The sequence below is a fragment of the Stenotrophomonas sp. 116085_Sma genome (assembly GCF_056479585.1).
Genome location: NZ_CM151057.1, coordinates 906,065 through 1,017,671 on the forward strand (window position 1 = coordinate 906,065; position 111,607 = coordinate 1,017,671).

The following is a 111,607-nucleotide window of genomic DNA, read 5'->3' on the forward strand; positions in this document are numbered from 1 at the left end:
GAACTGGCGGCCATCCGGGGTCAGCGCCACGTTGCGGGTATTCCGCTGCAGCAGCTTCACCCCCAGTGTGGCCTCCAGTCGGCCGATCGCGCGCGACAGGCCGGACTGGCTCAGGCCGAGCTGGCCGGCGGCCACCGTGAAGCTGCGCGCTTCCGCCACCTGCACCAGCATGCGCACCGCATTGAGGTCCATCGAGGCTCCATTCATGCGGAAAATCATGACAGATATGGGCTTCAAGGGGTTTATTGATATGGGCGCATCAATGAGACTGCGCTCCCCCCCACCGCTTCAACCTGCCGATGCCTCCCCTCAACTATCCACGCTGGGCGCTGACCCTGCTGGCCACCGCGCAGCTGATCATCGCCCTCGACGCCACCGTCATCTTCGTCGCCCTGCATGACATGGGCCGCGCGCTGCAGATCAACGCGCAGCAGCTGCAGTGGGTGGTCAGTGCCTACACCGTGGCCTTTGGTGGCAGCCTGCTGCTGGGGGGGCGTGCCGCCGATCTGATCGGGCGCCGTCGCTTCTACCGGCTGGGCATGCTGCTGTTCGCACTGGCCTCGCTGCTCGGCGCGCTTGCGCCGAACGCGACCCTGCTGATCATCGCGCGTGCCGCACAGGGCGTCGGTGCGGCGCTGCTGTTCCCGGCCACGCTGGCGCTGATCAACACGCTGTACGCCGAAGGCCCGGTGCGCAACCGCGCGCTGGCGATCTGGAGCATGGCCAGCGCGGTCGGCCTGGCGCTGGGCACGCTGCTCGGCGGCGTGCTGACCCAGGCGTTCGGCTGGCCGGCAGTGCTGGCGGTGATCGTGCCGCTGGCCACCGCATGCGCAGTGGCTGCCGGTGCATGGCTACCGGCCGATGGCCCACGGGTGCAGGGACGTTCGTTCGACCTGGCCGGTTGCCTCACCGTCACCGCCGGCGGCAGCCTGCTGGTCACCACCCTGGTGCAAGGGCCGGAGTGGGGCTGGACGGCACCAGCCACGCTCATCTGCCTGCTGCTTTCAGCGGTACTGCTGGCGGCGTTCGTGCAGATCGAAAAGCGCAGCCGTGACCCGCTGATGCAGTTTTCGCTGTTGCGCCCGCCTGGCCTGCGCGCGGCACTCGGCCTGACCTTCGCCTTCATGAGCAGCTATGGCGTGCAGTACTACTTCCTTGCGCTGTACTTCCAGGATGGCTACGGCTGGAGCCCGCTGCAGGCCGGCATGGCCTTCCTGCTGCCGACGCTGGTGTGCACTTTCGGCATTCGTATTGCCGAACGCATGCTGCGGCGCCGTTCGCCACGGCAGGTACTGGCCTGGGGCTTCGCCGCCGGTGCCATCGGCATCGCTGCGGTGGCGGTGGCGATGCCGCATGGCGCTGGCTACTGGCCGCTGCTGCCGGGCATCGTGGTGCTCAGTGTCGGCCAGGGCATGAGCTGGACAGCGATGTGGATCGTGGCCGGTCAGGGCGTGCCGGGACCGCAGCAGGGTGTCGCGTCCGGCATGGCCGCCACCGCCCAGCAGATCGGTGGCGCGCTGGGATTGGCGGTACTGGTGATGGTGGCCAACGCCGCGCGCAGCACGCAGGCAGCAACCAGTGCCGATGCCCTGCAGGGCATGGTCAATGCACAGTACGGCGCCGCGCTGTTCGCTGCGCTCGGCGTGGTGATCGCGCTGGGCCTGCGCCCGGCGCCGGTAGACTCGTCAGCAACCGCCTGCCTGAGCACCGACGCATGATCGAACTGCTGGACCTGCAACAGACCCTGCATGCCTTCGCAGCCTGCAACGATGATGATGAGGTGTACGGCTCCTTCGGTTGGGTGCACGCCACCGATGACGACCTGCTGCAGGCGCGCTTCTGGTTGCCACCCGATGAGGATGCCGCATTCGATGAGGACAGCGAGGTTCCGGCTGAAGCGCGCGCGCTGGGCCTGGGCACGTTCCTGGAACCTGCGACGTTTGCGGACGTGCTCGACGTGCAGAAGCGGCAGCGCCCGTTGTCTTCGCTGCGGGACTACGCGCAGGCGCTGGCGTACTACGCCGAGTACGACGCGTTCCGGCAGGTCGAAGGCATCGATGAGGCTCTGGGCGAAGCGGAAGCTGCGGAACAGGCGGCTGCACGCGAGGCGGGTGTGGGCACAGGCATCTTCGCGTCCTTCGATATGGCATTGAACGCGTGCCCGGAAGCGCAGATCAAAGCGGCGGCGCAGCGCGTGGCGCGCCTGCTGGAGATTCCGGTGGGCGATGCATTGGCGCGTTGCCGCTACTGCTGGGTGAAGCGCTGGATCGGCGTCGTGCGCAGGCGATCAAGGATGACTTCGCCGACATCGGCGCGACGCTGCAGGTGCGTGGCTACAAGCCGTTCCCGTGGATGGACGCGCCCGCATTGCGTTGAACAACACCATCCATGCCATGCCTGGATGACGTTCAACCAAACGCCAGCAACTGCGGCTGCAATGCGCTGAAGATCCGCGCCAGCCGCTCCGCCCACGCCTGCTGCCCGGCCACGTCGGCAATCAGGTCCTGGCGGATCTCCAGCTCCACGTGCACCAGGCCACGGCCTTCGCCATGCACCGGCACCGCATAGTCACTGGTACTGCTGACCGAATACGGCTCATTGTCACCCACCACCAGGTCGCCCTCGTCGCGCAGTGCCTGCAGCAGCGCATGGGCAAAACGCGTGTCCTGGTGGTACAGCACGCCGGCATGCCACGGCCGCTGCATGCCGTTCATCGCCGGGGTGAAGCTGTGCATCATCACCAGCAGCGTGGGGCGGCCTGCATCACGGCGTGCATCAAGCTCGGCGTCGATGCGCGCGTGGTAGGGCGCGTGGATCGCTTCGATGCGTTGTTGCCGCTGCGCTGCCGACAGCCCGGTATTGCCTGGCACCACCGTGTGGTCGCTCACTTCCGGAATCAGCGTTGGCGACGCCAGCGGGCGGTTGCAGTCGATCAGCAGCCGCGAATAGGTCTGTTCGATCGCCCAGGCATCCAGCCGTTCGGACAGTGCGCGGGTGGTGCCGGCAATGCCGATGTCCCAGCCGATATGGCGGTCCAGTTCGGCCTGCGGCAAGCCCAGGCCTGCGAGGACGCGCGGCACCCGCTGGCCGGCATGGTCGGCCAGCAGCAGGAACGGCGAGGCGCCCTGCGGCCGGTGGATCGTGTGGATCGCCGGGTCGTCTGCGCCCAGCAGCGCAGGCAGCGCGTGCAGATCGGCGTCAGCCACGCGGGCGTCCGTCCAGATGGTGCTCGATCATCCACAGCCCGGCCCAGAGCTTGGCATCCAGCTCGTAGCCTTCGCCCATTTTCTCTACCAGCCAGGCAGCCGCCCGAGCACGCGGAATCTCGTGCACGGTGATGTCTTCGCTGTCATCACCACCGCCCTCGCCGACACGGCGCAGGCCGGTGGCGCGCACGAAGGCGATCTTCTCGCTGCTGGCGCCAGAGGACGTCGGGCCGATCATCAGCACTTCGGCGTGATCGGCGGTCCAGCCGGTTTCTTCCTCCAGCTCGCGCACCGCCGAGACTTCGATCGACTCGCCGGCGTGGATGTCGCCGACCAGGCCGGCCGGCATCTCGATGGTGGGGGCCTGCAGCGGCACGCGGAACTGCTCGACGAACAGCACCTTGTCCTCGGGGGTGACGGCGATGATGATCGCGGCCAGGCCACCGGCGTGGGTACGTTCGCTGTATTCCCAGGTGCCGCGCACCAGCATGCGCTGGTACTTGCCTTCATAGACGACACGCGGGGCTTCGGTGTTGCGCTGGCTCATGCGGGCTCGCTGTGGGTGGGAAGAATATCGGGTACGCCGGCGGCATCGAACAGCCGGCGGCGTGTCATCGGGCCGAAGCGCAGGGTCTGGCACAGGCCGCTGAGCAGCTCGGGATCGGCGGTCTGGCGCAGCAGGCCGGGTTGGCTGCCTTCCAGCGGCGCGTCCAGCGCGATGGTGGTCAGCTGGCGCCAGAGCAGGGCGTGCTCGCGCTGCTCGCGCAGGCGCACGGCCATCTGGGCGGCGCCACGCAGGCGCAGGAACGGCACTTCATCCAGTCGCTCGTACAGCACGTCCATGCTGCCGAAATGGGCCAGCAGCACGGCAGCGGATTTGCTGCCGACGCCACTGACACCGGGAATGTTGTCCACCGCGTCGCCACACAGCGCCAGGTAATCGGCGATCTGGTGCGCATGCACGCCGTGTCGTGCCTTCACCCCGGCCACGTCCCAGCGCTGGTTGCGTGCGTAGTCCCACTGTTCGTCGTGGTCCAGCAGCAGCTGCGACAGGTCCTTGTCGGCGGAGATGATCACGCCGCGGTGGCTGCCACGATGCACATGCAGGGCGCTGCCGATCAGGTCATCTGCCTCGTATTCGTGGTGGGCCAGAACGGCAAGGCCCAACGCCGCGCACAGCGCCTTGCAGTGCACGAACTGGCGCTTGAGCGCCTCCGGCGCCGGGTCGCGGTTGGCCTTGTAGGCCGGGTACAGGCGGTGGCGGAAGCCACTGTCCAGTGCTTCGTCGAAGGCGATGGCGATGTGACGCGGGCGCTCGCGCTCGAGCAGGTCCAGCAGGAAGCGGGCGAAGCCGTGCACGGCATTGGTCGGCCAGCCCTGCGCGTCCTGGAACTGGTCCGGCAGCGAGTGCCAGGCGCGGAACACGTAGATGCTGGCGTCGACCAGGTACAGCGACGGCGGTGGTACCGGCAGGGTCATGCCGGAGGCGTCCAGTCGCGCAGCAGGGCGGCCGGGTCCGGACGCTCGCGCTCGGGCACGGCGGCCTTCGGCGTGCCGATATGGATGAAACCGGCAATGCCTTCGCCCTCGGACAGCCCCAGGTAGGCCTGCACGGCCGGGTCGAAGGCCATCCAGGCGGTCAGCCACTGCGCGCCGAAGCCCAGCGCCTGCGCGGCCTGCAGCAGGGCGAAGCAGACGCAGCCGGCGGTCATCAGCTGCTCCTGTTCGGGCACCTTCGGGTCCGGGCGCGGGCTGGCCACCACCACGATCACCAGCGGCGCATGGCTGAATCGCTGGCGGTCCTTTTCGAACACGGCCTCGCCGGCGTGCGGGTCGCGTTGGCGGCTGCGCTCGGCCAGGAAGTCGCCCAGAGTGTGACGTGCATCGCCGGCGATCTTCAGGAAGCGGAACGGCACGCGCTTGCCGTGGTCGGGCACACGCACGGCCGAGGCCAGCATCCGCTGCAGGGTGGCCGGATCCGGGCCGGGCTCGGCCAGCTGCCGCGAAGGCACGGAGCGGCGGGCATCCAGGGCGAGCAGGGCGGCGGGGTCGGGCATGGAGTCTGAACCGGTCATCACGGAGGTTTGATTATAGTCGGGGTGGTCAAAGACACCGTCTGTGTCGCGTCTGGCCTTTGAATATCAAACTGTGATGAACGTCATGCCACTGGCGGGAAACGGACGGCCGCTTCCCCTCGCCTCGCAGGCCTTGCACGGCTTACGATATCTACCTTGCCGGGCCGCCGGTCATGAGGTTTGAAGTGAGGACTGTTTCACTGTCCGTGACGGGCTGGCCGGCCTACCATCGACGTACCGGTACATGGGGTGTGCCGGTTGTCGCGATGTCCACGTTGTCTGTCGTACCAGAGAAGGTGGGGAGCCTTCCCGAATGATGAGCGCGCCCACACCGATGGGATCGCCGGGCCGTGACCCGGCCCAGCTCCAGCTTGCCCGGGACATGGTCCTGCCCGCGCTGTGCCAGGCCTTCGGCGCGGCACTGGCGCGCTTCGACGATGCCCTGTTCGATCGGGCCGGCAATGCCGGTTCGTCGCAGCTGCTGTTCCTGGATGCGATGCGCGAACTGCGCCGCCGCCGCGAGGACATTGCCGGTGCCTTCTCTGGCCACCTGCAGCGGGCCTGGGATGCGCTGGCCAGTGGTGAGCCCATGTCGGCCGAATCGACGCTGTCCGGCCCAGCCGAGGATGGCCTGAGCCTGCTGGCCGAGCACGTGCTGGAGTCGCGGCTGGCGGTGCGCAATTTCGCCACGGTGCTGCTGCGTGACTTCAAGCCGGTCCTGGCGCGGCTCGACCGCCGCCTGGGCCGTCTGATCGGCGGCGCCGAACTGGATGCCGACCATAATCCCATCAGCCCCGAACACCTGGGCGTGGCCATCCACGAAGCCTTTGCCGGCTGCGAACTGGCTCCGGAAGTGCACCTGGTGCTGATCAAGCTGTGCGAGCGCGACCTGCGCGCGCCGGTGGGTCGCATCTACGAGAAGCTGGACGAGCAACTGGCCGCGGCCGGGGTGATGTCGCAGATGGGAGCGCCGCGGCGTCCACTGTCGGCGGCGCCCGACCCGCGCATGGCCTCGGGCCTGGATGACCTGGTGGAGCAGCGCCCGGGCACGGGCCTGGACGGCGAATTCGGTGATGACGAGCAGGCCGCGCCGGCCTGGGCGCAGCGCTTTGCCGCACGCTGGTCCGAGCGGCGTGGGCACATGCAGCAGCACCTGGGCGCCGAAGACGGCGGCACCGGCGACGCCCATGCGGGCCAGCAGGGCATGCTGCTGGAGGCGCTGCACGAACTGCTGCAGCAGACCCGCCACGTGCGCGAGGACGCGACGTCGGCCGCACAGGTGGCGATCGGCCAGCAGCGTCCGCTCAGCCAGCGCGAGATGATGTCGGTGCTGTCGCTGCTGCAGGCCACGCCCAGTGCGACCCTGCGCGCGGCGATCGGCGAGGACGGCGAATCGTTGGCGCAGCGGTTGAAGAGCGAAGTGCTGTCCAGCGCCACCCGTCTCGGTGTCGATCCGGGCCAGACCCGGCTGGACCCGCAGGACGAGGATGCGATCGACCTGGTGGGCATGCTGTTCGACGTGATGCTGGACGAGCGCGAACTGGAAGGCCGCTCGCGCGAGCTGATCGGCCGCCTGGTGGTGCCGTTCGTCAAGGTCGCGATGCTCGACCGCCGCATGTTCGTGCAGAAGACCCATCCGGCGCGCAAGCTGCTCAACTCGCTGGCCGAGGCCTGCGAAGGCAACACCGGCGAAAGCCAGGCCGAGCGCATGCTGATGGCCAAGGTCGAGGAGATCATCGAGCGCCTGGTTGCCGAGTTCAACGAGAACCTGGCGATCTTCCTGACCCTGGAAGAGGAATTCCGCGAGTTCCTGGTGCAGCACCGCCGTCGCGTGGAAATCGCCGAGCGCCGCGCCGCCGAAACGCAGCGTGGCCAGGAAAAACTGGAAATGGCCCGCACCCGCGCCGGCGCCGAACTGGACCGCCGCATCGGTGATGCCACCCTGCCGCCGGCCATCGCCGAATTCCTGCGCCAGCCGTGGCAGCACCACCTGACCCTGGCGCTGCTGCGCGAGGGCGAGGAGGGCGCGTCGGTGGCCGAGGCACTGAGCCTGGGCGACGGCCTGCTGGAGGAAGTGGCCGAGGCCCGCCGCCAGATCGTCGGCAAGCCGTGGCTGCAGGCCTGGCAGCCGGTGCTGGCCAAGGTGTTCGCCAGCGTGGGCGTGCATGGCGACGCCGCCACCGGCGCCATCGATGCCCTGCATGACACCCTGCAGGGCATTGCCGAATCGCGGCCGGAACTGCAGCGCGGGCTGCCGGAACTGCCTCAGGTCGCACTGCCCACCCCCCCGGTGGCTGAATCACCGGCGGTGGAGCTGAGCGGCCAGATCGATGCCGATGATTTCGACAATGCCGACGCCGATCGCTTCCGTCGAATGGAGATCGGCAACTGGCTGGATTTCGTCGACAAGGACGGCAAGGTGCAGGCCGGCAAGCTGTCCTGGGTCAGCCCGATTTCCTCGCGCCTGCTGTTCGTCAACCGTCGTGGCGTGCGCTTCTGCGTAGCCTCGCCGGAGGAACTGGCGGTGATGGTGCGGCTGGGACGTCTGCGCGCCCATGTGGATGACGGTGCGTTCGACAGCGCGATGCAGGGCGTGATCGATCGGCTGGACCCGGGCAGCGCCACCCTGCACTGAGTGGAGCCGCCTGCTAGGATCGGGAAAACTCACCGATCAGCGGGGACCTGCATGGCCGTAGCGTTGCTGGGGATCAAGGAGACCGTGCCGGGCGAACGGCGCGTGGCGCTGACACCGGAGACCGCGCGCAAGCTCGGCGCCCTGGGCATCACTGTCTGGTACGAGCCCGGCGCCGGACTGGCCGCGGGTTTCACCGATGCCGCCTATGACGATGCCGGTGCCCGCGCGTTCGACGCCGCCCGCTGGGCCGAGATCGACATCCTGCTGTGCGTGCAGGCGCCCCCGGCGACGGTACTGCAGCAGCTCAAGCCGGGTGCCACCGTGGTTGGCCTGTTGACCCCTGCCAGTGATGTGGCCCTGGCGGCACTGGCTGCCGATGACCGCCTGCACCTGTTCCCGCTGCAGCAGCTGCCGCGCACCACCCGTGCGCAGGCGATGGATGTGCTCAGTTCACAGGCCGGCATGGCCGGTTACAAGGCCGCGTTGATCGCCGCCGAACGCGCACCACGATTCTTCCCGATGCTGACCACCGCTGCCGGCACCGTGCGTCCGGCCAAGGTGCTGGTGATCGGTGCCGGCGTGGCGGGACTGCAGGCCATTGCCACTGCCCGGCGCCTCGGTGCCCAGGTGGAAGGCTTCGACGTGCGCCCGGAAACCCGCGAGCAGATCCAGTCGCTGGGCGCCCGTTTCCTCGACCTGGGGGTGAGCGCGGCCGGCGAGGGCGGTTACGCGCGCGCGTTGACCGATGAGGAGCGAGCCGAGCAGCAGCGCCGCCTGGCCGATCACCTGCGCGGCGTGGATGTGGTGATCTGCACGGCGGCGGTACCGGGGCGCCCGGCACCCACCATCGTCACTGCGGCGATGGTGGAAGGCATGGCCACTGGCAGCGTGATCGTGGACCTGGCCGCCGAGAGCGGTGGCAACTGCGCACTGACCCGGCCAGGGCAATGCATTGAACACCAGGGCGTGACCATCGACGGCCCGCTGGGCCTGGCCAGTCGCGGCGCGACCCAGGCCAGCGAGATGTATGCGCGCAACCTGCTGAACTTCGTCGCGCTGTTCGTGCGCGAGGGGCAGCTGGCGTTCGACTGGGACGACGAGTTGCTGGCCAAGACACGCTGGCAGGCGTGAACCTGATATGCCTCCTGTAGAGCCGAGCCCATGCTCGGCTTGCGCAGGCGCGATAAAGCAGCCGAGCTTGGGCTCGGCTCTACAAAGGGTTGAACGCTGCCTTTACCGCGGCTTGGCCGGCGGCGGGTTGTCGCGCACCCAGTCCTTGCGCTGTTCCGGCGTCATCTGCGACCAGCGCTCACGCAGGGCGTCGCGCTGCGCCGGTGGCATGTCGCGCATCTGACCGAACAGTGCCCGGGCCTGCTCACGCTGTTCCGGGCTCATGTGCTCGAAGCGGCGCAGACCACGGCGCGCCTTGTCACGTTCCTCCGGGCTCATCGATTGCCAGCGCTGGCCGTGCGACAGCATGCGTTGGCGCTGGCTGGCATCGGCGCTGTTCCAGCGGTCGCGCAGCGGTGCCAGCAGCGATTCGCGCTGGGCTTCACTCAGCTGTTCCCACGCCGGCAGCGGTGCGGCCGGTACAGGACGTGGGGCCGCAGCGGGTGCAGCAGTCTGCGCCAGCGCGGGGACGGCCGGCAGCAGCGACAGGGTCAACAGCAGCGGCAGCAGGTTGAATCGGGGCATGGTTCACTCCATCGCCAGGTCGGTATCGCCCAGCCACAGGTACAGATCGGGATTTTCGTCATATAGCGTGCTGTTGTCTTCTACCGAGGCCAGCACCGGGGCCGGCGCTGGGCCCGACAGGGGGCTGTGGCCGCTGAACTGCAGGCCGATACCCAGTGCCACCACCAGCGAACAGGCGCTGGCCAGCCACCAGCGCAGGCGCCCGTGCCGGGCCGCGCTGGCGCCGTGGCGGGCCTGGCGCAGCTGTGCCAGCGTGGCCGGCGACAGTGCCTGCAGCGACTGCGCGTGCAGGCTGCGCAGGATGTCATCGGAGGGCAGGGAGCGGTTCACGGGTGGGTCTCCAGGTAGTCCTGCAGCGCCTGCCGGGCGCGTGCCAGATGGGTTTTTACCGCGCCTTCGCTGCAGCCCATGGCGCGGGCGGTGGTGGCCCCGTCCAGGTCCTGCAGCACGCGCAGGGTGAAGGCTTCTCGCTGGCGGGCGGGCAGGGTACGCAGTGCCTGCACCAGCTGCTGGTACTGCTGGCGCTGTTCGTGCGCCTGCGCCGGGTCCGGGCCGGGATCGGCCCAGTCGATCCCGCCACCGTCGGCATCCTGGTTGTCGCGCCAGAACGGCAGGCGGAAACGGCGTCGACGCTGCAGGTCGATCACGCGCCGGCGCAGGATGCTCCAGAACAGCGGCGCCCATTCGGCGGCCGGCTTGTCGGCGTAGTCCAGCATGCGCATCAGGGCGTCCTGCACCGCGTCCATGGCGTCGTCGCGCTGGCGCAGGCCGGCCTCAGCGAAGCGGAATGCGCGCGGGCCGACGCTGGCCAGGAACACTTCCAGCGACGCCGGCAGGGCATCGGTCTCGGCGCTCGGGGGGACAGGGCTGCTCACCAGCACAGGGTACGGTTCCTCGCTCGGGGTCACCATCGACAACGCGTGAGCGCGGCTTCGGTTGACCGTGGGCGCGCGCCGGGTTCAGCCCGTGGTTATGATGGGCCGACGAAGACAGAGCGGGAGCGTTGCCAGTGAGTGACGGGTTCGTGGCGCTGTACATCTTCATGCTGGCGGCCATCGCCGGCCACGTGATCATTTCGCGGGTGCCGGTGATCCTGCATACCCCGCTGATGTCGGGTTCCAACTTCATCCACGGCATCGTGCTGATCGGCGCGATGGTGGTGCTGGGGCACGCGCAGACGCCACTGGAAAAGGCGCTGGGCTTCCTCGCCGTGGTGCTGGGTGCCGGCAACGCTGCCGGTGGGTACGTGGTCACCGCGCGCATGCTGGAAATGTTCAAGCCGAGCGCGCCCAAGGGTGCCAAGGACGAACCGAAGGAGCCGCAGGCTTGAACATCAGTACCGTCGAACTGCTCGACTGGCTGGTCAAGGCCAGCTACCTCGTCGCCGCCACGCTGTTCCTGCTCGGCCTGCAGCGGATGGCCTCGCCGCTGACCGCGCGCAGCGGCATCCGCTGGGCCGGGCTGGGCATGCTGCTGGCTACGGCGGCAACCTTCTTCCTGCCCGAACTGCACAACGTGCCGCTGATCCTGGTGGCGCTGCTGCTTGGCGCGGGCCTGGCCTGGTGGTCGGCCGGCAAGGTCGCCATCACCGACATGCCGCAGATGGTGGCGCTGTACAACGGCATGGGCGGCGGCTCGGCGGCGGCCATCGGCGCGGTGGAACTGCTGCGCTATTCCTTCCTGGCCCACCGCGATACCAGCCACTGGAGCGCGCAGGCGCTGGCCGACCTGGCCGCGCGCCAGCCATCGGGCACGGTGCTGCTGCTGGCGGTGGTCGGCGCGGCGATCGGCGCGGTGTCGCTGTCCGGCTCGGTGATCGCCTGGGCCAAGCTGGATGGACGGCTGGACAAGCGCGTGACCTGGCCCGGCCAGCAGGTGATGAATCTGCTGGTGGCGCTGGCGGTGGTGGTGCTGGCGATCATCGCGGCCAGCACGCTCAGTAGCTGGTCCATCGTCGCCTTCTTCGTGCTGGCACTGGCGCTGGGCGTGCTGATGACGCTGCCGATCGGCGGTGCCGACATGCCGGTGGTGATCTCGCTGTACAACGCGTTCACCGGCCTGGCGGTGTCGTTCGAAGGCTATGTGCTGGGCAACGAGGCGCTGATCATCGCCGGCATGATGGTTGGCGCGGCTGGCATCCTGCTGACCCGGTTGATGGCCAAGGCGATGAACCGTCCGATCCGCAACGTGCTGTTCTCCAACTTCGGCGGTGGTGCCGGTGGTGAAGGGCAGGCGATCAGCGGCTCGCAGAAGCCGATCGAAGCGGCCGACGTCGCCGCGATGATGGCCTTTGCCGAGCGCGTGGTGATCGTGCCCGGCTACGGCATGGCGGTGGCGCAGGCCCAGCACAAGATCTGGGAACTGGCGCAGCGGCTGGGACAGCGCGGGGTGAAGGTGAAGTTCGCGATCCACCCGGTGGCGGGGCGCATGCCCGGGCACATGAACGTGCTGCTGGCCGAGGCGGGCGTGCCCTACGACCTGATCGCCGACATGGACGACATCAACCCGGAGTTCGCCAACACCGACGTGGTGCTGGTGATCGGCGCCAACGATGTGGTCAATCCGGTCGCGCGCACCGACCCGGCCAGCCCGATCTACGGCATGCCGGTGCTGGACGTGGTCAACGCCCGCAACGTGGTGGTGATCAAGCGCGGCAAGGGCACCGGCTTTGCCGGCATCGAGAATGCGCTGTTCTACGCCGACAACACCCGCATGCTGTACGGCGACGGTGCCGAAGCGGCGGCCTCGCTGGTCAGTGAGTTGAAGGCGCTCGACGGCGGGCATTGAGATCCGGGGTCGGATCCCTTTCCACAGGAAAGGGCTCTGACCCCATATGCGCAGTCTCATCCACGCGTGGCGTGGATCTACCCGGGAAGCACAACGCGCACGGGGGCCATCGCGCTCAGCGCGCCAGCCAGGCGCCCACGGCCACGCCCAGCGCCAGCCACAGCCATTCCATGGCGCCATTGGCCAGGGTGATCAGGGTCCAGGCCAGGTGCGGGCCCATGCGCAGGCTGGCGTCCCACAGGTCCAGGCCGATCGAGCCGCCCATCCAGGCGCTGGCGATGGTCCAGTTGGCCACGGCGGCCACCAGCAGGGTGCCCAGCACGACCAGCGCGATGCGCAGCCGGCCCGGGCCCAGCGTACCCATGCGCAGCATGAACACCAGTTCCAGGGCGGTCAGTACCGCCATCCAGCCGACCTGCCGGCCGGTCATCAGTGCCAGCACCATCCAGGCAAGGGGAGCAACAACCAGGCCCAGCAACAGCATGATGGGCCAGAGCCAGGTGACGGTCCTGGCACGCGCGGCATTGGAGGACATCGAAGCTCCCTGAAGATCACCCACAGGATACTGTGGTTTGCGGCGGTGCACCGGCGGTGCCGGGGCGGCTGGGCTAGAATGCCGTCTTGCGTGGCCTGGCCACGGCCCCATATCGGTCCCCATGTATTCCCGTAGCAGCGAACCTGTCCACTTCGAACGCGATTGCGAGGCCGTGATGGTCCCGCAGGGCGATACCGTGACCCTGCCCGCCGGCAGCTATGGGTACATCACCCAGGCGCTGGGCGGCAGTTATTCGGTGTTCGTCGAGGGCAACCTGTTCCGCATTGCTGGCAAGGACGGCGACGCCATCGGCAAGGAGGCACCGGCACCGCTCGAACTGCCTGCCGATGCCACCGATGAACAGGTGGAACAGCTGGTGTGGCAGCAGCTGCGCACCTGCTTTGACCCGGAAATTCCGGTGAACATCGTCGAACTGGGCCTGGTCTACGAGGTCGAGATCAAGCACCTGGACGAAGGCCAGCGCGAGATCGACGTGAAGATGACCCTGACCGCACCGGGCTGCGGCATGGGCGACATCCTGGTCGACGACGTGCGCAGCAAGCTTGAAATGATCCCGACGGTGGCCGAGGCCGACGTCGACCTGGTGTTCGACCCGCCGTGGAACCAGCACATGATGTCCGAGGCGGCCCGGCTCGAGACCGGCATGCTTTGACCCAGGGCCCGCAGTTACGCGGGCCCGGCACTACCCGCAACCAGAACAGGAATCCTCCGGTGTCCCAGTCCATTCCCAGCTTCGCCGTCACCCGTTCGGACCACCCGCGCAGCGCTGAAGAGCGCGCCCAGATCCTGGAAAAGCCGGGCTTCGGCCTGCACTTCACCGATCACATGGTGGAAGTGCGCTGGGACAAGGACGCCGGCTGGCACAACGCCAACGTGCGTGCCTACGGCCCGCTGCAGCTGGACCCGGCCGCGGCCGTGCTGCACTACGGCCAGGAAATCTTCGAAGGCATCAAGGCCTACCGCCATGCCGATGGCTCGATCTGGACCTTCCGCCCGGATGCCAATGGCCGTCGCCTGCAGCGTTCGGCACAGCGCCTGGCGCTGCCGGAACTGCCGGTGGAGATCTTCGTCGAATCGCTGAAGCAGCTGATCGCCGTGGACAGCGCCTGGGTGCCGTCGGCCGATGAGTCGAGCCTGTACTTCCGTCCGTTCATGATCGGCGACGAAGCCTTCCTCGGCGTGCGCGGCGCGCACAAGGCCGGCTACTACGTCATCGCCAGCCCGGCTGGCCCGTACTTCGCCAAGGGCGTTGCCCCGGTGTCGATCTGGCTGTCCACCGAATACGCGCGTGCGGCCAAGGGCGGCACCGGCGCCGCCAAGTGCGGTGGCAATTACGCCGCCTCGCTGCTGCCGCAGCAGAAGGCGCAGGCGCAGGGCTGTTCGCAGGTGCTGTTCCTGGACCCGGTCGAAGGCAAGTACCTGGAAGAACTGGGCGGCATGAACGTCTTCCTGGTCTACAAGGACGGCACCCTGGTCACCCCGGAACTGTCTGGCAGCATCCTGGAAGGCATCACGCGCGAGAGCATCCTGCAGCTGGCCCGCGACCGTGGCATGAGGGTCGAAGAGCGCAAGGTCACCATCGATGAGTGGAAGCAGGGCGTGACCTCCGGCGATATCGCCGAAGTGTTTGCCTGCGGTACCGCCGCGGTGGTCACCCCGATCGGCCAGCTGAAGGGCGAGGGCTTCTCGGTCGGCGACATCAACGCCCCGGCCGGCGAAGTGACCATGTCGCTGCGCAAGGAACTGACCGATATCCAGTACGGCCGCCTGCCGGACCGCCACAACTGGCTGGTCAAGCTGGGCTGATCGTCCGCGGTCAACTGTAGAGCCGAGCCCACGCTCGGCTGATTTTCCGGAAAGCCCGTCCCCGTGACGGGCTTTCTGCGTTATGGGCCTGGGGGTCAGATCCCTTTTCCATAGGAAAAAGGATCTGACCCCGAAACAGCGGACGCCGATGTCGGCAAAGTCATTCCAGGACACGTGACGACCCAGTCAGGTCTGTGCAGGACACGAGAAAGTTCCTTCACCTTCACAAACCCTTGACCCGAAAAGTCTCAGAACGAACATTTCATCTTGCTGAAAAGACGCTGAAAATCTTGTGGTGTCCGGTTTCGGCCATTAGCGTCATCTGCACGGCGGATCGTTAGGGGGATCCGCTGACTCACCGGACTTCGAACCTCGCCAATGCAAGCCAGCCCATGGTTCGGGCCGGTGCTTCTGCCGATTCCGGCATTCACACCACAAGAAAGGGAAATACGATGTCCCAGGTAACGCAACCGCGTGTGCGTCGAGTGTGGGTGGTCCTTGGTGCGTCCGTTCTGTCATCGCTGCTGCTGGCCACGCCTGCGCTGGCCGGTGATGTCCAGCTCAGCGGCCTGCAGTCCGCGCCGACGCACCAGCGTTTCATCGTGAAGTACCGCGACGGCAGCGCCGCCGTGGCCAACACCACTGCGCTGGCTTCGTCGCTGAAGACGGCCGCCGCTGGCCTTGCCAGCAGCCAGGGCCGCGCGCTGGGCCTGCAGGAGGTCCGCAAGTTGGCCGTCGGCCCGACCCTGGTCAAGACCGACCGTCCGCTCGACCAGGCCGAATCCGAACTGCTGATGCGCAAGCTGGCCGCCGACCCGAACGTGGAATACGTCGAAGTCGACCAGATCATGCGCGCGACGCTGACCCCGAACGACACCCGCTTCAGCGAGCAGTGGGGCTTCGGTACGTCCAACGCAGGCATCAACATCCAGCAGGCCTGGGACAAGTCGACCGGCACCGGCGTGGTGGTGGCGGTGATCGACACCGGCATCACCAACCATCCGGACCTCAACGCCAACATCCTGCCCGGCTACGACTTCATCAGCGACGCCGCGATGGCGCGCGATGGTGGCGGCCGCGACAACAACCCGAACGATGAAGGCGACTGGTACGGCGCCAACGAGTGTGGCTCGGGCATCCCGGCCTCCAACTCCAGCTGGCACGGCACCCACGTTGCCGGCACCGTGGCGGCGGTGACCAACAACGCCAGCGGCGTCGCCGGCACCGCGTTCAACGCCAAGGTCGTGCCGGTGCGCGTGCTCGGCAAGTGCGGCGGTTACACCTCCGACATCGCTGATGCGATCGTGTGGGCGTCCGGTGGCACCGTCAGTGGCGTGCCGGCCAATGCCAATCCGGCCGAGGTCATCAACCTCTCACTGGGCGGTGGCGGCAGCTGCTCGACCACCTACCAGAATGCGATCAACGGCGCGGTCGGCCGTGGCACCACCGTGGTGGTCGCCGCCGGCAACAGCAACGCCAACGTGTCCAGCTCGGTGCCGGCCAACTGCCCGAACGTGATCGCGGTGGCGGCAACCACCTCGGCCGGTGCACGTGCCAGCTTCTCCAACTACGGCACCGGCATCGACATCTCGGCACCGGGCCAGAGCATCCTGTCCACCCTCAACACCGGCACCACCACGCCGGGCAGCGCGACCTACGCGTCGTACAACGGCACCTCGATGGCGGCGCCGCACGTGGCCGGCGTGGTCGCGCTGATGCAGTCGGTCGCCCCGAGCCCGCTGAGCCCGGCGCAGGTCGAGAGCATCATCAAGAGCACCGCACGTCCGCTGCCGGGCGCCTGCTCGGGCGGCTGCGGTGCCGGCATCATCGACGCCAATGCCGCAGTGGCTGCCGCGATCAACGGCGGTGGCACCAACCCGGGTGGCAACGTGCTGCAGAACAACGTGCCGGTGACTGGCCTGGGGGCCGCAACCGGTGCCGAGCTGAACTACACGGTCGCGGTTCCGGCCGGCAGCACCCAGCTGCGCGTGGCGATCAGTGGCGGCAGCGGTGATGCCGACCTGTACGTGCGCCAGGGCAGTGCCCCCACCGATACCACCTACACCTGCCGTCCGTACCTGAGCGGCAACAGCGAGACCTGCACCATCAACAGCCCGGCCGCCGGCACCTGGTATGTGCGGGTGAAGGCCTACAGCACCTTCTCGGGCCTGACCCTCAACGCCCAGTACTGAGCCGAAGCCCCTCTCCATGGGCACGCCCCGGCTTAGGCCGGGGCGTTTTCGTTTCTGTAGAGCCGAGCCCATGCTCGGCTGCTCCGGCTGCGGACCATTGTGCCGCGCTGGCGCGCGGTTGCCGAGCATGGTTCGACACTACAAGGGCAGCGCTTTGGCAGGTGCCGACTTTGGTCGGCACGCCGTTCCTCAGACCGACTCGAAGCGGTTCGCGGCCACGTTCTTGCGCACGTGCTGCGGGTCGAAAATCCGACCGTTCATGGCGATATAGACGCCGGTCGGCAGCGACTGCACCGCACCGATCGCACAGCCGATGTTGAACTCGGCATCCGAACCACGGAAGCGCGCCGGGCTGAGCGCGCCGGTCATCACGATGGTCTTGTCCGGAATCGTGGCCAGCACCTTGCCGGTCTGCACCATCGAATCGGTGCCGTGGGTCACCAGCACGTGGCGGGTCGGCTGCGCGGCGATGGTGGCGCGGATCAGTTCGCGGTCTTCATCGTTGATGTGCAGCGAATCCTTGCGCAGGATCGGAATCACGTTGAAGCGGAACGTGACGCCCAGCTCGCGCAGGATCATGCCGATCTGCGGATCGCCGATCTGGTAGTCCGACTTGTCGTCGAAGTAGATCTTGTCGATCGTGCCACCGGTGGTGACGACCAGGAGCTCTTCCATCATGTGCATGCGCGAAACCAGGACAGGTACAGCGGCGCGGGGCCAGGAACACAGATGATACGGCCCGGCGGGCGCAGCGTCAGCGTCGCTTGCCGAAGCGGGCGCGCAGCCCGGGCAGGCTGGCACTGAAGATCACCAGCAGCGCCAGCGCGATCTCGATCAATGCCAGCCAGCGCGTTTCCGGATGGCTCCAGGCGCTCATCACGCCATGGCTGAACCAGCCCAGCGCCAGCACCGAGGCCCAGAAGCCGGCCTTGCGCCAGCCCAGGCGCAGCGCAAAGGCCAGCGCCAGCGGCGGCGCGGTGAACACCAGCTGGGTCGCCAGCCAGTGCTTGTCATTGATGAACCAGCCGGCGAACAGCGCGGCCAGCCCCATCAGGGCCAGCAGCAGGACCGTGCGCGGCGCGCGGTTCATCGGGCCAACCGCTGCGCGATGTCGGCCACCCGGCGGCCCAGCGCGCGCGCCAGCACCGCCTCGTCGTCGGTCGGCTGCGGGTCGTCGGCGGCGCCGGCGACGTGGCTGGCGCCATAGGGCGTGCCGCCACTGGTGGTGTAGCTCAGCGCCGGCTCGGTGAACGGGATGCCGACGATCACGCAGCCGTGATGCAGCAGCGGCACCTGCATCGACAGCAGGGTCGATTCCTGCCCGCCGTGCATCGAGGCGGTGGAGGTGAACACGCCGGCCGGTTTCCCGGACAGGGTGCCATTGACCCATTCAGCGCCCAGCCCATCCAGGAAGTGCTTCACCGGTGCAGCCATGTTGCCGAAGCGGGTGGGGCTGCCGAGCAGCAGGCCCTGGCACTCGACCAGGTCCTGCACGCTCACGTAGGGAGCCCCATCGTCGGGCACGGGCGGCTGCGCGGTCTGGGTCACCGCGGCCACCGGCGGCACCGTGCGCAGCCGCGCGGTCATGCCCGGCACTTCGCCAATGCCCCGCGCGATCTGGCGCGCCAGCCGTGCCACCGAACCGCCCCGGCTGTAGTACAGCACCAGAATCTCGCCCATCGTGCCCGCTTCTCCTCGTCGTGTAGCCACCAGTATGGCTATCCTGCCAGCATTCCGCATCGGGTACCCTTCCACCGATGGAACCTTTGGATACGCTCAACCTGTGGATGGAGCGCGCGCGGGATCGCGCACGGGCCATCAGTTTCGGCCGCTTCCTGTGGCATCGCTTCCTCGACGACCGCCTGTTCCAGGCAGCGGCGGCGCTGGCGTACACCACGGTGTTCGCACTGGTGCCGCTGGCCATCGTGGTGTTCGGCGTGCTCTCGGCCTTCCCCGTCTTCGACCGCTGGAGCGACCAGCTCAGCGATTACGTCTTCTCCAACTTCGTGCCCAATGCCGCGCGCGCGGCCGAGGGCTACCTGCGGCAGTTCTCGGCCAGTGCCGGCCAGCTCACCGCCGCCGGCTTCATCGCGCTGGTGGTGTCGCTGCTGATCACCCTCAACAGTGTTGAAGAGACCTTCAACCAGATATGGCGGGTCGGCTCGACCCGGCCCAAGCTGACCCGCTTCCTGGTCTACTGGACCGTACTGACGCTGGGCGCGATGCTTGCCGCCGCGTCGCTGGCAGTGTCGGCACGGGTGTTCGCGATGCCGCTGTTCGGCACCCAGGAGGGCCGCTGGCTGGCCGAGCTGGCGCTGCGGCTGGCGCCGATCCTGATCGAGTTCGTCTGCATCACGCTGATGTTCCGGGTGGTGCCGCACCACACGGTGAAGTGGCGGCACGCGGTGCCCGGCGCGATCCTGGCGGCGGTGATCCTGGAACTGGTGAAATGGGGCATCGGCGCCTACCTGGGCAGCTTCCAGTCCTACCAGAAGCTCTATGGCACGGTGGCCTTCGTGCCGATCCTGCTGCTGTGGATCTACCTGTGCTGGGTGGCGGTGCTGCTGGGCGCATCGCTGTCCTCGTCGATGGCGGCCTTCCGCTACCAGCCGGTGGAACTGCGCCTGCCGCAGGGCTACGAGTTCTATGGCCTGCTGCGCCTGCTGGGCCGCTTCCACCATGCCCGAGCCAAGGGCAAGGGCCTGGCTGACGATGAAATCCTGCGTCTGGAGCCGATGCTGACCGATTCGCTGCTGCAGGACCTGGCCTGCAACCTGCAGGAGATCGGCCTGCTGCGCCGCGACGAGCGCGGTGAGTGGCTGCTGTCGCGCGACCTGGACCAGGTCAGCCTGGCCGATCTGTACGAATGCACCCAGCTGCGCATCCCGGTGGCCGAGCAGCATCTGCCGTACCGGGACGACAGCCTGGGTCGCGCCGCACTGGCGGCACTGGACGACCTGCGACTGCCCCTGCGCGAACGCCTCAAGCGCAAGGTCAGCGATATCTACACCGAATCTGGAGACATGCCATGACCCGCAAGACCCCGTTGCTGCTGCTCCCGCTGGCCCTCCTGCTGGCGCTGGCAGCCTGCAAGCCGGCGCAGGAGCCGGCCCCGTCCAGCAGCCAGCCGCCGGCACAGGCACCGACGCCGGCCGCACCGGCCCCGGTCGAGGAAACCCCGGCCGAGCGCACCACCGCCGAGTTCCCGACACTGAAGATGAAGGCGGTGGATGGCAGCGACTACGACCTGGCCGCGCACCGCGGCAAGTGGGTGGTGGTGAACTTCTGGGCGACCTGGTGCGCGCCGTGCCGCAAGGAGATGCCGGAGCTGTCGGCGCTGCATGCGATGCGCAGCAACATTGAAGTGGTCGGCCTGGCCTACGAGGACATCGAAGCGCCGGAGATGCAGGCATTCCTGACCAAGCATCCGGTGACCTATCCGATCGTGATCGTCGACCCGTTCGACCCGCCGGCTGATTTCGCCACGCCGCGCGGCCTGCCGCTGACGCATCTCATCGATCCGCAGGGCAAGCTGGCGCACAGCTTCCTTGGCCCGGTGACTGCCGCCGACATCGAAAAGCAGATCACTGCTGCCAGGTAGTGGGTTGGTCGGCAGGGCCTGCGGCCCTGCACCCGCCGAAACATTCAAGCAACGGCTTCGGCAACAGCCAAAGCGGGATTTCCGTGTGGTGGCGGGGCGGTGTCGGAGTGCGGGGACGCCGCAAGTACGTCCATGTAGGCTTGGCAGCCGCATCCATGCGGCTGACACCCCGCACTCCGACACAGCCCCACCTCTGACAGATTTCAGCGATCTGGTAGATCCACGCCATGCGTGGATGAATCTCTTTCAGATCTCGAATCAATTCGGGGTCAGATCCGTTTTCCTGCGGAAAACGGGTCTGACCCCAAGCGCTATTCCGACAGATCGCAGAGACCTGTCGAAGGCGGGGTGGGTCCGATTGCGGGGGCGTGAGCCGCATGGATGCGGCGACCGAGCCTACATGGACGTATTTACGGCGTCTCCCGCAAGCGGACCCGCCCCGCCTACCCACAGGAAATACGCTTCTGCTTCGGCTATTGCTGTTGCCTTGGTTCGTAGCAGGTGCAGGGCCGCAGGCCCTGCCGATCCAACCTATTCCTCGACCGGGAAATCCTCGATCGGCTTCAGCACGTCATAGTGCTCGCGATGCAGCTTGCCCTTCAGCTTCGGCAGCTCCGGCAGCGGCGCATCCACGCGCGTATCCGGCAGCCGGTCCAGCAGGTTGCGCACCAGCGTCAACCTGCCCAGGCGCTGGTCGTTGAAGTCCACCAGCGTCCACGGCGCGCCTTCGCGGTGGGTGGCACGCAGCATCGCCTCGCGGGCCTCGGTGTAGGCGCTGTACTTGCTTCGTGATTTCAGGTCCACCGGAGAGAGCTTCCAGCCCTTCAGCGGGTCGATATGACGCTCGGCGAAGCGCTTCTCCTGCTGTTCCTGGTCAACGCACAGCCAGTACTTGAACAGCAGGATGCCGTCGTCCACCAGCAGCTGTTCGAACACCGGCGCCTGGCGCAGGAACTGCTGGTACTCGGTTTCGCTGCAATAGCCCATCACCCGTTCGACGCCGGCACGGTTGTACCAGCTGCGGTCCATCAGCACGATCTCGCCGGCAGCGGGAAGATGGCTCGCGTAGCGCTGGAAGTACCACTGCGTGGCTTCACGGTCGGTGGGCTTGGGCAAGGCCACCACCCGGCACTGGCGAGGGTTGAGGTGCTGGCTGATGGCCTGGATCGCGCCGCCCTTGCCCGCCGTGTCGCGGCCTTCGAACAGCACCAGCAGGCGTTGCCCGCTGTGCTGCACCCAGCGCGCCATCGCGGTCAGTTCCAGCTGCAGTGGCAGCAGCAGTTCGTCGTACTCCTTGCGCTTGAGCTTGGCCATCGTCACACCACGCGGGAAGGAAGCCCAAGCCTAGCGCAGGGATCGCTCAGGCGATGTCGACGCCCCGCCAGCCGTGCTCGCGCGCCAGCTGCTGCAGCAACGCCGACAGATCACGGGCAAACCCGCCCATGTCGAACAGCCCGCTGCGCTCGCGTGCCTGCGCCAGCTCAGCGCGCAACGCGGCCAGCGCCGCCGGGTCGTTGCCCAGTGCGCTGGCGGTGGCGATGAACGCGGCATCGTCGGCGACGTTCAGCCGGGCCAGGCCGAGGTGATGGTTGAGGCTGCCGGCCACGCGCGCAGCGAAGGTGTCACCCGGGCAGGTCAGCACCGGGCAGCCGGCCCACAGCGCATCGGAGGCGGTGGTGTGGGCGTTGTACGGATGCGTGTCCAGGAACAGGTCGGCCAGCGGATAGCGCGCCAGGTACTGCGGGTGCGGCAGCTTGGCCATGAACACCAGGCGCGCCGGGTCCAGGCCCGCGGCCTGTGCGGCGGCACGCAGGCGCGCATCGGCCTGGCCGGGCCCGGACAGCAGCCACAGCACGCTGCCGGGCACCGCATGCAGCACTGCGAAGGCACGGCCGATGCTGCGCGGGTTGAGCTTGTAGCTGTTGTTGAAACAGCAGAACACCACGCCCTGCTCGGGCAGACCGCAGTCGGCACGGGTCGGCGCAGGCTCCAGCACACGCGTGTTGTCTGACGGCTGGAAGGCGCGCGGCAGGCGCAGCACGCGTTCGCTGTAGTGCGGCTCCAGTGCCGGCGGCAGCGCGAAGGCATCGCCGACCACCGCATCCATCCACGGCGCCCCCGACGTGCCCGGATAGGCCAGCCAGTTCAGCTGCAGCGGGGCAGGGCGCATCGCCAGCACTTCCGGCGTGCCGCCACCGCCCCAGCCGCGCAGGTCGAACAGCAGGTCGATGCCCTGTGCGCGGATGCGTGCGGCGGTATCGTCATGGCGCAGGCCGGCCACATCATGCAGCTGCGCCGCTGCCTGCAGACGCTGGCGAATGCGGCTGCCGTCGTCGCGGTTCAGTGCGAACAGATGCAGTTGCAGTGCGGGGTCGCGACGCAGCTGCTCGAACAGCGCCACGGTCAGCAATCCAGTCGGATGTGCGCCGAACCCATTGGAGAGGAAACCAACGCGCAGCGGGCCGCGCGGGCGCACCGTTACCGGCGGCAAAGGTCGCACCGAGGCAGCCACGGCCAGCGCACGGGTGCGCGCGCAGGCCAACTGTTCGGCAGCGCTGGCGTCCTCGCTGAGGAAGGCGAACGGTTCGACCACACCCTGGCCGCTGGCAACAGCGGCGCGCACCTGTGCAGCCAGCGAGTCCACGTCCTGCCAGTCGCACAGGCGGCGCTGCCAGGCCAGGCGCTGGGCGGCGATGTACGGCTCGGCCGGCATCAGCCCATGTGCGCGTCGATAAGCCGCCGACGCGCCTTCGGCATCATCGGCATCTTCCAGTGCGTGGCCCAGCCACAGCGCGATGCCGGGATGCTGCGGTGCCAGCGCCGAGGCCTGGCCGAGCAGCTTGGCCGCATCGCCATGTGCACCGGCCATCCACGCCACTCGGCCCAGCCGTGCCAGCGCTTCGGGATGGTTCGGGCGCAGCTGCAGGGCACGTCGCGCAGCCTGTTCGCCGGCAGCGATGTCGCCGGCTTCCAGTTCCACGTCGGCCAGCATCACCCAGGCGACGAAGTCGCCCGGCTGGCGGGCAATCGCCTGCTGCAGTTGCTGTCGCTGCTGCCAGGCCGACATCGTGCTCAGCCTGCCGACAGCTGGGCCAGGGCGTCGACCTGGTGCTCGTGGCTGAGCCGCTGCAGCAGCGGGTCGAGGTCGCCGGCCAGGATGTTGGGCAGGTCGTACAGGGTCAGGCCTTCCACGCGGTGATCGGTGATGCGCCCCTGCGGGAAGTTGTAGGTGCGGATGCGCTGGCTGCGGTCACCACTGCCCACCTGCAGGCGCCTCGACTCGGCCTGGGCGGCGTCCTGGCGCTGGCGCTCGGCATCGAGCAGCTGCGCCTTCAGGCGCTTCATCGCCTTGTCGCGGTTGGCGTGCTGGCTGCGCTCGGTCTGGCACTCCACCACCACGCCGGTGGGCAGGTGGGTGATGCGGATCGCGGATTCGGTCTTGTTGACGTGCTGGCCGCCGGCGCCGGACGAACGGAAGGTATCCACCTTCAGGTCGGCCGGGTTGATGACGATGTCATCGACTTCGTCTGCTTCGGGAATGATCGCTACCGTGGCGGCAGAGGTGTGGATGCGGCCCTGCGATTCGGTGGCCGGCACGCGCTGCACGCGGTGAGTGCCTGATTCGAACTTCAGGCGCGAGAACGCACCGCGGCCGACCACGCGTGCCACCACTTCCTTGTAGCCGCCGTGCTCGCCGGGATTGTCCGATTCGATCTCGACCTTCCAGCCCTGGCGCTCGGCATAGCGCGCGTACATGCGGAACAGGTCGCCGGCGAAGATCGCCGCCTCATCGCCGCCGGTGCCGGCGCGCACTTCCAGGAACAGATTGCCTTCGTCGCGCGGGTCGCGCGGTACCAGCAGCAACGCCAGTTCCTGCTCCAGTTCCAGCAGGCGCGCCTGCGCGGCGGCGATTTCTTCGTCGGCCAATTCGCGCAGGTCGGGATCGGCGCGCATGCCTTCGGCGGCGGCCAGGTCGGCCTTGGCACGGGCTTCATCGGCCAGTGCAGTGGCGACCGGTTCAAGTTGGGCGAATTCGCGCGAAAGGTCGCGGAAACGGGTGTTGTCGGCGACCACGTCGGGTTCGGCGAGCAGGCGTTCCAGTTCTTCGCGGCGCTCGGCCAGCGCTTCCAGCTTACGGCGCAGGGTCGGCGTCATCGGGTCTCACGGGTGGGTGGCGGTAACCCGGCGTGGCCGGGAACAGGCGCTCGGCGGCGCGGGTCAGGTCGGCATCGCCACTCAGCGCGGCCGCGCGCAGGGCGGCGGTCGGCGGATGCAGCAGGCGGTTGGTCAGGCCATGGGCCAGCAGTTCCAGCACTTCGTCGGCGGGTTTGCCGTTGGCCAGCTGCTGGCGCGCACGCTCCAGCAGCTCGGCGCGGGTGGCTTCGCCAAACGCGCGCAGCTGCCGCAGCGGGGCCTGGTGGGCGCTGGCCTGCTGGGTCTCGATGAAACGCGACACCTGCAGGTCGATGATCGCCTCGGCCTCGGCGGCGGCCTCGCGGCGGCCACGACGGTTGTCTTCCACCGCGCGTTCCAGGTCATCGACGGTGTAGAGGAAGGCGTCGTTGAGGGTGCCGACCTCGGCTTCGATGTCGCGCGGCACGGCCAGGTCGAACAGCAGCATCGGCTTGTGCCGGCGCGCGCGCAGGGCCTTGGCCACCATCTCGCGGTGGATCACTGGTTCGCGTGCGGCGGTGGCCGAGAACACCACGTCGGCCTCGCCGAGGTGGCGGTCCAGTTCGGTCAACGGCAGTGCCACGCCGCCATGGCGGCTGGCCAGTTCCTGCGCGTGGGCCAGGGTGCGGTTGGCGATCAGCAGCCGCCGTACCTTGCCCTCGCTCAGGTGGCGTGCAGCCAGTTCGATGGTCTCGCCCGCGCCGACCAGCAGCACGGTGGAATCGTCCAGGCGCGCGAAGGCGTTCTGCGCCAGGCGTACCGCGGCCGAGGCTACTGAGACCGGATTGGCGCCGACTTGGGTGTCGGTGCGCGCACGTTTGGCGACCGAAAAGGTCTGCTGGAACAGGCGGTCCAACCGCTGGCCGAGCAGGCCGTGGTCACGCGCGGTCGACCACGCATCCTTCACCTGGCCAAGGATCTGCGGTTCGCCCAGCACCATCGAGTCCAGCCCGGTGGCGACCCGGAACAGGTGGCGTACGGCTTCTGCATCGGCATGCTGGTACAGGTAGCCCTGCAGGTCGCCGGCCTGGGCGTGCAGCCACTGGTCCAGTGCCTGTGCCGAATCGGCCACGGCGTACAGTTCGGTGCGGTTGCAGGTGGACAGCAGCACCGCCTCGGCGATCTGCGGGGTATCGCGCAGCGAACCGAGCGCGCGCGGCAACGCCTCACCGGCGAAGGCCGCGCGCTCGCGCAGCTCCACCGGTGCGGTCTGGTGATTCAGTCCGAGCACCCACAGGGTCATTGTTCAGTTGCTTGCGATAAGCTGCTGGCCATTGGACGACATTTTAAGGCCCCGATGCCGACGATGCCCGCATTGATTCGCATCCCCAGTGTTCTGCTGCTGTCCCTGGCCTGTGCCCAGGCCCTGGCAGCGGTGCCGGCCAAGGCCCCCGTACGGGCCCCGGCCACTGAGGAACTGGCGCTGGAACCGGTGATGGCCGGTGAATTCGCCCTGCAGGCCGGCAAGCTGGCCGAGGCCGCGCGCTGGTACCTGCAGGCGGCCCAGCAGACCGACGGCGACGCCGGCCTGGCCGAGCGTGCCACCCGCATTTCCATGCTGGCCAACGACGAAGCCAGTGCCGCCAAGGGCCTGGCCCTGTGGCAGCAGCGTGCGCCCAGTTCGTTGACCATGCGCAGTGCCGCTGCCGCGCTGGCCATGCGCCAGGGCGATGTGAAGGCTGCGCGTGGGGACCTGCAGGCGTTGCTGGCCGATCCCGACGAGCGCGGCTGGAAGTTCGCCCTGGCCGCCCTGATCGGCGGCGGCCGCGACCCGGCGGTACCGGCGCAGGTGCTGGGGGAGCTGGTCGATGCCAACGCCATCCCGCCGAAGATCGAGGCCTGGCAGGAGTTCGGTCGCCTGGCCCTGCGCATGGACAAACCCGAACTGGCGCGGCGCATGATCGATGAAGTGGTCAAGCGTTTCCCCGAAGAGCCGCGCGTGGCACTGCTGCGCGCCAGCCAGCTGCAGCAGGCCGGCGAGACCGACAAGGCGCTGTCGCTGCTGCATGACGTCGAGCCGAAGACGCGCCAGGATCCCGAACTGCGCAATGCGGTGGCCATCGCCTACGACAGCCTGGGGCAGCCGGCCGCGGCCGAACGCGTACTGGCCTTCGGCCCGCAGGACGTACAGACCTGGGGCATGCGCGCCTCGCTGCTGGCCAAGCAGGGCGACAAGGCCGCGCTCTCCAATCTCTACAACGAACTTTCACGGCAGGCGGCCAAGCCGGACCCGGCGCAGCGCCTGCTGCTGGGCAAGATCGCCGAATACCTGAAGCGTTACCCCGAGGCTGTGCAGTGGTACCACAGCGTGCCCGGTGGCGATGAGCTGAGCGAGGCGCGCCTGCGCGCGGCCAACGCCCAGGCCCTGGCCGGGCGCCTGCCGCTGGCGCTGGACGAAGTGCACGCCATCCAGTCCGACGCCGTGGTCGACGACGACGTGCGGCGCGATGCCTACCTGCTGGAGGCCGAGCTGCGCCAGCGTGCCGACGACAGCGGCGGCGAGCTGGACGCACTGGCCCGCGGCCTGGCTGCCTACCCGGATGACAATGGCCTGCTGTACGCCCGCGCGCTCACATGGGAACGCCGTGACGACATTCCGCGCGCCGAGGCCGACCTGCGCAAGATCCTGGTGACCGACCCGGAGAACGTGCCGGCGCTGAACGCGCTGGGCTACACCCTGGCCGACCGCACCGGCCGGCTGCAGGAAGCGCTGGAACTGATCGACCGCGCGCGCGTGGCCGAGCCGGACAACGCCGCCATCGTCGACAGCTATGGCTGGGTGCTGTATCGCCTGGGTCGCAAGGAAGAAGCGCTGGTGCAGCTGCGCCGTGCCTGGACCCTGGCCAAGGACCCGGAGATCGCCGCACATGTGGGCGAAGTACTGTGGGTGCTGGGCAAGCACGACGAGGCGCGCCACTTCTTCGAGGAAGCGGCCAAGCTCGATCCCGAAAACCGCGCGCTGCTGCGCGCCCGCGAGAAGTTCAATCCATGAGTGTTTCGATGATCCGGCCGCTGCTGCTGGCGGCCGTGACCCTGGCGGTCAGCGCCTGTACCACCGTGGGCACGCAGAAGACCCCGCCACCGGCGGTGGTCGAGACCGTTTCCGCCGAAGCCGCGCAGGCCGAGGTCGCGCGCGTGGCCGCGCTGCACGCGCAGCCGGACTGGGCGTTTCAGGGCCGGGTCGCGGTCAGCAAGGGCAAGGACGGCGGCAGTGGCCGCATCGACTGGAAGCAGGAAGGCCGGCGCTATGTGGTCGAGCTGAGCGCGCCGGTGACCCGGCAGAGCTGGAAGCTGACCGGCGACACCCATTCCGGAGCCGGCCGCCTGGAAGGACTGGCGGGAGGCCCGCGCGACGGCGAGGACGCCCAGCAGCTGTTGCTGGAGGCGACCGGCTGGGACATCCCGGTCAACCAGCTGCCGGAGTGGATCCGTGGCCTGGTGGCCGGCGATGCTGCCGGTCCGGAGAAGGTCGAGCGCGACGGTGAAGGCCGGCCGCGCCGCATGCAGCAGATGGGCTGGCAGGTGCAGTACCTGGACTGGTATCCGGCCGAGGCTGGGCGCCCGGCGCTGCCGCGCCGGATCGAGGCCAGCAATGGTGACGCCAAGGTGCGCCTGCTGGTGGACCAGTGGGGTCAGGGCGCCCCATGAGTGCCGGGCGCGATGACGCGGGCTGGTCCTGGTGGCCGGCCCCGGCCAAGCTGAACCTGTTCCTGCACATCACCGGCCGCCGCGCCGATGGCTACCACGAGCTGCAGACGGTGTTCCGGCTGCTGGACTGGGGCGACCGCATTGGTCTGCGCCTGCGTGAAGACGGGCAAGTGCGTCGTGAGGGCGAGGGGCTGGTCGGCGTTGCCGAGGCGGATGATCTGGCGATACGCGCCGCGCGTCTTCTGAAAAGCGCGGCCAATATCGTGCAAGGCGTAGACATCATCGTCGAAAAGAACGTTTCTGCGGGTGGTGGCTTTGGCGGCGGTTCCTCCGATGCGGCCACCGTGCTGGTGGTGCTGAACCGGCTCTGGCGTGCCGGCCTGGATGAAGATGCCCTGGCCGCGCTGGGCCTGCGCCTGGGCGCCGACGTGCCGGTGTTCGTGCGCGGCCGCAATGCCTGGGCCGAAGGCGTGGGCGAGCGCCTGCAGCCGATCACCCTGGCCCCGGCCTGGTATGTGGTGGTTGAACCGGGCGTTCATGTTCCCACGCCGGTCCTGTTTGCAGACCCGGATTTGACGCGCGACAGCCCAGTGGCGAAAATAGAGGACTTCGCTTCCGGAACCTTGGTCGGGAACGCGTTCGAACCGGTGCTGCGCCGCCGTGAGCCTGCCGTCGAGGCCGCGCTCGCTGCGTTGAGCGGCATCGGCACGGCGCGGCTGACCGGTTCGGGAAGTGGTTGTTTCGTCGAGTTCGCATCGCAGTCTGCCGCAGAGCAGGGACGGTCGAAGTTGCCGAAGGAGTTGCGGGCAAGGGTGGCAGCGGGCGTTGCGCGTTCGCCACTGCTGGATGCACTCGAGCAACACTGATTTATCAATGCAGGGGCGTCGCCAAGAGGCCCAAGGCACCAGGTTTTGATCCTGGCATTCGTAGGTTCGAATCCTACCGCCCCTGCCAATAGCGGCTGTGTCCGCGCCTTCCAGCGCATCGCCCGCGCGGGACGTGGATACAACCGCGGTGTTGTCAGCAGCAAGGGTCCATCGGGGTCCTTGCCGACTCCGGATCCCCGCCACTCGTCCCCGCCCGAGACAATCATGATGCAAGAGTCCCCGAACCTGCTGGTCTTTTCCGGCAACGCCAACAAACGTCTGGCGCAGAACATCTGCAAGGAACTGGGGGTTCGCCCGGGCAAGGCGCTGGTCTCGCACTTCTCCGATGGTGAAGTGCAGGTGGAGATCGAAGAGAACGTCCGCAAGCAGGACGTGTTCGTGATCCAGCCGACCTGCGCGCCGAGCGCGGAAAACCTGATGGAACTGCTGGTGCTGATCGACGCGCTCAAGCGCGCATCGGTGGCCAGCGTGACCGCCGTGGTGCCGTACTTCGGCTACTCGCGCCAGGATCGCCGCATGCGTTCCTCGCGCGTGCCGATCACCGCCAAGCTGGCGGCCAAGATGTTCAGCACCGCTGGCGCTGATCGCGTGCTGACCGTCGACCTGCACGCCGACCAGATCCAGGGCTTCTTCGATATTCCGGTGGACAACGTGTATGCGTCCCCGCTGCTGCTGGCCGACATCTGGCGCGCCTACGGCACCGAGAACCTGATCGTTGTGTCGCCGGACGTGGGCGGCGTGGTCCGCGCCCGTGCGGTGGCAAAGCGCCTGGATGACGCCGACCTGGCGATCATCGACAAGCGCCGCCCGCGTGCCAACGTCTCCACCGTGATGAACATCATCGGTGACGTCGAAGGCAAGACCTGCGTGATGGTCGATGACATTGTCGATACCGCCGGTACCCTGTGCGCCGCTGCCGCTGCCCTGAAGGCGCGCGGTGCGCTCAAGGTCGCCGCCTACTGCACCCACGCGGTGCTGTCGGGCCCGGCAGTGGACAACATCACCAATTCCCAGCTCGACGAGCTGGTGGTGACCGACACCATCCCGCTGAAGGACGCCGCGCGGGTGTGCAGCAAGATCCGCCAGCTGAGCGTGGCGGAAATGCTGGCCGAAACGATGCGCCGCATCGCCTTCGGCGAGTCGGTCAGCTCGCTGTACGTCGATTGAGTTTTTCGCCCTCGCCGGCAACGGTGGGGGCATACCCCGGGTGCTTCTGGTCGCGGAAGCATCTTCAACCGCCACGCCGCAAGGCGCGGCAACAACCTGAGTAGTCGAAAATGTCGAAGACCCATGAAATCAAGGTCACCAAGCGTGAACTGCAGCGTAAGGGTGCGAGCCGCCGCCTGCGTCACGCTGGTGTGATCCCGGCCATCGTGTACGGCGGCAACGCCGAGCCGGTCGCCATCAGCCTGGACCACAACGAAATCTGGCTGGCCCAGCAGAACGAGTGGTTCTATGCCTCGATCCTGGACCTGAACCTGGACGGCCAGGTGCAGAAGGTTCTGCTGCGTGACATGCAGCGCCACCCGTACAAGCAGCTGATCATGCACCTGGACTTCCAGCGCGTGAACGAGAACGAAGCCCTGACCGCTTCGGTCCCGCTGCACTTCATCAACGAAGACACCTCGCCGGCCGGCAAGGCTGCCGACGTCGTGGTCACCCACGAACTGAAGGAAGTGACCATCACCTGCCTGCCGAAGGACCTGCCGGAGTCGATCGAAGTCGACCTGGGCGAGCTGAAGGCCGGTGACGTGGTGTACCTGTCCAACATCAAGCTGCCGAAGGGCGTGGAAATCCCGGCCCTGGCGCTGGGCAAGGACCACGACGACGCCATCGTCACCGCCAAGGCCGGCAAGGCCGACGCGGCTGACGAAGAAGCGGCTGCCGCCGAGTAATACCGCTACGGTGCCTGCCTCCGGCAGGCACCGTACTGGAAGGAACCATGGCAGGACTGCGACTGATCGTCGGTCTGGGCAATCCCGGATCGGAACACGCCCGGACCCGGCACAATGCCGGGTTTCATTTCGTTGAGGCCCTGGCGGAAAAAGCCGGCGCGCGATGGAATGTGGACAGCAAGCTGTTCGGCGAGACCGCCAAGGTCGAGATCGCCGGTCAGACGGTGTGGCTGCTCAAGCCCGCCACCTTCATGAACCTCAGTGGCAAGTCGGTCACCGCCGCGCAGCGGTTCTGGAAGATCGAGCCGGAAGAGACCCTGCTGGCCCACGACGAACTGGACCTGGCGCCCGGCGTGGCGCGGCTGAAGTTCGACGGCGGCCACGGCGGCCAGAACGGCCTGCGCGACACCATCCGCCTGCTCGGCCACGGCAGGTTCCATCGCCTGCGCGTGGGCATCGGCCATCCCGGCCACAAGGACCGCGTGGTGGGTTGGGTGCTGGGGCGTCCGTCCAAGGACGACGACGTGCTGATCGCGCGCGCCATCGACGATGCGATCGACGTGATGCCGCTGGCGGTGCAGGGCGATTTCAACGAAGCGATGAAGCGCCTGCACACTCCGAAGTAACCCGCTTTGGGTAGGTGCCAACCTTCCCGATTCCGGTGGGTGCCAACCTTGGTTGGCACACAATGATCGACACCGAGATGGATTGGCCAAGCAGCGCGCGCGCTGTTTCACCAATCACTTTCACCCCAGAGAGCTGTCACCCATGGGTATCAAATGCGGCATCGTCGGCCTGCCCAACGTCGGCAAGTCGACCCTGTTCAATGCGCTGACCAAGGCGGGTATCGCCGCGGCGAACTTCCCGTTCTGCACCATCGAACCGAACGTCGGCATCGTGCCGGTGCCGGATCCGCGCCTGGGCGAACTGGCAGGCATCATCAACCCGCAGAAGGTCATTCCGACCGCGGTCGAGTTCGTCGACATCGCCGGCCTGGTGGCCGGTGCCGCCAGCGGTGAAGGCCTGGGCAACAAGTTCCTGGCGCACATCCGCGAAGTCGATGCGATCACCCACGTGGTGCGCTGCTTCGAGCACGGCGACATCGTGCACGTGGCCGGCAAGGTCGACCCGATCTCGGACATCGAAACCATCGACACCGAGCTGGCGCTGGCCGACCTGGACAGCGTCGAGAAGGCGCTGAACCGTGCCGAGCGTGCTGCCAAGGGCGGCGACAAGGATGCAGCGGCGCGCAAGCCGGTGCTGGCCAAGCTGCAGGCCGCGCTGTCGGACGGAAAGGCTGGTCGCTCGGTGGGCCTGGACGAAGAAGAGAAGGCGCTGGTCCGTGACCTGTTCCTGCTGACCCTGAAGCCGGTGATGTACATCGCCAACGTGCTGGAAGACGGTTTCGAGAACAACCCGCACCTGGAAGCCGTGCGCGCGCACGCCGCAGCCGAAGGCGCGCAGGTGGTGCCGGTGTCGGCCGCGATCGAAGAAGAGCTGTCGCAGCTCGACGACGAAGACCGAGACACCTTCCTGGCCGACCTGGGCCTGAGCGAGCCAGGCCTGAACCGCGTGATCAACGCGGCCTACAGCCTGCTGGGCCTGCAGACCTACTTCACCGCCGGCGTGAAGGAAGTCCGCGCGTGGACCGTGCGCAAGGGCGCCACCGCTCCGCAGGCTGCCGCGGTCATCCACACGGACTTCGAGAAGGGCTTCATCCGCGCGGAGACCATCGCGTATGACGACTTCATCAAGTACAAGGGCGAAGCGGGCGCCAAGGAAGCCGGTCGCCTGCGCCTGGAAGGCAAGGAATACCGCGTGCAGGAAGGCGACATCCTGCACTTCCGCTTCAACGTCTGATCCAGCGGTAACGGATCGACCCCGAACGCCCCGCCTTGTGCGGGGCGTTCGCGTTTCCGCAGGTGGATAAAAAAACACCACGCTGCGAAACGCTTGCGCTGTGACGCTTGCCGGCACTTGTCCACAGCAAACTCCCATCGCTTTCCACGTCGGGTGTGGAAAACCCCGTATCGCTGTAGAGCCGAGCCCATGCTCGGCTGATGCCAGCTGGAGCCGAGCGTGGGCTCGGCTCTACAAGGGGCTTGTCCGCGCGACCTGGACAAAATTTCACCGCGCTTCGAAACGCCTGCGCTGCAGTGCTCGCACCCACTTGTCCACATCAAGTTCCCATCGCTCTCCACGTATCGTGTGGAAAACAATCGGGGCCGTGGACAAAAAATAGCCGCGCCCGGAAACGCCTGCGGCGGAATGCTTCCGCCCACTTGTCCACACCAAGTTCCCATCGCTTTCCACGTGCAGTGTGGAAAACCCGCGTGGACCGCTCCGGTAGTCGCCCACCTGGGTGGGCGCGTGGCAGATCAGTGCCCACCAAGATGGGCATCTACCAGAGCCAGGTTCCCAAACAACAAGGCCCGCCAATGGCGGGCCTTGTCGTCCACGTTCTGCAGTGCGGCGTGCCTTACAACGCGCTGCCGCCAAACTTGTGGGTGTACTGCAGGTTGATGGTGCGGCCGACGCTGTCGAACCAGGACACGTCGTAGTAGGGGTAGGCGGTGTAGGTGGCGTCCTTCGGCGGCATCTTGTTGAACACGTTGACCACTGCCAGCGACAGGCGCGAATGGTCGTCGAAGCGGTACTGCACCGAGGCGTTGTAGCGGTACGTCGCCTTCACGTACGGGCTGTCGCCGCTGTCCCAGTCGAACGACTGGTCGTAGTTGTCCGAAGTCGGCAGCTTGCCCAGGCGCGAGCCGTAGACCGTGGCCGACCACGCGTCCTTCTCCCAGGTCACGCTCAGGCTGGTCTTGGTGCGCGGGATGTCGAAGCCGCTGTTGACCGCGAACTGGTCCAGGGTCGGATCGCCGGGGTAGCGCTGGAAATCGTGCTTCTTCACCCAGGTGTGGGTGCCATTGAGGATGAAGTCGCCGATGCCTGTCTGCACGCGGTAGCGCAGGCCGACATCAATGCCGGAGGTGGACTCGCGGGCAACGTTGATCGGGGCCACGCGCACGCCATACAGGCGGCCGTCGCTGGTGCGGGTGATGCGGTCGAGTGCATCCACGCAGGTCGGCGAGTTGATGTCCGCGCTGCCGAGCCGGCAGTTCGCTTCGTTGGCCAGGATGGTGCGCACATCCATGTCCTGCACCTGCTTGCGCATGTCGATGTCGAACCAGTCCACCGACAGGTCCAGGCCGATCGCCGGCGACCAGACGAAGCCAGCGCTCCACGAGGTGCTGGTTTCCGGGTCGAGCTGGCGGTTGCCGGTGCGGCTGCGGATCAGGTTGCGCTCGTAGTCGGAGCAGTCGCTGGCGCCGTCGGCACGGCAGCTGTACAGGTCCTCGGCAGTGGTCTCGTCGTTGCCGGGGCCGGCGAACACGTAGTGCAGGTCCGGTGCGCGGAACGCCGTGCCATACGAACCACGTACCAGCAGGGTGTCGATCGGGCGCCATTCCAGGCCGCCGCTCCAGGTCGCCTTGCCGATGGTGTGGCCCGAATAGCGATACTGGTCGTAACGGCCGGCCACGCTCAGGTTGACCGTCTCGTGCAGCGGCATGCGCAGCTCGGCGGCGGTCGCCCAGCGGTTGCGCGAGCCCTGGCCGTCCGAGTCCTTCCAGCTGTAGTAGTAGTACTGGGTGGCCAGGGGATCGGGATTCAGCGCGTAGGCCTGCTGGCCCACTTCCACGGTCGCGGCAAAACCGGTATCACCGCCCGGCAGGCCGAACAGCGACGAGTTGGTCAGGGTGAACGCTGCCGTCTCGGTGCGCGACTTCGGCGAATAGGTGGTGCGTGCGGCAATCGAATCGTACTCGGCGCGGGTCAGCGGCCGGTACAGCCGCGACGGGTCTGCGTTGTAGATCGGGAAGCCGTCATCGTCCACGCCCAGCTGCGGGCCCAGGAAGAGGTCATTGGCCTTGGCGGCGATGATCTGCGCCCAGCTGATCCGTGACTGGTACTGCGAGTGGCTCAGTGCCGCTTCGTAGTCCCAGTTGCCAGTCAGGTTGCCCTTGAAGCCGGTGGTCACGCTGAAGGTCTTCTGCGTGCTGCGTACCATCGCATTGCGCAGACCGCCCATCTCCTCGGGCGAGAACTGGCGCTGCCAGAACTCGATCTCGCCGGTGGCCTGGTTGTTGAAATAGCCCGACTCATCGCCGTTGGCATCCATCCGGCCCCACTTGGTGACATCGCGCATCAGCGACATCGTGTGGTAGCCCAGCTGCACGTCGGCAAACCACTGCTGGCCATTGTCGAAGTTGTAGCTCAGCGATGCGTAGCCGTTGGCTCCACGGCGCTTGCTGAGGATGGTGCCGTAGCCGATCGACGCGTCGCTGCCGCAGTAGTAACCGTACTTCGGACGGTAGGCGCGGTAGGTGCTGCCCTGGTTCTGCCCGGCCAGGGCTTCGCAGGTGGCGGCACCCGGGTCCAGGTAGTTGTCGTCGTAGTCGGTGCGCAGGTAAGCGCGGCGCGCGATGCGCGAGCCCTCGCTGGGGCCGTCCTGGGTCGAATCCTGGATGTCGCGCTCATAGGCCCACAGCGGGGTCTGCGACTGCAGCTCGACGCTGTACACGGCGTTGAAGTTGCCGCGGCTGAAGCCGCTGGCCAGGCTCATGTCGAACGACTCGCCACCGCCTTCGCTGGTGGTGCCCACGCGCATGTCGATGGTGGTGCCGTCGGCCTTCTTCTTCAGGATGAAGTTGACCACGCCGGCGATCGCGTCCGAGCCGTAGATGGCCGAGGCGCTGCCGGTCAGCACTTCGATGCGCTCGATCATGCCCAGCGGGATGTTGGAGACGTCGGTGAAGTTGCTGCGGCCCTTGAACGGCATCGGGAAGTCGGCGATGCGGCGGCCGTTGACCAGTACCAGTGTGTGGTTCGGGCCCAGGCCGCGCAGGTCCACCTGCTGGGCGCCCGGCGAGAAGTCGGCGCCACTGGAGGACTGCTGGCTCTGCGTCTCACCGCCGTTCTGGGTCATCGCGCGCAGCACGTCCGGCACGGTGGTGAAGCCGCTGGAGCGGATCTGCTCGGCGCTGATCACCGTGATCGGGGCGGGGCCTTCCACCTGGGCGCGCGGAATGCGCGAACCGGTGACCTGCACCGCGTCCAGTTGTTGAACCGAAGAGGAAGCCGGAGCCTGGGCCGCCGCGGAAGCAGCCACGCCCATCAACGCCAGCTGGATCGACCACGCCATCGCCTTTCTACGCATGAGGAATTCTCGGAAATGAAGCCGGCCCGCAGAGGAGGGGCCATGTCCCCCATTCAGATTTCCGGAATGGGCGCGCGCATTTAACGCCTTTTTCATGTCCTTGACTACTGGGTCTCTATCTGGCAAAGAGTGAAAACGCTTGCAAGTCGATTTTGTTCAGGGAGATCAAGATGCGACGCCCCCATAGCCCCTTGCGCGGACGCTTCCTCTGGCTGGCACTGCTGGTTCTGGCGTGGCCCCTTGCGGCCCTTGCAGAGGATCTGCAGGGGCCTGGCTTTGCCTATTACGAAGTGGGTGACCTGGAGGCGCCGAGGCCCGGTCCGCGCGCACCGGCGATGATGCTGATGGGCGGTGGCGAATGGGTGCCCGAGGCCTTCCAATGGTGGCTCCGGCAGGCCGGCAACGGCCGCGTGCTGATCCTGCGCGCTTCCGGTGACGATGAGCTGCAGGACCGGCTCTATCGCGAGATCGGTGGGACCACCGCGGTGCAGACCCTGGTCTTCGACAGTCGCCGCGGTGCGGACGATCCTGCCGTGTTGCGCGTGGTTGCCGCGGCCGATGCCATCTTCATCGCCGGCGGTGACCAGTCACGCTACATCCGTTTCTGGAAGGGCACCGCGCTCAACCGCGCGCTCAACGCACATGTGCGTGCAGGCAAGCCGATTGCCGGTACCAGCGCCGGACTGGCGATCCTCGGTGGCTATGCCTACGGCGCGATGGATGGTGGCAGCATCACCTCGGCCGGAGCCCTGGCGGACCCGATGGGCAGCGCGGTGACCATGGACAGCGGCTTCCTGCAGATGCCCTACCTGCAGCGCGTAGTCACCGACACCCACTTCGACAAGCGCGACCGGCTCGGTCGCCTGATCGTGTTCGTGGCGCGCGCCGCACAGGACAGTGGCGACCCCGATATCGTCGGCATCGGGGTCGACGAGGACACCGCTCTCTGCGTCGAACCGGATGGCCAGGCCCAGGTCTACAGTGCCGACGGCGAAGGCAAGGTCTGGGTGGTCAGCCCCGGGCGTGATGCGGACCGCCTGGTCGAAGGTGAGCCGTTGCGCTTCCATGCAGTGCCGGTGACGGTGGTCGCCAGCGGCAGCCGCATGCGCCTGGACGATTTCCAGGCCGAGGCCGATTACCAGGCCGTGGCCGACGTCAGCGACGGCGAGATTGAAGTCGTCCGTCAATAGCCGCGGTAGCGCCGGGCCATGCCCGGCGGCCTTGCCGCGCTGTGCCTTCCGCCGGGCATGGCCCGGCGCTGCCCGTGCATTCCAATCACTACACCTGCTGGAGACGTACCCGATGAAACTGCGCCTGGCGCTGTCCGCGCTGCTGTCCCTGCCGTTGCTCGCCCAGGCCGCGCCGGCCACCTCGCCGTTGCTGGTCATCCATGGCGGCGCCGGCGTCGAGCGCAAGGACCTGTCACCGGCCGAAGAGAAGGCGGCACGTGAAGCGCTGCGGGCGGCGCTGCTGAAGGGGCATGCCGAACTGGCCGCGGGTCGCCCGGCGCTCGCTGCGGTCACCGCGGCGATCACCGTGCTGGAGGACGATCCCACCTTCAATGCCGGCAAGGGGGCGGTGTTCACCCACGACGGCCGCAACGAGCTGGATGCGGCGGTGATGGATGGCGCCACCCAGGCCGCGGGTGCGGTGGCCGGCGTGCAGCGGGTGCGCAACCCGATCCTGCTGGCGCAGGCCGTGATGCAGAAATCCAGGCACGTGATGATGGTCGGGCAGGGCGCAGAGGCGTTCGCGGTGGAGCAGGGCATCACCCTGGTTGATCCGGCGTACTTCCGCACCGACAAGCGCTGGCAGCAGCTGCAGCGCGCGCTGAAGGAAGAGGCCAGCGGCCAGGCGCATGCCGACTTGGAGACCGCAAAGCACTTCGGTACCGTGGGTGCGGTCGCATTGGACGCGCAGGGGCATCTCGCGGCGGGCACCTCCACCGGCGGCATGACCAACAAGCGGTATGGACGTGTGGGTGATTCGCCGATCATCGGCGCCGGTACCTGGGCTGACGCGCGCTGCGCGGTGTCTGGCACCGGCTGGGGCGAGTACTACATCCGCAGTGCTGCCGCGCACGAGATCTGCGCACGCATGCGTTACCAGGGGCAGAGCCCGGAGCAGGCCGGCAAGGGCGTGATCAACGAGACGATCCCGCAGATGGGCGGCGATGGTGGTGCGATCGTGCTCGCCGCAGACGGAAAAATGGCCACGCCGTTCAACACCCAGGGCATGTATCGGGGCTGGATCGGCGCCGACGGAGTTCCCCATGTCGCAATTTTCGCCAGCGAGACCCTGCCGGTCCCCGGTCAATAACCTTGCGTATCAATGGGTTTGCGACAACGTGTGAAAAAGATGGAAAAAAGCGTTGACAGCCCCCCGTCCCATCAGCAGAATAAGCGGCTCACCACCACACACCGCAACGCTTCGGCGGCAACGGAATGGGGTGGTAAGGAGGGATACCCAAGCGGCCAACGGGGGCAGACTGTAAATCTGCTGGCTTACGCCTTCGGTGGTTCGAATCCACCTCCCTCCACCAGTTTCACGTTGTGACATTCCCGGCGCGGGAGTAGTTCAATGGTAGAACCTCAGCCTTCCAAGCTGATGGTGCGGGTTCGATTCCCGTCTCCCGCTCCATTGAATGAACTTTGAATATTATCGAGTTCATGTCATAATGCAAAACTCGGCTCACGTAGCTCAGTCGGTAGAGCACTTCCTTGGTAAGGAAGAGGTCGAAGGTTCGATTCCTTTCGTGAGCACCATCTTAAGCATCACCTCTCAGACGAATTCGAGATAAGCAGCCATGGCCAAGGGTAAGTTCGAGCGCACCAAGCCGCACGTCAATGTCGGCACCATCGGTCACGTCGACCACGGCAAGACCACGCTGACCGCCGCACTGACCAAGATCGGTGCCGAGCGCTTCGGTGGCGAGTTCAAGGACTACTCCTCGATCGACGCCGCTCCGGAAGAAAAGGCTCGTGGCATCACGATCTCGACCGCGCACGTCGAATACGAATCCCCGGTCCGTCACTACGCCCACGTCGATTGCCCGGGCCACGCTGACTACGTCAAGAACATGATCACCGGTGCCGCCCAGATGGACGGCGCGATCCTGGTGTGCTCGGCCGCTGACGGCCCGATGCCGCAGACCCGCGAGCACATCCTGCTGTCGCGTCAGGTCGGCGTGCCGTACATCGTCGTGTTCCTGAACAAGGCCGACATGGTTGACGACGCCGAGCTGCTCGAGCTGGTCGAGATGGAAGTGCGCGAGCTGCTGAGCAAGTACGACTTCCCGGGCGACGACACCCCGATCATCGCTGGTTCGGCCCGTCTGGCGCTGGAAGGCGACCAGAGCGACATCGGCGTGCCGGCCATCCTGAAGCTGGTCGACGCCCTGGACAGCTGGATCCCGGAGCCGGAGCGTGCGATCGACAAGCCGTTCCTGATGCCGGTGGAAGACGTGTTCTCGATCTCGGGCCGCGGCACCGTGGTGACCGGTCGTATCGAGCGCGGCGTGATCAAGGTTGGCGACGAAATCGAAATCGTCGGCATCCGTCCGGTGCAGAAGACCACCGTGACCGGCGTTGAAATGTTCCGCAAGCTGCTGGACCAGGGTCAGGCAGGCGACAACGCTGGCCTGCTGCTGCGCGGCACCAAGCGTGACGACGTCGAGCGTGGCCAGGTTCTGGCCAAGCCGGGTTCGATCAAGCCGCACACCAAGTTCGAAGGCGAAGTCTACGTCCTGTCGAAGGACGAGGGCGGCCGTCACACCCCGTTCTTCAACGGCTACCGTCCGCAGTTCTACTTCCGCACCACCGACATCACCGGCGCAGCTGCGCTGCCGGAAGGCGTCGAAATGGTGATGCCGGGTGACAACGTCAAGATGGTCGTCACCCTGATCAACCCGGTGGCAATGGACGAAGGCCTGCGCTTCGCCATCCGCGAAGGTGGCCGTACCGTCGGCGCCGGCGTGGTCTCGAAGATCATCGAGTAAGCCTGCAGTACCGGTGGTTGCATAGCGCCGCCGGTTACGCGAATGGCGGGCCGGGAACCTCGGTCCGCCTTCGCCGTCTAAGGGAAGGCAAGTTTCAAAACGTACGCCAGTAGCTCAATTGGCAGAGCAGCGGTCTCCAAAACCGCAGGTTGGGGGTTCGAGTCCCTCCTGGCGTGCCATCTGCCCACCTTATCCAGCGGCCTGGGCCGCTAAAGCAGACACAGCCTGATGAATAGCAAGATCGAACACTCCAAGGACAACTCCGCCAACGGTGGGGATATCGTCAAGTATGTCGCCGCATCGCTGCTGGTGCTGGCCGGTCTGTTCGTCTGGTTCTGGTTCTCCGCCGACTCCGGTCGCGCAACCCAGCTGGGTGCGTGGGCGGGTCAGCTGCGTGCGTTGGCGGTCGTAGTCGGTCTGGTTGGCGGTATCGGCGTGTTCATGCTGACCGGCAAGGGGCGCGACACCCGCGAATTCCTCTCCGAGTCGCGCTTCGAACTGCGCAAGGTGGTCTGGCCGACGCGCCAGGAAGCCATCCGCATGACCTGGGTCGTGATGGTGGTGGTGACCATTCTCAGTCTGTTGCTGGGTGGGTTCGATTACGTCATTCAGTGGCTGGTTCAGTTGTTCCTGAGCCGCTAAGGAGAATTGCATGAAGCGTTGGTACGTCGTTCACGCCTATTCGGGCTTCGAGAAGTCGGTGGCGCAGGCTCTGCGCGATCGCATCGTCCGTGACGGCATGGAAGAGCGCTTCGGCGATGTCCTGGTCCCGACCGAAGAAGTGGTCGAGATGCGCGCTGGCCAGAAGCGCCGTTCCGAGCGCAAGTTCTTCCCGGGTTACGTGCTGGTCCAGATCGAGACCCACGAAGAAGCCGGTATTCCGCGCATCGACAACGAAAGCTGGCACCTGGTCAAGGAAACCCCGCGCGTGATGGGCTTCATCGGCGGTACTGCCGACCGCCCGCTGCCGATCGCCGATTCCGAGGCCGAGGCCATCCTGAACCGTGTTCAGGAAGGTGTCGAGAAGCCGCGTCCGAAGGTGCTGTTCGAGCCGGGCCAGATGGTTCGTGTCACCGATGGCCCGTTCAACGATTTCAACGGTGTCGTCGAAGAAGTCAACTACGAGAAGAGCCGTCTGCGCGTCTCGGTGCTGATCTTCGGCCGTGCCACCCCGGTCGAGCTCGAGTTCGGCCAGGTCGAAAAGGCCGTCTGACCCGTCCTGTAGAGTCGAGCCATGCTCGACTCCAGGGTCTGGATGGTGTGGCAGTCGAGCATGGCTCGACTCTACAAAGGGAGCCGGGCCTTGCCCGGTTTCTTCTGTTTACGTGCCGCTTCAGGCATGTGAAGGAAAAACCTGATATAGTGCGCGGCTCCCCGCTGGGAAGCCAGCAGGACGAGGCCGCCGCAAGGTGGCCTTCAGCATGATTTCAAAACGCGATGCCGGGACGCGTGATTCCCGGTCCGATGGGGAGCCTGTTGTCGAAAGGCGCTAGCACCCGGAGAGCATACTCATGGCAAAGAAAGTTGTCGGTTACATCAAGCTGCAGGTGAAGGCCGGTCAGGCCAACCCCTCGCCGCCGGTCGGTCCTGCGCTGGGTCAGCGCGGTCTGAACATCATGGAATTCTGCAAGGCGTTCAACGCTGCCACGCAGAAGCTCGAGCCGGGCCTGCCGGTTCCGGTGATCATCACGGCCTACTCGGACCGTACGTTCACCTTCATCACCAAGAGCACCCCGGCCACCACCCTGCTGAAGAAGGCCGCTGGCATCTCGTCGGGCTCCAAGCGCCCGAACACCGAGAAGGTCGGCAAGGTCACCCGTAAGCAGCTGGAAGAGATCGCCAAGGCGAAGGAACCGGATCTGACTGCCGCCGATCTGGACGCCGCCGTGCGTACCATCGCTGGCTCTGCCCGTTCCATGGGCCTCGTGGTGGAGGGTTAATAAGATGGCACAGACCAAGCGTGAGAAGGCCATCAAGGCCGCCGTCGTTCCGGGCAAGGCATACGCCTTCGAGGACGCGATCAATATCCTGAAGAGCGCCACCAAGGCCAAGTTCGTCGAGTCGATCGACGTCGCTGTGCGCCTGGGCGTCGATGCGAAGAAGTCCGACCAGCAGGTCCGTGGCTCCACCGTGCTGCCGGCCGGTACCGGCAAGTCGGTCCGCGTCGCCGTGTTCGCTCCGGCCGGTGCCAAGGCTGATGAAGCCCTGGCCGCTGGCGCCGAAGCCGTCGGTATGGATGATCTGGCCGAGAAGATGCAGGCCGGCGATCTGAACTACGACGTCGTCATCGCAACCCCGGACGCCATGCGCGTCGTCGGTAAGCTGGGCACCGTGCTGGGCCCGCGCGGCCTGATGCCGAACCCGAAGGTCGGCACCGTTTCCCCGAACCCGGGTGAAGCCGTGAAGAACGCCAAGTCGGGTCAGGTCCGTTACCGCACCGACAAGGCCGGCATCATCCACTGCACCATCGGCAAGGCCGACTTCGCCGAAGACGCGCTGAAGTCGAACCTGACCGCGCTGCTGCTGGACCTGATCAAGGCCAAGCCGGCCACCTCGAAGGGCACCTACCTGCAGAAGGTTTCGGTCAGCTCGACGATGGGCCCGGGCGTCACCGTCGACCAGTCGTCGCTGACCCTGAAGTAATTGTTTGAAGCGGTCACGGCGCCCCTGGTGCCGTGACCGTGACATTTGAAGGCATCGCTGGCAGTGCATCGCCCGCGGTAGCCGTCAAAGACCGCAGGCGCGGTCGTGGCACTACCGGCGACGGGCACGGAAGCTCGATCTGGCAAGGAGTCGCCGCCGGAGCCGTCACGAACGCTTAATCGATTCCCCGGAATCAACCTGCGTAGATGGTGCCCTTCTGGAGTTTTTCTGGTTCACGCATGTCTGGGATTTCCCTGATTGCCTCCAGGTCTGGAACGGCCCACCCCCCGGAACATCATCCCGATGTTCCCGGCGTCCAGGACGGATGCCGCACAGGACCGCACACGGCAGGAGCCGTAAGCGGAGTTCAATAGGAGGAGTGCAATGGCTCTCAATCTGTCCCAGAAGCAAGAAGTAGTCGCCGAGCTGGCAGACGTCGCCGCCAAGGCCCACTCCTTGATCGCAGCCGAATACGCTGGCACCACGGTCGCCCAGATGACCGCGATGCGCAAGCAGGCTCGTGAAACCGGTGTTTTCTTGAAGGTTGTCAAGAACACCCTGGCTTCGCGCGCCGTTGAAGGCACCGAGTTCGCAGTCGCCCAGGACCAGATGGTTGGTCCGCTGCTGTACGCGTTCTCGCTCGAGGAGCCCGGCGCTGCCGGTCGCCTGATCAAGGAAGCCGCCAAGGGCAACGACAAGCTGAAGGCTAAGGTCGTCGCCATCGGTGGCGAAGTGTTCCCGGCAAGCCACGTCGACGTGCTGGCCTCGCTGCCGACCCGCGATCAGGCCCTGGCCATGCTGGCCCGCGTCCTGACCGAGCCGGTCACGATGTTTGCCCGCGCCATCAAGGCCGTTGGCGAGAAGCAGGGTGGTGGCGATGTCGCCGCTGACGCTGCCGAGCCGGCCGCCGAGACCGCCTGAGTTTCGACTTACCGTGGTTCCTGACGGAACCTCAACCCAGAAAATCATCCAAAGGTATTAATCATGTCCCTTACCAACGAACAGATCGTCGACGCCATCGCCGAGAAGTCCCTGATGGAAGTGATGGAGCTGGTCAAGGCCATCGAAGAGAAGTTCGGCGTCTCCGCCGCTGCTCCGGTTGCCGTGGCTGCTGCCGCTGGCCCGGCCGCTGCTGTTGAAGAGCAGACCGAGTTCACCGTCACCCTGAAGTCGGCCGGCGACAAGAAGGTCGAAGTCATCAAGGCTGTCCGCGCCATCACCGGCCTGGGCCTGAAGGAAGCGAAGGACCTGGCCGAAGCCGGTGGCGTCCTGAAGGAAGGCGCTTCGAAGGAAGACGCCGAGAAGATGAAGAAGGACCTGGAAGCTGCTGGCGCGACTGTCGAAGTCAAGTAAGCAGTTACCTTGCATCGTCACCGATTCACGGCGATGCAGCCAAGGCTGGGGGCGTAAGCCCCCGGCCTTTGGTCGTTGTTGCGGTGTTGTGGATCCACGCCATGCGTGGATGTAATCGGTAGATCCACGCCATGCGTGGATGCAAGAAGCAGCAAAAAGCCCAACACGGGCTGCAGTCAAACCCCGGCCGGCCAGCGCAGCGCGCGGCAGCAGGGGCGTGGTAGCAGACGAGTTGGCAGTTGGAAGTAGCGGGAGAAGGCGTGCTGGTGCCGGCAATACCAGCGACTTCCAACTGACAATTTCAAGTTTCCTTCTGGGTCGTGGACGCACGGCCCGCACAACAAGGTGGAAGACCTCATGACGTCCTATTCGTTCACCGAAAAAAAGCGTATCCGCAAGGATTTCGGCAAGCAGCGCTCGATTCTCGAAGTGCCGTTCCTGCTCGCCATCCAGGTGGATTCCTACCGTGAATTCCTGCAGGAAAACGTCGATCCGGCCAAGCGCACGGACCACGGCCTGCACGCTGCGCTGAAGTCGGTCTTCCCGATCGCCAGCTACAGCGGCAATGCTGCCCTGGAATACGTCGGCTACAAGCTGGGCGAGCCGGTCTTCGACGAGCGCGAGTGCCGCCAGCGTGGCATGAGCTACGGCGCCCCGCTGCGCGTGACCGTGCGCCTGGTGATCTACGACCGTGAGTCGTCGACCAAGGCCATCAAGTACGTGAAGGAGCAGGAGGTCTATCTGGGCGAAATCCCGCTGATGACCGAGAACGGCACCTTCATCGTCAACGGCACCGAGCGCGTCATCGTCTCGCAGCTGCACCGCTCGCCGGGCGTGTTCTTCGACCACGACCGTGGCAAGACCCACAGCTCGGGCAAGCTGCTGTACAGCGCCCGCATCATTCCTTACCGCGGTTCCTGGCTGGACTTCGAGTTCGACCCGAAGGACGCGCTGTTCACCCGTATCGACCGCCGCCGCAAGCTGCCGGTGTCGATCCTGCTGCGCGCGCTCGGCTACAGCAACGAAGAGATGCTGGCCGAGTTCTTCGAGATCAACACCTTCCACATCAACCCGGACGAAGGCGTCCAGCTGGAGCTGGTGCCGGAGCGCCTGCGTGGCGAGACCCTGGGCTTCGACCTGGCCGACGGCGACAAGGTCATCGTGGAAGCCGGCAAGCGCATCACCGCGCGCCACATCAAGCAGCTGGAAGCCTCGGGCATCGCTGCCCTGGCCGTGCCGGACGACTACATCGTCGGCCGCATCCTGTCGCACGACGTGGTCGATGCCTCGACCGGCGAACTGCTGGCGCAGGCCAACGACGAGATCAGCGACGAGCAGCTGCAGAACTTCCGCAAGGCCGGTGTTGATGCGGTCGGCACCCTGTGGGTGAACGACCTGGATCGTGGCCCGTACCTGTCCAACACCCTGCGCATCGACCCGACCAAGACCCAGCTGGAAGCGCTGGTCGAGATCTACCGCATGATGCGTCCGGGCGAGCCGCCGACCAAGGACGCCGCGCAGAACCTGTTCCACAACCTGTTCTTCACCTTCGAGCGCTACGACCTGTCCGCGGTCGGCCGCATGAAGTTCAACCGTCGCGTGGGCCGCAAGGAAACCACCGGCGAAGCCGTGCTGTACGACAGCAAGTACTTCGGTGAGCGCAACGACGAAGAGTCCAAGCGCCTGGTCGCCGCCCATGGCGACAGCTCCGACATCCTGGACGTGATCAAGGTCCTGACCGAGATCCGCAACGGTCGCGGCGTGGTCGACGACATCGACCACCTGGGCAACCGTCGCGTGCGTTCGGTCGGCGAAATGGCCGAGAACGTGTTCCGCGTCGGCCTGGTCCGCGTCGAGCGCGCGGTCAAGGAGCGCCTGTCGATGGCCGAGTCCGAAGGCCTGACCCCGCAGGAGCTGATCAACGCCAAGCCGGTCGCCGCTGCCATCAAGGAGTTCTTCGGCTCCTCGCAGCTGTCGCAGTTCATGGACCAGAACAACCCGCTGTCGGAAGTGACCCACAAGCGTCGCGTCTCGGCCCTGGGCCCGGGCGGTCTGACCCGTGAGCGCGCCGGCTTCGAAGTGCGCGACGTGCACCCGACCCATTACGGCCGCGTCTGCACCATCGAAACCCCGGAAGGCCCGAACATCGGCCTGATCAACTCGCTGGCCGTGTACGCCCGCACCAACCAGTACGGTTTCCTCGAGACCCCGTACCGCAAGGTCGTGGACGGCAAGGTCTATGACGAAGTCGAGTTCCTGTCGGCCATCGAAGAAAACGAGTACGTCATTGCGCAGGCCAACGCCCTGACCAATGCCGACAGCGTGCTGACCGAGCAGTTCGTTCCGTGCCGCTTCCAGGGCGAATCGCTGCTGAAGCCGCCGGCGGAAGTCCACTTCATGGACGTCTCGCCGATGCAGACCGTGTCGATCGCGGCCGCGCTGGTTCCGTTCCTGGAGCACGATGACGCGAACCGTGCACTGATGGGCGCCAACATGCAGCGTCAGGCCGTGCCGACCCTGCGTGCGCAGAAGCCGCTGGTCGGTACCGGTATCGAACGCGCCGTGGCGCGTGACTCCGGTGTGACCGTGAACGCCCGCCGTGGTGGCGAGATCGTGCAGATCGACGCGGCCCGCATCGTGGTCAAGGTCAACGAGGAAGAGATCGTTGGCGCCACCGACGCAGGCGTGGACATCTACAACCTGGTCAAGTACACCCGTTCGAACCAGAACACCTGCATCAACCAGCGTCCGCTGGTCCAGGTGGGTGACGTCATCGCCCGCGGCGACGTGCTGGCCGACGGTCCGTCCACCGACATCGGCGAACTGGCCCTGGGCCAGAACATGCTGATCGCGTTCATGCCGTGGAACGGCTACAACTTCGAAGACTCCATCCTGCTCTCCGAGCGCGTGGTGGAAGAGGATCGTTACACCACGATCCACATCGAAGAGCTGACCTGCGTCGCGCGTGACACCAAGCTGGGGCCGGAGGAAATCTCCGCCGACATCCCGAACGTCTCCGAGCAGGCGCTGAACCGCCTGGACGAGAGCGGCGTGGTGTACATCGGTGCCGAAGTCCGCGCCGGCGACATCATGGTCGGCAAGGTCACCCCGAAGGGCGAAAGCCAGCTGACCCCGGAAGAGAAGCTGCTGCGCGCGATCTTCGGCGAGAAGGCTTCGGACGTTAAGGACAGCTCGCTGCGCGTTCCGCCGGGCATGGACGGCACCGTCATCGACGTGCAGGTCTTCACCCGCGACGGCATCGAGAAGGACAAGCGCGCCCGCCAGATCGAAGAGTCTGAAATCAAGCGCGTCAAGAAGGACTTCGACGACCAGTTCCGCATCCTGGAAGCGGCCATCTACATGCGTCTGCGTTCGCAGATCGTGGGCAAGGTGGTCAACGGTGGCGCTGGCCTGAAGAAGGGTGACGTGATCACCGACGCCTTCCTGGACGGCCTGAAGAAGGCTGACTGGTTCGCCCTGCGCATGAAGGACGAAGACGCTTCGGAAGCCATCGAGCGCGCGCAGAAGCAGATCCAGGCGCACGAGAAGGAATTCGAGCGTCGCTTCGCCGACAAGCGCGGCAAGATCACCGCCGGCGACGACCTCGCCCCGGGCGTGCTGAAGATGGTCAAGGTGTTCCTGGCCGTGAAGCGCCGCATCCAGCCGGGCGACAAGATGGCAGGCCGCCACGGCAACAAGGGTGTGGTCTCCAACGTGGTGCCGGTCGAGGACATGCCGTACATGGCCTCGGGCGAGACCGTGGACATCGTGCTGAACCCGCTGGGCGTGCCGTCGCGTATGAACATCGGCCAGATTCTGGAAGTGCACCTGGGCTGGGCGGCCAAGGGTCTGGGTCGCAAGATCCAGGCGATGATGGAAGCCCAGGCCGCCGTTGCCGACCTGCGCAAGTTCCTGGACGACATCTACAACCACGACGACACCAACGTGGCCAACCGTGTCGACCTGTCGCAGTTCAGCGACGAGGAACTGCTGCGCCTGGCCCGCAACCTGACCGACGGCGTGCCGATGGCCACCCCGGTGTTCGACGGCGCCACCGAAGCGGAAATCAAGCGCATGCTGGAACTGGCCGACCTGCCGAGCAGTGGCCAGACCCAGCTGTACGACGGCCGCACCGGTGAAGCGTTCGATCGCCACACCACCGTTGGTTACATGCACTACCTGAAGCTGAACCACCTGGTCGACGACAAGATGCACGCCCGTTCGACCGGTCCGTACTCGCTCGTTACCCAGCAGCCGCTGGGCGGCAAGGCGCAGTTCGGCGGCCAGCGCTTCGGTGAAATGGAAGTCTGGGCGCTGGAAGCCTACGGCGCGGCCTACACCCTGCAGGAAATGCTGACGGTGAAGTCCGATGACGTGCAGGGCCGCAACCAGATGTACAAGAACATCGTCGACGGTGAGCACGAGATGGTCGCGGGCATGCCGGAATCCTTCAACGTGCTCGTGAAGGAAATCCGCTCGCTGGCCATCAACATGGAACTGGAAGACAACTGATCCATGCCGGCGCGGCGGCCTCAACCGCCGCGCCGCTGGCAGTCAACTGAAAGCCCATCGACACAGCATTCCTCCTTCTGGAGAACACCATGAAAGACCTGCTCAACCTCTTCAACCAGCAGCGCCAGACGCTGGACTTCGACGCGATCAAGATCGCGCTGGCCTCGCCGGACCTGATCCGTTCGTGGTCCTTCGGCGAAGTGAAGAAGCCGGAAACCATCAACTACCGTACCTTCAAGCCGGAACGCGACGGCCTGTTCTGCGCCGCCATCTTCGGCCCGGTGAAGGACTACGAGTGCCTGTGCGGCAAGTACAAGCGCATGAAGCACCGCGGCGTGGTCTGCGAAAAGTGCGGCACCGAAGTGACCCTGGCCAAGGTGCGTCGCGAGCGCATGGGCCACATCGACCTGGCCTCGCCGGTCGCGCACATCTGGTTCCTGAAGTCGCTGCCGTCGCGCATCGGCCTGATGCTGGACATGACCCTGCGCGACATCGAGCGCGTGCTGTACTTCGAAGCCTACGTGGTGACCGAGCCGGGCCTGACCGCCCTGGAACGCCGCCAGCTGCTGACCGAAGAACAGTACCTGCAGGCCCGCCAGGAGCACGGTGACGACTTCGACGCCGCCATGGGCGCCGAGGCCGTGTACGAACTGCTGCGCACGATCGACCTGCAGTCGGAAATGACCCGCCTGCGCGAGGAAATCGCTGCTACCGGTTCGGAAACCAAGCTCAAGCGCCTCACCAAGCGCATCAAGCTGATCGAGGCCTTCCTGGAATCGGGCAACCGTCCGGAATGGATGGTCATGACCGTGCTGCCGGTGCTGCCGCCGGACCTGCGTCCGCTGGTTCCGCTGGACGGCGGCCGTTTCGCGACCTCCGACCTGAACGACCTGTACCGCCGCGTCATCAACCGCAACAACCGCCTGCGCCGCCTGCTCGAACTGAGCGCGCCGGACATCATCGTGCGCAATGAAAAGCGCATGCTGCAGGAATCGGTCGATGCGCTGCTGGACAACGGCCGTCGTGGCCGTGCCATCACCGGCACCAACAAGCGCCCGCTGAAGTCGCTGGCCGACATGATCAAGGGCAAGCAGGGTCGCTTCCGCCAGAACCTGCTGGGCAAGCGCGTCGACTACTCGGGCCGTTCGGTCATCGTGGTCGGTCCGTACCTGCGCCTGCACCAGTGCGGCCTGCCGAAGAAGATGGCGCTCGAGCTGTTCAAGCCGTTCGTCTTCGCCAAGCTGCAGCGCCGTGGCCTGGCCACCACCATCAAGGCCGCCAAGAAGCTGGTCGAGCGCGAAGAAGCCGAAGTCTGGGACATCCTGGAAGAGGTCATCCGCGAGCATCCGGTGATGCTGAACCGTGCGCCGACCCTGCACCGTCTGGGCATCCAGGCGTTCGAGCCGGTGCTGATCGAAGGCAAGGCCATCCAGCTGCACCCGCTGGTCTGCACCGCGTTCAACGCCGACTTCGACGGTGACCAGATGGCCGTCCACGTGCCGCTCTCGCTGGAAGCCCAGCTGGAAGCGCGTGCGCTGATGATGTCGACCAACAACATCCTGTCGCCGGCCAACGGCGAGCCGATCATCGTGCCGTCGCAGGACGTCGTGCTGGGTCTGTACTACATGACCCGCTCGCTGGAAAACAAGAAGGGCGAGGGCATGGCCTTCGCCAACATCGCCGAAGTGAAGCGTGCCTACGACAACCGCGTGGTGGAACTGCACGCGCGCGTCAAGGTCCGCATCACCGAAGTGGTGACCGACGAAGACGGCGTCAAGCAGAACAAGACCTCGATCGTGGACACCACGATCGGTCGCGCCCTGCTGGCTGAAATCCTGCCGGAAGGCCTGCCGTTCGCGCTGGCCAACACCGAGCTGACCAAGAAGAACATCAGCCGCCTGATCAACTCCAGCTACCGCCAGCTGGGTCTGAAGGACACGGTCGTGTTCGCCGACAAGCTGATGTACACCGGCTTCGCCTACGCGACCCGCGCCGGCGTCTCGATCGGCATCGACGACATGCTGATCCCGGACGAGAAGAAGGGCATCCTCACCGAGGCCGAAGCCGAAGTGCTGGAAATCCAGGAGCAGTACCAGTCGGGTCTGGTCACCGCCGGCGAGCGCTACAACAAGGTGGTCGACATCTGGTCGCGCACCAACGAGCGCATCGCCAAGGCGATGATGGACACCATCGGTACCGAGAAGGTGGTCAATGCCAAGGGTGAGACCATCGACCAGAAGTCGATGAACTCGCTGTACATCATGGCCGACTCCGGTGCGCGTGGTTCGCAGGCGCAGATCCGTCAGCTGGCCGGCATGCGTGGCCTGATGGCGCGTCCGGACGGCTCGATCATCGAGACGCCCATCAAGGCGAACTTCCGCGAAGGCCTGAACGTGCAGGAGTACTTCAACTCCACCCACGGTGCCCGCAAGGGTCTGGCCGATACCGCGCTGAAGACCGCGAACTCGGGTTACCTGACCCGTCGTCTGGTCGACGTCGCGCAGGACGTGGTGATCACCGAGGTGGATTGCGGTACCACCGAAGGCCTGATCATGACCCCGATCGTGGAAGGCGGCGACGTGGTCGAGCCGCTGAAGGACCGCGTGCTGGGTCGCGTGGTTGCCGAGGACGTGTTCCTGCCGGGCAACGACGAAGATCCGATCGTCACCCGCAACACCCTGCTGGACGAAGCCTGGGTTGCCAAGCTGGAAGATGCCGGCGTGCAGACCATCAAGGTCCGCTCGACCATCTCCTGCGAATCGGCCTTCGGTGTCTGCTCGCGCTGCTACGGCCGCGATCTGGCCCGTGGCCACCTGGTCAACATCGGTGAAGCGGTCGGCGTCATCGCCGCCCAGTCCATCGGTGAGCCGGGTACCCAGCTGACCATGCGTACGTTCCACATCGGTGGTGCGGCGTCGCGAGCTGCTGCGGTCGACAACATCACCGTCAAGACCACCGGCTCGGTCAAGTTCAGCAACCTCAAGTCCGTCGAGCATGCCAACGGCTCGCTGGTGGCAGTGTCGCGCTCGGGCGAAATCTCGGTGCTCGATGCCCACGGCCGTGAGCGTGAGCGTTACAAGCTGCCGTACGGTGCGACCATCACGTCCAAGGACGGTGATGCGATCAAGGCTGGCCAGACCGTGGCCAACTGGGATCCGCATAACCACCCGATCGTGTCGGAAGTGGCCGGCTTCATCCGCTTCATCGACTTCGTCGACGGCATCACCGTCATCGAGAAGACCGACGAGCTGACCGGCCTGGCGTCGCGCGAAATCACCGATCCGAAGCGTCGTGGCACCCAGGCCAAGGACCTGCGCCCGATCGTGCGCATCGTCGACGCCAAGGGCAACGACCTGTCGATCCCGGGCACCGATCTGCCGGCGCAGTACCTGCTGCCGCCGCGCTCGATCGTCAACCTGCAGGACGGCGCTGCCGTCGGCGTGGGTGACGTGGTCGCCAAGATCCCGCAGGAAGCGTCGAAGACCCGCGACATCACCGGTGGTCTGCCGCGCGTGGCCGATCTGTTCGAAGCGCGCAAGCCGAAGGATCCGGCGGTGCTGGCCGAGCGTTCGGGCATCATCAGCTTCGGCAAGGACACCAAGGGCAAGCAGCGCCTGATCATCAAGGACACCGATGGTTCGGAGCACGAAGAGCTGATCCCGAAGTACCGCCAGGTCATCGTCTTCGAAGGCGAGCATGTCACCAAGGGTGAAACCATCGTGGACGGCGAGCCGAGCCCGCAGGACATCCTGCGCCTGCTGGGTGTCGAACCGCTGGCCGCCTACCTGGTGAAGGAAATCCAGGACGTGTACCGCCTGCAGGGCGTGAAGATCAACGACAAGCACATCGAGGTGATCACCCGCCAGATGCTGCGCAAGGTCGAGATCACCGACCAGGGCAGCAGCAAGTTCCTGAACGGCGAACAGGTGGAGCGCCAGCGCGTTATCGAGGAGAATGCCCGCCTTGCAGCCCGCAACGAGCTGCCGGCGCACTTCGATCCGGTCCTGCTGGGTATCACCAAGGCCTCGCTGGCGACCGAATCGTTCATCTCGGCCGCGTCGTTCCAGGAAACCACCCGCGTGCTGACCGAAGCGGCCGTCCGCGGCACCTCGGACAACCTGCGTGGCCTGAAGGAAAACGTCATCGTGGGTCGCCTGATTCCGGCCGGTACCGGCCTGGCGTACCACAGCAACCGCCGCCGCGGCGCTTCCGGTCTCACCGAGTCGGAAATGCAGACCCTGGCCGGCACCCCGGCCGCGGTCGAGGCACCGGTGGTTGAAGCTGAAGCTGAACAGGCTTCGGGCGAAGAATGAGGTATCCGGTCCGGCCACAAGGCCGGACCACCCATCGGTTCATCGATGGGATTGGGAAAGGGCAGGGTGGGCCACTCACGGTTCACCCCGCCAACCTGAACGGGGTACATGGAGGCCCCCCAGTAACGTTCCGGGATCAGGAACGGGCTTGACAGGAGGCGTTTGACTGCTTTCCTGGCAGGTTGCTACAATCGTCTGTCTCAGCAGGCCAGAATTTTGGCCTGCTTTAACATTTCCGCATCTCTGGTCGGATTTTCCGGCCACCAATCAGAAGAACCTACTGATGGCGACGATCAACCAGCTGGTCCGCAAGCCGCGGCAAGCGACCACCTACAAGAGTGCCTCGCCGGCGCTCGACAAGTGCCCGCAGCGCCGTGGCGTCTGCACCCGTGTCTACACCACCACTCCGAAGAAGCCGAACTCGGCTCTGCGCAAGGTTGCCAAGGTCCGCCTGACCAACCAGGAAGAAGTGATTTCCTACATCGGTGGTGAAGGCCACAACCTGCAGGAGCACTCCGTGGTCCTGATCCGCGGCGGTCGCGTCAAGGACCTGCCGGGTGTGCGTTACCACACCGTTCGTGGCTCGCTCGACGCCGCCGGCGTTGCCAAGCGTCGCCAGGCCCGTTCCAAGTACGGCGCCAAGCGTCCGAAGGCATAAGGAGAGAGCACTATGTCGCGTAAGGGTAATACTCCGCAGCGTTCCGTCCTGCCCGATCCGAAGCACGGAAGCGAAACCATCGCCCGCTTCATCAACATGGTCATGCAGAGCGGCAAGAAGTCCGTCGCCGAAAAGATCGTGTACGGCGCCATGGACGTGATCACCGAGAAGAACAGCAGCGCCAACGCCATTGAGCTGGTGCAGAAGGCTCTGGACAACGTCGCTCCGGCGGTCGAAGTCAAGTCGCGCCGCGTCGGTGGTGCCACCTACCAGGTGCCGGTCGAAGTGCGTTCGTCGCGCAAGATGGCCCTGGCCATGCGCTGGCTGATCGACTCCGCGCGCAAGCGTGGTGAGAACACCATGCCGAAGAAGCTGGCTGCTGAACTGATCGACGCCTCGGAAAACCGTGGTGGCGCCATCAAGAAGCGCGAAGAAACCCACCGCATGGCCGAAGCCAACAAGGCCTTCGCCCACTACCGCTGGTGAGTTTGACGGCCTTGTAAAACAGGCAGGGCAGCACCACTTCGGTGCGTGCTGCCTCGCGGTCCCAGAAAGACTGCGCCAATCCGAAGGCCGCCGAAAGGCGGCGTTCGGCCATCCGAAATCCAAGAAATCTGAGAGGCTCCCGTGGCCCGTTCCACTCCCATCGAGCGTTACCGTAACTTCGGCATCATGGCTCACATCGATGCCGGCAAGACCACCACGTCCGAGCGCATCCTGTTCTACACCGGCAAGAGCCACAAGATCGGTGAAGTGCATGACGGCGCCGCCACCATGGACTGGATGGAGCAGGAGCAGGAGCGTGGCATCACGATCCAGTCCGCTGCCACCACCGCGTTCTGGAAGGGCATGGACAAGTCCCTGCCGGAGCACCGCTTCAACATCATCGACACCCCCGGGCACGTCGACTTCACCATCGAAGTGGAGCGCTCGCTGCGCGTGCTCGACGGTGCCGTCTTCGTCCTGTGCGCCGTCGGTGGCGTGCAGCCGCAGTCGGAAACCGTGTGGCGCCAGGCCAACAAGTACCACGTGCCGCGCATCGCGTTCGTCAACAAGATGGACCGCACCGGTGCCAACTTCCAGAAGGTCGTCGGCCAGCTGAAGGCCAAGCTGGGCGCGGTTGCCGTGCCGATGCAGCTGCCGATCGGCGCTGAAGACAACTTCAAGGGCGTCGTCGACCTGCTGAAGATGAAGGCCATCCACTGGGATGAGGCTTCGCAGGGCATGAAGTTCGAGTACAGCGACATCCCGGCTGATCTGCAGGCGGCTGCGGAAGAGGCTCGCCAGTTCATGGTCGAGACCGCTGCCGAAGCCAGCGAAGAGCTGATGGAAAAGTATCTGGGCGGCGAAGAGCTGGCCGAGGCCGAAATCATCAACGCGCTGCGTACCCGCACCCTTGCCACCGAGATCGTGCCGATGTACTGCGGCTCGGCCTTCAAGAACAAGGGCGTGCAGGCCATGCTGGACGGCGTGATCCAGCTGCTGCCGTCGCCGGTCGACGTGCCGGACGTGAAGGGCGTGGACGTTGACGACGACACCGTCGAAATGACCCGCAAGTCGGACGACAAGGCTCCGTTCTCGTCGCTGGCCTTCAAGATCATCACCGACCCGTTCGTCGGCGCGCTGACCTTCTTCCGTGTCTACTCGGGCACTCTGAACGGTGGCGACACCGTGCTGAACTCGGTGAAGGGCAAGAAGGAGCGCATCGGCCGCATCCTGCAGATGCACTCGAACAACCGCGAGGAAATCAAGGAAGTTCTGGCTGGTGACATCGCCGCTGCCGTGGGCCTGAAGGACACCACCACCGGTGACACCCTGTGCGCCGTGGACGCCCCGATCATCCTGGAGCGCATGACGTTCCCGGAGCCGGTGATCTCGATGGCCGTCGAGCCGAAGACCAAGTCGGACCAGGAAAAGATGGGTCTGGCCCTGGGCCGTCTGGCGCAGGAAGATCCGTCGTTCCGCGTCAAGACCGACGAAGAATCCGGCCAGACCATCATCTCGGGCATGGGCGAGCTGCACCTGGACATCATCGTCGACCGCCTGAAGCGCGAGTTCAACGTTGAAGCCAACGTCGGTGCGCCGCAGGTGGCCTACCGCGAAACCATCACCCTGGCCGACGTCAAGTCGGACTACAAGCACGCCAAGCAGTCCGGTGGTAAGGGTCAGTACGGTCACGTCGTGATTGAGCTGTCGCCGATCACCGCTGAAGATCGTGCCGATCCGAAGATCGCTCCGATGATCAAGGACGACTTCCTGTTCATCAACGACATCACCGGCGGCGTGATCCCGAAGGAATTCATTCCGTCGGTTGAAAAGGGCCTGCGCGAAACCATCACCAGCGGCCCGCTGGCTGGCTTCCCGGTCGTGGACGTCAAGGTGAAGCTGGTGTTCGGTTCGTACCACGACGTCGACTCCTCGGAAATGGCGTTCAAGCTGGCTTCGTCGATGGCCTTCAAGCAGGGCTTCGCCAAGGCCAAGCCGGTGCTGCTGGAGCCGATCATGAAGGTCGAGATCGTGACCCCGGAGGATTACCAGGGTGACGTGATGGGCGACGTCAGCCGTCGTCGCGGCGTGCTGCAGGGTTCCGACACCACCGGTGACGGTTCGGCCAGCATCATCAACGCGATGATCCCGCTGGGTGAAATGTTCGGTTACGCCACTGCACTGCGTTCGCAGACCCAGGGCCGCGCCACCTTCACCATGGAATTCGATCACTACGAGCCGGCGCCGACCAACATCGCCGAAGCCGTCATGAAGAAGGGCTGAGCCTCGCTCAGCCTCTCTTGAAACCACTTACGAACAATCAAGGTATAGAACAATGGCAAAGGGTAAGTTCGAGCGCACCAAGCCGCACGTCAACGTCGGCACCATCGGTCACGTCGACCACGGCAAGACCACGCTGACCGCTGCACTGACCAAGATCGGTGCCGAGCGCTTCGGTGGCGAGTTCAAGGATTACTCCTCGATCGACGCCGCTCCGGAAGAAAAGGCTCGTGGCATCACGATCTCGACCGCGCACGTCGAATACGAATCCCCGGTCCGTCACTACGCCCACGTCGATTGCCCGGGCCACGCTGACTACGTCAAGAACATGATCACCGGTGCCGCCCAGATGGACGGCGCGATCCTGGTGTGCTCGGCCGCTGACGGCCCGATGCCGCAGACCCGCGAGCACATCCTGCTGTCGCGTCAGGTCGGCGTGCCGTACATCGTCGTGTTCCTGAACAAGGCCGACATGGTTGACGACGCCGAGCTGCTCGAGCTGGTCGAGATGGAAGTGCGCGAGCTGCTGAGCAAGTACGATTTCCCGGGCGACGACACCCCGATCATCGCTGGTTCGGCCCGTCTGGCGCTGGAAGGCGACCAGAGCGACATCGGCGTGCCGGCCATCCTGAAGCTGGTCGACGCCCTGGACAGCTGGATCCCGGAGCCGGAGCGTGCGATCGACAAGCCGTTCCTGATGCCGGTGGAAGACGTGTTCTCGATCTCGGGCCGCGGCACCGTGGTGACCGGTCGTATCGAGCGCGGCGTGATCAAGGTTGGCGACGAAATCGAAATCGTCGGCATCCGTCCGGTGCAGAAGACCACCGTGACCGGCGTTGAAATGTTCCGCAAGCTGCTGGACCAGGGGCAGGCAGGCGACAACGCTGGCCTGCTGCTGCGCGGCACCAAGCGTGACGACGTCGAGCGTGGCCAGGTTCTGGCCAAGCCGGGTTCGATCAAGCCGCACACCAAGTTCGAAGGCGAAGTCTACGTCCTGTCGAAGGACGAGGGCGGCCGTCACACCCCGTTCTTCAACGGCTACCGTCCGCAGTTCTACTTCCGCACCACCGACATCACCGGCGCAGCTGCGCTGCCGGAAGGCGTCGAAATGGTGATGCCGGGTGACAACGTCAAGATGGTCGTCACCCTGATCAACCCGGTGGCAATGGACGAAGGCCTGCGCTTCGCCATCCGCGAAGGTGGCCGTACCGTCGGCGCCGGCGTGGTCTCGAAGATCATCGAGTAATCTGGTAGTATCTGCGCCCCGATGTTGCCTGGGTAGGGCATCGGGGCGTATCAAATGGGAAAGCAGGCACAGGATGTGCCTTGTGTTCCCCGGACCAGGAAGGGTCAATGCCATTCAGGCGGCGTCAACAGGCGACTGTTGACAGCTGCCTTGCGTGCCATTATGCTTCTACGTCTGGGCAGGCCTGGGAACGGGTCTGCCTACGTTTTTGAGGTCTATGGAGTGACCTTGTCGGCCTGCAGGAGTGTGGGCCGTCCGTATTCAGGAATTTCATGGGGCAAAGCAACCCAGAGGCTTTGTCTGTCGCTCTTTTAACGAAGGAACCTACCGCCATGGCGGACCAAAAGATCCGGATCCGGCTGAAAGCGTTCGATCATCGTCTGATCGACCGTTCGGCCAGCGAGATCGTTGAAACGGCAAAGCGGACCGGCGCGCAAGTGCGTGGCCCGATCCCGCTGCCGACCAAGATCGAGCGTTACACCGTTCTCGTTTCCCCGCACGTCGACAAGGACGCGCGTGACCAGTACGAGACCCGCACGCACAAGCGCGTGCTCGATATCGTTGACCCGAATGACAAGACCGTGGACGCGCTGATGAAGCTCGAACTGGCTGCCGGCGTCGACGTTCAGATCAAGCTGACCTGAGGACTACGACCATGACGAAGAAGTATTCGTTGGGCTTCGTGGGCCGCAAGGCCGGCATGAGCCGCGTGTTCACTGAAGATGGCCGCTCCATCCCGGTGACCCTGATCGAAGCAACCCCGAACCGCATCGCGCAGATCAAGACCGTCGAAACCGACGGCTACAGCGCCGTGCAGGTGACCGTCGGCGCGCGTCGCGCTGCCCTGGTCAACAAGCCGGAAGCCGGCCACTTCGCCAAGGCGAAGGTGGAAGCGGGTCGTGGCCTGTGGGAATTCCGCGTTGAAGACGCGCAGCTCGGCGATTTCGCCGTTGGCGGCGAAGTCAAGGCGGACATCTTCGAAGTCGGCCAGATCGTCGACGTCCAGGGTGTCACCAAGGGTAAGGGCTTCCAGGGCACCATCAAGCGCCACAACTTCCGTATGGGCGATGCAACCCACGGTAACTCGCTGTCGCATCGCGCGCCGGGTTCGCTGGGCCAGCGCCAGACCCCGGGTCGCGTTTTCCCGGGCAAGAAGATGTCGGGCCACATGGGCGCGGTGCAGCAGAGCACCCAGAACCTGGAAGTGGTCAAGGTCGACGTCGAGCGCGGTCTGATCGCGGTTCGCGGCGCCGTTCCGGGCGCGGCGGGTGGCGATGTGATCGTCCGTCCGGCGAGCAAGGCATAAGGAGAGATGACGATGGAACTCGTTATCACGGGTAGCAACAACAAGGTCTCGGTCTCCGAAGCCGTGTTCGGTCGCGATTTCAGCGAAGATCTGGTCCACCAGGTCGTCGTTGCTTACCGCAACGCCGGTCGCGCCGGCACCAAGGCACAGAAGACTCGCTCTGAAGTGGCTGGTACCACCAAGAAGTCGAAGAAGCAGAAGGGCGGCGGCGCGCGTCATGGCGCACTGACGGCTCCGATCTTCGTCGGCGGCGGTGTCACCTTCGCGGCCAAGCCGCGCAGCTTCGAGCAGAAGGTCAATCGCAAGCAGTACCGTGCCGCCATGTGCGCGATCCTGTCCGAGCTGAACCGTCAGGGCCGTCTGACCATCGTGGAGTCCTTCGACGTCGAAGTGACCAACACGAAGGGTCTGATCGCCAAGCTGGCCGGCCTGGAAGTGGGCAAGCGCCCGCTGATCGTCACCGAAGAAGCGTCCGAGCACCTGTACCTGTCCGCCCGCAATCTGCCGTACGTGCAGGTGCGTGACGTCCAGGGTCTGGATCCGGTCTCGCTGGTGGGTGCCGACACGGTCGTCATCACCGCTGACGCGGTCAAGAAGGTCGAGGAGTGGCTGGCATGAACAGCAACGAAAAAATCTTCAGCGTGCTGCGTGCCCCGCGTGTCTCCGAAAAGACCGCGCGCCTGCAGGAACTCTCCAACCAGTATGTCTTCGAAGTTTCGAACGAAGCCACCAAGGCCGATGTAAAGGCCGCGGTTGAGCAGCTGTTCGACGTCAAGGTCGAAGCCGTCAACGTGGTCAACGTCAAGGGCAAGAACAAGTCCTTCCGTAACCGTGCTGGCCGCCGCGGCGATTGGCGCAAGGCGTACGTTCGCCTGGCCGATGGCCAGTCGATCGATGTAACGGCCAAGGCCTGAGGTACATCCCATGCCATTGATGAAATTCAAGCCCACTTCCCCCGGCCGCCGTTCGGCCGTGCGCGTGGTCACTCCCGACCTGCACAAGGGTGCTCCGCACGCCGCGCTGGTCGAGTCGCAGAGCCGCTCGGGTGGTCGTAACCACCATGGCCGCATCACCGTGCGTCACGTCGGTGGTGGTGCCAAGCAGCACTACCGCATCATCGACTTCAAGCGCAACAAGCTGGGCATCCCGGCGCGCGTGGAACGCATCGAATACGATCCGAACCGCACCGCCCACATCGCTCTGCTGTGCTACGTCGACGGTGAGCGTCGCTACATCATCGCCCCGAAGGGCCTGAAGGCTGGTGATCAGGTGATCGCTGGTTCGGATGCCCCGATCAAGGCTGGCAACACCCTGCCGCTGCGCAACATCCCGGTCGGCACCACCATCCACTGCATCGAACTGAAGCCGGGCAAGGGCGCTCAGATCGCTCGCGCCGCCGGTGCGGCCGTGCAGCTGGTGGCTCGCGAAGGCATCTACGCCACCCTGCGCCTGCGCTCGGGTGAAATGCGCAAGGTTCCGGTCGAGTGCTGCGCCACCATCGGCGAAGTCGGCAACGACGAGCACAGCCTGGAAAAGCTGGGCAAGGCCGGTGCCAAGCGTTGGCGCGGCGTCCGCCCGACCGTTCGTGGTGCTGCCATGAACCCGGTTGACCACCCGCACGGTGGTGGTGAGGCCAAGGCCGGCCAGGGTAACCCGCATCCGGTCACCCCGTGGGGTGTCCCGACCAAGGGTTACAAGACGCGCCATAACAAGCGCACTCAGCAGTTCATCGTCCGCGATCGTAGGGGCTAATCGACCATGGCACGTTCACTCAAGAAGGGCCCGTTCGTCGATCACCACCTCGTCAAGAAGGTGGAGGCCGCTGCGGGCAGCAAGAAGCCGATCAAGACCTGGTCGCGCCGTTCGATGATCCTGCCTGACATGGTAGGCGTCACCATTGCCGTGCATAACGGCAAGAACCACATCCCGGTTCTCGTCAACGAGAACATGGTCGGCCACAAGCTCGGCGAATTTGCCATCACCCGGACCTTCAAGGGTCACGGTGGTGACAAGAAGTCGGGCAAGTAAGGAGAGATGACAATGGAAGCGAAAGCCATCCTGCGCACTGCGCGCATCTCCCCGCAGAAGGCTCGTCTGGTCGCTGACCAGGTGCGCGGTCTGCCGGCCGAGCGTGCGGTCAACCTGCTGAAGTTCTCGGACAAGAAGGCTGCCCACCTGATCAAGAAGGTGGTGGAGTCGGCTATTGCAAATGCCGAGAACAACCAGGGCGCCGACGTCGACGAGCTGAAGGTTCAGACCATCATGGTTGATGAAGGTCCGACCCTGAAGCGTTTCATGGCGCGGGCGAAAGGCCGCGGTACCCGCATCCTCAAGCGCACCAGCCACATCACTGTGGTTGTGGGCGCCGCCAAGTAAGCGGATAAGGAAAAGACCATGGGTCATAAAGTTCATCCGATTGGTATCCGCCTCGGCATTTCCAAGGACTGGAACTCCAAGTGGTACGCCAACAAGGCCGAGTTCGCTGGTTACCTGGCAGCCGACCTGAAAGTGCGCGAAATGCTGCGCAAGAAGCTGGCTCAGGCCGGCATCAGCAAGATCCTGATCGAGCGTCCGGCCAAGACCGCTCGCGTGACGATCCACACCGCCCGTCCGGGCGTGGTGATCGGCAAGCGCGGTGAGGACATCGAGAAGCTGCGCAAGGAAGTGAGCGAGATGATGGGCGTCCCGGCGCACATCAACGTCACCGAAGTGCGCAAGCCGGAACTGGACGCGCAGCTCGTTGCCGAGTCGATCGCCCAGCAGCTGGAGCGTCGCATCATGTTCCGCCGTGCAATGAAGCGCTCGGTCGGCAACGCGATGCGCTTGGGTGCCCTGGGCATCAAGGTCAACGTCGGTGGCCGCCTCAACGGTGCAGAAATTGCCCGTTCGGAGTGGTACCGCGAAGGCCGCGTGCCGCTGCACACCCTGCGTGCCGACATCGACTATGGCTTCGCTGAAGCCAAGACGACCTACGGCATCATCGGCATCAAGGTCTGGATCTACAAGGGCGAGGTCTTCGATTTCTCCCAGGTTGGCCAGGAAAAGCAGGACGACACCCCGTCGCGCAACGATCGTCACGATCGCGGCGACCGTGGTGACCGTCAGCGCCCGGCCCGTGAAGCGAGGTAACGACAATGTTGCAACCCAAGCGAACCAAGTACCGCAAGGTACACAAGGGCCGTAACGATGGCCTGAGCTGGAGCGCCAACGCTGTCAGCTTCGGCGAATACGGCCTGAAGGCAACCGCACACGGTCAGCTGACCGCGCGTCAGATCGAAGCGGCCCGCCGCTCGATCAGCCGCTACGTCAAGCGCGGCGGCAAGATGTGGATCCGCGTGTTCCCCGACAAGCCCATCACCAAGAAGCCCATCGAAGTCCGAATGGGTTCTGGTAAGGGCAACGTGGAATACTGGGTGGCCCAGATCCAGCCCGGCCGCATGATCTATGAAATCGAGGGTGTTTCCGAGGAAGTGGCTCGCGAGGCGTTCCGCCTGGCCGCCGCCAAGCTCTCGGTCACCACCACTTTCGTGACCCGTACGGTGCGCTGATGGATATCAAAACTCTCCGTGAAAAGTCGGCTGACGAACTCAAGGCCCACCTGATCGACCTGCGTAAGGAACAGTTCTCTGTCCGTATGCAGCAGGTCACCGGCCAGCTGCCGAAGACCCACGACATTCGCCGGGTCCGTCGCGAGATTGCTCGCGTCAAGACCCTGCTCGGCAGCACGAAGTAAGGATGGCCGCTATGAGCGACAATACTGAAAAGAAGACGCTGCGCACGGTCGAAGGCCGTGTCGTCAGCAACAAGATGGACAAGACGGTTACCGTCCTGGTTGAGCGTCAGGTCAAGCACGCGCTGTACGGCAAGTACATCAAGCGCTCGACCAAGCTGCACGCCCACGATGCCGACAACGCCTGCAAGGAAGGCGATGTCGTCCGCGTGACCGAGATTGCTCCGATGTCCAAGACCAAGAACTGGCGCGTGGTGGAAGTCATCACGCGTGCGGCTGAATAAGGAGTCTGAATCATGATCCAGATGCAGAGCTACCTTGACGTCGCGGACAATTCGGGTGCCAAGCAGGTGATGTGCTTCAAGGTGCTGGGTGGTTCCAAGCGCCGTTACGCCGGCATCGGCGACATCATCAAGGTCACCGTGAAGGATGCGATTCCGCGCGGCAAGGTCAAGAAGGGTGAAGTGTATGACGCCGTCGTGGTGCGTACCCGCAAGGGTGTGCGTCGCGCCGACGGCTCGCTGATCCGCTTCGACGGCAACGCTGCCGTTCTGCTGAACAGCAAGCAGGAGCCGATCGGTACCCGTATCTTCGGGCCGGTGACTCGTGAACTTCGTTCGGAGAAGTTCATGAAGATCGTCTCGCTCGCTCCCGAAGTGCTGTGAGCGACAGGAGATAATCATGGCTAACCGTATCAAGAAGGGCGACCAGGTTGTCGTCAACGCTGGCAAGGACAAGGGCAAGCAGGGCGAAGTCGTCCGCGTCGATGGCGACCGTGTGGTCGTCGCCAACGTGAACATCGTCAAGCGCCACACCAAGCCGAACCCGCAGGCAGGTGTTGCCGGCGGCGTGGTCGAGCGCGAAGCTTCGATCCATATCTCCAACGTGAATGTTCTGAACCCGGCTTCGGGCAAGGGCGAACGCGTTGGCTTCAAGGTGCTGGAGGATGGACGCAAACTGCGTGTGTTCCGCTCCAGCGGTGAGGCGCTCGACGCCTGAGGAATGAGAAGATGAGTTCCCGTCTCGAAAAGTTCTACAAGGACGAAGTGGTGCCGGCGCTGATGAAGCAGTTCGGCTACACCAATCCGATGGAAGTGCCGAAGCTGGTCAAGGTCACCCTGAACATGGGTGTCGGCGAAGCGGCCACCAACAAGAAGATCCTGGAAAACGCCGTCGGCGACATGACCAAGATTTCCGGCCAGAAGCCGGTTGTCACCAAGTCGCGCGTGTCGGTTGCGTCGTTCAAGATCCGCGATGGTTGGCCGATCGGCTGCAAGACCACGCTGCGTCGCCACAAGATGTACGAGTTCCTGGATCGCCTGATCAACATCTCGCTGCCGCGCGTGCGCGACTTCCGTGGTGTTTCCGGTCGTTCCTTCGACGGCCGCGGCAACTTCAACATGGGTGTGAAGGAGCAGATCATCTTCCCGGAAATCGACTTCGACGCCGTCGACGCGATCCGCGGTATGGATATCGCCATCACCACCACTGCGAAGACCGACGCGGAAGCGAAGGCGCTGCTGGCAGCGTTCAAGTTCCCGTTCCGTAACTGATCTGTCGAGGAAACCGAAATGGCAAAGACCTCCATGGTCAACCGCGACATCAAGCGGGAAAAGCTGGCAAAGAAGTACGCTGAAAAGCGTGCGGCTCTGAAGAAGATCGTGTCCTCCGTGGACGCGACCTACGAAGAGAAGATCGACGCCGCAACCAAGCTGGCCAAGCTGCCGCGCGATTCGTCGCCGAGCCGCCAGCGCAACCGTTGCGAGCTGTCGGGTCGTCCGCGTGGCGTCTACAGCAAGTTCGGCCTGGGCCGTAACAAGCTGCGTGAAGCCACCATGCGTGGCGACGTCCCGGGTCTGCGCAAGGCCAGCTGGTAATCCCAGCCGGCCCTGCGATCAGGAGCCCCTTCGGGGGTTCCTGAACCGGGCAGGGGAGGCATTCAGCTTTCCCGACGCAAAAAAACCGAAGAGCCCGGCGCAAGCCGGGCTCTTTTGGCGTATACTCCCGCGTCTTGCCCTGCGCAAACGGGGTCGTAGGAGTGGGCTTCCGGCCCGCTGCATCAAGGGACCTGGCCCGTTTCCAGGAGACAACAGATTTTCGCGAAAGCGGATATCGGTGCACTCAAAGGTACTCATATGAGCATGACTGATCCCATCGCCGACCTGCTGGTCCGCATCAAGAATGCGGCCGCGGTAGGCAAGCAGACGGTGAAGGCCCCGTCGTCCAAGATCAAGGTTGCGATCGCCCAGGTCCTGAAGGACGAGGGTTACATCACCGACCTGCGCGTGACCCAGCTGGAAAACAACAAGTCCGAGCTGGAAATCGTGCTGAAGTATTTCGAAGGCAAGCCGGTCATCGCGACCCTGAAGCGCTTCTCGCGTTCGGGCCTGCGCCAGTACCGCGGCAAGAGCGAGCTGCCGAAGGTCATGAACGGCCTGGGTATCTCCATCATTTCCACCTCCAAGGGCATCATGACTGATGCGCAGGCGCGCCAGCTGGGCGTCGGCGGCGAAGTCCTGTGCTTCGTGGCCTAAGGCGAAAGGAGTAGAACTATGTCCCGCGTAGCCAAGAAGCCGATTACCCTGGGTAAGGTTGAACTGAACGTCCAGTCGGACAGCGTCACCGCCAAGGGCCCGAAGGGTACCCTGTCGCTGGCCAAGCCGGCCGGTATCGCCATCAACGTCGACAACGGCGTTGCCACCCTGAGCACCGAGAACGCCGAGCTGGTCGCACTGACCGGTACCGTGCGTGCGATCCTGTCCAATATGGTCAAGGGCGTGTCCGAAGGCTTCGAGCGCAAGCTGGAGCTGGTCGGCGTGGGTTACCGCGCTGCCATGCAGGGCAAGGACCTGAGCCTGTCCCTGGGCTTCTCGCACCCGGTCGTGTTCGTGGCGCCGGAAGGCATCACCATCACCACCCCGACCCAGACCGAGATCCTGGTCCAGGGCGCTGACAAGCAGGTCGTCGGTGAAGTTGCCGCCAAGATCCGTGCGTTCCGCAAGCCGGAGCCATACAAGGGCAAGGGCGTGAAGTACTCCGACGAAGTCATCATCCGTAAGGAAGCCAAGAAGGCATAAGCGCGAGTCCCTCGCAAGAGCCCGCACATCCCTGTGCGGACTTCTCAGGGAAAAGCTCTTCCTTCAGCTTTCAAGGAATAATCAAAATGAACAAGAACATCGCCCGCCTGCGTCGCGCCAAGTCGACCCGCGCCCACATCCGTGAGCTCGGCGTCGCCCGCCTGTCGGTGCTGCGCACCGGCCAGCACCTGTACGCCCAGGTCTTCACCGCCGACGGTTCCAAGGTGCTGGCTGCCGCCAACACCACCCAGACCGACGTCAAGGAAGGCCTGAAGAACGGCAAGAACGCCGACGCCGCCGCCAAGGTCGGCCGTATCGTCGCTGAGCGCGCCAAGGCCGCCGGCGTCGAGAAGGTTGCCTTCGATCGTTCGGGCTACCGCTACCACGGCCGCATCAAGGCCCTGGCAGAAGCCGCCCGCGAAGCCGGCCTGCAGTTCTAAGGGATAAGGGCAGGGGACCTGTGGTCTCCTGCCCGCCTGCTCGCCCGCCTGAGTGAGGCGGGACGGCGCCACTCTTCTGCAGTGGTTCACCGGGACAACGCGACATTCCACAACCATAAGCGGCCTCGAGCCGTACATACCCAAACAACCAAGGAATCAACATGGCAGAAGAGCGTCAGCAGCGGGGTCGCGATCGCGACCGTAACCGCGAAGAGAAGATCGACGACGGCATGATCGAAAAGCTGGTCGCGGTCAACCGCGTCAGCAAGACCGTCAAGGGTGGCCGCCAGTTCACCTTCACCGCCCTGACCGTTGTCGGCGACGGCGAAGGCAAGGTCGGTTTCGGTTATGGCAAGGCCCGCGAAGTGCCGGTCGCCATCCAGAAGTCGATGGAACAGGCCCGCAAGAACCTGGTCAGCGTTGACCTGAACAACGGCACCCTGTGGCACACCATCAAGGATGGTCACGGCGCAGCCCGCGTGTTCATGCAGCCGGCTTCGGAAGGTACCGGTGTGATCGCCGGCGGTGCCATGCGCGCCGTGCTGGAAGCCGTTGGCGTGAAGAACGTGCTGGCCAAGGCCACCGGTTCGCGCAACCCGATCAACCTGGTGCGTGCCACCGTGAAGGGCCTGTCTGCTGCGCAGTCGCCGGCCCGCATCGCGGCCAAGCGCGGCAAGAAGGTGGAGGAACTCAACCATGGCTAATGAGTCCAACAAGACTGTCAAGGTCCGCCTGGTGCGTGGCCTGCGTGGCACCCAGTCGCGTCACCGCCTGTCGGTGCGTGCCCTGGGCCTGAACAAGCTCAACGATGTGCGTGAACTGAAGGACAGCCCGCAGGTGCGCGGCCTGATCAACAAGGTTCAGTACCTCGTCCAGGTTGAGGAGTAATCGACCATGACTCTGCGTCTCAATGAACTGAGCCCGGCACCGGGCGCCCGCACCGAGCGTACCCGCGTCGGTCGCGGTATCGGCTCGGGCCTGGGCAAGACTGCCGGCCGCGGCCACAAGGGTTCGTTCGCCCGCAAGGGTGGCGGCAAGATCAAGGCTGGCTTCGAAGGCGGCCAGACCCCCATGCAGCGTCGTCTGCCGAAGATCGGCTTCCGTTCGCCGATCGCCAAGGACACCGCTGAAGTGCTGCTGTACGCGCTGGACAAGCTGCCGGCCGGTGAGATCGACTTCGCCGCCCTGCGTGCTGCCAAGCTGGTCCCGAGCACTGCCAAGAAGGCCAAGGTCGTCGTCAAGGGCGAAGTGACCAAGGCGTTCACCCTGAAGGGTATTGCTGCCACGGCTGGTGCCAAGGCCGCGATCGAAGCTGCCGGCGGCAGCGTAACGGAGTAAGAAAATCATGGCGCAAGCTGGCATCGGTAACCTCGCGGGCGGAATGGGCAAGTTCACTGAACTTCGCCAACGTTTGCTGTTCGTCGTCGGGGCTTTGATCGTCTATCGCATCGGCTGCTACGTGCCGGTGCCGGGCGTCAATCCCGATGCCATGCTTGCCATGATGCAACAGCAGGGCGGCGGCATCGTGGACATGTTCAACATGTTCTCGGGCGGCGCCCTGCACCGTTTCAGCATCTTCGCGCTGAACGTGATGCCGTACATCTCGGCATCGATCGTGATGCAGCTGGCCGTGCACATCTTCCCCGCCCTGAAGGCGATGCAGAAGGAAGGTGAGTCCGGCCGCCGCAAGATCACCCAGTATTCGCGCATCGGCGCCGTGCTGCTGGCAGTGGTGCAGGGCGGCTCGATCGCGCTGGCCCTGCAGGGCCAGGTCTCGCCGTCGGGCGCACCGGTCGTGTACGCACCGGGCATGGGCTTCGTGCTCACCGCCGTGGTCGCGCTGACCGCCGGCACCATGTTCCTGATGTGGGTCGGTGAGCAGGTCACCGAGCGCGGCATCGGCAACGGCGTGTCGCTGATCATCTTCGCCGGTATCGTCGCCGGCCTGCCGGGTGCGGTCATCCACACCTTCGACGCCTACCGCGACGGCAACATCCAGTTCATCCAGCTGCTGCTGATCGCCATCGTCGTGCTCGCCTTCACCTTCTTCGTGGTGTTCGTCGAGCGTGGCCAGCGCCGGATCACGGTCAACTACGCGCGCCGCCAGGGCGGTCGCAACGCGTACATGAACCAGACCTCGTTCCTGCCGCTGAAGCTCAACATGGCCGGCGTCATCCCGGCGATCTTCGCCTCGAGCCTGCTGGCCTTCCCGGCCACCCTGGCCATGTGGTCCGGCCAGGCGGCCAACCAGAGCAGCTTCGGCCAGGTTCTGCAGAAGGTCGCCAATGCCCTGGGCCCGGGCGAACCGCTGCACATGATCGTGTTCGCCGCACTGATCACCGGCTTTGCGTTCTTCTACACCGCGCTGGTGTTCAACTCGCAGGAAACCGCCGACAACCTGAAGAAGTCCGGCGCGCTGATTCCGGGCATCCGTCCGGGCAAGGCCACCGCCGACTACATCGACGGCGTGCTGACCCGCCTGACCGCGGCGGGCTCGGCCTACCTGGTGATCGTCTGCCTGCTGCCGGAACTGATGCGCACGCAGCTGAACGCCTCGTTCTACTTCGGCGGTACTTCGCTGCTGATCGTGGTGGTGGTGGTGATGGACTTCATCGCCCAGGTGCAGGCGCACCTGATGTCCCACCAGTACGAGAGCCTGCTGAAGAAGGCCAACCTGAAGGGCGGCAACCGCGGCGGTTTTGCCCGCGGCTGATTGGCCTGTTATACTTTCGTCTTCCTGACGTGATGGTCCCTCCGCTTCGCGGACTCCGGCCACACAAACGAAGGGCGGCCCCCGCAGCGGTTCCGGGTGGGGGTGTGATGAGGTGGTCCCGCGCTGGAGTAGCGCGGGCGGCCCCGGGGGAAACCCCAGGTCCAACCCCATCCGGCGCCGGAGCCTGGGCACACTCCCCAGGCCGGGTTCATGAAACCAATGGTTTCACGGGCTTCCATGTAAACCGGAACCTTGTTAGTATCGCTAGTTCACTTTTTTGATCCATCCTGCCGGATTGGCGTGCCCGAGGCGCGCTGTCGGCCATCACTCAGCTGGAGAACCGCGTCATGGCGCGTATTGCAGGCGTCAACCTGCCAGCCCAGAAGCACGTCTGGGTCGGGTTGCAAAGCATTTACGGCATCGGCCGTACCCGTTCGAAGAAGGTCTGCGAAGTCGCAGGCGTTGCTTCGACCACCAAGATCCGCGATCTGTCGGAGCCGGAAATCGAGCGCCTGCGCGCCGAAGTCGGCAAGTACATCGTGGAAGGCGATCTGCGCCGTGAAATCGGCATCGCGATCAAGCGCCTGATGGACCTGGGCTGCTACCGCGGCCTGCGTCACCGTCGTGGCCTCCCGCTGCGTGGCCAGCGCACCCGTACCAACGCCCGCACCCGCAAGGGTCCGCGCAAGGCGATCAAGAAGTAAGGGACTGAGAAATGGCTAAGCCCGCTGCTAAGACCAAGAAGAAGATCAAGCGCGTCGTCACCGACGGCGTTGCCCACGTCCACGCTTCGTTCAACAACACCATCGTCACCATCACCGACCGCCAGGGCAACGCTCTGTCGTGGGCGACCTCCGGTGGCGCTGGCTTCCGCGGTTCGCGCAAGTCGACCCCGTTCGCTGCCCAGGTGGCTGCTGAAAAGGCCGGTCGCGCTGCGCTGGACTACGGCGTGAAGTCGCTGGAAGTCCGCATCAAGGGCCCGGGTCCGGGCCGTGAGTCGGCCGTGCGTTCGTTGAACAACGTCGGCTACAAGATCACCAACATCATCGACGTGACGCCTATCCCGCACAACGGGTGCCGTCCGCCGAAGAAGCGTCGCGTCTAAAGGGAGCGATAAGAAATGGCTCGTTATATCGGTCCTACCTGTAAGCTCGCCCGTCGCGAAGGCGCCGACCTGTCCCTGAAGAGCCCGGCGCGTGCGCTGGACTCCAAGTGCAAGCTGGAGCAGAAGCCCGGCCAGCACGGCGCCACTGCCCGCAAGGGCAAGCTGTCCGACTACGCTACCCAGCTGCGTGAAAAGCAGAAGGTCAAGCGTATCTACGGCCTGCTGGAGCGTCAGTTCCGCAACTACTACAAGAAGGCCTCGACCAAGAAGGGCAACACCGGCGAGAACCTGCTGCAGCTGCTGGAAACCCGCCTGGACAACGTCGTCTACCGCATGGGCTTCGCCGTGACCCGTCCGGCTGCCCGTCAGCTGGTGTCGCACCGCGGCGTCACCGTGAATGGCAAGTCGGTCAACCTGGCTTCGTACCAGGTCAAGGCTGGCGACGCCATCGCCCTGTCTGAAAAGGCTGCCAAGCAGCTGCGCGTCCAGGAAGCCCTGACCGTCGCCGCCCAGCATGACCTGAGCCCGTCGTGGGTTGAAGTGGATTCCGGCAAGTTCACCGGTATCTTCAAGGCTGTTCCGGATCGTTCGGATCTGCCTGCGGACATCAACGAAGCGCTGATCGTCGAGCTGTATTCGAAGTAATTCACATTGGAGAGCCCCCGGCGACGGCCGGGGGTTCACTAGGAGAACCCGCAACATGACGGTTACCGCCAACCAGGTTCTGCGTCCTCGCGGTCCGCAGATCGAACGCCTTACCGACACCCGTGCAAAGGTCGTTATCGAACCTTTGGAGCGGGGTTACGGGCATACGCTGGGTAATGCCCTGCGTCGCGTGCTGCTGTCGTCCATCCCGGGCTTCGCCATCACGGAAGTCGAAATCGACGGCGTGTTGCATGAGTACACCACGGTCGAAGGTCTGCAGGAGGACGTGCTCGAAGTCCTGCTGAACCTCAAGGACGTGGCCATCCGTATGCACTCCGGCGACAGCGCCACCCTGTCCCTGTCCAAGCAGGGCCCGGGCGTTGTCACCGCTGCCGACATCAAGGTCGACCACAATGTGGAGATCCTGAACGGCGACCATGTGATCTGCCACCTGACCAAGGACACGGCAGTCAACATGCGTCTGAAGATCGAACGTGGTTTCGGCTACCAGCCGGCTGCCGCGCGTCGTCGTCCGGACGAAGAAACCCGTGCCATCGGCCGCCTGGTCCTGGATGCCTCGTTCTCGCCGGTCCGCCGCGTCGCCTATGCCGTGGAAGCGGCCCGCGTCGAACAGCGTACCGACCTGGACAAGCTGGTCATCGATATCGAGACCAACGGTACCATCGATGCCGAGGAAGCCGTGCGCACCGCCGCCGACATCCTCAGCGACCAGCTGTCGGTGTTCGGTGACTTCACCCACCGCGACCGCGGTGCGGCCAAGCCGGCCAACAACGGCGTGGATCCGGTGCTGCTGCGCCCGATCGACGATCTGGAGCTGACCGTGCGTTCGGCCAACTGCCTGAAGGCTGAAAGCATCTACTACATCGGCGATCTGATCCAGAAGACCGAAGTGGAGCTGCTGAAGACCCCGAACCTGGGCAAGAAGTCGCTCACCGAGATCAAGGAAGTGCTGGCTCAGCGCGGCCTGTCGCTCGGCATGAAGCTGGAGAACTGGCCGCCGGCCGGCGTCGCCAGCCACGGCATGCTGGGCTGATATCGGTAATGCCTGAGGGCTCCACCGTTCGCGGTGGAGCCTTCAACGCAACACAACATGCCACGACGAACCCAAGGTTCGCGGGCAGGTCGTCCAGGATGGATGGCCAGGACCAACCGCAGTCCGCGCAGCAACGCCAGGATGGCGACAACGATCCACACAGCCTCATCATTAACCAAGGAATATCACCATGCGTCACCAGAAGTCTGGCCGTAAGTTCAGCCGCACCAGCGCCCACCGCGAAGCGATGTTCAAGAACATGGCTGCCTCGCTGTTCAAGCACGAGCTGATCAAGACCACCCTGCCGAAGGCCAAGGAACTGCGCCGCGTTGCCGAGCCGCTGATCACCCTGGCCAAGGTCGACTCCGTCGCCAACCGCCGTCTGGCCTTCGCCCGCCTGCGCGACAACGAAGCCGTGGGCAACCTGTTCACCATCCAGGGCCCGCGCTACGCGAACCGTCCGGGCGGCTACCTGCGCCTGCTGAAGTGCGGCTTCCGCGCCGGCGACAACGCGCCGATGGCCTACGTCGAACTGGTCGACCGTCCGGTCGTGGCCGAGGAAGTGGCCGAGTAATCGGACCGCTCCAACGCGACACAGCGAAAGCCCGGCCTCTGCCGGGCTTTTGCGTTTCTGCGGGGTCGGATTCCGGGCCGCAGGCACGGGCTCTGACCCGCACCGTTCCGACAGGCGTGCCGTGTGGCGGTTCGAACGGGGCGCGCTGTCGGTTACGCTTGGCGCCTGATCCATTCGAGCGTTGACGATGAATCCACTGCGCTGGCCCTTCCGCGCCCAGTTCTTCCTGGGCTTCCTGATCTGCGCGGGCCTGCTGGGCTACGCCATCTTCCTGCAGCTGAAGATGGGCCTGGAGCCGTGTCCGTTGTGCATCTTCCAGCGCCTGGCGTTCGCTGCGCTGGGCCTGCTGTTCCTGATCGGTGCGCTGCATGGTCCGTCCAACCGCCCGGGACGCGCGACCTATGGCGTGCTGGCCTTCATTGCCGCGGCAGTAGGTGTCGGCATCGCCGCGCGCCACGTCTACGTGCAGATGCTGCCGCCGGAAATGGGTTCCACCTGTGGCCCGCCGCTGGCCTTCCTGAGTGAGACCATGGGGCCGCTGGAAGTGTTCCGCACGGTGCTGACCGGTACCGGCAACTGCGGCAACATCGACTGGACGTTCCTGGGCCTGACCATGCCGATGTGGTCGGGCGTGTGGTTCGTGCTGCTGGCGCTGTGGGCGCTGGTGGTGTCGCTGCGCAAGGTCAGGCGCTGAAGGCAGGACGGGGTCGGATCCCTTTGCATCGCAAAGGGATCTGACCCCTTTCCCAACCCCATTTCCGGTGCGGGGGCAGAGCCCTTTCCTGCGGAAAGGGATCTGACCCCTGTCTGATCAGAAATCCTGCTGCAGGCTCAGGTAGGCACCGCGGCGTGGTCCCCACTGCGGGGCGAACACACCCACGCCGCCACCGTCGCGCAGCTGGTAGCTGCGGTCCAGCGCGTTCATCACCGCCAGCTGCACATGCAGCGGATGCCCGCTGTCGGCGTTGAAGTCATGCCCGGCGCTGAGGTTCACCTGCAGGTACGACGGCAGCTCGCCGCCGTTGGGCACGCCCTCGATGTCCGAACGCAGGCCGCTGCCGAACACGTAGTTGGCGCCGATCCGGTTGTGCCCGGCGAAGGCGTAGCTGAGGCCACCCGACGACGTCAGCTTCTGGTCGTGGTCGAGGTGGATCCAGTGATCGGCCACATAGGCCAGGGCATCCGGATCGAGGTTGTACTGGCTGGTGATGACCTGGGTGCCGATCGCCTTGTTGTAGGCCGCGTTGAAGTAGGCGCTGAACGGGCCGTTGCTGTAGTCGGCGCTGAACTCCAGGCCGCGGATGTGGCCACGGCGATAGTTGAAGGTCGAGTAGATGTAGGCGGCGCCGAACTGGCCTTCATCCTGCAGGCGCGTGACGCGCCGATCGTAGGCATCCAGGCCGAGCGTCAGGTGCTCGCCCAGTTGCTGTGAGAGACCGATGTCGTAGTAGTCGCTGCGCTCGGCCAGCGGTGTGTTGTTGCCGCCACTGGGTTGCTGGTTGGTGGTGCCGTCGTACAGCGCAATGTCGCTGCTGGCGATCAACTCGCTGGCCGGTGGCGTGAAGTAGCGCGAATAGCCAGCGTGCACGGTGGTGCTGTCGCTGGCATTCCAGACCACGCCCACGCGCGGGCTGAGCTGGCCCTCGCTGCGGCCGAAGGCCCTGTAGCGGTCGCCGCGCAGGCCGTAGTTCACGGTCCAGTCCTCGCCGATCTTCCACTCGTCCTGCACGTACAGTGCCAGCGTGCTGGCGTGGAACGCGCTGCGATCGGCAATCAGCAGCGGCGTGGTGCTGGACTGCTGGCCGTTGTCGTCAACCGGGAACACCCAGCTGCTGCTGCTGGCCCGCGCGTTCTCGTAGTTGCCGTACAGGCCATAGCGCAGCGTGTGGTCGTTGCCCAGCGGCGTGGAGAAATCGGCCTGCAGGGTGTTGGCGCGATTGCTGCGCAGCACCTGCGAGGCGACGCCACTGAACACCAGGTCACCGATGACATCGGGATTGAAGCCGACATCGCTGTAACGCTGCCCGGCCGAGAGCTGATAGGCGGTGCTGCCCAGCGAGCCCTGCAGTACCAGCATGCCGAAACGGGTGGTCTCGCGCTGGGTTTCATCCAGCTGGCTGGAATCGAAGGTGGAGGTATCGAGATAGCCGAACTGCGGCGCCTGGCCTGGATTGACCGGAATCTGGAAGCGGTTGTTGGCGAAGCCGGCAAACACGCTCAGGCGGGTGCTCTCATTGACCAGGTAGGTCAGGTCGGCGAATGCCTTGCCCTGGTGCGTGTCGTCGTGCAACGGCTTGCGCGTGTTGGTGGGATTCTCCAGGCCGACATCGTTCTGATCGTAGTTGCCGGTCAGGAACCAGCTCCAGCGCCCCTGGCTGCCCCACCAGGAGGCATTCGGATTGACCTTGCCGAACGAGCCGGTGGTCAGCCCCGCGCTGCCGCCGTTGCCCAGCTCGGCACCGTTGCGGGTGGTGATGTCGACCACCGCCGCGGTGCGCTCGCCGAACTGTGCCGGCAGCGCGCCGTCCATCAGGCGGATGCTCTTGATGGTGCGCGCGTCCAGGGTCTGGCCGAAGCCAGAGATCGATTCGGGCAGCAGCACGCCGTTGATGCGGTACTGCAGATTGGCGTGGTCGCCACGCACATGCACGCCGCCATAGGAGTCCTGGACCACGCCCGGGGCCTGCAGCAGCACCTGGCTGAGCGGCGCGGAGGCGCCCAACGGCTGTTTCTGGATGTCCTCGGCAGTGATCTGGTACTGGCTGCTGCCGATGTCCGGCGACAGCGTGTTGCGGGCCTGGTCGAGCTGGGCGTGGACGGTGACCGCGTCCAGGTCCTTGACGGACGAAGAGGTGTCGTCGGCTGCCAAGGCGAAGGCGGGCAGGCTGGCCAGGGCCAGGGCCAGGGCGAAGGTGATGCCGGTAGCGAGGGGCGAGGGCTTCATGGCGGATAGGCTGTGGAAGGGGCCAATGGGGATTGAGTGTTACTTCGTAACAGTGCGTGGCGAATCATGCGCCTGTCCGGCTGGCCTTGGGCATGCGGCTTTTGGCCGATCGCGATGCCCTTTCCCCGGCGTTCAGTCATGTGCAGACGGCGTTCGACCCTTTGCGACAGCGGTCGGCTCTGCGACCATGAACGTCCCCCACCTCCGGAAGTCTGCAATGAGTCTGTCAGCCGTTTCGCCTGTCCCCGATCCTGCCGCGACTGCTGCTGGCGCTGGCTGGTCGCCGGAGAGCTGGCGTGGCAAGACCGCGCTGCAGATGCCGACCTATCCAGACCCGGTGGCGCTGGACGCGGCCCTGCACGAGCTGAAGCGGCTGCCGCCGCTGGTCACCTCATGGGAGATCCTGGCGCTGAAGCAGCAGCTGGCCGAGGCCCAGGAGGGCAAGCGCTTCCTGCTGCAGGGGGGCGACTGCGCCGAGAATTTCAGCGACTGCGAATCGGGCACCATCTCCAACCGCCTGAAGGTGCTGCTGCAGATGAGCCTGGTGCTGGTGCACGGCCTGCGCCAGCCGGTGATCCGCGTTGGCCGCTTCGCCGGCCAGTACGCCAAGCCCCGCTCGGCCGATACCGAGACCCGCGACGGCGTGACCCTGCCCAGCTACCGCGGCGATGTGATCAACGCGCCGGCCTTCACCGAAGCAGCACGCCTGCCGGACCCGAAGCGGATGCTGCAGGCCCACGCGCATTCGGCGATGACGATGAACTTCGTGCGCGCGCTGATCGACGGTGGTTTCGCCGACCTGCACCACCCCGAATACTGGAACCTGGAGTGGGTAAGCCACTCGCCGCTGGCCGCCGAGTACCAGAAGATGGTGGCCTCGATCGGCGACGCGGTGCACTTCATGGAGACCCTGGCTGGGGCTCGCGTGCACAACCTCAACCGCATCGATTTCTACACCTCGCACGAAGCGCTGCTGCTGCCCTACGAGCAGGCGCTGACCCGGCAGGTGCCGCGCCAGCAGGGCTGGTTGAACCTGAGCACGCATTACCCGTGGATCGGCATGCGCACCGCCGCGCTCGATGGCGCGCACGTGGAATACCTGCGTGGCGTGCGCAACCCGATCGCGATCAAGGTCGGCCCGTCGGTGACGCCGGACCAGCTGTTGCGCCTGATCGACGTGCTCAACCCGCATGACGAGCCGGGCCGCCTGAGCTTCATCCACCGCATGGGCGCCGCGCAGATTGCCGAGAAGCTGCCGCCGCTGCTGGACGCGGTCAAGCGCGATGGTCGTCGGGTGCTGTGGGTGTGCGATGCGATGCATGGCAACACCGAGAGCACCGCCAACGGGTTCAAGACGCGCCGCTTCGACAACGTGCGTGGCGAAGTGGAGATGTCGTTCGACCTGCATGCCGCGGCAGGCACGCGCCTGGGTGGCGTGCACCTGGAACTGACCGGCGAGGACGTGACCGAATGCACCGGTGGCGCGCGCGAGCTGACCGAGCGTGACCTGGAGCGTGCGTATCGTTCGACGGTGGATCCGCGGTTGAATTACGAGCAGTCGCTGGAGATCGCGATGGCGATCGTGCGCAAGCAGGAACAAGTGCGGTAAGGGTTTTTCGGCAGGGCTTGCAGCCCTGCACCTGCTGCAATCAACGGCAACGGCAACGGCAACGGCAAAAGCAAAAGCCGACGCGGCATTCCGTGGGATGGCGGGGCGGTGTGGGTGGTCAGGACACGCCGTAAACCCATCCTTGGGGGCTCGATGGCGCCATCCATGGCGCCAACGGTCCTGCCCACCCACACCGCCCCGCCTCTGACAGATCCCTGCGGCTGTTGGTAGGTGTCGACCTTGGTCGACACGGTGGGTCCACGCCATGCGTGGATGAATGTCTGTCAGATTTCGAAATCAGAAGATGGGGTCAGATCCGTTTTCCTCTGGAAAACGGATCTGACCCCAGACTTTGCTGGCAGATCGCAGGAAACTGTCGAAGGCGGGGTGGGGCCGGTTGCGGGGGCCAGATCAGTGAGCCGCATGGATGCGGCGACCGAGCCTCCATGGATGGATCCACGGCGTCCCCCGCAACCGGACCCACCCCGCCATCCCACAGGAAACCCGCTTCTGCTTCGGCTGTTGCTGTTGCTTCGGTTCGCAGCAGGTGCAGGGCTGCAAGCCCTGCCGACCAACACCCTGCTTACGAACGGCTGACGTGACGCTCATGCGCCATGCGCGAGGCTGTCCGCTAGGCTGTTCGAGTGGAGGTAGCAACGGTGCACTGGCAAAGCGCGCAGGCCTACGCATGGCCGTTGGGATTGGCAGCAGTAGCGGGTGGCATCGGCGCGTGGCTGATCCTCTGGATCTATCATCGGCTGAAAGGGCGTGATCGTCGGCGCGCGCGCATCGGTCGCGTGCTTGGCCTGCCGATGGCGACCGCGTGGCCACTGCTGCTGTTGATCCCCGCGCTGCAGGCCACGCCGCTGCAGGATCCCGTGCTGGGCAATCTGCAGCATGTGCTGCACATCGCGCTGACCGCCTGCTTCATCTGGTTGCTGGTACGCGCGGTGGCGGCGGGTGAGCGCGCGATCCTGCGCGGCCATCCCATCGATGTCTCCGACAACCTGGAAGCGCGCCGCATCCAGACCCAGACGCGGGTGCTCAGCCGCGTGTTGATGGGGGGCATCATCGTGCTCGGCGCCTCGCTGGTGCTGTTGACCTTTCCGATGGTGCAGAAGATCGGCACGGCTCTGCTGGCCTCGGCGGGTCTGATCGGCCTGGTGGCCGGCATTGCGGCCAAGCCGGTGTTCGGCAATCTGATCGCTGGCCTGCAGATCGCAGTGACGCAGCCGATCCGGCTGGACGATGTGGTGATCGTTGAAGGTGAGTGGGGACGCATCGAGGAGATCGGCAGCAGCTACGTGGTGGTGCGCATCTGGGACGAGCGGCGGATGGTGGTGCCGTTGACCTGGTTCATCGAGAACCCGTTCCAGAACTGGACGCGGCGCAGTGCCGATCTGCTCGGCACGGCCTTCCTGTGGTTGGACTACCGGGCACCGATTGCGGCGATCCGCGCCGAGCTGGAGCGCATCTGTCGTGGCGAAGCGCTGTGGGATGGTCGGGTCTGCGTGACCCAGGTGACCGAAACCAGCGAACGCGCGATCCAGGTGCGGCTGCTGGTCAGCGCACGCAGTTCCGGCGATGCCTTCGACCTGCGTTGCCTGGTGCGTGAGCGCATGCTCGATTTCCTTGCGCGCGAGCATCCGCAGGCGCTGCCGCAGGTACGTGCACGTGTGCAGCACGATGATGAGCTGGATAGGCCGCGCGGTCCGCGGGCGCGTACCGCGGATGTGCGGTCGCCGGGCGCTGAAGATGGCGAAGCCGCGATCGTGCCGATGGAGCCCGACCAGCCTCTGTAGGGCCGAGCCATGCTCGGCTGCCTTCGATTTTCCGATGAAGCCGAACGTGGGCTCGGCTCTACATAAACGCGATCAAGGCTCGCCAGCGTCGATCAGTGCGTCAGTATCAAAGTGCGGCGGCCGCCGCGCGCGCGTGCGCTGCTCGTAGGCGTAGGCCATCTCGATCAACTTCGGCTCGCTCCAGGCGGTGCCCATGAACAGCAGGCCGACCGGCAGGCCGTCGATCTGCCCCATCGGCACGGTCAGGCTGGGATATCCGGCCACGGCAGCGGCGCTGTAGCTCTCGCCGGGGAAGTCGTCGCCTTCGCTGCGGATCGCCCATGCGACGCCGGTGGTTGGCGCCACCAGCGCATCGAGTTGATGGGCGGAGAGGGCGGCATCGATGCCTTCCGGGCCGGCCAACCGGCGCGCATCGCTGCGCGCGCGGATGTAGGCAGGGTCTGCCAGGCCAGCGGTGGCGTCAGCCTCTACCAGCAGTTCCTGGCCGAACAGGCCCAGTTCCTGCTTGCTGTGGGCCTGGTTGAAGGCGATCAGCTCGGCAAGGCTGCGCAGCGGGGCGCGATGGGTGCTGAAGTAGCGCTCCAGGCCCGCCTTGAATTCGTACAGCAGCAGCGTGCGCTCGGCCTCGGCCCAGGCGCCCTGGTTGGGCAGTTCGACGGGTACCACGACGGCACCGGCGCGACGCAGCTCGATCGCCGCCTGATCGATCAGCGGCGGCATGCCGCGGTACTTCAGCAGCGGCGTCTGCAGCAGGCCGATGCGTTTGCCGCGCAGGCCCTGCGGGTCCAGGCGTGCGGTGTAGTCGTAGACCGCGCGGCCGGGCATGGTCGCGGTGGCGGGATCGGCGTCATCGCGGCCGGCGATCGCGGTCAGCACGGCAGCAGCATCGGCGACGCTGCGTGTCATTGGTCCGGCGGTGTCCTGGCTGAAGGAGATCGGTACGATGCCATCGCGGCTGACCAGCCCGACCGTCGGCTTCAGGCCGACCACGCCGTTGATCGCCGCCGGGCAGACGATGCTGCCGTCGGTTTCGGTGCCGATCGCCACGCTGGCCAGGTTGGCGGCCACGGCCACCGCGCTGCCGCTGCTGGAACCGCACGGTGAATGGCTGATGCGGTAGGGGTTGCGGGTCTGGCCACCGCGCGCGCTCCAGCCGGAGATGGAGTCGTTGCCGCGGAAGTTGGCCCACTCGCTGAGGTTGGTCTTGCCCAGCACCACGGCGCCGGCGTCGCGCAGCCGGCGCACCAGATAGGCGTCGTCCGGGCGGAAACCCTGCAGGGCCAGCGAGCCGGCACTGGTGGCCATCGGTGCGGCGTTGATGTTGTCCTTCAGCAGCAGCGGGATGCCATGCAGCGGACCGCGCAGGCGTCCTTCGCGGCGCTCGCGGTCGCGGGCGGCGGCTTCCTTCAGGGCATCGGGGTTGAGCTCGATCACCGCGCGCAGGCGTGGCCCGGTGCGGTCGAGGCTGGCGATGCGCTGCAGGTAGGCCTGGGTCAGGGTGGTGCTGTCCAGCTCACCGGCGGTCATCCGCGCCTGCAGGTCGGCGACATCGGTTTCGGCGTACGGGAACGGCACGTTGCGGCTCGCAGGTTCGGCCGCATGCGCGCTGGGCGTGGCCGGGCTGCAGCCAGCCGAAAGCAGCGCAGGCAGCGCGGCGAGCAGGCAGGTCAGCAGAGGCGGCAAGGACGGGCGCATGGGGCGGCTTGGTCGGCTCCAACCCCCAGTGTAGCCGGTGCTCAGCGGTGGCGCTTGCGCAGGTCGCGGGCGAGGACGTAGACCACGATCAGGTTGATCGCCAGGATGGTCCACGACGGCCAGCCGGGATGGCGGATGATCGCGAAGATGTCGAAAGGCAGGTACAGCGAGGCGGTCAGGCAGCCCAGCCAGGAGGCCCAGGCCTTGGCCCGCCACAGGCCCCAGGCCTCGACCAGGTGCAGCAGGCCGTAGCCGATCATCCCCGCCGCGGCCAGGTGGACCGCATCGGGGCTGATCATGTGCAGCAGCGAGGGCAGGGTGCCATGGTCCGGATCCAGGCTGAAACGCCGGATCAGGGCCATGATGCCGTGCCGTAGCGGCTGCGGTCCGAGCACTTCCAGCCCGGTGGCGGCCAACAGCGCCAGCATCGCCTTGCTCGCTTCAAGCAGGGCGATGACGTGGAGACCCGGATGCCGGTGCGGATCCGGGTTGTAGCCGCTCTGGTTCACGGGGTGCTGGCTCAGCCGCCGCGCGAAGCCTTCTTGCGGTCGCTTTCGGTCAGGAACTTCTTGCGCAGACGGATCTCCTTCGGGGTGATCTCGACCAGCTCATCGTCTTCGATGAAGTCCAGGGCCTGTTCCAGCGAGTACTTGATCGCCGGGGTCAGCTGGATCGCATCGTCCTTGCCCGAAGCGCGCATGTTGGTCAGCGGCTTGGTCTTGATCGCGTTGACGGTCAGGTCGTTGTCCTTGGAGTGGATGCCGACCAGCTGACCTTCATACACGTTGTCGCCTTCAGCAGCGAACAGCTTGCCGCGCTCCTGCAGCGGGCCCAGCGAGTAGGCCGGGGTGGTGCCCGGCGCATTGGCGATCATCACGCCGTTGATGCGCTTGGCGATCGCGCCCTGTTCCTTCGGACCGTAGTGGTCGAACACGTGGAACAGCAGGCCCGAACCCTGGGTGAGGGTCTTGAACTCGTTCTGGAAGCCGATCAGGCCACGGGCCGGGATCGAGTATTCCAGGCGCACACGGCCCTTGCCGTCCGATTCCATGTTCTTCAGCTGGCCCTTGCGGGTGCCCAGCTTTTCCATCACGCCGCCCTGGTGGATTTCTTCGATGTCCACCACCAGTTGCTCGATCGGCTCCATCATCTGGCCGTCGATTTCCTTGATGATCACTTCCGGACGCGACACGGCAAGCTCGTAGCCTTCGCGGCGCATGTTCTCGATCAGCACCGACAGGTGCAGTTCGCCACGGCCGGAGACCAGGAACTTGTCGGCGTCTTCCAGCTGCTCGACCTTCAGGGCCACGTTGTGGACCTTTTCACGGTCCAGGCGGTCCTTGATCTGGCGGCTGGTCAGGAACTTGCCACCGGACAGGTCCTTGTTGCCGGCGAACGGCGAGTTGTTGACCTGGAAGGTCATCGAGATGGTCGGCTCGTCGACGGTCAGCGCCGGCAGCGCTTCCGGGAAGTCCGGTGCGCAGATGGTGTCGGAGATGGTCAGCTCCTGGATGCCGGAGATGGCCACGATGTCGCCGGCCTCGGCCGAATCCTGCTCGATGCGCTCCAGGCCCATGAAGCCCAGCACCTGCAGCACCTTGCCGTTGCGCTTCTTGCCTTCACGGTCGATGACCGCGACCTGCATGTTCTTCTTCAGGGTGCCGCGCTGGATGCGGCCGATGCCGATCACGCCCACGAAGTTGTTGTAGTCCAGCTGGCTGATGCGCATCTGGAACGGGCCTTCCGGGTCCACTTCCGGGCGCGGCGCGTGCTGCATGATCGCTTCGTACAGCGGGGTCATGTCGCCGTCACGCACGGTGTCTTCCAGGCCGGCATAGCCGTTCAGGCCCGAGGCGTAGACGATCGGGAAGTCCAGCTGCTCGTTGGTGGCGCCGAGCTTGTCGAACAGGTCGAAGACCTGGTCGATCACCCATTCCGGACGGGCGCCCGGACGGTCGACCTTGTTGACCACGACGATCGGCTTGAAGCCCATCGCGAAGGCCTTCTGGGTCACGAAGCGGGTCTGCGGCATCGGGCCGTCCATCGCATCGACCAGGATCAGCACGGTGTCGACCATCGACAGCACGCGCTCGACCTCGCCACCGAAGTCGGCGTGGCCGGGGGTGTCGACGATGTTGATCCGGTTCTTGATGCCGGTCTTCTTGTCTTCCCAGGTGATGGCGGTGTTCTTGGCCAGGATGGTGATGCCGCGTTCCTTTTCCTGGTCGTTGCTGTCCATCACGCGCTCGGCGAGGACGGTACGCTCGGACAGGGTGCCGGACTGCTTCAGCAGCTGGTCGACCAGGGTGGTCTTGCCATGGTCGACGTGGGCGACGATGGCGATGTTGCGAAGATTTTCGATGGACATACGAAAGGGGGCCAGTCGGCGCCGGATTTGGAAAAAGAAGTCCAACATTATACGTCGAACTTGACGATTCGCGAAAAGGTGGATTTCACGCCTGTCACGGGGCCCATTCAGCTGGCCATCCGCCGCGCCGGCCGAGGCCGCCAGGACCCCGCTGCGCGGCTCCCCGTCCGTGGGCTGAAGCGGGGCGCTTCACCAATGGTCGAAGCCGCCGCCGACACGAGGCGGGTGTAAACTAGGTGGCTAGACGCATTCCCCTCTGCATCAAGGATCTTCATGTCCCTCATCGCCACTTTCGACACCACCCAGGGCCCGATCAAGGTCGAGCTGTTTGCCGACAAGGCGCCGCTGACCGTGGCCAACTTCGTGAACCTGGTCAAGCACGGCTTCTATGACGGCCTGATCTTCCACCGCGTGATCGCCGACTTCATGATCCAGGGCGGCTGCCCGCAGGGTCGTGGCACCGGCGGCCCGGGCTACAAGTTCGAAGACGAGAAGAATGGCGTGAAGCACGAGGTCGGCTCGCTGTCGATGGCCAACGCCGGCCCGAACACCAACGGCAGCCAGTTCTTCATCACCCACATCAAGACCGACTGGCTGGACGGCCGCCACACCGTCTTCGGCAAGGTCCTGGAAGGCCAGGCCATCGTCGATTCGGTCAAGCAGGGTGACGTGATCCATTCGATCACCCTGGAAGGCGACGTCGACGCCGTGCTGGCCGCCCAGGCCGACCGCGTCGCCGAGTGGAACAAGCACCTCGCCGCCTGATTCCCCTTCGAAACGGCCACCCACGGGTGGCCGTTTCCCTGTTCCCCGCCGCCCGCCAAGCCTGCGTGGCTCCGCCCGCGGCGTCCCATCAAACGCTTGCAAGCAAGAGGAAACCCCCATGAAAGCACCCGTTCGTGTTGCCGTGACCGGCGCCGCCGGCCAGATCGGTTATGCCCTGCTGTTCCGCATCGCCTCCGGCGAAATGCTGGGCAAGGACCAGCCGGTCATCCTGCAGCTGCTGGAACTGCCGGTCGACAAGGCCCAGGCCGCCCTGAAGGGCGTGATGATGGAGCTGGAAGACTGCGCCTTCCCGCTGCTGGCCGGCATGGTCGGCACCGATGACGCCGAAGTCGCGTTCAAGGACGCCGACATCGCCCTGCTGGTCGGCGCGCGTCCGCGCGGCCCGGGCATGGAGCGCAAGGACCTGCTGCTGGAAAACGCCAAGATCTTCACCGCCCAGGGCGCGGCGCTGAACAAGGTCGCCAGCCGTGACGTGAAGGTGCTGGTGGTCGGCAACCCGGCGAACACCAACGCCTACATCGCCATGAAGTCGGCCCCGGACCTGAAGCCGGAAAACTTCACCGCCATGCTGCGCCTGGACCACAACCGCGCGCTGAGCCAGCTGTCGACCAAGCTCGGCAAGCCGGTCGGTGGCATGGAGAAGCTGGTGGTGTGGGGCAACCACAGCCCGACCATGTACCCGGACTACCGTTTCGCCACCGCCGATGGTGCGTCGATCGCCGATGCGATCAACGACCAGGAGTGGAACGCCAACACCTTCATCCCGACCGTCGGCAAGCGCGGCGCGGCGATCATCGAAGCCCGTGGCTCGTCCTCGGCTGCGTCGGCCGCCAACGCCGCCATCGACCACGTGCGTGACTGGGTGCTGGGCAGCAACGGCAAGTGGGTCACCATGGGCGTGCCGTCCGACGGTTCCTACGGCATTCCGGAAGGCGTGATCTTCGGCTTCGCGGTGACCACCGAGAACGGCAAGTACACCCTGGTGAAGGATCTGCCGATCGACGACTTCAGCCAGAAGTACATCGACAAGACCCTGGCCGAGCTGGAAGAAGAGCGCGCCGGCGTCGCCCACCTGCTGGGCTGATACGGGCCTCGGCCGGTAGGTACCGACCGTGGGTCGGTACGCAGAAGACGGGGAGGCTTCGGCTTCCCCGTTTTCATTTGGAATTCCTGGAACCGCATGATCCACCTGCACTACATCGACGACGCGCTGCTGGTAGCTGAAAAGCCCGCCGGCCTGCTGTCCGTGCCTGGCCGCAGCGCCGAGAACCAGGACTGTGTCGTCGCGCGCCTGCAGGCGCTGTATCCGGATGCCTTGACCGTGCACCGCCTGGACCAGGTGACTTCCGGGCTGCTGCTGCATGCGCGTGGCAAGGACATGCAGGCGGCGTTGTCGATGCAGTTCGAGCAGCGCCAGGTTGGCAAGTGCTACGAAGCCGTTCTGCAGGGCCTGCTTGAGGGCGATGCCGGCGAAGTGGACCTGCCATTGATCGTGGACTGGCCGAACCGGCCGAAGCAGATGATCGACCATGAGCGCGGCAAGCCGGCGCTGACGCGTTGGCGCGTGCTGGCCCGTGATGCTGAAGCGCAGCGCACGCGCGTGGCGCTGGAACCGATCACTGGCCGCAGCCATCAGCTGCGCCTGCACATGGCCAGCCTCGGCCATCCCATCGTCGGCGACGTGCTGTATGACGCGGCGCCGGCGCAACGCGTGCATCTGCATGCGCGCAGCCTGCGGTTTACGCATCCGCTGACGGGCGAGGCGCTCGCGTTCGAGTCCGCGGCTCCGTTCTAGGGGGGAGGCGGCAGGGCCTGCAGCCCTGCACCTGCAGAATCAACGTCAACATCAACATCAACATCAACATCAACGTCAAAAGCGGGCTGTCCGTGGGTTGGCGGGGCGGTATGGGTGGGCAGGACACGCCGTAAACCCATCCATGGGGGCTCGATGGCGCCATCCATGGCGCCAACGGTCCTGCCCACCCACACCGCCCCGCCTCTGACAGATTCCCGCGGCTGTTGGCAACTGCGGCCGTTGTTCCGCACGGCTGTTGGTAGGTGTCGACCTTGGTCGACACGATTTTTCTGTCAGATATCGAATGAGTCATCCACGCATGGCGTGGATCTACCGTGTCGACCAAGCTCGACACCGACCAGAACAATATGTCGTTCCGACAGGTCGCGGGAAACTGTCGAAGGCGGGGTGGGTCCGGTTGCGGGAGTGTCCGCGGCATGGATGCCGCGGCCAAGCCCCCAGGGATGGGTTTACGGCGTCTCCCGCAACCGGATCCGCCCCGCCATTCCCCAGTAGCCCAGCTTTTGACGTTGACGTTGATTCTGCAGGTGCATGGCTGCAAGCCCTGCAGAACAAAACCCCACCCCCTACCAAGGTAGGGCGGCCCGCACGCCAGCGCCGGACTATCCTCGAACCCATGACTTTGTCTGGGAGGGCTGCGTCATGAACTACGAGGAAACCTACCGTCGCTCGATCGACGAGCCGGAGGCCTTCTGGGGCGAGGAGGCCAAGCGCATCCATTGGCACAAGCCGCCGCAGCAGGTGCTCGACTACAGCAACCCGCCATTCCGGCGCTGGTTCGTCGGCGGCGAAACCAATCTCTGCTACAACGCCGTCGACCGCCACCTGGCCGAGCGCGCTGACCAGCTCGCGCTGGTCGCCATCTCCACCGAGACCAACAGCACACGCGAGATAACCTATCGCCAGCTGTACCGCGAAGTGAACGACTTCGCCGCAGTGCTCAAGCACCTCGGTGTCGGCCACGGTGACCGCGTGGTGATCTACATGCCGAACATGGCCGAAGCCGTGTTCGCGATGCTGGCCTGCGCGCGCATCGGTGCGGTGCACTCGGTGGTGTTTGGTGGCTTCGCCGCGCACAACCTGGCGCTGCGCATCGACGACGCCAAGCCCAAGCTGCTGATCGCGGCCGATGCCGGCATGCGCGGTGGCAAGCTGATTCCGTACAAGCCGATGGTCGACGCCGCCTGCGCCGAAGCGGCCTCGCCACCACCGCACGTGCTGATCGTGTCGCGCGGACTGGACGCAGCCGAACCGCGCGTGCCGGGGCGTGACGTGGAGTACGCCACGCTGCGCGCGCAGATCGGCGAGGTCGATGTACCGGTGCAGTGGCTGGAAGCGAGCGAGCCGAGTTACCTGCTGTATACCTCCGGCACCACCGGCAAGCCGAAGGGCGTGCAGCGTGATGTCGGTGGCTATGCGGTGGCGATGGCGCAGTCGATGGAAACCGTGTTCGACTGCAAGCCAGGGCAGGTGATGTTTTCCACCTCCGATGTCGGCTGGGCCGTCGGCCATTCCTACAACGTCTACGGCCCGTTGATCGGTGGCTGCACCTCGCTGCTGTACGAAGGGCTGCCGACCAATCCCGATCCGGGCATCTGGTGGGCGCTGTGCGAGCAGTACAACGTGCGTACGATGTTCTCTTCGCCTACCGCCATCCGCGTGCTGAAGAAGCACGACGCGGACTTCATCCACCGGCATGACCTGGGCGCACTGAAGTACCTGTTCCTGGCCGGCGAGCCACTGGACGAACCCACCGCGCACTGGATCAGTGAGGCGCTGGGCAAGCCGATCATCGACAACTACTGGCAGACCGAAACCGGCTGGCCGGCGCTGACCCTGCTACCGGGCCTGGAAATGAAGCCGGTGCGCTTCGGTTCACCCGGTTTCCCCAATCTCGGTTACCGGATGAAGGTGATCGACGAGAACACCGGCGAGGAAGTCGCGCCGGGGCAGAAGGGCGTGCTGGTGGTGTCGCCACCGTTGCCGCCGGGTTGCATGAGCACCGTGTGGAATGATGACAGCCGCTTCCTGCAGAGCTACTTCAGCCACTTCAAGGAACTGTTGTACAGCTCGCTGGACTGGGCGATCCGCGACGACGATGGCTACACCTTCATCCTGGGGCGCACTGATGATGTGATCAACGTGGCCGGGCATCGCCTCGGCACGCGTGAGATCGAGGAAGCCATTTCCAGCCATCCGCGCGTGGCCGAGGCGGCGGTGATCGGGGTCAAGGACGAGTTGAAGGGGCAGGTGCCGCTGGTGTTCGTCACCCTCAAGCAGGGGCTCAACGGTGAGGATCCAGCGCCGGTGGTGGCGGAGATGATGGCCGCGGTGACCACCTCGCTCGGCGCGGTCGCGCGCCCGGCGCATGTGCATGTGGTCAACGCACTGCCCAAGACCCGTTCGGGCAAGTTGTTGCGGCGCTCGCTGCAGGCGCTGGCCGAGCAGCGTGATCCGGGTGACCTGTCGACGCTGGATGATCCCAGCGCACTGGAGGAGATCCGCCGGGCGCTGGGGCGCTGACCTGCTTCTGTAGAGCCGAGCCGATGCTCGGCTCCGCATGCCTCGCCAAAGCAGCCGAGCATCGGCTCGGCTCTACAGAGGAGGGTGTTGCTGCACCGCAACTTCCTCCCTGCAACCGGTGCGCTAAGCTCGGCCCCAGGGGAGCGCGCCCGCCAGGGCGCGCAGGTGAAGCGCATCAAGGATTGGGGGGATGCAATGGCATTGCTGCACGCCAAGACGGCTGCTGGCCGTCAGGAAATCGAAGACCGTGGCCGGCGCCTGCCGGCAGCACTGCGCTCGATCCTGCTGATGGTCGATGGCCATCGCGACGACACCGAACTGCGCGGCCTGTTCGAAGGCCTGCGCGCACCGGCCGATGCACTGGAGCAGCTGGAAGTGCAGGGCCTGATCGAAGTGATCGGTGGCAATGCCGAGGTGGCACCGGCACGTGGAATCAGCACCGGCCGCGAACAGGATCCGGCGTTGTACCAGCAGTTGTACGACGCGATGAGCGAGGCGGTGCGGCGCCACCTCGGCCTGAAGGGCTACTTCATGCAGTTGAAGATTGAACGCTGCGCCGATGCACTGGCGTTGGAACGCCTGTGCCCGGAGCTGCTGGCCGCGGTGGGGAAGGCGCGCAGCCCGGCGCTGGCGCAGCGCTGGTGGCAGGAAACCCAGGCGGCGGTGGTGAACGCTGGCAATGAGGTCGTGCAGGCCTGACTCACCGCGTAAAGTTATCGGTTCACTTCCCCACAAGGAGTCCCGCGTGCAGGACGACCACGACGACACCGATACCCCCGGCTGGGACGCGATCAATGCGGCGCTGGCGCCCCTGTATGCCGGGCAGGAGCCGCGTCATTTCGGCACCGCGCTGCCTTACACGCTCGGCGGCCAGGATCCTCTGGATGGCATCAGCGTGTACTGGGTGGATGCGCCGGTACCGCACTGGCACTACATCACCTACGGCTTCTCCGAGCTTTACACCAAGGAGAGCAGTGATGCCGCCGCCAGCGGCTATGGTTTCGAGCTGACCTTCCGCCTCGCTGCCGAAGCCGGTGAACACGCCGGCAGCACGCCGCCGGTGTGGCCGATGAACCTGCTGCAGAACCTGGCGCGCTACGTGTTTGGCAGCGGCAACGTGTTCGAGGATGGTCACCATCTGAATGCCAACGGCCCGATCGCGCTGGAGACCGATACGCGCCTGTGCCACCTGGCCTTCATTGCCGATCCGCAGTTGCCTGCGCGCGACACCGCCAATGGCCACCTGCAGTTCCTGCAACTGGTCGGCCTGACCGACGAAGAGATGGAGGCGGTCAAGCGCTGGTCGACGCGCGGTGTGCTGCAGGCGCTGCAGCCGGCGATGCCGCTGTGGATCAGTGATCTGCACCGTCGCAACCTGCTGGAGGATCCGGCACTGGCAGCCCAGGTGCAGGCCGGCAGCGAGCGCGAGGGCTCCAGCACCGGCATGCTGTTCATCGAGACGTTGGACTGGAGGCAGGAGGCCGGCGTCACCACCCTGGTGCTCGGCGCGGGCCAGGTCGCCAGCGTCTGCGAACTGCTGCCGCTGCGCCTGCGCCACGGAAAGTCGCTGGAACTGGCCAGCCGCGAGCGGCAGTGGGAGTTCATTCCAGCCGGGCGCGGTGACGTGGGCGAAGTGTCGGCCGACAGCGCGCGCTGGGCCCTGGACGAGACGGGGCTGCAGGCCCTGGCAGGCGTGCGTGCCGAACGTGGCATCTACCCGGTGGCGGGAGCGCTGCGCATCGAAGTAGTGCCAACCTACCTGCGCGACGCCAACGGTGAAGTGATTCGCCAGATTGGCTGAGTGTGACGATGGAACTGATGGGGTCAGAGCCGCCTGCGGTGCAGGCGGATCCGACCCCGACTCCGAGGGCGATGGGGTCGGATCCGTTCGCCACGCGAACGGCGTTGACCCCAGATAAGCCTCAGGCCAGGCCTTCGGCCTTCAGCGCGGCCTGCACACCGGCATCGGCGTCCATGCGTGCCTTGTAGGCGGCCAGGTTGTCCAGGCCGGACAGGTCGACCTTGGTGCCGGCGGCCCAGCGCAGGGTGATGTAGAAGTACGGGTCTGCGAAACTGCGGAAGCCGGCCAGCCACGGCTTGTCGGCCAGTTGCTTGTCGGCGGTCTCGAACAGGCCACGCAGGCGCTTGTGTGCGGCGGCGCGGATCGCATCGAACTGGCTTTCGTCGGCGATGAACTTGCCCGGTGCGAACAGCGGCGAGAAGGCCGGGTGCACGTCGGAATTGACGAAGGCCAGCCAGCGGGTGGCTTCGGCACGCTGTCGCGGGCTGCCATCACCGCCGAGGCCGGCCTGCGGGCAGGTGTCGGCGATATAGCCCATGATCGCGGCGTTCTGCAGCAGCACGAAGTCGCCATCGACCAGCGCGGGCACCGCGCCGGCCGGATTGATCTTGAGGAATTCCGGACCCTTCAGGGTGTCCTTGTTCAGCAGTTCGACCTCGAACGGCTGGCCGGTCCACTGCAGGGCGATGTGGTCGGCGGTGGAACAGGCACCGGGCTTGCTGTACAGCTTCATGGGAACTCCAGGTGATGCGGGCGGGAAACGCCCACTATCCCAGAGCCTGCCGGCGGGCGGCAACGCTGCCGCCAGCACGGATCGTTACGACTGCCGCGGCTTGAGGTTCTGCACCTTATAGAAGGTGTGATCGCCGATGGTGGCCACCTGGTAGGCGTTGCGCCAGTTCGGGCTGGCGATGGACAACGCGGCGAAGTGGCTGGCACCGGGCACGATCTCGCGGCGCTCGCCGGCCGGCAGCGCCCAGTTGCGCTCGGCGTCGAAGGCCACGTTCATCGCCTCGCTCCAGGCCGCGTCGTTGCCCAACTGGGTGCCGGGGGAGACGATCGTCGGTGCAAACTGCTTGCGCGCGGTGACCACCTGGCACATCGAGTCGCCCCACAGGCCACTGTCGAGACGGCGCAGGGCGACCTCGGCAACGGCCTGCTGGCCGCGCAGGGTCTGGTCACGGGCTTCCAGGTAAACGGTGGTGCTCAAACACAATGAATCAGCGGCCGGCTGCGGCAACAACTGCGACAGCCAGAGAATCCAGGCCAGTTTCATATAACTCCTTGCTCCGTATGGGCCGCACTCTCCACTTCCGGTCGCGGGGGCGACAGGACGCGGGGTACGACTTGGCGTCATGGGGAGGCGGCCATCGGGGCCGCCCCGTGGGCGGCCCCAAAAGAAACGATCAGTACCGATCGAGGGGGCCGCACCGGCTCACCGGAAACTGGCTGGTGAGCGGAAGATGGCGCAAGGTAGGGGGGGATAGCCGAACGCATCGTGAACCGCTCGGCTTGACATTCAGGTTCAACGGAGGTGACGGAAATCACATTCCGCCCCCCATTCAGGCACTTATCAGAGCGCGGCGGCGACCCGACTGCCCTGGTCGATCGCCCGTTTTGCATCCAGTTCTGCGGCCACATCGGCGCCGCCGACCAACGTCGCGCTGATGCCAGCGGCCTGCAGTTCCGCCTGCAGCGCACGATTCGGTTCCTGCCCGGCGCAGATCACCACCTGATCGACCGGCAGCAGTTGTTCGCTGCCCTCAACGCGGATGCGCAGGCCTTCATCGTCAACACCCAGGTACTCGACGCCGCCGAGCATGCGCACGCCCTTGGCCTTCAGCGTGGCGCGATGGATCCAGCCGGTGGTCTTGCCCAGCCGCGCACCGGGCTTGCCCGGGCTGCGCTGCAGCAGCCACAGCCGGCGCGGCGAGGCCTCTGCCTGCGCCCGCGCCAGGGAGCCGCGGGTCTCAAAGGTACTGTCCACGCCCCATTCGGCCATCCAGCGCTGTGGGTCCAGCGAGGGGGACTCACCGGCGTGGCTGAGGAACTCGCCGACATCGAAGCCAATGCCGCCGGCGCCGATGATCGCTGCATTGGCGCCCACCTCGACCCGGCCCAGCAGCACGTCCAGGTAGCTGACCACCTTGGCGTGGTCGGCGCCGGGGAAGTCGACCCTGCGCGGGGTGATGCCGGTGGCCAGCACCACCTCGTCGAAGCCGGCCAGGCTGGCCGCATCCGCTCGCGTGCCCAGGCGCAGCTGCACTCCGGTTTCAGCCAGCTTGTGGCGGAAATAGCGCAGGGTCTCGTGGAACTCTTCCTTGCCCGGGATGCGCTTGGCCACGTTGAACTGGCCGCCGATCTCGTCGTTGGCATCGAACAGGGTGACCTGGTGGCCGCGCTCGGCGGCCACGGTGGCGCAGGCCAGGCCGGCCGGGCCGGCGCCGACCACCGCGACCTTTTTCGGCGTGGCAGCAGGGTGGTAGACCAGCTCGGTCTCGTGTGCGGCACGCGGATTGACCAGGCAGCTGGCCAGCTTGTTCTCGAACACGTGATCGAGGCAGGCCTGGTTGCAGGCGATGCAGGTGTTGATCGCCTCGGGGCGACCGGCTCGGGCCTTGTTCGGCCACTGCGGGTCGGCCAGCAGTGGGCGCGCCAGCGACACCATGTCGGCGCCGCCATCGGCCAGGATGCGCTCGGCGACCTCGGGCATGTTGATGCGGTTGGTTGCCACCAGCGGCACCTTCACATGCGGCTTGAGCTTGGCGGTGACACCGGCAAAGGCCGCGCGCGGCACCGAGGTGGCGATGGTGGGAATGCGCGCCTCGTGCCAGCCGATGCCGGAATTGATGATCGTCGCGCCGGCGGCCTCGATGGCCTGCGCCTGCTGCACGATCTCTTCCCAGTTGCTGCCGTCTTCCACCAGGTCCACCAGCGACAGGCGGTAGATGATGATGAAGTCCGGCCCGCAGGCCTCGCGGATGCGGCGCACGATCTCCACCGCAAAACGCATGCGTTGGTGGGCGTCGCCACCCCAGCGGTCGGAGCGCTTGTTGGTGCGCGGGGCGATGAACTCGTTGATGAGGTAGCCCTCCGACCCCATCACTTCGACGCCGTCGTAGCCGGCTTCGCGGGCCAGCTTTGCGCTGCGTGCGTAGTCGGCGATATGCCGCTCGACACCGCTGGCCGACAGCGCACGCGGGGTGAACGGGTTGATCGGCGCCTTCAGCTTCGACGGTGCCACCGACAGCGGATGGTAGGCATAGCGGCCGGCATGCAGCAGCTGCAGGCAGATCTTCGCGCCATGCTGGTGTGCGGCGGCGGTGAGCTGCCGGTGCGGGCGTACTTCCCAGGGCCAGGACAGCTTGCCGCCGAATGGCTTCAGCCAGCCCACCACGTTGGGCGCGAAGCCGCCGGTGACGATCAGGCCGACACCGCCCTCGGCGCGCTCGGCGAAATAGGCTGCCAGGCGCGGGAAGTCGCGGGCGCGATCTTCCAGGCCGGTGTGCATCGAACCCATCAGCACGCGATTGCGCAGCTGGGTGAACCCCAGGTCCAGCGGGGCGAACAGATGGGGATAGGCGCTTTCGTTGGCTGGCGACATGGTCGATACGCTTGCGTACGGAAGCGCGAAGCGTGCCGGGAAACGGCGGCCGGGGCAAGGGGCTGGCGAATCGGTAGCGCCGGGCCATGCCCGGCGACGCGGCTACCCGTGGCCGCGCTGCGCGCTCGCCGGGCGTGGCCCGGCGCTACCCGCTGGCAGCGGCCGGCCAATCCCGAACCAGCCCAGCGTTACCCCGCACAGGGGGCCGATCAGCAGGGCGAAGGCGAGGGTGCCGACACCGACGTTGCCGCCGAGCCACCAGCCCAGCAGCAGCACGCTGCCCTCGATCAGGCTGCGTACCTTCCAGATCGGCCAGCCGGTGCGGGCGTGCAGGCCGGTCATCAGGCCATCGCGCGGGCCGGGCCCCAGCTTGGCGCCGATATAAAGGCCGGTGGCCAGGGCGACCAGCAGCATGCCGGCGCAGAACATCGCCAGCTGCCAGCCAAGGCCGACCGCCGGGGGGAGCAGCCACAGACCGAACTGCGCGGACGGGCCGATCAGCATCACGTTGAGCACGGTGCCGACGCCCGGCTTCTGTCGCAATGGCCACCAGAGCAGCAGCACCAGCGCGCCGATCACATTGGTGGCCAGGCCGAACGACAGCGGTGTCTGTGCGGCGATGCCCTGCGACAACACGTCCCACGGGGCCACGCCGATCGCTGCACGGATCATCAGCGAGGCGCCGAAGCCATACAGGAACAGGCCGATGATCAGTTGCAGCAGACGCAGGGGCAGGGCGGTGGGCATGGCGGCGCTCGGGGAGAGGGGGATCTGTTTCCACCGTAATCCCGATTCATCCGTCGCCATAGATACAGATGCCGGCCAATCCGCCGCCACAGGCGGGACCTGTAGAGCCGAGCCCATGCTCGGCTGGCGATGCCAGGCAAAGCAGCCGAGCATGGGCTCGGCTCTACACCGGCGTTCCAGCCTGGCTCAATCGCCCCAGCCCGCCAGCGCCAGCTTGCCGACCGTGCGTCCGCTGGCCAGGCGCTGATGCGCGATGTCCAGATTCGCCGCATTGATCGTGCCCAGCGTTTCGCTGAGAGTGCCGCGCAGCTGGCCAGCGTCGATCATGCTGGCCGCGCGGCTGAGGATGCGGTGCTGTTCGATGCGGTCCGCAGTGGCGAAGCGCGAACGCGCGAACATGAATTCCCAGTGGATGCCGATGCACTTGGCCTTGTAGGGATCACCGATGCGCAGCGCACCGCGCGGTTCGACGATGAGGCCGACATGGCCCTGTGGCGCCAGCAGCTGGCCCAATGCCTCCCAGTAATGGTCGGTGTCGGCCAGGTTGAGGGCAACCTGTACTGCGTCGATGCCCACTGCCTGCAGCTGGGGCAGCAGCGGCTGCCGGTGGTCGATCACATGCTGGGCACCCATCTGCCGGCACCAGTCGATCGACGACTCGCGCGAGGCGGTGGCGATCACCTCGAATCCTGCATGCCGGCCCAGCTGGATCGCCATCGATCCAACGCCGCCTGCTCCGCCGATCACCAGCAGGTGCTGGCCGGCATGGCGGCGGTCATCCAGCTGCAATGGCATGCGCTGGAACAGCAGTTCCCATGCGGTGAGCGTGGTCAGTGGCAGGGCGGCCGCTTCGGCGAAGTCGAGCGTGGTCGGCTTGCGCGCTACCAGCCGTTCGTCCACAAGATGGAACTGCGCATTGCAGCCCGGGCGGGTGACATCACCGGCGTAGTAGACCTCGTCGCCGGACGCGAACAGGCTGGCGTCCTCGCCGATCGCTTCGACCACGCCGGCGGCGTCCCAGCCGAGAACGCGGGGTGCTTCGAGCGTGGCTGGATCGGTGGCCGCCCGCTGCTTGCCGTCGACCGGATTCACCGAGACGGCTTCGACCCGGATCAGCAGGTCGCGGCCACCCGGAGGCAGCGGCGGAGGCAGGTGGATATCGCAGAGGGCGGGGGCGGATTCACGACTCAGGGCGACGGCTTTCATCTCGGCTCCGGCTGGGTTCGTGGCTCCATCATAGAGTTCCTCACGTTTCAGCAGATGCGCTGAATCGCGTGGAGCAACCTGTTGCGCAATATGTCGTATTCCGCACCTAAACCCCGTCAAACCCTTGCGGTGTGAGGGTCTTGCGGTTTTTCATCATCCTGTATAGGGTTTCAACGTCGGACCGGTGGAGGGTCGGGCACAACACTTCACATGTTACGGGACTGTTAACATGACCTTCACCCGCCTGAGCATAATGTTCGCGGCGGTGGCGTGCTGAATCGGCTGTCGAACATCGACGCACTAGTGCTGGCCCATGCCTCTACCGGTTTCATACCCCCGAAATAGGAGCTGTACTCAATGAACAAGAAGATCCTTACTGCCGCGCTGCTGGGTGGTCTGGCTTTCGCCCAGGCTGCGTCCGCGCAGGAGTTCGATGACCGCTGGTACCTGACCGGTTCGGCCGGCTTCAACTTCCAGGACAGCGACCGCCTGACCAATGACGCTCCGTTCGTCACCCTGGGCCTGGGCAAGTTCATCAGCCCGAACTGGTCGCTGGACGGTGAGCTGAACTACCAGAACCCGAACTTCGACGCCAACAAGGACATGAACTGGTCGCAGTACGGCGTCTCGCTGGACCTGCGTCGCCACTTCATCAAGGAAGGCCGCGGCTGGAACCCGTACCTGCTGGCCGGCCTGGGCTACCAGAAGTCGGAAGAAGAGTACAACCCGATCAGCGGTGGCTTGGCTGACCGCAAGGACGGCAACTTTGCCGCCAAGGTCGGCGTCGGTCTGCAGACCACCTTCGAGAAGCGCGTTGCTGTCCGCGCCGAAGTCGCCTACCGCGCTGATTTCGACGACCAGAGCGTGAACCCGAAGCGTGCCGGCAACGATGAAAGCTGGTTCGGCGACGTGCTGGCTTCGGTCGGCGTCGTGATCCCGCTGGGCCCGGCTCCGGTCGCGGCTGCTCCGGCCCCGGCTCCGGTTGCCCCGAGCTGCGCCGACCTGGATGACGACGGTGACGGCGTCAACAACTGCGACGACAAGTGCCCGAACTCGCAGCCGGGTCAGACCATCGGTCCGGACGGTTGCCCGGTGCCGGTCTCCATCGACCTGAAGGGCGTGAACTTCGACTTCGACAAGTCGAACCTGCGTCCGGACGCCGTGGCGATCCTGAGCGAAGCCACCGAGATCCTGAAGCGTTACCCGGATCTGCGCGTTGAAGTCGCCGGTCACACCGACTCGAAGGGTACCGACGCTTACAACCAGAAGCTGTCGGAGCGTCGTGCTACCGCCGTGTACAACTACCTGACCAAGAACGGCGTTGACGCCGGTCGCCTGGTCGGCCCGATCGGCTACGGCGAGAGCCGTCCGATTGCTCCGAACACCAACCCGGATGGTTCGGACAACCCGGAAGGTCGCGCCAAGAACCGTCGTACCGAGCTGAACGTCCAGAACTAAGTTCTGACGCTCTGCCAGTAGGACACAGCAGGACCCGGCTTCGGCCGGGTCTTGTTGTTTCTGCGGCCCGGAATCCAGGTAGTGCTGGGCCCGGGAGCAACCGTTCGTCGGGTTTTTGTCCGTAAAACCAATGAGTTGCCGTATTCATTGAAAGTGGCGCTTGAAAGCTGTCGCGGCATTGCTAAACTCGCCGCGTCACTTCCTTTCGTGGATGCCCCTCATGCTGCGATCTGCATCGGCCGCCTTCCTGGCGCTGGCCCTGGTTCCCGCCGCCCACGCTGCGGTCGATTGCTCGGTCAACGCCAGCGCCTCGCCGCTGCCGTTGCCGGCCACGACCATCGCGCCGGTGGCCGACGAGCTGTACATCCGTGGCAACCAGCTGGGCATGCCGGCCGGTGTGCTGAGCAGCAACTACGATCCGTCGCAGTCGCTGGACCAGGTGCTGCAGCGCCTGCGCATCGACGGCTGCCAGAACATCGCCAAGGCCATTCCGAGCGCACCGGCGGTGAAGCCGAACGATCCGGCGGCCTACAAGCCGCAGACCGAATTCGACAACACGCCCTGGCGCTTCGACATGAGCCAGAACGGCAAGCGCATGACCGCCGAAGAGTTCGACGCCTGGATGAAGGCGCGCGGCGTGCGCGTGGTCAAGGCGCGTCCGGCTCCGGCCACCACGCCGGCTCCGGCCGAAGCACCGGCTGAGACCAAGCCGGTCGACAAGAAGTAAGCGCTGCGGGGAGCAGAGGCTTGCGCACGCGCCGCCCACCTGCCGCCCCCGCCGCCCGCTCCCACGCACCGCGTGGGCGTGCGACTCCCGCTGCCGCAGCCGCCGGTGTCCGTCATGGCCTGGCGCGCGTGCTGTCCAAGGCCGGCGTGTGCTCGCGCAGCGAGGCCGCGCGCTGGATCGCCGATGGCCGCGTACGCGTGTCCGGGCGCATCGTCCGTGACCCCGAGTTTCCGATTGCACAGCCGGCGCCGCCGATCGAGGTCGACGGCCAGCCGTTGGGCGCGCCGCAGCGCCTGTACCTGATGCTCAACAAGCCGCGCGGGGTGGTGACAACCGTGCAGGACGAGCGTGGCCGCGACACCGTCTATCGCTGCTTCGATGGCGCAGGCCTGCCGTGGATCGCACCGGTCGGGCGGTTGGACAAGGCCAGCGAGGGGCTGTTGCTGTTCAGCAACGATCCGCAGTGGGCCGCGCGCCTGACCGATCCGGAAACCGGCCCGCAGAAGACCTACCACGTGCAGGTGGACCGCCTGCCCGACGAGGACACCTTGGCTGCGCTGCGCGCCGGTGTCGAGGACGAGGGCGAATTCCTCGTCGCCCAGGCCGTGTGCGTGCTGCGCAGCGGCGACAAGACCGCGTGGCTGGAGGTGGTCCTCGACGAGGGCCGCAACCGCCACATCCGCCGCCTGCTGGCGGCCTTCGACCTGCAGGTGCTGCGCCTGGTCCGGGTCGCGATCGGTGGGCTGCAGCTCGGCGATCTCGGCAAGGGGCAGTGGCGGGTGCTGGAGGTCAGCGACCAGCAGCGGCTGGGGGCCGCTGCACCGGGCTGATCATCGCCCGCGGCCGGCAGCTGCCGGCCACCGTTCCAGGCCTAGGGGGCGCCTGGTTGTTGAATTTCCCGAACGGAGCCTGCCCATGTACCACCCGACCCTCAATCAAACCCTGCGCTGCGCAGGCCTGCTGCTGCCGATGGTGCTGCTGACCGCGTGCGGCGGCCACAAAAAGGTGGCCAAGGCGGAAACGCCGGCCGAGACCCCGGTGGTGGAAGTGAAGACCCCGGAGCTGGATGGTCGCGGCAGTTACCGCTTCATGATGAGCAACGGCGACCAGAAGATGACCGCCGACGAGTTCGATGCCTGGATGAAGGCCAACGGCATCCGCGTGGCCAAGGGCAACGCGCAGGACGCTGCCGCCAAGCCGGTGGTGGTGGCCAGCAAGGACGAGCCGAAGGGCAAGAAGAAAAAGAAGTGATGCCGGGAAGGTGCCGACCTCGGTCGGCACGCCCTCAAGCTCCGGTAGGTGCCGACCTTGGTCGGCACGCTTTGACCGCTGGGATCAACCCTTGATCACGCCCAGCTCGACGCCAATGCGGGTGAACGCATCGATCGCGCGGTCCAGCTGTTCGCGGGTGTGCGCGGCACTGATCTGGGTACGGATGCGCGCCTGGCCCTTGGGCACCACCGGGAAGAAGAAGCCGATCGCGTAGATGCCTTCTTCCAGCAGGCGCTCGGCGAACTTCTGCGCCAGCGGTGCGTCGTACAGCATCACCGGGCTGATCGGATGCACGCCCGGCTTCATGTCGAAACCGGCGGCGACCATCTTCTCGCGGAAGTGGCGGGTGTTCTCCACCAGGGTGTCGCGCAGGTCATCGGCGGCGGCCAGCATCTCGAACGCCTTGATGCCGGCGGCGACCACGTGCGGTGGCAGCGAGTTGGAGAACAGGTAGGGGCGCGAACGCTGGCGCAGCAGTTCGATCACCTCGGCGCTGGCGCAGGTGAAGCCACCCAGCGCCCCCCCCATGGCCTTGCCCAGGGTGCCGGTGATGATGTCGATCTTGTCCAGCACGCCCTTCACTTCGGCCGAGCCACGGCCGGTGGCGCCCAGGAAGCCGGTGGCGTGGCACTCATCGATGTGCACCAGCGCGTTGTACTTCTTCGCCAGCGCGGTGATCTCGTCCAGCGGGGCGATGAAGCCGTCCATCGAGAACACGCCATCGGTGGTGATCAGCTTGGTCTTGCAGCCGGCGGCATCGGCGGCCTGCAGCTGGGCTTCCAGGTCGGCCATGTCGCAGTTGGCGTAGCGGAAGCGCTTGGCCTTGCACAGGCGCACGCCGTCGATGATCGAGGCGTGGTTCAGTGCATCGGAAATGATCGCGTCGTTTTCGCCGAGCAGCGGCTCGAACAGGCCGCCGTTGGCATCGAAGCAGGCCGCGTACAGGATGGTGTCCTGCTTGCCGAAGAAGTCGGCGATCTGCTTCTCCAGCTGCTTGTGCAGGTCCTGGGTGCCGCAGATGAAGCGCACCGAGGCCATGCCGAAGCCGTGGGTATCCAGCGCATCCTTGGCGGCCTGGATCAGGTCCGGGTGGTCGGCCAGGCCCAGGTAGTTGTTGGCACAGAAGTTCAGCACCTTGCGGCCGTCGTCGAGGGTGATCTCGGCCGACTGCGGGCTGGTGATGATCCGCTCGGACTTGAACAGGCCCTGGGCGCGGATGGCGTCCAGTTCCTCGGCATAGTGGCGGGTCAGGGCGGAGGAGGCGTCGGTCATGGCGTGGGCACGGCTCAGCACGGGAAACCGCCGATTCTACCGGGCAACGGCGGCCATCGACCGTGCCGGGCGGGGCACCGCCACGGGCGGCACATGTTGCATCGCAATAGCAAACGGGTTAAAAATTCGTGAACCGCGCCTGTCTGGCACCGGTTGCCCGCTCCCCCCTTCCCGCCCCCGCCACCCTCGGAGACGCCCATGAAGCACGCCCGTGCCTGCCTCGCCATTGCCGCCGCCCTGACCCTCGCGCCGTTCGCCGCCAGCGCCCAGGACAACGAATCGCCGTACAGCTGGAACGTCACCGCCGTGTCGGACTACCTGTTCCGTGGTGTGTCGCAGACTGACGAGAAGCCGACGCTGCAGGCGGGCTTCACCTACACCTCGCCGGTGGGTCTGTACGCCGGTGTCTGGGGTTCGGGCGTGGACTTCGGCCCGGGTGATCCGAACACCGAGGTCGACTACCAGATCGGCTACGGCGTGGACGTCACCCCGCGCGTTAATTTCGATGTGCTGCTGAACCGCTACACCTACATCGGTGCCAGCCACCAGAACTACAACGAGCTGGTCACCACCACCACGCTGGACGAGACCTACAAGCTGACCGTGGCCTACACCAACGACCAGTGGAACAGCGGCACCGACGGCTGGTACTACGGTGTCGGCGGCCAGTGGGGCTTGCCGAAGGAGTTCACGCTCAATGCCAATGTCGGCCGCAGCAGCTTCGAGAAGGGCCTGGCCAAAGACTACACCGACTGGAACGTCGGCGTCGCGCGCCAGTTCGGCCTGTTCAACGTCGGCCTGGGCTACTACGGCACCGACAGCAACGGCCGCGAGAACTCGGGCAAGCTGGCACACAGTCGCGTGCTGCTGACCGTGGCGATCGGCAAATAACCCGTGCTCCGGTAGGTGCCAGGCTTGCCTGGCACGCTTTACGAAAAAGGCGCCCATTGGGCGCCTTTTTCAATTCCGCGGTGTTCCTGATCTCATCTGGGGAAGAGCCCCCTTGTTGTTCAAGGGGGCGCGCCAAAGGCGCGGGGATAAGGAAACATGCGGGGGAATTGACCCTTCGGGTCAATTCCAGCTGAGCACGACCTTGCCGGCCTTGCCTTCTTCCATCAGGTCGAAGCCCTTCTGGAAATCATCGATCGGCAGCTGGTGGGTCATCACCTTGCCGAGCGGGAAACCGGACAGCACCAGCTGGGTCATCTTGTACCAGGTCTCGTACATCTTGCGGCCGTAGATGCCCTGCACGGTCAGGCCCTTGAAGATGATCTTGTCCCAGTCGCAGCCGGCGCCCTTGGGCATGATGCCGAGCATGGCGATCTTGCCGCCGTGGTACATGCAGTCGAGCATGTCGTTGAACGCACGCGGGTTGCCGCTCATTTCCAGGCCCACGTCGAAGCCCTCCATGTGCAGTTCCTTCATCACGTCCTTCAGCGACTGGTTGGCGACGTTGACCACGCGGGTGGCACCCATGTCGGCGGCCAGCTTCAGGCGGAAGTCGTTGACGTCGGTCACCACCACGTTGCGCGCGCCGATGTGCTTGCAGATGCCCGCCGCGATGATGCCGATCGGGCCGGCACCGGTGATCAGCACGTCCTCGCCGATCACGTCGAACTCCAGTGCGCAGTGCGCGGCGTTGCCGTACGGGTCGAAGAATGCCGCCAGCTCCGACGGGATCTGGTCCGGGATCGGCCACAGATTGCTGGCCGGCATCACCATGTATTCGGCGAAGGCGCCGTTGACGTTGACGCCGATGCCTACGGTGTTCGGGCACAGGTGCGGGCGGCCGCCACGGCAGTTGCGGCAGTGGCCGCAGACGATGTGGCCTTCGGCCGAGACGCGCTGGCCGATCTCGTAGCCGGTCACGCCCGGGCCGATTTCGGCAATGCGGCCGACGAATTCATGGCCGATGGTCAGGCCCGGCTTGATCGTGCGCTGGCTCCACTCGTCCCACAGGTAGATGTGCAGGTCGGTGCCGCAGATCGCGGTCTTCTCGAGCTTGATCAGGACCTCGTTCGGGCCCGGCGTCGGAACCGGAACTTCTTCCAGCCAGATGCCCTTGGCCGCTTCGCGCTTGACCAGGGCCTTCATCGTTTGCTGCGCCATCGGGGTGGAACTCATCAGGGGGAAAGCGCGGATTATAGGGTGCCGCGCGGATTTCCCATGTTGCGCTGCGGGTGCAGTGGTGGAACGAAAGGCGTGCGCCGGCGGGCGTTTCGAACGTACTGCGAACAGCGGCGCCTCCCTGATCCGGGAAAGGGGGCGTGGTCACCCTGGCCGGGACACGCAAAAGCCCATCCATGGTGCTCGATGGCGCCATCCATGGCGCCAACGGTCCCGTCCAGGGTGACCACGCCCCCTCTGGACGATTTCCGTGTGCGCGGCCGGCGTGCGCGTGGCAGAGCAAGAAGCAGGCCCATGACTTCCGGGGTTCGGGCCGGGGCAGGGCGGCGGGCTACAATCGAGGGTTCCACTACCAGGGGCCGCTCCATGCGCTCGAACCTGCTTGCATTCTCCATCGTCGCCAGCCTCGGGCTGGCCCAGGTCGCCCATGCCGCTGAAGGCATGTGGGTGCCGCAGCAGCTGCCGGAAATCGCCGGCCCGCTGCAGAAGGCCGGCCTGAAGCTGTCCCCGGAGCAGCTGTCCAACCTCACCGGCGACCCGATGGGCGCGGTGGTTGCGCTGGGCGGCTGCACCGCCAGCTTCGTTTCGCCGCAGGGCCTGGTGGTGACCAACCACCATTGCGCCTATGGCGCCATCCAGCTGAATTCGACCGCGCAGAAGAACCTGATCAAGGACGGCTTCAACGCCCCGAAGCACAGCGATGAACTGAGCGCCGGCCCGAACGCCCGCGTCTACGTGCTCGACCAGATCACCGACGTCACCGCGCAGGCCAAGGCCGCGATTGCCGCCGCCGGCAACGACCCGCTGGCCCGCAGCCGCGCGCTGGACGCCTTCGACAAGGCCCAGGTCGCCGCCTGTGAAGCCGAGGAAGGCTTCCGCTGCCGCCTGTACACCTTCTCCGGCGGCAACACCTACCGCCTGTTCCGCAACATGGAAATCAAGGACGTGCGCCTGGTCTACGCGCCCCCGGGCAGCGTCGGCAAGTACGGCGGCGACGTCGACAACTGGATGTGGCCGCGCCACACCGGTGACTTCTCGTTCTACCGCGCCTACGTTGGCAAGGACGGCAAGCCGGCGGCGTTCTCGGCCGACAACGTGCCGTACCAGCCCAAGCACTTCCTGAAGTTCACCGACCAGCCGCTGGGCGCCGGTGACTTCGTGATGGTGGCCGGCTATCCGGGCCGCACCAACCGCTACGCACTGGCCGGCGAATTCAACGAAACCGCCAACTGGACCTACCCGACCATCGCCAAGCACTACAACGCGGTGCTGAAGATGATCGACGAGGCCGGCAAGGCCGACGCCGACGTCAAGGTGAAGTACGCCGCCACCGCCGCCAGCATGAACAACGTGGCCAAGAACTACTCGGGCCAGCTGGAAGGCTTCAAGCGCATCGACGCGGCCGGCCAGAAGCAGGCGGAAGAAGCCGCTGTGCTGGCGTGGCTGAAGAAGCAGGGCGCCGCCGGCAAGCCGGCGCTGGCCGCGCACGCGCAGCTGGTCAAGCACCTGGACACCAGCAAGGCCACCCGCGAGCGTGACCTGTTCGTCGGCCAGTTCAACAACACCCAGGCGGTCAGCGCCGCCATCGGCCTGTATCGCCTGTCGATCGAGCGCACCAAGCCGGACGCCGAGCGCGAAGTCGGCTACCAGCAGCGCGACCTGCCGACCCTGGAAGGCGGCCTGAAGCAGATGGACCGCCGCTACGTGGCGAAGATGGACCAGCAGCTGCAGACCTACTGGCTGGACCAGTACGTCGCCCTGCCGGCCGCACAGCGCAACAATGACGTGCTGAACACCTGGCTGGGCGGCAGCGATGCCAACGCGGTCAAGGCGCTGGTCACCAAGCTGTCGGGCACCGAGCTGGGCAGCCTGGACGCGCGCCTGAAGTGGTTCAAGGCCGACCGCGCCGCGTTCGAAGCCAGCAGCGATCCGGCCATCCAGTACGCCGTGGCGATCATGCCGTCGCTGCTGAAGCAGGAAGAGCAGAAGAAGATCCGCGAAGGCGAGTCGCTGACCGCGCGCCCGCTGTACCTGCAGGCACTGGCCGACTACAAGAAGAGCCAGGGTGAGTTCGTGTACCCGGACGCCAACCTGTCGCTGCGCATCACCTTCGGCAACGTGATGGGCTATGAGCCCAAGGACGGCGTGGCCTACACCCCGTTCACCACGCTGGAAGGCATCGTCGCCAAGGACACCGGCGTGGATCCGTTCGATGCGCCCAAGGCGCTGCTCGATGCGGTCAAGGCCAAGCGCTACGGCGGCCTGGAAGACAAGCGGATCGGCTCGGTGCCGGTGAACTTCCTGTCCAACCTGGACATCACCGGTGGCAACTCCGGTTCGCCGGTGCTGGACGCCAACGGCAAGCTGGTCGGCCTGGCCTTCGACGGCAACTGGGAATCGGTCAGCTCCAACTGGGTGTTCGACCCGGTGATGACCCGCATGATCTCGGTCGACAGCCGCTACATGCAGTGGATCATGCAGGAGGTGGCGCCGGCACCGGAGCTGCTGAAGGAATTGAACCTGGCGAAGTAAGGTAGTGCCGGCCGCTGGCCGGCAACGCCGGCACGCCCGGTGCGCAATTCATCCACGCGTGGCGTGGATCTACCAACCCCGCGACCCACGTCGCGGGGTTTTTTCATGCCCGGCCCGGCCCGGTGCGCCGAACAGGTATCATCCCTGTTCCGCGTACTTCACAGGATGTGAACGAAACGCGGAAACCTCCTCCCCCCAGGACCCCTTGTTCGCATGCGCATCCTGCTTGCCCGTCACGGCGAAACGCCGTGGAACGCCGAAGGCCGCTACCAGGGCCAGATCGACATCCCGCTTTCGCCGATCGGTGAAGCCCAGGCCCAGGCACTGGGTGCCCGGCTGGCCTCGGTGGACATCACCCGTGCCGTCGCTTCGCCGCTGTCGCGCGCGCAGCGCACTGCGCAGCTGGCACTCGGCGCCGCCCGTGCCGACATGCTGCTGACCGAGCCGGAGCTGCAGGAAATCGCCCACGGTGAGTGGGAAGGCCTGCTGGCCAGCGAAATCAACGAAAAGGATCCGTCGCGCCTGCAGGCCTGGCGCGAGGAACCCGATACCGTGCTGATGCCCGGCGGCGAATCGCTGCGCCTGGTGCTGGAGCGCAGCTGGCGTGGGCTGGCGCGTGCCACCGAAGGCCTCGGCGAACACGACACCCTGCTGGTGGTTGCGCACGATGCGGTCAACCGCGTGATCCTGTGCAAGGTTCTGGGCCTGCCGATCTCCCGCCTGTGGACCTTCCGCCAGGCACCGACCACGCTCAACCTGCTCGAAGGCCCCGACCTGGACAGCCTGGAAGTGGTGCGCCTGAACGACTGCGCCCACCACACGCCGTTCTTCGGCGAAGCCAAGCACCGCGCCCTCTGATCCATCCCCCCGCATCAACTGCTTCTGCTGGAACCGCTGCCGTGACGAACACCCCGACCACCCTGGCCGACTGGCTGGACTACATTGAACGCCAGCACCCGGCGACCATCGACATGGGCCTGGAGCGCGTGCGCGCCGTGGCCACGGCGATGGGCCTGGGCGCGCCGGCCAAGCGCACCATCGTGGTCGGTGGCACCAACGGCAAGGGCTCCACCGTGGCTTTCATCGAAGCCATCGCGCGCGCCGCCGGCTGGAAGGTCGGCGCGTACACCTCGCCGCACCTGCTGCGCTACAACGAGCGCGTGCGCATCGACGGCCAGGACGTGGACGATGCCGCGCTGGTCGCTGCGTTCAATGCCATCGAGGCCGCGCGTGGCGAGACCACGCTGACCTATTTCGAGTACGGCACGCTGGCCGCGCTGCGGCTGTTCGCCGACGCCGGGCTGGACCTGGCGGTGCTGGAAGTGGGCCTGGGCGGTCGCCTCGATGCGGTCAACATCATCGACGCCGACGTGGCCGTGATCACCACCGTGGACATCGACCACGCCGAATGGCTGGGCGAGGATCGCGAGGCGATCGGGACCGAGAAGGCCGGCATCATCCGTGGCTGGAAGCCGGTGATCCTGGGCGAGACCGATCCGCCGTCGAGCGTGCTGCGCCGTGCCTACCTGGTCGGCGCCAATGCGATCCGTGGCGGCAGCGACTATTTCTACGAGCCGATCGATGCCCAGCGCTGGCGCTGGCGCGATGTCGGCCTGCGCATGGAACTGCCGACCCCGGCGCTGGCCGGCCCGATCCAGCTGGCCAACGCCGGCGCCGCCATTGCCGCGCTGCGCGCGCTGGACAAGCCGGTGCCGCGCGCGGCGTGGGCCGCCGGTGTCGCGGCGGCACGCATCTCCGGACGCCTGCAGGCATTCGAGCGCGATGGCGTGCAGATCCGTGTGGACGTGGGCCACAACCCGCAGGCCGCGGGCCAGCTCGCGCGTGCGCTGAAGGCCGAGGTCTCGGCCGGGCGCACCCTGGCGGTGTACGCCGCGCTGCAGGACAAGGACGCAGCGGGCGTGGTGCAGGCGCTGGAGGACGTGGTGGGCGAGTGGACCCTGGCCGGGCTGGAAGGCCCGCGCGGGCAGAGCGCCGCCCAGCTGCAGGCACGCCTGGCCGGCACGGCCGCTGCCACGGCGCTGCTGGCTGACAGCGTCGAACAGGCGCTGGCGCAGGTGCTGGCCCAGGCCGAGCGTGGGGACCGGGTACTGGTGTTCGGCTCCTTCCATACCGCCGCCGCCGCCCTGCAATGGCTGCAGGGCGCCACCTGATACGCGTTCAGCCAACGCCGACGCCGTCCGGTCCGGCACCCGTATAATCCATGGCAATCTCCGGACAGTTGCCTGCCTCACGTGGATACGCCTCTGAAACAGCGTCTGATTGGTGCCATCGTGCTGGTGGCACTGGCCGTGATTTTCCTGCCGATGCTGGTCAAGGGACCTGCACCGGACAGCGGCGTCGCCAATGTGCCGATCGCCGCGCCGGACGCACCGGCCGATGGCCAGTTCGAAACCCGTGAACTGCCGCTGGTGGCCCCTGCGGGCGGCGTCGCGGGGCTGCAGAGCGGCCAGGCCAAGCCGCTTGCGGAGGCCGCGGCACCTGCCACGCCGCCGACCGTGGACACCTCGCCGGCGGTTGCTGCCGGCAACTATGCGGTCACCTTCGGTGCATACGGCAGCAAGGCCGACGCCGACGCAGTGATTGCCTACCTGAAGCGCTCGCAGCTGCCGGGCTTCGCCGAAGCGGCGACCATCAACGGGCGCCAGGCATGGCGCGTGCGTGTCGGGCCGTATGCCGATCGCGCACAGGCCGAGGCGGGCCGCCTGCAGGCGGTGAAGATCCGTGCCGATGTGAAGGCCGAAGTGATCACCCTGGATGCCGCAGCGGGCAGCAGCGCCCCGGTGGCAGCCACCCCGGCACCTGCCACGCCAAGCGCCAGCACCCCATCCGCAGCCACTGCGCCGTCGGCCAGCAGCAACCCGGTGCGCAGTGAAAGCCTGCCGCCGAGTACGCCGACCGCAACGACCACCCCGGCCGCCAAGCCGGAGCCGCCGAAGCCGGCGCCGAAGCCCGAAGCCCCGAAGCCGGAGCCGAAGCCGGATGCCGCCGCCAGCAAGCCGGCAACGGCCCCGACCACGCCCGCCGCACCGGCGGCCAGCAGCGTCGGCTTTGCCGTGCAGCTGGGCGCGTTCGGCCAGGCCAACGATGCCAACGCCCTGCGCGACAAGGTGCGCGCCGCTGGCTTCAGCGCCTTTGTCGAGCAGGTGCGCACTGAAAAGGGCACCCTGCATCGCGTCCGCGTCGGGCCGGTGGCCAACCGCGCCGATGCCGAGCAGCTGAAGGCGCAGGTCGCCGCCAAGGTCGGCGTGGCCGGCATGGTGCGACCGCACCCATGACCCACGCGCAGCCCCGTTGCCAGCGCCGCCGAAGGAGCGGGGCGCCATGATCGACGTGGTGCTGCTGATCGTGATCGCCGCCTCGGCCCTGCTGGGGATGCTGCGCGGCTTCGTCGGCATCGTCATCGGCACCCTGTCGTGGCTGCTGGCCGCGTGGGCGGCCTTCGCCTTCGGCAATGACGCGGCCCATTGGTGGGCCGCGCCGGCCGCACCAGGCGGCGAACACTTCGTTGGTGGCTACCTCGGTGTGGGCATCGGCGTGATGATCGTGGTCGCCGTGGTCGGCATGGTCATCAAGGCCCTGGTCCACCGCAGCATGCTGACCAGCCTGGATCGCCTGCTGGGTGGCGTGCTGGGCGTGGTCCGTGGCGGCCTGATCGCCGCGATCCTGCTGCTGCTGGGCAGTTTCACCCCGCTGACCGCCGAGCCTTCCTGGCAGCGTTCGGCAGTGCGCCCACTGCTGAACCCCACTGTTGCCTGGATGAACAGCAAGCTGCCGCACTGGGAGGTTCCCGGGGCCGATCTGCTGCCCAAGGCCTTGCCGACCGACGCGCTGTCCCCATCTGCATTGATGGAGTTGGGCAGGAACGCAGGCGCCGGGTTGGGAAAGCCGGGCGCGGCAGGCGATAATGGCATCCTCAACCAGGTAGTGGCAGGCAGCGGATGGCTGCGGCCTGCGAAAGCGGAACAGGGCGATTCCTACGATCCGGCCGAAGTGCGTCCGGACGCCCCAGCACTGCCGGACAGTATCGAGCCGGGCGATCCGGCCAATGTCGACCGCAGGCGCGGCGACCACCGCGGCCAGGTACGGCCACCTTCCTTGTAACTGGGCACAGCCCAGCGGAGACCTCGCACCATGTGTGGCATCGTCGGAATCGTCGGCAACCAGAACGTCGCCGGGCAGTTGTATGACGGCTTGACCGTCCTCCAGCACCGTGGCCAGGACGCGGCGGGCATTGCTACCGCCAATGGCAGCCGCCTGCGCGTGCAGAAGGCCACCGGCCTGGTCCGCGATGTGTTCGATGCCCGCACCATGTCCACCCTGGAAGGCAGCGTCGGCATCGCCCACGTGCGTTACCCGACCGCCGGTTCGGAAGGCATGGACGAGGCGCAGCCGTTCTACGTCAATTCGCCGTACGGCATCGCGCTGGCCCACAACGGCAACCTGATCAATACCGAGGCGCTGCGCCAGCAGGTGTTCGAACAGGACCGCCGCAACGTCAACACCGATTCGGACAGCGAAGTGCTGCTGAACGTGTTCGCCTACGAACTGGAACAGCAGCGCCAGCTCAGCCCGGAAGCGGCCATCCGTGCCGTGGCCGGCGTGCACCGTCGCTGCAAGGGCGGCTATGCGGTGGTCAGCGTGGTGCTGGGCCTGGGCCTGGTGGCCTTCCGCGACCCGCATGGCATCCGCCCGCTGGTGCTGGGCAAGCGCAGCCATGCCGAAGGGGACGAGTACATCGTCGCCTCCGAATCGGCCGCACTGGACGTGCTGGGCTTCCAGCGCGTGCGCGACGTGCAGCCGGGCGAAGCACTGGTGATCACCGCGCGCGGCGAGCTGTTCTCGGAGATCTGCGCCGAGCCGGCCGAGCACACCCCGTGCATCTTCGAGTACGTGTACTTCGCGCGCCCGGATTCGATGATCGACAACGTGTCGGTGCACAAGGCGCGCATGCGCATGGGCATCAAGCTGGGCGAGAAGATCCTGCGCCTGCGCCCGGACCACGACATCGACACCATCATCCCGATCCCGGACACCTCGCGCGATGCCGCGCTGGAAATCTCCAACGTGCTCGGGGTGAAGTACCGCGAAGGCTTCATCAAGAACCGCTACATCGGCCGTACGTTCATCATGCCGGGGCAGGGCGAACGCGTGAAGTCGGTGCGTCGCAAGCTCAACCCGATCCACCTGGAGTTCCGCAACCGCGTGGTGCTGCTGGTGGACGACTCGATCGTGCGCGGCACCACCAGCCAGCAGATCGTGCAGATGGCCCGTGATGCGGGCGCACGCAAGGTCTACCTGGCCAGCGCCGCGCCGCCGGTGCGCTACCCGAACATCTACGGCATCGACATGCCGGCTGCAGAAGAACTGGTCGCGCACAACCGCAGCGTGGAAGAGATCGAAGCCCACCTGGGCTGCGACTGGCTGATCTACCAGGACCTGGAAGACATGGAAGCGGCAGTGAGCGAGGGCAACCCGGCGCTGCGCAACTTCGACTCGTCCTGCTTCAACGGCCATTACCCGACCGGCATCGAACCGGGCTACTTCGAGCGCATCCAGCAGCTGCGTTCGGACGACGCCAAGCACAAGCGCCGCGCCTGAGGTCCAGGCGTGGTTGATGTGCCCGACGTTGGTGGCGACCTGCTGCGCGCTGCGCAGCAGTGCCTGGCCGAAGCCGAACCTCTGCGCAAGGTTGCGCTGACCCAGGCCTACGCCGCTGCGTTCCGTGCCGGCCGCCTGAAGGTGGCCGCCGACGCGCTACCGCCGGAGCCGATCCGCATGCCGGGCCGGCCGACGCAGCTGGTGCTGGTGCACCCGCGCCAAGTGCCGCGGCGCGGACTGGGTGGTGTGGAAGGGCGGGCCGCTTTCATCCACGCCATCGCGCATATCGAACTCAACGCGATCGACCTGGCCTGGGATGCGGTATACCGCTTCCGCGGCCTGCCGTCGGCATTCCATGCCGACTGGGTCAGCTGCGCCGACGACGAATCGCGGCACTTCATGCTGCTGCGCGAGCGCCTGCAGGTGCATGGCCACGACTATGCCGACTTCCCCGCGCACAACGGGTTGTGGGAAATGTGCGAAAAGACCGCGCATGATGGCCTGGCACGCATGGCGCTGGTGCCGCGCGTGCTGGAAGCGCGCGGCCTGGACGTGACGCCCGGCATGATCGAGAAGCTGCGCAATGTCGGCGATGGCGAAACCGCGGATGTGCTGGAAGTGATCCTGCGCGAGGAAGTGGCGCACGTCGCTGCCGGTTCGCGCTGGTACCGCTGGTACTGCGATCGCGCCGGTGTCGAACCGCGCGCACGTTTCAAGGAACTGCTGGTGGAGTACGCCGGCGGCTACCTGCACGGGCCGTTCAACATGGAAGCGCGCCTGCTGGCCGGGTTCGATGCGGATGAGCTCGCCAACCTGGTCGAGCAGGCGGGTTGAGAAAAAGGGGACGGAGGGGATTAAGTCGTTAATGCCACAAATGACTTAATTCCCTCCGTCCCCTTTTCCTATGCATTCGGCAGTACCACGCGCTTGCCGTCCACGGTCGGCCGGTTGATGTAGAACAACCCCGGCCCTGGCCGGTACGGCAGTTCGCTGACGCCGGCATCGGCGGCGTAGGTCAGTGCGGTGTCGCCCAGCGCGTCGAAATTCCAGTGTGCCGACTGCATCAGGTAGCGCCGGCGCAGCAGCATTTCCTGGGTCTGGGTCAGTGCCTGTCCGTCGACCAGCCGCCGTGCGATCGGCAGCAGGGCCGACGGCAGCTCCCACCCGGGAACTTCGGCGGCATCGGCGGTCCA

The 111,607-nt window shown here is 65.9% G+C and carries 110 protein-coding genes and 5 tRNA genes (2 of these 115 cut by a window edge); 86 read left to right on the forward strand and 29 right to left on the reverse strand.

All coding sequences use genetic code 11. From position 1 onward, the window contains the following. On the reverse strand, window positions 1-192 hold the 5' portion of the coding sequence (locus ACZK0Z_RS04055; protein ID WP_049428749.1) for a LysR family transcriptional regulator. 693 nt of this gene lie to the left of the window's left edge; the window shows 192 of its 885 coding nt (coding positions 1-192); its start codon is at window positions 190-192; its stop codon lies off the left edge, out of view. Window positions 193-299: 107 nt separating this feature from the next. On the opposite strand from ACZK0Z_RS04055, the gene ACZK0Z_RS04060 reads away from it, so the two are divergent. After that, window positions 300-1,718 (forward strand): MFS transporter, encoded by a 1,419-nt coding sequence (locus ACZK0Z_RS04060; RefSeq protein WP_197633567.1) that lies wholly within the window; start codon window positions 300-302, stop codon window positions 1,716-1,718. Continuing rightward, the gene (locus tag ACZK0Z_RS04065; protein ID WP_336339845.1) at window positions 1,715-2,446 is read left to right on the forward strand and encodes a DUF7716 domain-containing protein; all 732 of its coding nucleotides are present in this window, start codon (window positions 1,715-1,717) and stop codon (window positions 2,444-2,446) included. Before ACZK0Z_RS04060 ends, ACZK0Z_RS04065 begins: the two co-directional genes overlap by 4 nt. On the opposite strand, the gene ACZK0Z_RS04070 is transcribed toward ACZK0Z_RS04065, so the two are convergent. The 4 genes from ACZK0Z_RS04070 to ACZK0Z_RS04085 are packed head-to-tail and all read right to left on the reverse strand — an operon-like array spanning window position 2,409 to window position 5,263. Beyond that, window positions 2,409-3,206, reverse strand: coding sequence for an N-formylglutamate amidohydrolase (locus ACZK0Z_RS04070; RefSeq protein WP_197620619.1), 798 nt, complete (start codon window positions 3,204-3,206; stop codon window positions 2,409-2,411). The two genes, ACZK0Z_RS04065 and ACZK0Z_RS04070, sit on opposite strands and share 38 nt — an antisense overlap. Further along, window positions 3,199-3,753 (reverse strand): NUDIX hydrolase, encoded by a 555-nt coding sequence (locus tag ACZK0Z_RS04075; protein WP_049428757.1) that lies wholly within the window; start codon window positions 3,751-3,753, stop codon window positions 3,199-3,201. Before ACZK0Z_RS04075 ends, ACZK0Z_RS04070 begins: the two co-directional genes overlap by 8 nt. Beyond that, entirely contained in the window at window positions 3,750-4,685 is a 936-nt protein-coding gene (locus ACZK0Z_RS04080) for a 5'-3' exonuclease (protein ID WP_049428759.1), read from the reverse strand. Before ACZK0Z_RS04080 ends, ACZK0Z_RS04075 begins: the two co-directional genes overlap by 4 nt. Beyond that, window positions 4,682-5,263, reverse strand: coding sequence for a nitroreductase family protein (locus ACZK0Z_RS04085; RefSeq protein ID WP_049428784.1), 582 nt, complete (start codon window positions 5,261-5,263; stop codon window positions 4,682-4,684). Before ACZK0Z_RS04085 ends, ACZK0Z_RS04080 begins: the two co-directional genes overlap by 4 nt. A gap of 331 nt (window positions 5,264-5,594) precedes the next feature. Between ACZK0Z_RS04085 and ACZK0Z_RS04090 the strand changes: the two genes are divergently transcribed. Continuing rightward, entirely contained in the window at window positions 5,595-7,916 is a 2,322-nt protein-coding gene (locus ACZK0Z_RS04090; RefSeq protein WP_197633566.1) for a DUF1631 domain-containing protein, read from the forward strand. Window positions 7,917-7,967: 51 nt separating this feature from the next. After that, window positions 7,968-9,047: an NAD(P) transhydrogenase subunit alpha gene (locus ACZK0Z_RS04095; protein WP_049428762.1), complete on the forward strand. Its 1,080-nt coding sequence runs from the start codon at window positions 7,968-7,970 to the stop codon at window positions 9,045-9,047. A gap of 102 nt (window positions 9,048-9,149) precedes the next feature. Here the strand turns inward: ACZK0Z_RS04095 and ACZK0Z_RS04100 are convergent, their stop codons facing one another. The 3 genes from ACZK0Z_RS04100 to ACZK0Z_RS04110 are packed head-to-tail and all read right to left on the reverse strand — an operon-like array spanning window position 9,150 to window position 10,522. After that, a complete protein-coding gene (locus tag ACZK0Z_RS04100) occupies window positions 9,150-9,611 on the reverse strand; it encodes a DUF3106 domain-containing protein (protein WP_049428764.1) in 462 nt (153 codons plus the stop codon). A 3-nt stretch (window positions 9,612-9,614) separates the two neighbouring features. Next, window positions 9,615-9,941, reverse strand: coding sequence for a hypothetical protein (locus ACZK0Z_RS04105; protein ID WP_049428766.1), 327 nt, complete (start codon window positions 9,939-9,941; stop codon window positions 9,615-9,617). Beyond that, window positions 9,938-10,522: an RNA polymerase sigma factor gene (locus ACZK0Z_RS04110; protein ID WP_080354992.1), complete on the reverse strand. Its 585-nt coding sequence runs from the start codon at window positions 10,520-10,522 to the stop codon at window positions 9,938-9,940. Before ACZK0Z_RS04110 ends, ACZK0Z_RS04105 begins: the two co-directional genes overlap by 4 nt. 98 nt (window positions 10,523-10,620) lie before the next feature. On the opposite strand from ACZK0Z_RS04110, the gene ACZK0Z_RS04115 reads away from it, so the two are divergent. After that, window positions 10,621-10,941 (forward strand): NAD(P) transhydrogenase subunit alpha part 2, encoded by a 321-nt coding sequence (locus tag ACZK0Z_RS04115; protein ID WP_049428770.1) that lies wholly within the window; start codon window positions 10,621-10,623, stop codon window positions 10,939-10,941. Further along, window positions 10,938-12,398 (forward strand): NAD(P)(+) transhydrogenase (Re/Si-specific) subunit beta, encoded by a 1,461-nt coding sequence (locus tag ACZK0Z_RS04120; RefSeq protein WP_049428771.1) that lies wholly within the window; start codon window positions 10,938-10,940, stop codon window positions 12,396-12,398. Before ACZK0Z_RS04115 ends, ACZK0Z_RS04120 begins: the two co-directional genes overlap by 4 nt. Window positions 12,399-12,513: 115 nt before the next feature. Here ACZK0Z_RS04120 and ACZK0Z_RS04125 read toward each other — a convergent pair whose 3' ends face one another. Next, window positions 12,514-12,933, reverse strand: a complete 420-nt coding sequence (locus ACZK0Z_RS04125; protein WP_049428773.1) for a hypothetical protein — start codon at window positions 12,931-12,933, stop codon at window positions 12,514-12,516. Window positions 12,934-13,054: 121 nt separating this feature from the next. Between ACZK0Z_RS04125 and sufT the strand changes: the two genes are divergently transcribed. From sufT to ACZK0Z_RS04140, 3 genes are all read left to right on the forward strand, one after another. Then, a complete protein-coding gene (gene sufT / locus ACZK0Z_RS04130) occupies window positions 13,055-13,606 on the forward strand; it encodes a putative Fe-S cluster assembly protein SufT (RefSeq protein ID WP_012479222.1) in 552 nt (183 codons plus the stop codon). A gap of 59 nt (window positions 13,607-13,665) precedes the next feature. Beyond that, the gene (locus tag ACZK0Z_RS04135; protein WP_197633565.1) at window positions 13,666-14,760 is read left to right on the forward strand and encodes a branched-chain amino acid aminotransferase; all 1,095 of its coding nucleotides are present in this window, start codon (window positions 13,666-13,668) and stop codon (window positions 14,758-14,760) included. 452 nt (window positions 14,761-15,212) lie between these two features. Beyond that, window positions 15,213-16,952 carry a S8 family serine peptidase gene (locus ACZK0Z_RS04140; protein WP_197633564.1) on the forward strand — a complete coding sequence of 580 codons (1,740 nt, stop codon included), beginning with the start codon at window positions 15,213-15,215 and terminating at the stop codon, window positions 16,950-16,952. 189 nt (window positions 16,953-17,141) lie between these two features. Here the strand turns inward: ACZK0Z_RS04140 and ACZK0Z_RS04145 are convergent, their stop codons facing one another. The 3 genes from ACZK0Z_RS04145 to wrbA all read right to left on the reverse strand — a co-directional run bounded on the left by ACZK0Z_RS04145 (window position 17,142) and on the right by wrbA (window position 18,632). After that, window positions 17,142-17,627, reverse strand: coding sequence for an asparaginase domain-containing protein (locus ACZK0Z_RS04145; protein ID WP_040009892.1), 486 nt, complete (start codon window positions 17,625-17,627; stop codon window positions 17,142-17,144). Between the two features lie 79 nt (window positions 17,628-17,706). Beyond that, the gene (locus ACZK0Z_RS04150) at window positions 17,707-18,042 is read right to left on the reverse strand and encodes a DUF2069 domain-containing protein (protein ID WP_197633563.1); all 336 of its coding nucleotides are present in this window, start codon (window positions 18,040-18,042) and stop codon (window positions 17,707-17,709) included. Then, complete coding sequence (gene wrbA / locus ACZK0Z_RS04155) at window positions 18,039-18,632, reverse strand: NAD(P)H:quinone oxidoreductase (RefSeq protein ID WP_197633562.1); 594 nt, start codon at window positions 18,630-18,632, stop codon at window positions 18,039-18,041. The genes ACZK0Z_RS04150 and wrbA overlap by 4 nt, the downstream gene beginning before the upstream one ends. A 77-nt stretch (window positions 18,633-18,709) precedes the next feature. On the opposite strand from wrbA, the gene ACZK0Z_RS04160 reads away from it, so the two are divergent. Continuing rightward, on the forward strand, window positions 18,710-19,984 hold the full coding sequence (locus ACZK0Z_RS04160) for a YihY family inner membrane protein (RefSeq protein ID WP_049428781.1): 1,275 nt from the start codon (window positions 18,710-18,712) through the stop codon (window positions 19,982-19,984). After that, window positions 19,981-20,553: a redoxin domain-containing protein gene (locus tag ACZK0Z_RS04165; protein ID WP_197633561.1), complete on the forward strand. Its 573-nt coding sequence runs from the start codon at window positions 19,981-19,983 to the stop codon at window positions 20,551-20,553. Before ACZK0Z_RS04160 ends, ACZK0Z_RS04165 begins: the two co-directional genes overlap by 4 nt. Before the next feature lie 531 nt (window positions 20,554-21,084). On the opposite strand, the gene ppk2 is transcribed toward ACZK0Z_RS04165, so the two are convergent. Genes ppk2 through hemA form a run of 4 tightly spaced genes read right to left on the reverse strand, consistent with a single transcriptional unit; the run spans window position 21,085 to window position 25,969 of the window. Then, entirely contained in the window at window positions 21,085-21,867 is a 783-nt protein-coding gene (gene ppk2 / locus ACZK0Z_RS04170) for a polyphosphate kinase 2 (RefSeq protein ID WP_049455893.1), read from the reverse strand. A gap of 46 nt (window positions 21,868-21,913) precedes the next feature. Then, the gene (locus ACZK0Z_RS04175) at window positions 21,914-23,620 is read right to left on the reverse strand and encodes an O-linked N-acetylglucosamine transferase family protein (protein ID WP_197633694.1); all 1,707 of its coding nucleotides are present in this window, start codon (window positions 23,618-23,620) and stop codon (window positions 21,914-21,916) included. Window positions 23,621-23,625: 5 nt separating this feature from the next. Further along, complete coding sequence (prfA, locus tag ACZK0Z_RS04180) at window positions 23,626-24,708, reverse strand: peptide chain release factor 1 (RefSeq protein WP_197633695.1); 1,083 nt, start codon at window positions 24,706-24,708, stop codon at window positions 23,626-23,628. Continuing rightward, on the reverse strand, window positions 24,686-25,969 hold the full coding sequence (hemA, locus tag ACZK0Z_RS04185; RefSeq protein WP_049432743.1) for a glutamyl-tRNA reductase: 1,284 nt from the start codon (window positions 25,967-25,969) through the stop codon (window positions 24,686-24,688). Before hemA ends, prfA begins: the two co-directional genes overlap by 23 nt. A gap of 63 nt (window positions 25,970-26,032) precedes the next feature. On the opposite strand from hemA, the gene ACZK0Z_RS04190 reads away from it, so the two are divergent. The 8 genes from ACZK0Z_RS04190 to ychF all read left to right on the forward strand — a co-directional run bounded on the left by ACZK0Z_RS04190 (window position 26,033) and on the right by ychF (window position 33,016). Beyond that, complete coding sequence (locus ACZK0Z_RS04190) at window positions 26,033-27,718, forward strand: tetratricopeptide repeat protein (RefSeq protein ID WP_197633696.1); 1,686 nt, start codon at window positions 26,033-26,035, stop codon at window positions 27,716-27,718. Then, window positions 27,715-28,374 carry a lipoprotein insertase outer membrane protein LolB gene (lolB, locus tag ACZK0Z_RS04195; RefSeq protein ID WP_049432736.1) on the forward strand — a complete coding sequence of 220 codons (660 nt, stop codon included), beginning with the start codon at window positions 27,715-27,717 and terminating at the stop codon, window positions 28,372-28,374. The genes ACZK0Z_RS04190 and lolB overlap by 4 nt, the downstream gene beginning before the upstream one ends. Next, a complete protein-coding gene (gene ispE, locus ACZK0Z_RS04200; RefSeq protein ID WP_049432732.1) occupies window positions 28,371-29,240 on the forward strand; it encodes a 4-(cytidine 5'-diphospho)-2-C-methyl-D-erythritol kinase in 870 nt (289 codons plus the stop codon). Before lolB ends, ispE begins: the two co-directional genes overlap by 4 nt. Before the next feature lie 11 nt (window positions 29,241-29,251). After that, window positions 29,252-29,328: transfer RNA gene (locus ACZK0Z_RS04205), tRNA-Gln, on the forward strand. Between the two features lie 140 nt (window positions 29,329-29,468). Continuing rightward, window positions 29,469-30,428, forward strand: coding sequence for a ribose-phosphate diphosphokinase (locus tag ACZK0Z_RS04210; RefSeq protein WP_005415400.1), 960 nt, complete (start codon window positions 29,469-29,471; stop codon window positions 30,426-30,428). Between the two features lie 110 nt (window positions 30,429-30,538). Further along, a complete protein-coding gene (locus tag ACZK0Z_RS04215) occupies window positions 30,539-31,156 on the forward strand; it encodes a 50S ribosomal protein L25/general stress protein Ctc (protein WP_014036085.1) in 618 nt (205 codons plus the stop codon). A 47-nt stretch (window positions 31,157-31,203) separates the two neighbouring features. Beyond that, entirely contained in the window at window positions 31,204-31,782 is a 579-nt protein-coding gene (gene pth / locus ACZK0Z_RS04220) for an aminoacyl-tRNA hydrolase (protein WP_197633697.1), read from the forward strand. A gap of 142 nt (window positions 31,783-31,924) precedes the next feature. Further along, window positions 31,925-33,016, forward strand: a complete 1,092-nt coding sequence (gene ychF, locus ACZK0Z_RS04225) for a redox-regulated ATPase YchF (RefSeq protein WP_049432727.1) — start codon at window positions 31,925-31,927, stop codon at window positions 33,014-33,016. A gap of 619 nt (window positions 33,017-33,635) precedes the next feature. On the opposite strand, the gene ACZK0Z_RS04230 is transcribed toward ychF, so the two are convergent. Next, window positions 33,636-36,374, reverse strand: coding sequence for a TonB-dependent receptor domain-containing protein (locus tag ACZK0Z_RS04230; RefSeq protein ID WP_197633698.1), 2,739 nt, complete (start codon window positions 36,372-36,374; stop codon window positions 33,636-33,638). Window positions 36,375-36,544: 170 nt separating this feature from the next. Here ACZK0Z_RS04230 and ACZK0Z_RS04235 point away from each other — a divergent pair, with 170 nt between their 5' ends. The 47 genes from ACZK0Z_RS04235 to ACZK0Z_RS04465 all read left to right on the forward strand — a co-directional run bounded on the left by ACZK0Z_RS04235 (window position 36,545) and on the right by ACZK0Z_RS04465 (window position 73,200). Then, a complete protein-coding gene (locus tag ACZK0Z_RS04235) occupies window positions 36,545-37,564 on the forward strand; it encodes a cyanophycinase (protein ID WP_049432749.1) in 1,020 nt (339 codons plus the stop codon). A gap of 112 nt (window positions 37,565-37,676) precedes the next feature. Continuing rightward, window positions 37,677-38,693, forward strand: coding sequence for an isoaspartyl peptidase/L-asparaginase family protein (locus ACZK0Z_RS04240; RefSeq protein ID WP_197632992.1), 1,017 nt, complete (start codon window positions 37,677-37,679; stop codon window positions 38,691-38,693). 137 nt (window positions 38,694-38,830) lie between these two features. Further along, window positions 38,831-38,916: transfer RNA gene (locus ACZK0Z_RS04245), tRNA-Tyr, on the forward strand. A 24-nt stretch (window positions 38,917-38,940) separates the two neighbouring features. After that, a tRNA-Gly gene (locus tag ACZK0Z_RS04250) sits at window positions 38,941-39,014 on the forward strand. 49 nt (window positions 39,015-39,063) lie between these two features. Then, window positions 39,064-39,139, forward strand: a tRNA-Thr gene (locus tag ACZK0Z_RS04255). Window positions 39,140-39,180: 41 nt separating this feature from the next. Continuing rightward, complete coding sequence (gene tuf, locus ACZK0Z_RS04260) at window positions 39,181-40,371, forward strand: elongation factor Tu (protein ID WP_004154360.1); 1,191 nt, start codon at window positions 39,181-39,183, stop codon at window positions 40,369-40,371. A 103-nt stretch (window positions 40,372-40,474) separates the two neighbouring features. Continuing rightward, a tRNA-Trp gene (locus ACZK0Z_RS04265) sits at window positions 40,475-40,550 on the forward strand. A 49-nt stretch (window positions 40,551-40,599) separates the two neighbouring features. Continuing rightward, entirely contained in the window at window positions 40,600-41,013 is a 414-nt protein-coding gene (gene secE / locus ACZK0Z_RS04270; RefSeq protein ID WP_005408202.1) for a preprotein translocase subunit SecE, read from the forward strand. Between the two features lie 10 nt (window positions 41,014-41,023). After that, window positions 41,024-41,584 (forward strand): transcription termination/antitermination protein NusG, encoded by a 561-nt coding sequence (gene nusG, locus ACZK0Z_RS04275; RefSeq protein ID WP_004154362.1) that lies wholly within the window; start codon window positions 41,024-41,026, stop codon window positions 41,582-41,584. A gap of 298 nt (window positions 41,585-41,882) precedes the next feature. Next, the gene (gene rplK, locus ACZK0Z_RS04280; protein WP_004145248.1) at window positions 41,883-42,311 is read left to right on the forward strand and encodes a 50S ribosomal protein L11; all 429 of its coding nucleotides are present in this window, start codon (window positions 41,883-41,885) and stop codon (window positions 42,309-42,311) included. Window positions 42,312-42,315: 4 nt separating this feature from the next. Continuing rightward, a complete protein-coding gene (gene rplA, locus ACZK0Z_RS04285; protein ID WP_004154350.1) occupies window positions 42,316-43,014 on the forward strand; it encodes a 50S ribosomal protein L1 in 699 nt (232 codons plus the stop codon). A 384-nt stretch (window positions 43,015-43,398) separates the two neighbouring features. Continuing rightward, window positions 43,399-43,935: a 50S ribosomal protein L10 gene (rplJ, locus tag ACZK0Z_RS04290; RefSeq protein WP_005408203.1), complete on the forward strand. Its 537-nt coding sequence runs from the start codon at window positions 43,399-43,401 to the stop codon at window positions 43,933-43,935. 63 nt (window positions 43,936-43,998) lie between these two features. Then, a complete protein-coding gene (rplL, locus tag ACZK0Z_RS04295; RefSeq protein WP_005408204.1) occupies window positions 43,999-44,367 on the forward strand; it encodes a 50S ribosomal protein L7/L12 in 369 nt (122 codons plus the stop codon). A 357-nt stretch (window positions 44,368-44,724) separates the two neighbouring features. Next, a complete protein-coding gene (gene rpoB / locus ACZK0Z_RS04300; protein ID WP_049432754.1) occupies window positions 44,725-48,879 on the forward strand; it encodes a DNA-directed RNA polymerase subunit beta in 4,155 nt (1,384 codons plus the stop codon). Between the two features lie 89 nt (window positions 48,880-48,968). After that, on the forward strand, window positions 48,969-53,192 hold the full coding sequence (gene rpoC / locus ACZK0Z_RS04305; RefSeq protein ID WP_049432759.1) for a DNA-directed RNA polymerase subunit beta': 4,224 nt from the start codon (window positions 48,969-48,971) through the stop codon (window positions 53,190-53,192). A gap of 283 nt (window positions 53,193-53,475) precedes the next feature. Continuing rightward, window positions 53,476-53,850: a 30S ribosomal protein S12 gene (gene rpsL, locus ACZK0Z_RS04310; protein ID WP_004145320.1), complete on the forward strand. Its 375-nt coding sequence runs from the start codon at window positions 53,476-53,478 to the stop codon at window positions 53,848-53,850. 12 nt (window positions 53,851-53,862) lie between these two features. Then, complete coding sequence (rpsG, locus tag ACZK0Z_RS04315; RefSeq protein WP_004145321.1) at window positions 53,863-54,336, forward strand: 30S ribosomal protein S7; 474 nt, start codon at window positions 53,863-53,865, stop codon at window positions 54,334-54,336. Between the two features lie 141 nt (window positions 54,337-54,477). Continuing rightward, a complete protein-coding gene (gene fusA / locus ACZK0Z_RS04320; protein ID WP_019662237.1) occupies window positions 54,478-56,619 on the forward strand; it encodes an elongation factor G in 2,142 nt (713 codons plus the stop codon). 52 nt (window positions 56,620-56,671) lie between these two features. Then, a complete protein-coding gene (tuf, locus tag ACZK0Z_RS04325) occupies window positions 56,672-57,862 on the forward strand; it encodes an elongation factor Tu (protein WP_004154360.1) in 1,191 nt (396 codons plus the stop codon). Window positions 57,863-58,194: 332 nt separating this feature from the next. Next, a complete protein-coding gene (rpsJ, locus tag ACZK0Z_RS04330) occupies window positions 58,195-58,506 on the forward strand; it encodes a 30S ribosomal protein S10 (RefSeq protein ID WP_005408208.1) in 312 nt (103 codons plus the stop codon). An 11-nt stretch (window positions 58,507-58,517) separates the two neighbouring features. After that, entirely contained in the window at window positions 58,518-59,168 is a 651-nt protein-coding gene (rplC, locus tag ACZK0Z_RS04335; protein WP_004145336.1) for a 50S ribosomal protein L3, read from the forward strand. Between the two features lie 12 nt (window positions 59,169-59,180). Further along, on the forward strand, window positions 59,181-59,786 hold the full coding sequence (gene rplD, locus ACZK0Z_RS04340; protein ID WP_049432779.1) for a 50S ribosomal protein L4: 606 nt from the start codon (window positions 59,181-59,183) through the stop codon (window positions 59,784-59,786). Continuing rightward, window positions 59,783-60,082, forward strand: coding sequence for a 50S ribosomal protein L23 (gene rplW / locus ACZK0Z_RS04345; RefSeq protein ID WP_004145338.1), 300 nt, complete (start codon window positions 59,783-59,785; stop codon window positions 60,080-60,082). The genes rplD and rplW overlap by 4 nt, the downstream gene beginning before the upstream one ends. Window positions 60,083-60,092: 10 nt before the next feature. Beyond that, the gene (rplB, locus tag ACZK0Z_RS04350; RefSeq protein ID WP_004145339.1) at window positions 60,093-60,920 is read left to right on the forward strand and encodes a 50S ribosomal protein L2; all 828 of its coding nucleotides are present in this window, start codon (window positions 60,093-60,095) and stop codon (window positions 60,918-60,920) included. 6 nt (window positions 60,921-60,926) lie between these two features. Further along, window positions 60,927-61,196 carry a 30S ribosomal protein S19 gene (rpsS, locus tag ACZK0Z_RS04355; RefSeq protein WP_004154485.1) on the forward strand — a complete coding sequence of 90 codons (270 nt, stop codon included), beginning with the start codon at window positions 60,927-60,929 and terminating at the stop codon, window positions 61,194-61,196. Between the two features lie 12 nt (window positions 61,197-61,208). Then, window positions 61,209-61,544 (forward strand): 50S ribosomal protein L22, encoded by a 336-nt coding sequence (rplV, locus tag ACZK0Z_RS04360; RefSeq protein ID WP_004145348.1) that lies wholly within the window; start codon window positions 61,209-61,211, stop codon window positions 61,542-61,544. A gap of 18 nt (window positions 61,545-61,562) precedes the next feature. Next, on the forward strand, window positions 61,563-62,297 hold the full coding sequence (rpsC, locus tag ACZK0Z_RS04365) for a 30S ribosomal protein S3 (RefSeq protein WP_004145350.1): 735 nt from the start codon (window positions 61,563-61,565) through the stop codon (window positions 62,295-62,297). A 5-nt stretch (window positions 62,298-62,302) separates the two neighbouring features. Next, the gene (gene rplP, locus ACZK0Z_RS04370; protein WP_004154486.1) at window positions 62,303-62,716 is read left to right on the forward strand and encodes a 50S ribosomal protein L16; all 414 of its coding nucleotides are present in this window, start codon (window positions 62,303-62,305) and stop codon (window positions 62,714-62,716) included. Further along, a complete protein-coding gene (rpmC, locus tag ACZK0Z_RS04375) occupies window positions 62,716-62,901 on the forward strand; it encodes a 50S ribosomal protein L29 (RefSeq protein WP_004154487.1) in 186 nt (61 codons plus the stop codon). The genes rplP and rpmC overlap by 1 nt, the downstream gene beginning before the upstream one ends. A gap of 11 nt (window positions 62,902-62,912) precedes the next feature. Next, window positions 62,913-63,182 carry a 30S ribosomal protein S17 gene (gene rpsQ, locus ACZK0Z_RS04380; protein ID WP_004154489.1) on the forward strand — a complete coding sequence of 90 codons (270 nt, stop codon included), beginning with the start codon at window positions 62,913-62,915 and terminating at the stop codon, window positions 63,180-63,182. A gap of 12 nt (window positions 63,183-63,194) precedes the next feature. Then, a complete protein-coding gene (gene rplN / locus ACZK0Z_RS04385) occupies window positions 63,195-63,563 on the forward strand; it encodes a 50S ribosomal protein L14 (RefSeq protein WP_004145357.1) in 369 nt (122 codons plus the stop codon). Window positions 63,564-63,579: 16 nt separating this feature from the next. After that, complete coding sequence (rplX, locus tag ACZK0Z_RS04390) at window positions 63,580-63,897, forward strand: 50S ribosomal protein L24 (RefSeq protein WP_004154490.1); 318 nt, start codon at window positions 63,580-63,582, stop codon at window positions 63,895-63,897. An 11-nt stretch (window positions 63,898-63,908) separates the two neighbouring features. Continuing rightward, window positions 63,909-64,451 (forward strand): 50S ribosomal protein L5, encoded by a 543-nt coding sequence (gene rplE / locus ACZK0Z_RS04395; RefSeq protein WP_004154491.1) that lies wholly within the window; start codon window positions 63,909-63,911, stop codon window positions 64,449-64,451. An 18-nt stretch (window positions 64,452-64,469) separates the two neighbouring features. Further along, window positions 64,470-64,775, forward strand: coding sequence for a 30S ribosomal protein S14 (rpsN, locus tag ACZK0Z_RS04400; RefSeq protein WP_005408209.1), 306 nt, complete (start codon window positions 64,470-64,472; stop codon window positions 64,773-64,775). Window positions 64,776-65,033: 258 nt separating this feature from the next. After that, entirely contained in the window at window positions 65,034-65,432 is a 399-nt protein-coding gene (gene rpsH / locus ACZK0Z_RS04405) for a 30S ribosomal protein S8 (protein ID WP_005408210.1), read from the forward strand. A gap of 18 nt (window positions 65,433-65,450) precedes the next feature. Then, window positions 65,451-65,975 (forward strand): 50S ribosomal protein L6, encoded by a 525-nt coding sequence (gene rplF / locus ACZK0Z_RS04410; protein WP_014646052.1) that lies wholly within the window; start codon window positions 65,451-65,453, stop codon window positions 65,973-65,975. An 80-nt stretch (window positions 65,976-66,055) separates the two neighbouring features. Beyond that, entirely contained in the window at window positions 66,056-66,415 is a 360-nt protein-coding gene (gene rplR / locus ACZK0Z_RS04415; protein WP_169411773.1) for a 50S ribosomal protein L18, read from the forward strand. A 161-nt stretch (window positions 66,416-66,576) separates the two neighbouring features. Beyond that, complete coding sequence (rpsE, locus tag ACZK0Z_RS04420; protein ID WP_005408213.1) at window positions 66,577-67,119, forward strand: 30S ribosomal protein S5; 543 nt, start codon at window positions 66,577-66,579, stop codon at window positions 67,117-67,119. Further along, entirely contained in the window at window positions 67,112-67,303 is a 192-nt protein-coding gene (gene rpmD, locus ACZK0Z_RS04425) for a 50S ribosomal protein L30 (protein WP_005408214.1), read from the forward strand. Before rpsE ends, rpmD begins: the two co-directional genes overlap by 8 nt. Window positions 67,304-67,309: 6 nt before the next feature. Continuing rightward, window positions 67,310-67,753 (forward strand): 50S ribosomal protein L15, encoded by a 444-nt coding sequence (gene rplO, locus ACZK0Z_RS04430; protein WP_004154498.1) that lies wholly within the window; start codon window positions 67,310-67,312, stop codon window positions 67,751-67,753. A gap of 7 nt (window positions 67,754-67,760) precedes the next feature. Then, window positions 67,761-69,128, forward strand: a complete 1,368-nt coding sequence (secY, locus tag ACZK0Z_RS04435; protein ID WP_005415420.1) for a preprotein translocase subunit SecY — start codon at window positions 67,761-67,763, stop codon at window positions 69,126-69,128. A 347-nt stretch (window positions 69,129-69,475) separates the two neighbouring features. Then, window positions 69,476-69,832 (forward strand): 30S ribosomal protein S13, encoded by a 357-nt coding sequence (rpsM, locus tag ACZK0Z_RS04440; RefSeq protein ID WP_004154500.1) that lies wholly within the window; start codon window positions 69,476-69,478, stop codon window positions 69,830-69,832. Window positions 69,833-69,843: 11 nt separating this feature from the next. Next, window positions 69,844-70,233 (forward strand): 30S ribosomal protein S11, encoded by a 390-nt coding sequence (rpsK, locus tag ACZK0Z_RS04445; RefSeq protein ID WP_004145443.1) that lies wholly within the window; start codon window positions 69,844-69,846, stop codon window positions 70,231-70,233. 15 nt (window positions 70,234-70,248) lie between these two features. Then, window positions 70,249-70,878: a 30S ribosomal protein S4 gene (gene rpsD, locus ACZK0Z_RS04450; RefSeq protein ID WP_004145446.1), complete on the forward strand. Its 630-nt coding sequence runs from the start codon at window positions 70,249-70,251 to the stop codon at window positions 70,876-70,878. Window positions 70,879-70,933: 55 nt separating this feature from the next. After that, entirely contained in the window at window positions 70,934-71,932 is a 999-nt protein-coding gene (locus ACZK0Z_RS04455) for a DNA-directed RNA polymerase subunit alpha (protein ID WP_004145453.1), read from the forward strand. 190 nt (window positions 71,933-72,122) lie between these two features. Next, window positions 72,123-72,506, forward strand: coding sequence for a 50S ribosomal protein L17 (rplQ, locus tag ACZK0Z_RS04460; protein WP_459004461.1), 384 nt, complete (start codon window positions 72,123-72,125; stop codon window positions 72,504-72,506). A 187-nt stretch (window positions 72,507-72,693) separates the two neighbouring features. Beyond that, the gene (locus ACZK0Z_RS04465) at window positions 72,694-73,200 is read left to right on the forward strand and encodes a disulfide bond formation protein B (RefSeq protein WP_049432774.1); all 507 of its coding nucleotides are present in this window, start codon (window positions 72,694-72,696) and stop codon (window positions 73,198-73,200) included. Between the two features lie 117 nt (window positions 73,201-73,317). Here the strand turns inward: ACZK0Z_RS04465 and ACZK0Z_RS04470 are convergent, their stop codons facing one another. After that, a complete protein-coding gene (locus ACZK0Z_RS04470) occupies window positions 73,318-75,450 on the reverse strand; it encodes a TonB-dependent receptor (protein WP_197632990.1) in 2,133 nt (710 codons plus the stop codon). Window positions 75,451-75,667: 217 nt separating this feature from the next. Here ACZK0Z_RS04470 and ACZK0Z_RS04475 point away from each other — a divergent pair, with 217 nt between their 5' ends. Together ACZK0Z_RS04475 and ACZK0Z_RS04480 are read left to right on the forward strand one after the other, a co-directional pair. Then, complete coding sequence (locus tag ACZK0Z_RS04475; protein WP_049432769.1) at window positions 75,668-77,059, forward strand: class II 3-deoxy-7-phosphoheptulonate synthase; 1,392 nt, start codon at window positions 75,668-75,670, stop codon at window positions 77,057-77,059. 659 nt (window positions 77,060-77,718) lie between these two features. Continuing rightward, window positions 77,719-78,861: a mechanosensitive ion channel family protein gene (locus ACZK0Z_RS04480; protein ID WP_049432766.1), complete on the forward strand. Its 1,143-nt coding sequence runs from the start codon at window positions 77,719-77,721 to the stop codon at window positions 78,859-78,861. A gap of 72 nt (window positions 78,862-78,933) precedes the next feature. Here ACZK0Z_RS04480 and ACZK0Z_RS04485 read toward each other — a convergent pair whose 3' ends face one another. The 3 genes from ACZK0Z_RS04485 to typA are packed head-to-tail and all read right to left on the reverse strand — an operon-like array spanning window position 78,934 to window position 82,924. Beyond that, the gene (locus ACZK0Z_RS04485; protein ID WP_049432765.1) at window positions 78,934-80,556 is read right to left on the reverse strand and encodes an amidase; all 1,623 of its coding nucleotides are present in this window, start codon (window positions 80,554-80,556) and stop codon (window positions 78,934-78,936) included. 41 nt (window positions 80,557-80,597) lie between these two features. Beyond that, window positions 80,598-81,065, reverse strand: coding sequence for a DUF2127 domain-containing protein (locus tag ACZK0Z_RS04490; protein ID WP_049432763.1), 468 nt, complete (start codon window positions 81,063-81,065; stop codon window positions 80,598-80,600). 11 nt (window positions 81,066-81,076) lie between these two features. Then, the gene (gene typA / locus ACZK0Z_RS04495) at window positions 81,077-82,924 is read right to left on the reverse strand and encodes a translational GTPase TypA (protein WP_010483969.1); all 1,848 of its coding nucleotides are present in this window, start codon (window positions 82,922-82,924) and stop codon (window positions 81,077-81,079) included. Between the two features lie 273 nt (window positions 82,925-83,197). Here typA and ACZK0Z_RS04500 point away from each other — a divergent pair, with 273 nt between their 5' ends. The 6 genes from ACZK0Z_RS04500 to ACZK0Z_RS04525 all read left to right on the forward strand — a co-directional run bounded on the left by ACZK0Z_RS04500 (window position 83,198) and on the right by ACZK0Z_RS04525 (window position 89,850). Then, window positions 83,198-83,689, forward strand: a complete 492-nt coding sequence (locus tag ACZK0Z_RS04500) for a peptidylprolyl isomerase (protein ID WP_005408225.1) — start codon at window positions 83,198-83,200, stop codon at window positions 83,687-83,689. A gap of 118 nt (window positions 83,690-83,807) precedes the next feature. Continuing rightward, window positions 83,808-84,794: a malate dehydrogenase gene (locus ACZK0Z_RS04505; RefSeq protein ID WP_004153634.1), complete on the forward strand. Its 987-nt coding sequence runs from the start codon at window positions 83,808-83,810 to the stop codon at window positions 84,792-84,794. 96 nt (window positions 84,795-84,890) lie between these two features. Then, a complete protein-coding gene (locus tag ACZK0Z_RS04510; protein WP_197620061.1) occupies window positions 84,891-85,505 on the forward strand; it encodes an RluA family pseudouridine synthase in 615 nt (204 codons plus the stop codon). Window positions 85,506-86,168: 663 nt separating this feature from the next. Then, window positions 86,169-88,049 (forward strand): propionate--CoA ligase, encoded by a 1,881-nt coding sequence (gene prpE, locus ACZK0Z_RS04515; protein ID WP_197633576.1) that lies wholly within the window; start codon window positions 86,169-86,171, stop codon window positions 88,047-88,049. Between the two features lie 195 nt (window positions 88,050-88,244). Next, complete coding sequence (locus ACZK0Z_RS04520; protein WP_049430343.1) at window positions 88,245-88,748, forward strand: hypothetical protein; 504 nt, start codon at window positions 88,245-88,247, stop codon at window positions 88,746-88,748. A 46-nt stretch (window positions 88,749-88,794) separates the two neighbouring features. Continuing rightward, entirely contained in the window at window positions 88,795-89,850 is a 1,056-nt protein-coding gene (locus ACZK0Z_RS04525) for a suppressor of fused domain protein (RefSeq protein WP_049430341.1), read from the forward strand. Window positions 89,851-89,971: 121 nt separating this feature from the next. Here ACZK0Z_RS04525 and ACZK0Z_RS04530 read toward each other — a convergent pair whose 3' ends face one another. The 5 genes from ACZK0Z_RS04530 to ACZK0Z_RS04550 form a co-directional block, all read right to left on the reverse strand. Then, the gene (locus tag ACZK0Z_RS04530; RefSeq protein ID WP_049430339.1) at window positions 89,972-90,583 is read right to left on the reverse strand and encodes a glutathione S-transferase N-terminal domain-containing protein; all 612 of its coding nucleotides are present in this window, start codon (window positions 90,581-90,583) and stop codon (window positions 89,972-89,974) included. A gap of 84 nt (window positions 90,584-90,667) precedes the next feature. Next, window positions 90,668-91,126 carry a cell wall hydrolase gene (locus ACZK0Z_RS04535; protein ID WP_004154513.1) on the reverse strand — a complete coding sequence of 153 codons (459 nt, stop codon included), beginning with the start codon at window positions 91,124-91,126 and terminating at the stop codon, window positions 90,668-90,670. A 297-nt stretch (window positions 91,127-91,423) separates the two neighbouring features. Further along, a complete protein-coding gene (locus ACZK0Z_RS04540) occupies window positions 91,424-93,454 on the reverse strand; it encodes an FAD-dependent oxidoreductase (RefSeq protein WP_197633334.1) in 2,031 nt (676 codons plus the stop codon). Window positions 93,455-93,556: 102 nt separating this feature from the next. Continuing rightward, window positions 93,557-94,201 carry a membrane protein YczE gene (gene yczE, locus ACZK0Z_RS04545; RefSeq protein WP_049430336.1) on the reverse strand — a complete coding sequence of 215 codons (645 nt, stop codon included), beginning with the start codon at window positions 94,199-94,201 and terminating at the stop codon, window positions 93,557-93,559. A 186-nt stretch (window positions 94,202-94,387) separates the two neighbouring features. Continuing rightward, window positions 94,388-95,407 (reverse strand): zinc-binding alcohol dehydrogenase family protein, encoded by a 1,020-nt coding sequence (locus tag ACZK0Z_RS04550; protein WP_197633332.1) that lies wholly within the window; start codon window positions 95,405-95,407, stop codon window positions 94,388-94,390. 357 nt (window positions 95,408-95,764) lie between these two features. On the opposite strand from ACZK0Z_RS04550, the gene ACZK0Z_RS04555 reads away from it, so the two are divergent. The 4 genes from ACZK0Z_RS04555 to ACZK0Z_RS04570 all read left to right on the forward strand — a co-directional run bounded on the left by ACZK0Z_RS04555 (window position 95,765) and on the right by ACZK0Z_RS04570 (window position 98,843). Further along, window positions 95,765-96,865, forward strand: coding sequence for an OmpA family protein (locus ACZK0Z_RS04555; protein WP_005408234.1), 1,101 nt, complete (start codon window positions 95,765-95,767; stop codon window positions 96,863-96,865). Between the two features lie 220 nt (window positions 96,866-97,085). Next, entirely contained in the window at window positions 97,086-97,592 is a 507-nt protein-coding gene (locus tag ACZK0Z_RS04560) for a hypothetical protein (protein ID WP_049430334.1), read from the forward strand. Between the two features lie 20 nt (window positions 97,593-97,612). Further along, window positions 97,613-98,422 carry a pseudouridine synthase gene (locus ACZK0Z_RS04565; RefSeq protein ID WP_049430332.1) on the forward strand — a complete coding sequence of 270 codons (810 nt, stop codon included), beginning with the start codon at window positions 97,613-97,615 and terminating at the stop codon, window positions 98,420-98,422. A gap of 85 nt (window positions 98,423-98,507) precedes the next feature. Then, on the forward strand, window positions 98,508-98,843 hold the full coding sequence (locus ACZK0Z_RS04570) for a hypothetical protein (protein ID WP_049430329.1): 336 nt from the start codon (window positions 98,508-98,510) through the stop codon (window positions 98,841-98,843). Window positions 98,844-98,927: 84 nt separating this feature from the next. Here the strand turns inward: ACZK0Z_RS04570 and kbl are convergent, their stop codons facing one another. Then, window positions 98,928-100,136: a glycine C-acetyltransferase gene (gene kbl / locus ACZK0Z_RS04575; RefSeq protein WP_197633330.1), complete on the reverse strand. Its 1,209-nt coding sequence runs from the start codon at window positions 100,134-100,136 to the stop codon at window positions 98,928-98,930. 198 nt (window positions 100,137-100,334) lie between these two features. Here kbl and ACZK0Z_RS04580 point away from each other — a divergent pair, with 198 nt between their 5' ends. Then, window positions 100,335-101,027, forward strand: a complete 693-nt coding sequence (locus ACZK0Z_RS04580; RefSeq protein ID WP_197633328.1) for a TorF family putative porin — start codon at window positions 100,335-100,337, stop codon at window positions 101,025-101,027. A 180-nt stretch (window positions 101,028-101,207) separates the two neighbouring features. Here ACZK0Z_RS04580 and tdh read toward each other — a convergent pair whose 3' ends face one another. Further along, window positions 101,208-102,230, reverse strand: coding sequence for an L-threonine 3-dehydrogenase (gene tdh, locus ACZK0Z_RS04585; protein ID WP_197633336.1), 1,023 nt, complete (start codon window positions 102,228-102,230; stop codon window positions 101,208-101,210). Window positions 102,231-102,629: 399 nt separating this feature from the next. On the opposite strand from tdh, the gene ACZK0Z_RS04590 reads away from it, so the two are divergent. The 7 genes from ACZK0Z_RS04590 (at window position 102,630) to ACZK0Z_RS04620 (ending at window position 111,248) form a co-directional block, all read left to right on the forward strand. Next, window positions 102,630-104,795, forward strand: a complete 2,166-nt coding sequence (locus ACZK0Z_RS04590; RefSeq protein ID WP_049430324.1) for a S46 family peptidase — start codon at window positions 102,630-102,632, stop codon at window positions 104,793-104,795. A 213-nt stretch (window positions 104,796-105,008) separates the two neighbouring features. Continuing rightward, window positions 105,009-105,653: a histidine phosphatase family protein gene (locus ACZK0Z_RS04595; protein ID WP_049430321.1), complete on the forward strand. Its 645-nt coding sequence runs from the start codon at window positions 105,009-105,011 to the stop codon at window positions 105,651-105,653. A gap of 41 nt (window positions 105,654-105,694) precedes the next feature. Further along, window positions 105,695-106,966 carry a bifunctional tetrahydrofolate synthase/dihydrofolate synthase gene (folC, locus tag ACZK0Z_RS04600; protein WP_197633327.1) on the forward strand — a complete coding sequence of 424 codons (1,272 nt, stop codon included), beginning with the start codon at window positions 105,695-105,697 and terminating at the stop codon, window positions 106,964-106,966. 81 nt (window positions 106,967-107,047) lie between these two features. Beyond that, window positions 107,048-108,091 (forward strand): SPOR domain-containing protein, encoded by a 1,044-nt coding sequence (locus ACZK0Z_RS04605; RefSeq protein ID WP_197633325.1) that lies wholly within the window; start codon window positions 107,048-107,050, stop codon window positions 108,089-108,091. Window positions 108,092-108,137: 46 nt separating this feature from the next. Then, the gene (locus ACZK0Z_RS04610; RefSeq protein WP_180851815.1) at window positions 108,138-108,917 is read left to right on the forward strand and encodes a CvpA family protein; all 780 of its coding nucleotides are present in this window, start codon (window positions 108,138-108,140) and stop codon (window positions 108,915-108,917) included. A 30-nt stretch (window positions 108,918-108,947) separates the two neighbouring features. After that, window positions 108,948-110,414, forward strand: coding sequence for an amidophosphoribosyltransferase (purF, locus tag ACZK0Z_RS04615; protein ID WP_049430313.1), 1,467 nt, complete (start codon window positions 108,948-108,950; stop codon window positions 110,412-110,414). Between the two features lie 9 nt (window positions 110,415-110,423). Beyond that, the gene (locus ACZK0Z_RS04620; protein WP_197633323.1) at window positions 110,424-111,248 is read left to right on the forward strand and encodes a DUF455 family protein; all 825 of its coding nucleotides are present in this window, start codon (window positions 110,424-110,426) and stop codon (window positions 111,246-111,248) included. A gap of 68 nt (window positions 111,249-111,316) precedes the next feature. Here the strand turns inward: ACZK0Z_RS04620 and ACZK0Z_RS04625 are convergent, their stop codons facing one another. Further along, window positions 111,317-111,607, reverse strand: partial view of a DUF2235 domain-containing protein gene (locus ACZK0Z_RS04625; protein ID WP_197633321.1) — the 3' portion only. 1,167 nt of this gene lie beyond the right edge of the window; only the last 291 of its 1,458 coding nucleotides appear in the window; the start codon falls outside the window, past its right edge; its stop codon occupies window positions 111,317-111,319.

Bases quoted from the DNA above. Each gene is read 5' to 3' on its own strand.
- rplN (WP_004145357.1), top strand. From the start codon at position 63,195: ATGATCCAGATGCAGAGCTACCTTGACGTCGCGGACAATTCGGGTGCC.
- prfA (WP_197633695.1), bottom strand. From the start codon at position 24,708: ATGACGCCGACCCTGCGCCGTAAGCTGGAAGCGCTGGCCGAGCGCCGC.
- rpoB (WP_049432754.1), top strand. From the start codon at position 44,725: ATGACGTCCTATTCGTTCACCGAAAAAAAGCGTATCCGCAAGGATTTC.
- rpmC (WP_004154487.1), top strand. From the start codon at position 62,716: ATGGATATCAAAACTCTCCGTGAAAAGTCGGCTGACGAACTCAAGGCC.
- rpsS (WP_004154485.1), top strand. From the start codon at position 60,927: ATGGCACGTTCACTCAAGAAGGGCCCGTTCGTCGATCACCACCTCGTC.
- rpsK (WP_004145443.1), top strand. From the start codon at position 69,844: ATGGCTAAGCCCGCTGCTAAGACCAAGAAGAAGATCAAGCGCGTCGTC.
- rplE (WP_004154491.1), top strand. From the start codon at position 63,909: ATGAGTTCCCGTCTCGAAAAGTTCTACAAGGACGAAGTGGTGCCGGCG.
- ACZK0Z_RS04485 (WP_049432765.1), bottom strand. From the start codon at position 80,556: ATGCGCCCGTCCTTGCCGCCTCTGCTGACCTGCCTGCTCGCCGCGCTG.
- rpsD (WP_004145446.1), top strand. From the start codon at position 70,249: ATGGCTCGTTATATCGGTCCTACCTGTAAGCTCGCCCGTCGCGAAGGC.
- ACZK0Z_RS04505 (WP_004153634.1), top strand. From the start codon at position 83,808: ATGAAAGCACCCGTTCGTGTTGCCGTGACCGGCGCCGCCGGCCAGATC.
- ACZK0Z_RS04140 (WP_197633564.1), top strand. From the start codon at position 15,213: ATGTCCCAGGTAACGCAACCGCGTGTGCGTCGAGTGTGGGTGGTCCTT.
- ppk2 (WP_049455893.1), bottom strand. From the start codon at position 21,867: ATGGCCAAGCTCAAGCGCAAGGAGTACGACGAACTGCTGCTGCCACTG.
- ACZK0Z_RS04580 (WP_197633328.1), top strand. From the start codon at position 100,335: ATGAAGCACGCCCGTGCCTGCCTCGCCATTGCCGCCGCCCTGACCCTC.
- lolB (WP_049432736.1), top strand. From the start codon at position 27,715: ATGAGTGTTTCGATGATCCGGCCGCTGCTGCTGGCGGCCGTGACCCTG.
- ACZK0Z_RS04455 (WP_004145453.1), top strand. From the start codon at position 70,934: ATGACGGTTACCGCCAACCAGGTTCTGCGTCCTCGCGGTCCGCAGATC.
- rplL (WP_005408204.1), top strand. From the start codon at position 43,999: ATGTCCCTTACCAACGAACAGATCGTCGACGCCATCGCCGAGAAGTCC.
- rplD (WP_049432779.1), top strand. From the start codon at position 59,181: ATGGAACTCGTTATCACGGGTAGCAACAACAAGGTCTCGGTCTCCGAA.
- ACZK0Z_RS04235 (WP_049432749.1), top strand. From the start codon at position 36,545: ATGCGACGCCCCCATAGCCCCTTGCGCGGACGCTTCCTCTGGCTGGCA.
- secE (WP_005408202.1), top strand. From the start codon at position 40,600: ATGAATAGCAAGATCGAACACTCCAAGGACAACTCCGCCAACGGTGGG.
- rplA (WP_004154350.1), top strand. From the start codon at position 42,316: ATGGCACAGACCAAGCGTGAGAAGGCCATCAAGGCCGCCGTCGTTCCG.
- ACZK0Z_RS04470 (WP_197632990.1), bottom strand. From the start codon at position 75,450: ATGAAGCCCTCGCCCCTCGCTACCGGCATCACCTTCGCCCTGGCCCTG.
- ACZK0Z_RS04190 (WP_197633696.1), top strand. From the start codon at position 26,033: ATGCCCGCATTGATTCGCATCCCCAGTGTTCTGCTGCTGTCCCTGGCC.
- rpmD (WP_005408214.1), top strand. From the start codon at position 67,112: ATGGCTAATGAGTCCAACAAGACTGTCAAGGTCCGCCTGGTGCGTGGC.
- rpsG (WP_004145321.1), top strand. From the start codon at position 53,863: ATGTCGCGTAAGGGTAATACTCCGCAGCGTTCCGTCCTGCCCGATCCG.
- ACZK0Z_RS04125 (WP_049428773.1), bottom strand. From the start codon at position 12,933: ATGTCCTCCAATGCCGCGCGTGCCAGGACCGTCACCTGGCTCTGGCCC.
- ACZK0Z_RS04100 (WP_049428764.1), bottom strand. From the start codon at position 9,611: ATGCCCCGATTCAACCTGCTGCCGCTGCTGTTGACCCTGTCGCTGCTG.
- tdh (WP_197633336.1), bottom strand. From the start codon at position 102,230: ATGAAGGCCCTGGTCAAGCGCGAAGCGGCCAAGGGCATCTGGCTGGAA.
- nusG (WP_004154362.1), top strand. From the start codon at position 41,024: ATGAAGCGTTGGTACGTCGTTCACGCCTATTCGGGCTTCGAGAAGTCG.
- ACZK0Z_RS04540 (WP_197633334.1), bottom strand. From the start codon at position 93,454: ATGTCGCCAGCCAACGAAAGCGCCTATCCCCATCTGTTCGCCCCGCTG.
- rplC (WP_004145336.1), top strand. From the start codon at position 58,518: ATGACGAAGAAGTATTCGTTGGGCTTCGTGGGCCGCAAGGCCGGCATG.
- rplF (WP_014646052.1), top strand. From the start codon at position 65,451: ATGTCCCGCGTAGCCAAGAAGCCGATTACCCTGGGTAAGGTTGAACTG.
- ACZK0Z_RS04090 (WP_197633566.1), top strand. From the start codon at position 5,595: ATGATGAGCGCGCCCACACCGATGGGATCGCCGGGCCGTGACCCGGCC.
- ACZK0Z_RS04080 (WP_049428759.1), bottom strand. From the start codon at position 4,685: ATGACCCTGCCGGTACCACCGCCGTCGCTGTACCTGGTCGACGCCAGC.
- ACZK0Z_RS04085 (WP_049428784.1), bottom strand. From the start codon at position 5,263: ATGCCCGACCCCGCCGCCCTGCTCGCCCTGGATGCCCGCCGCTCCGTG.
- rplP (WP_004154486.1), top strand. From the start codon at position 62,303: ATGTTGCAACCCAAGCGAACCAAGTACCGCAAGGTACACAAGGGCCGT.
- rplB (WP_004145339.1), top strand. From the start codon at position 60,093: ATGCCATTGATGAAATTCAAGCCCACTTCCCCCGGCCGCCGTTCGGCC.
- purF (WP_049430313.1), top strand. From the start codon at position 108,948: ATGTGTGGCATCGTCGGAATCGTCGGCAACCAGAACGTCGCCGGGCAG.
- ACZK0Z_RS04510 (WP_197620061.1), top strand. From the start codon at position 84,891: ATGATCCACCTGCACTACATCGACGACGCGCTGCTGGTAGCTGAAAAG.
- ACZK0Z_RS04150 (WP_197633563.1), bottom strand. From the start codon at position 18,042: ATGAACCGCGCGCCGCGCACGGTCCTGCTGCTGGCCCTGATGGGGCTG.
- secY (WP_005415420.1), top strand. From the start codon at position 67,761: ATGGCGCAAGCTGGCATCGGTAACCTCGCGGGCGGAATGGGCAAGTTC.
- rpsN (WP_005408209.1), top strand. From the start codon at position 64,470: ATGGCAAAGACCTCCATGGTCAACCGCGACATCAAGCGGGAAAAGCTG.
- rplO (WP_004154498.1), top strand. From the start codon at position 67,310: ATGACTCTGCGTCTCAATGAACTGAGCCCGGCACCGGGCGCCCGCACC.
- ACZK0Z_RS04535 (WP_004154513.1), bottom strand. From the start codon at position 91,126: ATGAAACTGGCCTGGATTCTCTGGCTGTCGCAGTTGTTGCCGCAGCCG.
- rplX (WP_004154490.1), top strand. From the start codon at position 63,580: ATGGCTAACCGTATCAAGAAGGGCGACCAGGTTGTCGTCAACGCTGGC.
- hemA (WP_049432743.1), bottom strand. From the start codon at position 25,969: ATGACCCTGTGGGTGCTCGGACTGAATCACCAGACCGCACCGGTGGAG.
- ACZK0Z_RS04230 (WP_197633698.1), bottom strand. From the start codon at position 36,374: ATGCGTAGAAAGGCGATGGCGTGGTCGATCCAGCTGGCGTTGATGGGC.
- rpsQ (WP_004154489.1), top strand. From the start codon at position 62,913: ATGAGCGACAATACTGAAAAGAAGACGCTGCGCACGGTCGAAGGCCGT.
- ACZK0Z_RS04555 (WP_005408234.1), top strand. From the start codon at position 95,765: ATGAACAAGAAGATCCTTACTGCCGCGCTGCTGGGTGGTCTGGCTTTC.
- ispE (WP_049432732.1), top strand. From the start codon at position 28,371: ATGAGTGCCGGGCGCGATGACGCGGGCTGGTCCTGGTGGCCGGCCCCG.
- ACZK0Z_RS04595 (WP_049430321.1), top strand. From the start codon at position 105,009: ATGCGCATCCTGCTTGCCCGTCACGGCGAAACGCCGTGGAACGCCGAA.
- kbl (WP_197633330.1), bottom strand. From the start codon at position 100,136: ATGACCGACGCCTCCTCCGCCCTGACCCGCCACTATGCCGAGGAACTG.
- rpsE (WP_005408213.1), top strand. From the start codon at position 66,577: ATGGCAGAAGAGCGTCAGCAGCGGGGTCGCGATCGCGACCGTAACCGC.
- rpsL (WP_004145320.1), top strand. From the start codon at position 53,476: ATGGCGACGATCAACCAGCTGGTCCGCAAGCCGCGGCAAGCGACCACC.
- ACZK0Z_RS04570 (WP_049430329.1), top strand. From the start codon at position 98,508: ATGTACCACCCGACCCTCAATCAAACCCTGCGCTGCGCAGGCCTGCTG.
- ACZK0Z_RS04160 (WP_049428781.1), top strand. From the start codon at position 18,710: ATGGAACCTTTGGATACGCTCAACCTGTGGATGGAGCGCGCGCGGGAT.
- ACZK0Z_RS04175 (WP_197633694.1), bottom strand. From the start codon at position 23,620: ATGTCGGCCTGGCAGCAGCGACAGCAACTGCAGCAGGCGATTGCCCGC.
- ACZK0Z_RS04075 (WP_049428757.1), bottom strand. From the start codon at position 3,753: ATGAGCCAGCGCAACACCGAAGCCCCGCGTGTCGTCTATGAAGGCAAG.
- rplW (WP_004145338.1), top strand. From the start codon at position 59,783: ATGAACAGCAACGAAAAAATCTTCAGCGTGCTGCGTGCCCCGCGTGTC.
- ACZK0Z_RS04210 (WP_005415400.1), top strand. From the start codon at position 29,469: ATGCAAGAGTCCCCGAACCTGCTGGTCTTTTCCGGCAACGCCAACAAA.
- rpoC (WP_049432759.1), top strand. From the start codon at position 48,969: ATGAAAGACCTGCTCAACCTCTTCAACCAGCAGCGCCAGACGCTGGAC.
- ACZK0Z_RS04240 (WP_197632992.1), top strand. From the start codon at position 37,677: ATGAAACTGCGCCTGGCGCTGTCCGCGCTGCTGTCCCTGCCGTTGCTC.
- pth (WP_197633697.1), top strand. From the start codon at position 31,204: ATGGCAGGACTGCGACTGATCGTCGGTCTGGGCAATCCCGGATCGGAA.
- rplJ (WP_005408203.1), top strand. From the start codon at position 43,399: ATGGCTCTCAATCTGTCCCAGAAGCAAGAAGTAGTCGCCGAGCTGGCA.
- ACZK0Z_RS04095 (WP_049428762.1), top strand. From the start codon at position 7,968: ATGGCCGTAGCGTTGCTGGGGATCAAGGAGACCGTGCCGGGCGAACGG.
- ACZK0Z_RS04560 (WP_049430334.1), top strand. From the start codon at position 97,086: ATGCTGCGATCTGCATCGGCCGCCTTCCTGGCGCTGGCCCTGGTTCCC.
- rpsC (WP_004145350.1), top strand. From the start codon at position 61,563: ATGGGTCATAAAGTTCATCCGATTGGTATCCGCCTCGGCATTTCCAAG.
- rplV (WP_004145348.1), top strand. From the start codon at position 61,209: ATGGAAGCGAAAGCCATCCTGCGCACTGCGCGCATCTCCCCGCAGAAG.
- rplK (WP_004145248.1), top strand. From the start codon at position 41,883: ATGGCAAAGAAAGTTGTCGGTTACATCAAGCTGCAGGTGAAGGCCGGT.
- typA (WP_010483969.1), bottom strand. From the start codon at position 82,924: ATGTCCATCGAAAATCTTCGCAACATCGCCATCGTCGCCCACGTCGAC.
- ychF (WP_049432727.1), top strand. From the start codon at position 31,925: ATGGGTATCAAATGCGGCATCGTCGGCCTGCCCAACGTCGGCAAGTCG.
- rpsH (WP_005408210.1), top strand. From the start codon at position 65,034: ATGAGCATGACTGATCCCATCGCCGACCTGCTGGTCCGCATCAAGAAT.
- rpsM (WP_004154500.1), top strand. From the start codon at position 69,476: ATGGCGCGTATTGCAGGCGTCAACCTGCCAGCCCAGAAGCACGTCTGG.
- ACZK0Z_RS04475 (WP_049432769.1), top strand. From the start codon at position 75,668: ATGAGTCTGTCAGCCGTTTCGCCTGTCCCCGATCCTGCCGCGACTGCT.
- ACZK0Z_RS04145 (WP_040009892.1), bottom strand. From the start codon at position 17,627: ATGGAAGAGCTCCTGGTCGTCACCACCGGTGGCACGATCGACAAGATC.
- ACZK0Z_RS04590 (WP_049430324.1), top strand. From the start codon at position 102,630: ATGCGCTCGAACCTGCTTGCATTCTCCATCGTCGCCAGCCTCGGGCTG.
- ACZK0Z_RS04065 (WP_336339845.1), top strand. From the start codon at position 1,715: ATGATCGAACTGCTGGACCTGCAACAGACCCTGCATGCCTTCGCAGCC.
- tuf (WP_004154360.1), top strand. From the start codon at position 56,672: ATGGCAAAGGGTAAGTTCGAGCGCACCAAGCCGCACGTCAACGTCGGC.
- ACZK0Z_RS04465 (WP_049432774.1), top strand. From the start codon at position 72,694: ATGAATCCACTGCGCTGGCCCTTCCGCGCCCAGTTCTTCCTGGGCTTC.
- ACZK0Z_RS04550 (WP_197633332.1), bottom strand. From the start codon at position 95,407: ATGAAAGCCGTCGCCCTGAGTCGTGAATCCGCCCCCGCCCTCTGCGAT.
- sufT (WP_012479222.1), top strand. From the start codon at position 13,055: ATGTATTCCCGTAGCAGCGAACCTGTCCACTTCGAACGCGATTGCGAG.
- ACZK0Z_RS04165 (WP_197633561.1), top strand. From the start codon at position 19,981: ATGACCCGCAAGACCCCGTTGCTGCTGCTCCCGCTGGCCCTCCTGCTG.
- ACZK0Z_RS04060 (WP_197633567.1), top strand. From the start codon at position 300: ATGCCTCCCCTCAACTATCCACGCTGGGCGCTGACCCTGCTGGCCACC.
- rplQ (WP_459004461.1), top strand. From the start codon at position 72,123: ATGCGTCACCAGAAGTCTGGCCGTAAGTTCAGCCGCACCAGCGCCCAC.
- ACZK0Z_RS04110 (WP_080354992.1), bottom strand. From the start codon at position 10,522: ATGGTGACCCCGAGCGAGGAACCGTACCCTGTGCTGGTGAGCAGCCCT.
- ACZK0Z_RS04530 (WP_049430339.1), bottom strand. From the start codon at position 90,583: ATGAAGCTGTACAGCAAGCCCGGTGCCTGTTCCACCGCCGACCACATC.
- ACZK0Z_RS04500 (WP_005408225.1), top strand. From the start codon at position 83,198: ATGTCCCTCATCGCCACTTTCGACACCACCCAGGGCCCGATCAAGGTC.
- wrbA (WP_197633562.1), bottom strand. From the start codon at position 18,632: ATGGGCGAGATTCTGGTGCTGTACTACAGCCGGGGCGGTTCGGTGGCA.
- rpsJ (WP_005408208.1), top strand. From the start codon at position 58,195: ATGGCGGACCAAAAGATCCGGATCCGGCTGAAAGCGTTCGATCATCGT.
- tuf (WP_004154360.1), top strand. From the start codon at position 39,181: ATGGCCAAGGGTAAGTTCGAGCGCACCAAGCCGCACGTCAATGTCGGC.
- ACZK0Z_RS04610 (WP_180851815.1), top strand. From the start codon at position 108,138: ATGATCGACGTGGTGCTGCTGATCGTGATCGCCGCCTCGGCCCTGCTG.
- yczE (WP_049430336.1), bottom strand. From the start codon at position 94,201: ATGCCCACCGCCCTGCCCCTGCGTCTGCTGCAACTGATCATCGGCCTG.
- ACZK0Z_RS04215 (WP_014036085.1), top strand. From the start codon at position 30,539: ATGTCGAAGACCCATGAAATCAAGGTCACCAAGCGTGAACTGCAGCGT.
- ACZK0Z_RS04520 (WP_049430343.1), top strand. From the start codon at position 88,245: ATGGCATTGCTGCACGCCAAGACGGCTGCTGGCCGTCAGGAAATCGAA.
- prpE (WP_197633576.1), top strand. From the start codon at position 86,169: ATGAACTACGAGGAAACCTACCGTCGCTCGATCGACGAGCCGGAGGCC.